We start from the raw sequence: 115343 nt of genomic DNA, 5'->3' as shown, positions 1-115343 counted from the left end.
CGACGACCGCGACCTGCTCACCGCGGTCGAGATCGGCCGCCGGGCCGGCCAGGCCGTCGGCAACAGCTCGATGTACGGCGAGCAGCGACACGTCGCCGAGGTCCTGCAACACAGCATGCTGCCGCGGCTGCCGGTGGTGACGGAGTTGGAGCTGGCGGCCCGCTACCAGCCGGCGGCCGACCGGGTGGAGGTGGGCGGTGACTGGTACGACGCCTTCATCCAGCCCGACGGCGACCTGATCGCGGCGATCGGGGACGTGGCCGGGCACGACATCGAGGCGGCGGCGACCATGGGCCAGTTGCGCAATCTGGTGCGCGGCAACGCCTTCGGCCGGCCGGACACGGTCGGGTCGCTGATGAGCAACCTGGACGGCGCGATCCGCGGCCTCCGGCTGCCGATCGCCGCCACCGCGACGCTTGTCCGGATCTGTCCGCAGCAGGCCGGGGCCCACGAGGTGACCTGGTCCAACGCCGGGCACCCCCCGGCCCTGGTGGTCCGGGTCGGTGGGGCGGTCGAGGCCCTGGAGGCGACACCGGAGCCACTGCTCGGCCTGGCCCGGCCGTCCCCGCGGACCAGCAAGTCGACGAGCCTGGCCACCGGCGACACCCTGCTGCTGTACACCGACGGGCTGATCGAGCGGCGGGACCGATCCATCGACGAGGGGTTGGCCGAGCTGGTGGTCCGGCTGACCGACACCGACACGCTGCCCCTCGACAAGCTGTGCGACCTGCTGCTCGCCTCGATCCGCCACCGTGAGGACGACACCGCGCTGCTCGCCGTACGGGCACGGTGAGTGGTGCACCGTCCCGGGTCGCCGGCACCCGTCGGATCCGACGGGCCCGACCGGGCCGTCCGGCCGGCTACCCTGGGCCGGGTGAGAGCCCGTCCCTCGTACCCTCGCGTCCGTAGCCTCCGGGTGGCCCTCGCCGCATCCTGCGCGGCCCTGTTGTTCACGACGGGTTGCAGCTTCGGCGAGCCGGAGCCCGACCCGGCCGGCGAACCGCCCAACCTGCCCACCCCGTCCGCCTCGGCGAGCCCCGGCGGTGCCGGCCAGCAGGCGGTGGCGACGGTCCTCGCGAAGGGTCTGCGGGTGCCGTGGGCCATCGCCTTCCTGCCGGACGGCGCGGCGCTTGTCACCGAACGGGACAACGGCCGGATCCTCCAGGTCGGCCCCGAGTCCGGGCCGGACGGGCTGCGGGTCCGCCCGGTGCAGACGATCGCCGACGTGGCGGCGGCCGGCGAGGGCGGCCTGCTCGGCATCGCCGTCTCCCCCGACTACGCGCGAGACCGGACGGTCTTCGTCTACTACACGGCCGAGCAGGACAATCGGGTGGCCCGGCTGCAACTCGGTGGGCAGCCCACCCCGATCCTCACCGGCATTCCCAAGGCCAACGTGCACAACGGCGGCGGGTTGGGCTTCGGCCCGGACGGGCAGCTCTACGTCAGCACGGGTGACGCCGGTCAGCGTCCCCTCTCCCAGAACGTGAAGAGCCTCGGCGGCAAGATCCTCCGGATCACCCGGGACGGCAAGCCCGCCCCGGGCAACCCGTACCCCGGTTCTCCGGTCTGGTCCCAGGGTCACCGCAACGTCCAGGGCTTCGCCTGGGACGCCGCCAAGCGGATGTACGCCGTCGAGTTCGGCCAGAACACCTGGGACGAGATCAACCAGATCACCAAGGGCGGCAACTACGGTTGGCCGGAGGTCGAGGGGCGGGCCGGCGACCGGCGGTTCACCGACCCGATCACGCAGTGGGCGACCTCGGACGCGTCCTGCTCGGGCCTGGCCGCCACGGACCGGCTGCTGGTCACCGGTTGCCTGCGTGGCAAGCGCCTCTGGGTGATGGAGTTGACCGACACCGGCACGCTGCTCGGTCAGCCCAGCGAGCTGCTCACCAACCGGTACGGTCGACTGCGCGCGGTGGCTGCGGCACCGGACGGCTCACTCTGGGTGAGCACCTCCAACCATGACGGACGCGGCGACCCCGCCGGCGACGACGACCGCCTCCTGCGGGTGGTCTTCGCCGGTGGGGACGGCGGCCGCAGCTGACATTCGTCACCATCCGTTCAGGTTTGCCAAGATCTTCCAACGGGCAGGTCAGAATTTCACCATGGACGGGCAGCGCGACGAGCAGCACGACGACGCCGGTGACCGGGACGTCCCGGTGACCGACGGTGATCCGCCACGCCCCACGCGCTCGCTTGTCGGCCCCGGCGGCCCGCTGCGCCGCATCGGGCTGGTGGTCGCCGTCCTCGCCGTGGCCCTCGCCGGGGCGGTGCTCGGGGTGCTGGCCGGCGGTCAGGTGGACACCGACATCGGGCCGTTCCGGGCCAACCTCAGCATCTCCCCCGCCCGCGACGGCGGCACCACCGTCGACATCCCGCCGCTCGGCGCGCTGCTGCTCGACAGCCACGACGGGCCGACCCACCTCACCGTGCGGCTGGGCGCACTCGACCAGGGACGCACCGAGGCGCTGATCGACGACCCGGCCAGCATCAGCCGGGCCAGCCAGAGCGCCGTGGAGGACGTCCGCTCCGGTGTGATGCGGCTCGGCCTGCGGGCCCTCGGCGCGTCGGTGCTGGTCACCCTGGTGCTGGCCGGGCTGATCTTCCGCAACGCCCGACGGACCGCCTGGGCGGGCGGGCTCGCGCTGCTGGTCACCGCCGGGAGCCTCGGCACGGCGGCGGCCACCGTACGTCCCCAGGCGATCGAGGAGCCACGCTACGAGGGTCTGCTGGTCAACGCACCAGCCATCGTCGGCGACGCCCGCCGGATCGCCAACGACTACACGAAGTACGCCGAGCAGTTGCAACGCCTGGTCGGCAACGTCAGCCAGCTCTACACCACCGTCTCGGCGCTTCCGCTGCTGGAGCCGACCCCGGGCACCACGCGGGTGCTGCACGTCTCCGACATGCACCTCAACCCGACCGGCTGGCAACTGATCCGGACGGTGGTGGAGCAGTTCGGCATCGACGCGGTGATCGACACTGGCGACATCACCGACTGGGGCAGCGAGCCGGAGGCGTCCTTCGTCGGCTCGATCGGCCTGCTCAAGAAGCCGTACGTCTTCATCCGGGGCAACCACGACTCCGGCAAGACCGCCGCCGCCGTCGCCCGCCAACCCAACGCGATAGTCCTGAACAACTCGACGACGACAGTCGCCGGGCTGACCATCGCGGGCATCGGCGACCCCCGCTTCACTCCGGACAAGAACACCTCACCCGCCGGCAGCGGCCTCACCCAACAGGTCGCCGACCAGGTGATCGGCGTCGGCGACCAGCTCGCGACCACGGTGCGTCAGTCACCCCGGCCGGTCAACATCGCGCTGGTGCACGACCCGGCGTCGGCCGGGCCGCTCGCCGGCACCTGCCCGCTGGTGCTGGCCGGGCACACCCACTCCCAGCAGGTCTCCAAGCTGCCGCAGGCCCCCGGGCAGCAGCCCACCACGTTGATGGTGGAGGGGTCCACCGGCGGCGCCGGGCTGCGCGGTCTGGAGGGTGAGAAGCCGACCCCGCTGTCGATGAGCGTGCTCTACTTCGACCAGCAGAAGATGCTCCAGGCGTACGACACCATCACCGTGGGCGGCACCGGGCAGGCCCAGGTCAACCTGGAACGGCACCTGGTGGAGAACCCGACCGGGGCGTCCCCCTCGCCCACGTCGCCCACGTCGTCCACCTCGCCCACCTCGCCCGCCTCGCCCGCCGCCAGCCCGACGGGCTGACGCGGCGTCGAAGGGCGACCACCGCCCCTCAAGCGCGACTGGGAGTAAACAAAGGCGAACCCCCGCCACCCCCGCTTCCCCCTTTGCTCTGCTGCCCAATCTGCACCAGTCACTGTCCGTGCGTCACCCACGGCATGACGCCGACAGAGCAACGAACAGTTCTCGCTGTTCAGAACGGGTGGCGCATCGGCGAGTGCAGAGCAAAGGAAGGAAACGGCCTGGTGTTGGTGACAGGAGCGATCACAGCAAGTTGCGAACGGCTTCTTTCCGATGCGACTCACTCAGTGTGATACCGCTCCCCGTCGCGGTCAGCGCAGGGCGATGGCGGCCAGGGCGGCGTTGACGATGCTGCCGGGCAGCAGGTCGTGCAACTCGTACAGCTCGGCGACGGTGCCGGACTGGCCGAACTCGTCCACACCGAGCGGCACCGCCGGCGCGCCGACCGCCGACCCGAGCCAGGCCATCGCGTGCGACGCGGCGTCGTGCACGGTCACCACCGGCACCCGGTCGGCGAACGCGGACCGCAGCGCGCCCGGCACACTGGGCACGGTGGCCGTCCGTACGCCCTGGCGCAGGGTGCGCTGCCAGGCCCGGTAGAGCCGGTCGAGGCTCGTCACGTCGACCACGTGGGCGGCGATGCCCTCGTCGGCCAGCTCCGCGGCGGCGGCCAGCACCTCGGGCAGCACCGCGCCGGAGGCGGCGAGTTGCACCACCGGGGCGTCGGCCAGGTGCGGATACGCCTGGTGGGCATCGATCAGCCGGTACGCCCCGGCGACCACCTGCCGACGCAGCACCGCGTCGCCGAGCCGCGCCCGGGCCGCCTCGAACGGCGCCTGGTCCAGCGGGCGGGTGCTCAGTCGGAAGTAGTACGCGCCGTCCTCGGCGGGCGCGGCGGTCGCCGCCGGGGCCGACCCACCGGCGATCTGCCCGAGCGCGTCGCAGAGCAGCCAGTCCAGGCTGGCGCCGTACGCCGGCTCGACGAACGTCACCCCGGGCAGCTCCAGGCCGACCGACGCGGTGATGGTGGACTGGTGGGCGCCACCCTCCGGGGCCAGGGTGATACCGGACGGGGTGCCGGCCACCACGAACCGGGAGCCGGAGTACGTGCCGTACAGAAACGCGTCGAGGCCGCGCAGCACGAACGGGTCGTAGACCGTGCCCACCGGCAGCAGCGGCTGCCCGGACAGGTCCCAGGAGAGGCCGAGCTGACCCAGCAACAGGAACAGGTTCATCTCCGAGATGCCCAGCTCGATGTGCTGCCCAGCGGGGCTTTCCGTCCAGCGCAGCATCCGGTCCTCGGTCCAGGAGCGCTGCTCGGTGGGGGCGAACACCCCGGTCTTGTTGATGAACCCGGCCAGGTTGGTGGAGGTGGCCACGTCCGGGGCGGTGGTGACCAGGTAGCGGCCCACCTCCCGGTCCCGCGCCAGGTCCACCAGCACCCGACCGAAGACCTCCTGGGTGGAGATCGGCTTGGTTGCGCGTACTCCCGTGCTTTCCGGGACGGTGACCCCCAACGCGCGCTGGCGGGGCGCGCGGGACAGCGCCTCCCGGCGGGCGCCGGCCCGGATGCCGGCGGGCGACGCCGGGTCCAGGCGGTCCCACTCGGTCTCCGGGGTCAACCCCTGCGCGGCGCGCAGCGTGTCAACCTGCTCCGAACTGAGCAGCGCGGAATGGTTGCGCGGGTTGCCGGCGATGGGCAGACCCCAACCCTTCACGGTGTACGCGAAGACGACGCTGGGCCGGTCGGTGACCGCGTCGCACTGGGCGTACGCGTCGAGCATCGCGGACAGGTCGTGCCCGCCCAGGTCGGTGACGAGCGGGCCCAGCTCCTCGTCGCTGAGGTGGGCGATCAGCTCGTCGATGCCGGCCGGCGCGCCGTCGAGGAACTGCTTGCGCAGCAGCGGGCCGGTCAACCCGAACAGCGACTGGTACTGCTCGTTGGGCATCGCGTCGATCCAGTCGCGCAGTGCCTCGCCACCCGGCCGGGCGTACGCCGCGGCGAGCCGACGGCCGTACTTGACCTCCACGACGTGCCAACCGGCCGCCTCGAACTGACCCCGCCACTGGTTGATCCGGATGCCGGGGACCACCCGGTCCAACGACTGCCGGTTGAAGTCGACAAGCCACATGACGTTGCCCAGGCCGGTGGTCGCCGGGTCGGCCACCGCCTCCCAGATGTTGCCCTCGTCCAGCTCGGCGTCCCCGATCAGCGCCACGAACCGGGAGTGCGGGCGAGCCCCGAAGTGCGCGTCGACGTACCGCCGGGTGGCCGCGGCGAAGAGCGGCGCCGCCGCGCCCAGCCCGACCGAGCCAGTGGAGAAGTCCACCTCGTCCGGGTCCTTGGTGCGCGACGGGTACGACTGGAGGCCGCCCCGGGCGCGCAGCCGGGGCAGGTAGGAGCGGTCCAGGTTGCCGAGCAGGTACTGGATGGCGTGGAACACCGGGGACGCGTGCGGCTTCACCGCGACCCGGTCCTCGGCGTCCAGGTGCGCGAACCAGAGCGCGGTCATCGCCGTGACCAGGGAGGCACTGGACGCCTGGTGGCCGCCGACCTTCACACCGTCGCCGGTGGCCCGGTCGTGGTTGGCGGCGTCCACGATCCGGGTGGCGAGCCAGAGCACCCGCCGCTGGATCTCGTCGAGGACATCGAGGTCGTGCTGGGTCACGGTGGCTCCATTCGGGCGTCGCCGTTGACGCCCTCGCGAGGGGTGCGGGGTGGGTGTGCCGGTCAGCCCTGGACGCCGAGGCGCTCCAGGATCAGCTCACGCAGGGTCTTCGCGTCGGCCTGACCACGGGTGGTCTTCATGACCGCGCCGACGAGCGCGCCGACCGCCGCGACCTTGCCACTGCGGATCTTGTCGGCGATGCCGGGGTTCGCGGCGATCGCCTCGTCCACGGCGGCGGTGAGCGCGCCGGTGTCCGACACGACCTCCAGGCCCCGGCTGGTCATGATCTCGGAGGGCGAGCCCTCACCGTCGACCACGCCCTCCAACACCGTGCGGGCCATCTTGTCGTTAAGCTTGCCGGCGTCGACAAGCCCCTGCAGCTCGGCGACCTGGGCGGGGGTGGCACCGATCTCGGCCAGCTCCACACCGCTCTCGTTGGCCCGGCGGGACAGCTCGCCCAGCCACCACTTGCGGGCCGCAGCCGGGGTGGTGCCCGCCGCCACGGTGGCCTCGATCAGCTCGACCGCGCCGGCGTTCAGCACCGACTGCATGTCCAGGTCGGACAGGCCCCACTGCTCCTGGAGCCGACGCCGGTGCACCCGGGGCAGCTCCGGCAGCGCGGCCTTCAGCTCGGCGACCCAGGCCGGGTCCGGGGCGATCGGCACCAGATCCGGCTCGGGGAAGTACCGGTAGTCGGTGGCCGTCTCCTTCGAGCGACCCGGGGTGGTGTCACCGGTGTCCTCGTGGAAGTGGCGCGTCTCCTGGGTGATCCGGCCCCCGGCGTCGAGCACCGACGCCTGGCGCAGCATCTCCGAGCGGACCGCCCGCTCCACCGACCGCAGCGAGTTGACGTTCTTGGTCTCGGTGCGGGTGCCCCACTCCGCACCCGGCAGGTTGAGGGAGGTGTTCACGTCGCAGCGCAGCGAACCCTCCTCCATCCGCACGTCGGAGACGCCGAGGGTGCGGATCACGTCGCGCAGCTCGGCGACGTACGCCTTGGCCACGTCCGGGGCGAGCGCACCGGTGCCCGTGATCGGCTTGGTGACGATCTCGACGAGCGGGATGCCGGCCCGGTTGTAGTCGACGAGCGACTCGGTCGCGCCGTGGATGCGGCCGGTGGCACCACCGACGTGCAGCGTCTTGCCGGTGTCCTCCTCGAGGTGCACCCGCTCGATCTCGATCCGCACCGTCTCGCCGCCCACCTCGACATCCAGGTAACCGTCGACGCAGATCGGCTCGTCGTACTGGCTGATCTGGAAGTTCTTCGGCATGTCCGGGTAGAAGTAGTTCTTCCGGGCGAACCGGCACCACTGCGCGATCGAGCAGTTCAGCGCCAGGCCGATCCGGATGATCGCCTCGATGGCCGCCTTGTTGGCCACCGGCAGCGAACCGGGCAGACCCAGGCACACCGGGCAGACCCGGGTGTTCGGCTCGCCACCGAAGTCGGTCGGGCAACCGCAGAACATCTTGGTGTTCGTGCCCAGCTCGACGTGGGTCTCCAGGCCGATCACCGGTTCGAAGCGCGCAACGACCTCGTCGTACGCGGGCAGTGTCGTGGTCATGAGACGCTCCAGGCGCGATCCGGACAGAACCCGTCCAGCCTAATGGGGTTGTCCGATCAATCCTCGGCCGGGTTTCGTCAGGCGTGCGTGGCGGCGCCGACGGCAGGGTATGGAGCGACAATGACGAATACGGGGAACGACCGATCCGTCAACCCGGCCGGGCCCCGGGCGTCGGTACAACACCAAGCGGGTCCTGCTGGCTGCGCCGCCGACGAGCAGGTGACGCAGAGGCCGGACCGCAGCACCTACGCCGTCGCCGCGCTCGTCGTGGTCGGCGCGGCCGCGCTGGGCACCGCCGCCTTCGTCAGCCGAGGCAGCGTGAAGTCCGACCAACTGCTCGGGTCGTTCGGGCTGATGCTCATCCCGCCGCTGGTCGGCGCGGTCGTCGCCCTCGTCTTCGGCCGCCGGCTGCTCAGCCGGACGCCCCGGCCGGCCGGTGCCGATCCGACGACGCGGCGGCGGATCGCCCAGGTGTTACGCGACGGGTCCACCGACGACCCCCAGCTGGACGCGCTGGCTCGCGGGGAGGCGCGAACCCGGGTCAGTCAACGCTGGCTGCTGTTGCTGTTCGCGGTGGTCGTCCTCACCCAACTGCCGTCCCTGGTGAACGCGGTCAACCCGTTCACCCGCGTGCTGGCCGTACTGCTGATCCTGCTCATGGTGGGTGCCGCCTGGTTCCGGTGGCGTGGTCTGCGGGAGGCCCGCCACTACCTCGCCGAGCCACCGAACCAGCCCTGATCGACACCACACCCGCCCGAACGCGCGATCGGCGCCGAGGAACACGTCCCCCGGCGCCGATGCGGTGAAACCCCTAGAGCGTCGGCGGGGTGAACGTGCCGATCGCGGACTCCAACGCGGCGGCGACCCGGTACATCCGGTCGTCGGCCAGCGTCGGGGCCATCACCTGCAGGCCGACGGGCAGCCCGTCGGACAGGCCACAGGGCACCGAGATGCCCGGCCCGCCGTACAGGTTCGTCGGAATGGTGAACAGGTCGGCCAGGTACATCTGGTACGGGTCGGCGGTGCGGGCACCGATCGGGAAGGCCGTGAACGGGGTGGTCGGCGAGATCAGCGCGTCGACCCGCTCGAACGCGGCGGTGAAGTCCCGGGTGATGAGCGTCCGGACCTTCTGCGCCTGCCCGTAGTACGCGTCGTAGTAGCCCGACGACAGCGCGTACGTGCCAATCATGATGCGGCGCTTGACCTCCGGGCCGAAGCCGGCCTCCCGGGTCAACGACATGACCTCCTCCAGCGACCGGTTGCCGTCGTCGCCGACCCGCAGGCCGAACCGGACGCCGTCGAACCGGGCCAGGTTGGAGGAGCACTCGCTCGGGGCGATCAGGTAGTACGCCGGCAGCGCGTACGCGAACGTCGGGCAGGAGACCTCGACGACCTCGGCGCCCATCTTGGTCAGCGCGTCCACCGACTCGCGGAACGCGGCCATCACGCCCGGCTCGGCGCCCTCGCCGACGAACTCGCTCACGATGCCGAGCCGTACGCCGGTCAGGTCACCTGTCGCGCCGAGCTTCGCCGCCGCCACCACGTCCGGCACCGGCTGCGGGATCGAGGTGGAGTCCCGCGGGTCGTGCCCACCGATCACCTGGTGCAGCAGGGCCGCGTCGAGCACCGTACGGGCACACGGGCCGGGAGTGTCCAGCGACGAGGAGAAGGCGACAAGCCCGTACCGGGAGGTGCCGCCGTAGGTGGGCTTCGCGCCCACGGTGCCGGTGACCGCACCGGGCTGGCGGATCGAGCCGCCGGTGTCCGAGCCGATCGCCAGCGGCGCCTCGTACGCGGCCAGCGCCGCAGCGCTGCCACCACCCGAGCCACCCGGGATCCGGCTGAGGTCCCACGGGTTGTGCGTCGGGCCGTACGCCGAGTATTCGGTGGAGGAGCCCATCGCGAACTCGTCCATGTTGGTCTTGCCGAGCATCACCGTGCCGGCCTCGCGCAACCGCTGCACGATCGTCGCGTCGTACGGCGGGCGCCAGCCCTCCAGGATCTTCGACCCCACGGTGGTCGGCACGCCCCGGGTGGCGAGCACGTCCTTCACCGCGACCGGCACACCCGCGAGCGGGCCCAACTCCTCACCGGCGGCCCGGCGCTCGTCCACCGCGCGGGCCGCGGCGAGCGCGCCGTCGCTGTCGACGTGCAGGAAGGCGTGCACCCGGTCGTCGACCGCGGCGATCCGGTCCAGGTGCGCCTGGGTCACCTCGACGGCGGAGGCCTCGCCGCCGGCGACCAGCGCGGCGATCTCCGTCGCGGTCATCTTGATCAAATCGGTCATGAAGCCACGTCCTCGGTCAGGATCCGCGGAACGCGGAACCGCTGGTCCTCGGCGTCGGGCGCGCCGGACAGCGCCTCCTGCGGGGTCAGGCACGGCGTGACCACGTCCTCGCGGAAGATGTTGGTCAACGGCACCGAGTGCGAGGTCGGTGGAATGTCCGCGGCGGCGACCTCGCCGACCTGGGCGACCGCCTGGAGGATCACGTCGAGCTGGCCGGCGAACGTGTCCAGCTCCTCCTCGGTGACGGCGAGCCGCGACAGGCGCGCCAGGTGCGCGACCTCCTCGCGGGAGATGGCGGCCATCCGTGCCCCCTTCTGATGTCCTGCTGGTCGGGCGGTGTGCCGGCCGCGCGACGACTGGAGCGTGACGCGCGGTGACCGGAGCGAGTCTATTGTTCCGCTCCGGTGCCGCGTCCCCGGACTCCCCCTCCGCCGGCCCCTGTGTCGCGTCAGCGGGTGGGGCGGCGTGTGACGTCGGCCTGCGGGTGCCCCCCGGTCGGGCGCACCGGCCGGTACCGGGCCAGCCAGGTGACCAGCTCCGCGGCGGGCATGGGTCGGGCGTAGAACCAGCCCTGCGCCGCGTCGCAGCCGGCGGCGTGCAACATCCGCCAGGTCCGCTCGTCCTCGACGCCCTCGGCCACCACCCGCAACCCCAGAGCGCCGGCCAACTCGATCATCGACCGGACGATCGCCGCGTCGTCGGCGTCGTCGGCCATGCCGAGTACGAACGACCGGTCCACCTTCACCTCCGACAACGGCAGCCTGCGCAGGTGCTGCAAGGACGAGTAGCCGGTGCCGAAGTCGTCGAGCGCGATGCCCACCCCGATCCGGTGCAGTTGGGAGATGGTCGTCAGCACCCGGCGTGGGTCGGCCATCAACGCCCCTTCGGTGATCTCCACCTGTAGCCGCTCGGCCGGCACCCCGTAGCGGGCCAGCCGGTCGGCGATCTGGTCGGCGATCTCGCCGGTGTGCAGGTCGCGCACGCTCACGTTCAGCGCCGCGCGCAGGCCGATGCCGGCCGCCGACCACGTGGCGAGCTGCTCCACCACGTCGTCGACCACCCGACGGGTGAGCAGCCGCATCACGGCGCTCTGCTCGGCGACCCGGATGAGTTCCTCCGGGTCGACCATGCCCCGCCGCGGGTGTCGCCACCGCAGCAGGGCCTCGACACCGACCACCTCGCCGGTCGCGATGGCGATCTGCGGCTGGTAGTACATGGTGATTTCCCCGGCGTCGTCGGCCGGCCCACCGTCCGCGTGCGCCCACCCCGTCGGTTCGAGCGGTCGCCCTGCTGAGCCCGGCCCGATGTCCCGCCGCGGCCCGAGGCCACCGTTGCCCATCGCGGTGACCGCGCTTCCGTTCGGCGACCGCCTGTCGTTTCCGAGCCCGGCGCGTCGCTCCCCGGCCGGGCCCGGCCGGTTGCCGCTGACCGTGGCGCGGGTGTTGCGACCCCGGATCGGGTCGGCACCGGTGGCGATCCGCTTGATCAGCTCGTCGGCGTGCGCCAACTCCGCGTCGCCGCGCCGACGGCGCCCCCAGCGCCGACCGGGCGGCGGTGCCGTCACGATGGCCGGCGCCGGGTCCGCGTGTGGCGCGGCCTCGGCCCCGGTGGGCAGCGCCGCCCCGTCACCGCCGCGCACCTCGGCCGTCGCACTGAGGGGTACGCCGACCGACCGCTCCGCGCCAACCTCATCCGGTACGGCGTGCCGGCCGTTCCCATCGCCCCGCCCACCCTGCTCGGCCCGCTCGCCCTGCTCGGCGGCGGAGGGCTCGACGACCGGTGGGCCGGACTCCAGCACCCGGCGCAGATCGGCGAGGAGGCCAAGACGCTCGGCGGAGTTGTGGTCCGACTCGGGGGCGTAGACGGCCACCGTGTCGTTGCGGTGCTTGGCGTCGTACATCGCCACGTCGGCGTGGCGCATCAAGGTGGCGAAGTCCTCCCCATGTTCGGGGAAGAGGGCGATCCCGATCGACCCGCCCACGTCCAACGGAAGCCCGTCGAGCGGCACCGGCTCGGCCAACGCCTGGACCACCTGGTCGGCCAGCTCCCGCGCCTGAGCGACGTCGGTCAGCCCGGTCATCACGATGGCGAACTCGTCACCGCCGAGCCGGGCGATCATCTGAGGTCGGGGCCGCACGTCGGTGAGCCGTGCGCTCACCTCGACCAGCAGCCGGTCGCCCACCGCGTGCCCGAGGGCGTCGTTGACGTTCTTGAAGCGGTCCAGGTCGATCAGCAGCAGCGCCAACTGCCCGTCGGGTCCGCCACGGGCCGTTCGCTCGGCATGCAGGTGCACCTGCTCCGCCACCTCGGCCAACAGGGCCTTGCGGTTGGGCAGGCCGGTCAGCGGGTCGGCGGCGGCGAGGTGCTGCTGTTCGACGGTCAGCCGGGCCATCCGGTAGACGGCGAAGAGCGGCACCAACACCAGCGGAATCAGCGCCGCGCTGACCCGCGAGGCCGCGACCAGCACCGGGGCGAGCAGCAGCAGTGAACCGGTGGAGAGCAACTCGAAGCCGAGCCCCTGCCGCAGGGTGGGCCACCACCGGTCCCCGAAGCGCAGCCGCACCGCCCAGCTGACCAACACGTAGTTGACGACGAACCAGGCCAGCGTCGCGCCGCCGACGGCGGCCACGTCGGTCCAGTGCAACCGTCCGCCGGAGAAGATGGTGCCCGGCCCGAGCAGGATCACCCCGTACGCGGCGGCGAGCGCACACGCGTACTGACCGACGTTGAACGCCGTCCGCCACGCCGCGTGCCGCATCCGCCAGCCCGAGACGACGACACCCACCGCCTGCACCGCCACCGCCGGGCCGAGGCCCCAACCCAGCAGGATCGCGAAGGTGAAGCAGGTGGAGGGGAACACCGCCGAGGTCTGCCGGCGCCCCGGCGGGACGAACGGGCGGGCGTCGCAGAGCACGGCGAGCGCGGCCATCGTCCAGAACGCCACCGGCAGCCCGGACACCTCACCGGGCAGCGTCGCGAGTGGAACGGCGGCGGTCAGCGTGGCCACCACCAGGATGCCGACGACGAAGGCAGCGAACGGTGCCACTCGCCCCGGGGGCAGCGAGTTGCGTGGATCGGCGACCTCCACCACACCTCCCGACCGACCGTCGACGTGCCGGTGCGCACGTCGTGACCCAATGAAACGCCCTCAGCCCCCGGTTTCCCGGTATGACAGTCACGAATCGGTCGTAGTCGTAATTAAGTTGGTATACGCGACCTGTCGCCGCGCCGTGCCGCGGGCGGGGTCAGCCGCCCGGTTGAGCGACCTCCCGTGCGGCATCCGGCCCCGCGTCGAGCAGGAGCTGGAACCCGGCCTCGTCGAGCACCGGCACCTTGAGGCTGACCGCCTTGTCGGCCTTGGACCCGGGGTTGTCCCCCACGACGACGAAGCTCGTCTTCTTGGAGACCGACCCGCTGACCTTGCCGCCCCGGGTCTCCACGGCCTCGACGGCCTGATCCCGCGAGAAACCGGCGAGCGTGCCGGTCACCACCACCGTCAACCCCTGCAACGGGCGCGGCCCCTCGTCGACCACGTCCTCCGCCATCCGTACGCCGGCCTCGGCCCACTTGCGGACGACCTCGCGGTGCCAGTCCACCGCGAACCACTCCCGAAGGCTCGCCGCGATGGTCGGCCCGACCCCGTCGACCGAGGACAGCTCCTCCTCCGTGGCCGCCTCGATGGCGTCCATCGAGCGGAAATGCCGGGCGAGCGCCCGAGCCGCGGTGGGGCCGACGTGCCGGATGGAGAGCGCCACCAGCACCCGCCACAGCTCGCGCTGCCGGGCGACCACGAGATTGTCCAACAACTTGGCCGCGTTGCTGCCGAGGGTGCCGTCCTTGTTGACGAAGAACGGGGAACGGGCCAGCTGCTCGGCGTCGAGCTGGAAGAGGTCGCCCTCGTCGGTGATGATCTGCGCGTCCAGTAGTGCTCCCGCGCCCTTGTAGCCGAGCACCTCGATGTCGAACGCCCCTCGGCCGGCCAGGTGGAACACCCGCTCCCGCAGCTGCGCCGGGCAGCTGTGGGTGTTGGGGCAGCGGATGTCGACGTCGCTCTCCTTGGCGGGGGCGAGGGGTGTGCCGCAGGACGGGCAGGTGATGGGCATCACGAACGCACGCGCGTCGGCGGGGCGCAGGTCGACAACCGGGCCGAGCACCTCGGGGATCACGTCCCCCGCCTTGCGCACCACCACCGTGTCGCCGATCAACACGCCCTTGCGTTCCACCTCGCTGGCGTTGTGCAGGGTGGCCTGGGCGACCGTCGAGCCCGCCACGTGCACCGGCTCCAGCACCGCGAACGGGGTGACCCGCCCGGTGCGCCCCACACCGACCTCGATGTCGAGCAGCTTGGTGGTGACCTCCTCCGGCGGGTATTTGAAGGCGATCGCCCAGCGCGGGGCACGGCTTGTCGAACCGAGCCGGCCCTGGATGGAGACCGGGTCGACCTTCACCACCACCCCGTCGATTTCGTGCTCGACGTCGTGCCGGTGCTCGGCGTAGTGCGCGATGTATTCCGCCACGCCGGCCAGATCCGGGACGACCCGCCACCGATCGCTTGTCGGCAACCCCCACGACTTCAGCGCCGCGTACGACTCGGACTGGGCCGTGGGCTGGAACCCCTGGCGGGCGCCGATGCCGTGCACGACCAGGCGCAGCGGCCGGGAGGCGGTGACCCGCGGGTCCTTCTGCCGCAGGCTGCCGGCGGCGGCGTTGCGCGGGTTCGCGAACGGTGCCCGGCCCTGCTCGACCAGGCTGGCGTTGAGATCGGCGAAGGCGGCGATCGGGAAGTAGATCTCGCCCCGGACCTCCAGCAACTCCGGAACGTCTGGGAATTCGGCGGAGGGGGCGAGCTCGCTGGGCACGTCCCGGATGCTGCGTACGTTGGCGGTGACGTCCTCACCGGTGCGACCGTCACCCCGGGTGGCGGCCCGGAACAGCCTGCCCTTCTCATAGGTCAGGTTGATGGCCAACCCGTCGACCTTCAGCTCACACAGGTAGGGCACCGGGCCGCCCGCGTCCCGTTCGACCCGCTCGGCCCAGGCCGCCAGCTCCTCGTCGGCGAAGGCATTGTCGAGCGACAGCATCCGCTCGGCATGGGTGACCGGGGTGAAGTCGGTGGAGAACGTGCCGCCCACCCGCTGGGTCGGCGAATCGGGCGTGCGCAGCCCCGGGAACTCCGTCTCCAGCGCCTCCAACTCGCGCAACTGCCGATCGAACTCGGCGTCGGCGATGATCGGCGCGTCCAACACGTAGTAGCGGTATTGATGCTCGGTCAGCTCCCGGCTGAGCGTGGCGTGCCGCTCCCGGGCCTGCGGCGTCGGCTCAGCCCCGGCCGCCGCCTCCTGCTCCGGGCTGACCTGCTGACCGATCTGTTCCTCGGACACACCGCCACCTTCGGACACGCCTGCGACCTCCCTGATCACGCTACTCCGGCACGGTATCGGGCCGGTGGGACAATCCGTTGCCCGCCCGCGCCCGCAGCGACGTTCCTCTCCACCGCGTTCCGTGATCACTTGATGCTGAGTGGTTCTCGACGGGCCGATCCCACTACTCAGCGTCAAATGATCAAGGGGGGGGGTGTCCTCCGGGTGCCGCGGACGTCGGGGCAGCCGCGGTGTGGTTGGCGGGCGGCACGGGCGACGGCGTGCGAGGATCGCCGCACGGTGCGACCCGCGAGCCGCCAGGGTGCGGCGCTACATCCGCCGGTGGCCATCAGGCGGGGGCACGTCCGCGGGTGGGCACGAGGCGGCGCTACGTCCGCCGGTACGCACGAGGCGGGGCACATCCGCCGGTGGGCACGAGGCGGCGCTACGTCCGCCGGTGGGCAGGCGGCGGGGATGCGTCCGTCGGTGAGCAGGAGGTTATGCGATGCGCGAGGCACTGCTCTGGGCGGTGGCGATCCTGCTGGCGGTGGGTACGGGTTGGGCATGGAACAGCTGGCGGCACCGGGTTTCCACCCGACCCTCGGGCACCCGACCGGATCGCCGTGCCACGGCCCGCACCGGTGGTCGTCGGCCCACCCCACCTCGACCGCGTGGCGCCGACCGGCCGGCCGCCAAGCCCCGCTCATCGGACACCGACCGGCGGGATGCCCCGGCACCGGGCGAGATCTGGTGGGCCGACGTGCCGTACGCCGATGGCAGTGGCTCGAAGGTACGGCCCTGTCTGGTGCTGCGGGCGGACTCCCGAGGGGCGGACGTCCTGAAGATCACCAGCCAGGACAAGAGCGACCGGGACGACCACGTGCGGATCCCCACCCGGGACTGGGACCCCGGCGCGGAGCACGACAGCTACCTCAGCCTGACCGAGCCGATCCGACTCAACTCGGCCGCCTTCGCCGACCACGCCGGCCGCTGCGACGCCGACCTGTGGCGCAAGGTCCGCAGCCTGCGTCACCTGCCCACCCCCTGACCACCCCGCGGCCCGGTCGACATGACCGCCCGGCGAGCCCACCCCGTCACCCTGACTATCCGGCGGGCCCACTACCCCGTCCGCCCTGCCCAAAGAAGGCATGATCGACTCGGCTTCCTGCAAAACGCGGCATCCGACACCACCGGACACCGCGACTTTCAGAAAGCCGAGTGGATCACGCCCCCCGGGACCAACGCGGGGCACCGCCGAGGCCGCGCGGGGCGCCGCCGAGGCCGCGCGGGGCACCGCCGAGGCCGCGCGGGGCACCGCCGAGGCCGCACCGGGCAGCACCGAGGACCGCGCCGGTCAGCACCGAGGACAGGGCAGGCAGGTGGGGTCAGTCCCAGGCGGCGCCCAGGGTGGCGAGTTGGTCCGCGTACTCGATGCGGTCCAACCACCCGGTCGGCCAGGCGGCCATGCCGGCGGCCGCGCCCACAAACGCGCCGGCCAGTGCGGCGATCGAGTCGGAGTCGCCGGCGGTGGTCGCGCCCCGGGCCAGTGCCGCCACCGGGTCGTCGACGTGCCGAATGGCGCAGAGCAGCGCGGTGGCCAGCGCCTCCTCGGCAACCCAGCCCTCCCCGGTGGCCCGGCACGGGTCGCCGCCGTCGTCCGGCTGGCTCAGGGCGGTCGTCAGTCGGCCCAGCGCCGTCAGGCACTCGTCCCAGCCTCGGGCGATGAACGTCTCCGGTGACGGTGTACCGGGACGCTGCCAGAGGTCACCCAGCCACTGCTCCCGGTAGACCAGGCGCTGGGCGAGCGCCCGCTCGGTGAGCAGCGCGGGTAGTTCGGGCAGTGTGGCGCCCGCGCGCAGCGCGAAGACCGCGTACGCGGTCAGCTCGCTGGCGGCCAGCCCGGTCGGGTGGCCGTGGGTCATCCCGGCCTGTAGCTGGGCCAACCCGGCCAGCGTGTCCAGGTCGACGTCGAGCAGCCCGACCGGGGTGACCCGCATGTTGGCGCCGCACCCCTTCGACCCGGCCACTGTCGCCTCCTGCCAGCGCAGCCCACGGCTCAGCTCCGCGCAGGCCCGCAGGCAGGTCATGCCCGGGGCGCGGTTGTTGTCCGGGCTGACCGCCCAGGCCAGGAAGCGCTGCCGCAGCAGCGGCTCCACCGCCTCCGGGGTGAGCGAGGGCGCATCGTGCAGCGCCCAGCCCACCGCGAGTGCCATCTGGGTGTCGTCGGTGACGAGTGCCGGCTCGCCGGACAGCTCACGTGGGCCGGTCGGGCCGTACCGGTGCTCGATCTCGGCGACGGTCAGGAACTCGGTCGGCTTGCCGAGCGCGTCACCGTAGGCGAGGCCGAAGAGTGAACCGGAGGCGCGCAGCGCGGAGGTGGGGATCACGGCGGCCATGATGCCCGGCCGCCGCAACCCCCGTCGGGCTCAGTCCCAGCAGAGGCAGAACGGGTGGCCGACCGGGTCGGCGTAGACCCGGAAACCGTCGCCCTCGCCCGGCAGCCGCCGAGCCCCGAGCGCGAGGGCCGCCTTCTCCGCGCTCTCGATGTCGTCCACCGTCACGTCCAGGTGGAACTGCTGTGGACGCTCCGGGTCCGGCCAGGCCGGTGGCCGCAGGTCGGGCGCCTGCTGGAAGGCCACCCGCGGCTGGTGGCCGGGCGGACCGCCCAGCACCACCCAGTCGGACTCCGTCTCCCCGTCGGCGATGGGTACGCCGAGCAGCTCGGCGTAGAACTCCGCCAACGCCCGGGGATCCGGGCAATCGATCACCACTGAACGCAGCTGTCCAATCATGACCGTCATCCTGCCCACCCGGTACGACAGGAAACCTCAGTCCTCGGCGAGCCGCCGACCGGCGTCCCGACAGGCCGCGAGCACCGCCCGCGCGTACTCCGGGGTGGCACCGGCGAGACCGCAGGCCGGGGTGAGCACCACCTGCTCGGCCAACTGCCGACGAGGAAAGCCGAGGCGGTCCCAGACCTGGCGTACCCGGTCGGCGATCTGCGCGGAGGTCGGCGCGCCACCGGCCGACGGCGGTCGGGTCGGCGCGGCCCCGGCCAGCAACCCGAGGCCGGCGTCGATCGCCTCGCCCAGCGGGTCCAGTTTGGTGACCAGGTCGAGGTCGAGGGCGACCGCGACGGCGCCGGTGGAGCGGATCAGCTCCAGCGGTACGTCGGGGGCGCAGCAGTGCACGAGCGTCGGCACGCCGACCGCGTCGACGACCTCGCGCAGCAGCGCGGCCGCGTCCACCGACTCGACCGCCCGGTACGCGCCCAGGCCACTCTCGGTCGGCACCCGCCCGGCCAGCACGGTCGGCAGTGACGGCTCGTCCAGTTGCAGCAGCACCGACGCCCGGGGCAACCGCCGGGCCACCGCCGCGACGTGCGCGCGCAGCCCTTCGGCGAGGGAGCCGGTCAGGTCGCGGACCGCGCCGGGGTCACGCAACAGGCGGCCACCGATCGGCAACTCCAGGGAGGCGGCCAGCGTCAGCGGACCAGCGGCCTGCACCTTGATCGGGCCGTCGTACTCCTCGGCCTGCTCGGCGAGCTGGTCCAGGTCGCGTTCCATGAGGTCAGCGGCCCGGCGCAGGTCGCGGCCCGGGCGTGGGGCGACCCGCCACCGGCCGGCGTACACCTCGACGGGCAGCTCGACCAGCAGCCCGGCGCTGCGGCCGATGAGGTCGGCGCCGGGGCCACGGGCCGGCAACTCGGGCAGGTGGGGCAGCTCGGGAAGCTCACCGAGGACCACCCGCTGTGCCTCGCCGATGTCGGTGCCGGGCAGCGAACCAATTCCGGTTGCCGCACCGGCCGGCCAGGGCCACGCCTGATCTGTCACGGCCGAAGGCTATCCCGCGAACCCCCGTGCCGCGCCGTCAGGCGGTGATGGTCGCCGAGCCGAGGACCACGTCGCCGGCCGGGTCCGGCCGGTACGCGACCACGGCCTGACCGGCGGCGACGCCGCGGACCGGCCGGCGCAGCTCGGCGTGCAGCAGGTCACCGTCGAGAGCGACGGTCGCCGGGACCACGTCGCCGTGCGCACGCAACTGCACCTCGCACTCGACCGGCGCGTCCGGCCGTGCGCCGCCGGTCCAGACCGGACGAACGGCGCGCACCTCGGACACCTCCAGCGCCTCGGCGGTGCCGACGGTCACCGTGTTGGTCTTCGGCGTGATCGAGAGCACGTAGCGCGGCCGCCCGTCCGGGGCCGGCCGGTCCAGGTGCAGGCCGCGACGCTGCCCCACCGTGTACGCGTACGCGCCGCGGTGACTGCCGACCACCGCGCCGGTGCTCGCGTCGACCACGTCGCCGGGCGCCTCGCCGAGCCGGCCGGCCAGGAAGCCGCGGGTGTCGCCGTCGGCGATGAAGCAGATGTCGTGCGAGTCCGGCTTGTCGGCCACCGCCAGGCCACGCTCGGCGGCCTCCGCACGGACCTGCGCCTTCGTCGAGTCGCCCAGCGGGAAGATCGACCGGTCCAGTTGCTCGCGGGTGAGCACGGCCAGCACGTACGACTGGTCCTTGGCGATGTCGACGCTGCGCCGCAGCAGCCCGTCCGGGCCGAGCCGGGCGTGGTGCCCGGTGACCACCGCGTCGAAGCCCAGGGCCACCGCCCGGTCCAGCACCGCCGTGAACTTGATCTTCTCGTTGCAGCGCAGGCAGGGATTCGGCGTACGGCCGGCGGCGTACTCGGCGACGAAGTCGTCCACCACGTCCTCGTGGAAGCGGTCGGCCATGTCCCAGACGTAGAACGGGATGCCGATCACGTCGGCGGCCCGCCGTGCGTCCCGGGAGTCTTCCAGCGTGCAGCAGCCGCGCGCCCCGGTCCGGTAGGTCTGCGGATTGCGGGCCAGCGCCAGGTGTACGCCTGTCACGTCATGCCCGGCCGCCACCGCCCGCGCCGCCGCCACGGCCGAGTCAACCCCGCCCGACATAGCCGCCAGAACCCTCACCAGCGCACTCCCTTCCCCACCGCCAGCCTACCCACCCACCCCGCACCGGCTCCGCTGGCGGCAAAGTGACCTGTTCCACCCTCAGCCCTCCGTCGATCAAGGAGTTGTGGTGGGTGACAAAAGCCGTCATTCGCCATCTTCTCGGCACCACAACTCCATGATCGACCGCGGAGAGAAGAGGGTGGGCGAGGGGCGAGGGGCGGGGGGCTGTTAGCGGGGGGTGCGGAGGGCTGCGGCTCGGCGGGCTCGGTCCACCGCGCCGGGGAGGGCCGCGATGAGGGCGTCGACGTCGGCCTGGGTGCTGGTGTGGCCGAGGGAGAAGCGCAGCGAGGAGCGGGCGCGGTCGTCGTCGGCGCCCATCGCCAGCAGCACGTGTGAGGGTTGGGCCACACCCGCGGAGCAGGCCGACCCGGTTGAACAGGCGATGCCCTGCGCGTCGAGCAGCAGCAGCAGGGCGTCGCCCTCGCAGCCCGGGAAGGAGAAGTGCGCGTTGCCGGGCAGCCGGCAGGTCGGGTCGCCGTTGTAGATCACCTCGGGCACCGCCCGACGAACCCGTTCGATCAGGTCGTCGCGGAGTGCGGCCACCCGGGCCGCGTACTCCTGCTGGCCCTTCACCGCGCTCTCGACGGCGACCGCGAAGGCGACGATGCCGGCGGTGTCCAGGGTGCCGGAGCGGACGTCGCGTTCCTGGCCGCCGCCGTGCAGCAGCGGCGTGGCCGCCACGTCCCGGGCGAGCAGCAACGCGCCCACCCCGGTCGGGCCGCCCAACTTGTGCCCGGTGACGGTCAGCGCGGCGACACCGCTGGCGCCGAAGTCGACGGGCCCCTGACCGACCGCCTGGACGGCGTCGGTGTGGAACGGCACACCGTACTCGGCCGCGACGGCGGCCAACTCGGCGACCGGCTGGACGGTGCCCACCTCGTTGTTCGCCCACATCGCGGTGACCACCGCCACCCGGTCGGCGTGCGCGGCCAACTCGGCGCGCAGGTCCTCCGGGTCGAGCCGACCGGCGGCGTCCACCGGCAACCAGCCGACCTCGGCTCCCTCGTGCTCGACGAGCCAGTCCACCGCGTCCAGCACCGCGTGGTGCTCGACGGCGCTGGAGACCACCCGACGGCGTTGCGGGTCGGCTCCGCGGCGGGCCCAGAAGATGCCCTTGACCGCGAGGTTGTCGCTCTCCGTGCCACCACCGGTGAAGATCACCTCGGACGGCCGCGCGCCCAGCACCGCGGCCACCTTCTCGCGGGACTCCTCGACCCGGCGGCGGGCACGGCGACCCGCCGCGTGCAGGGAGGACGCGTTGCCGACCTCGCGGGCGGTAGCGACGTACGCCTCCAGTGCCTCATCGAGCATCGGAGTCGTCGCCGCGTGATCCAGGTAAGCCATCACCGCTCAGCCTACGGCCGACACCGCGGAGCCCGGATGGCGGAGGGGACCCGGCGCGACGGCCGGGGTGGCGCTTCCCACCCCGGCCCGGTCAGGCGGGCACCGCGGTGACGACGATGTTGTCCCGGTACCTGCGCGCCTTGGCGTCGAACGGCCCGCCACAGGTGATCAGGGTCAGTCGCGGCTTGCCGTCCCGGGCGAAGTACCGGTCCAACGGAATCCTGGTCTTCGCGTACTCCTCCCGGGCGACGACCCGGTAGCGCCGTGCCGTGCCGTCGCTGCCGGTCGCGGTCAGCGTGTCGCCCTGGTCCAGTTCACGGAGTCGGAAGAACGCCCCCCTGCCCTGCCTGGCACTGTCCACGTGACCGGCGATGACCACCGAGCCGGCGGGGGCCTCCAGGCCGGGTCCGTAGCGGTACCACCCGATCTGGTCGACGCTCGGCGGCACCTCGAACTCGTTGGTCCGCTCGTTGATGCCTACCGCGTCGACGGTGGCGGTGACGTCGATCTCCGGGATCACCAGCCGTACCGGCGGGATGATCGCCGCGTCGACCGGCAGCTCACCGGCGGTCACCGGGACCGACGGAACGCTGGCGGCGGTCGTCGGGGTGCTGGCCAACGCGCTCGCCTCCGCGGCGCCCACGGTTCCGGCCGGCCGGGAGCCGCCCGCCACCACGGCGGCGACGGTGAGCGCGGCAACGCCGGCGGCCAGGGCCGCCAGCGCGCCGCGGTTGCGCACCGTCACCTGCGACCGGTCCGCGCGGTCGCCATCCGCACACCACCAAACAACAGCAGGAGTACGCCGGCACCGGTGAGCGTGTACCACCACGTGCCCAGGCCCGTGCCAGCCTGACCGCCGTCACCGCTCGGCACGCCGCCCGGGGCGGAGTGCAGGCCGGTGATGGTCTGTGCCACCACACCGAGGGTCTTGCCCTCGGCTGAGCCGATCGCGTAGACGATCGTCGCGGTGCCCTCCTTGAGGTTGAGGTCCGCCGGGCCGATGGCCACGGTGTCGGTGCCGGCGAGCACCACGTCCGCCTTCACGCTGCCCGCGTCGACGTCACCCTTGGCCTCCTTCGGGTTGGTCAGGCCCTCGAAGACCGGGGTGCCGCCGGCGCGTACGTCCACCGCCGGGGCGGCGGCGGTGTGCCGGACGATCAGCCGGGCCTTGCCGGCGTCGACCTTCGACACGTCGTTCACGAACGGGGTGATCTTCGGCTGGCCGGCGGCGTCCAGGTGCGCCGCGATGCTGATGTTCGCGCCGCCCGGCACCGCCGCGTTGTCGACCTTGAGGATCGCGCTGCCGACCGGCTCGCCCGGCTTGGTGAGCGCGATGTCGTAGTCGCCCTCCTCCAGGCTCAGCGGGCCGGCGACGTCGCCGGGCTTGAAGTTCTCCAGCGTCTTCTTGCCGTTGACGTAGACGTCGACCGGGGTGTCCGGGATGCCGTGCACGACGGAGACCTTCGACGTGGCGGCGTACGCGGGGGTGGCGGTGAGCGCGCCGACTCCGGCGAAGGCCAGCGCGGCGACCGCGCCGCCCGCCGCGACCCGACGCAGGGATGAGAACTGCATGTCTGCCTCCTGGTGATTGGTGCTGATTCGTCAGGCCTGACTTGCAGAACGGGTTACGCCGCCGTCCGGACGGGTGGATGCGACACCGACGCACTTTTCTTTTTCGGCCCCACCTGCATCCGAACCGGGGTCGCGAGGCGAAGAGCTGCTGAGATGACATCGACCGGGAGAGTGGGGCGGAGACTGTGGCAGCTACAGTCGGGCATGCCCCATCGAAGGCGAACCGCCCGATGACGGCCCTGCACGAGGAACCGGACCCTCCGGTGGACGACCTCGCGCTCCGCTTCCGCGCGGGCGACGACGTGGCGCTCCGCGAGGCGTACGACCGGTACGGTCGGGCCGTGTTCCACCTGGCCACCTCCATGCTGGCCAACCGCGCCGACGCCGAGGACGTCACCCAGGCCACGTTCGTCGCCGCCTGGCTGGGTCGCGACACCTTCGACCCGGCCAAGGGATCGCTGATCGGCTGGCTGCTCGGCATCGGCCGGCGCAAGGTGATCGACCGGATGCGCGCCTCGGCCCGGGAGACCCGGGTGGTGGATACGGTCCGTCAGTTGCCCGAGCCGGCGCCGGCCGACCCGGACCCGGACCGCGTGGTGGACCGGCTGGTGATCGCCGACGAGCTGGCCCGTCTCCCCGACGACCAGCGACGCATGTTGGAGCTGGCCTTCTACGACGACCTGACCCACCAGCAGATTGCCACGGTGACGGGGGTGCCGTTGGGCACCGTCAAGAGCCACATCCGGCGCGGCATGGCGAGCTTGAAACGCAGATGGGAGGTGGACGGTGCAGCACCTGGACCACGACCGGCTGGTCTTTCTGGCGCTCGGTGAGAGCGAGGCGGACAACGGGGAGAGCACCCACCTCGGCACCTGCGCACACTGCCGGGTGGAGATGACGACCCTGCGGCAGATCGCCGGACTCGGCGTGGAGACGCAGGGCCTCGCCGACCTGCCCGACCCGCCGGAGCACCTCTGGCAGGGCATCCTGGCCCAGGTCAGCGCGGCGGAGACCCGACCGCCGGTGACCGAGATCCGCCGCCCGCCGGTGCCGGAACAGGCCACCGGCACGACGGCGGAGCCGACCGTCGACACGGTGGCGGAGCCGACCATCGGCACAGTGGCGGAGCCGACCGTCACCCGGCTGGACTCGGCTCGGCGGTCTCGCCGGGGCCGTGGCTGGGCCCGCTGGGCGGCCACCGCGGTGACCGCTGCCGCCGCCGCGGCGGTCGGTGTGGTGGGCACGGTCTCGGTGCTCCGGCCGGACGACCCGGCGCCCACACCGAAGCCGGTGGTGGTGGCGAGCGCCCCGCTGGCGGCGTACGGGTCGACGCCCCCGGCGGCCAGGGGTGACGCCCGGGTTCTCCAGGACGGCCAACTACATCTGCATGTGGCGAATCTCCCGCGCGTCCCGGGGTACTACGAGGTCTGGCTGATCAATCCGACGACGATGGATATGTTCTCGGTCGGCACCCTGGGTGGCGGCCAGGATGCCCTGCTACCCCTGCCCCCGAATGTCGACCTCAAGACCTACTCGGTGGTCGACGTCTCCGCGGAACGGTTCGACAACAACACCCGCCACTCCGGCGACAGCCTGGTGAGGGGCACCCTGACGGGCTGATCGGCGGGCCGGCTCAGCTCCCCGGCCCGCCGATCAGCTCCCCACGAAAAAGCAGTGGCCGCCCCGGATCGGGGCGGCCACTGTCGTGTCAGCGGGTCACTTGCGCTTGCGGATCTCCTCGGCGGCCTGCGGGACGATCTTGAACAGGTCGCCCACCACGCCGAAGTCGGCCAGCTCGAAGATCGGTGCCTCGCCGTCCTTGTTGACCGCGACGATGGTCTTCGAGGTCTGCATGCCGGCCCGGTGCTGGATGGCACCGGAGATGCCGAGCGCGACGTAGAGCTGCGGGGAGACCGTCTTGCCGGTCTGGCCCACCTGGAACTGGTGCGGGTAGAAGCCGGAGTCGACGGCCGCGCGGGACGCGCCGACGGCGCCGCCGAGCAGGTCGGCCAGCTCTTCGACCAGCTTGAAGTTGTCGGCGTTGCCGACACCGCGACCGCCGGAGACGACCACGCCGGCCTCGGTCAGCTCGGGGCGGGAGCCCTTCTGCTCGGCGACCCGCTCGACGACCCTGGCCAGCTTGTCGGTGTCGGTGACCGACACGGTGAGCTGCTCGATCGTCGGGGTGGCCGCCGCCGGGGTCGGGGTGACCGAGTTGGGCCGGACGGTGACCAGCGGCAGGCCCTTGGTGACCTTGGACTTGACGATGGCGGAGCCGGCGAAGGCGATCTGGGTCGCGGTGCCGTCGGTGTCCAGGCCGACCACGTCGGTCAGGATGCCGTTGTCCAGCTTGACGGCGAGGCGGGCGGCGATCTCCTTGCCCTCCTGGGCCGAGGCCAGCAGCACGGCGGCCGGCTGCACGCGCGTGACCAGCTCGGCCAGCACGGTGGCCTTGGGGGCCACCAGGTAGCCGTCGATCTCGTCACCCTCGGCGGCGTAGATCTTCTCCGCGCCGTACTCGCCCAGTTTGCCGCTCAGCGCCTCGGCGGCGCCGGCGCCGCCGAGCACCACCGCGCTCGGGGTGCCCAGCTCGCGGGCGAGGGTGAGCATCTCCAGGGTGACCTTCTTGACGCCGAATTCCTTGGTGGCTTCGACGACGACGAGAACCTCAGACATGTCCAGACCCGCTCTCACACGAACTTTTCGGTGGCGAGGAACTCGACCAGCTTGACGCCGCCCTCGCCCTCATCGGTGATCTTGGCGCCGCCGGAGCGCGGCGGGCGCTTGGAGTGCTCGACGACGGCACTGGTGGCCCCGTCGAAGCCCACCTCGGCGGGCGCGACGCCCAGGTCGGCCAGGGAGAACGTCTGCACCGCCTTCTTCTTGGCGGCCATGATGCCCTTGAAGGAGGGGTAGCGCGGCTCGTTGATCGTGTCCCAGACGGAGACCACGGCCGGGGTGGCGGCGGTGACCACCTCGTAGCCCTCCTCGGTCTGCCGCTCCACGGTCAGCGTGCTGCCGTCGACGGTCAGCTTGCGGGCGCCGGTGAGCGCGGCGACGCCGAGCCGCTCGGCGATCATGTGCGGCATGACCTGGACCCGACCGTCGGTGGACTCGGCGCCGCAGATCACCAGGTCGGCGTTCAGTTGACCGAGCGCGGCGGCGAGCACCTTCGAGGTGGCGACGGCGCAGGAACCGTGCAGGGCGTCGTCCAGCACGTGCACGGCCTTGTCCGGGCCCATGGAGAGCGCCTTGCGGATCGACTCGGTCGCCCGGTCCGGACCCATGGTCAGGATGGTGACCTCGCCGCCGTGCGCCTCCTTGATCTTCAGCGCCTCCTCGATGGCGTACTCGTCCATCTCGTTGATCACGTTGTTCGCCGAACCGCGGTCGACGGTGTTGTCGTCATTGCGCAGGTTGCGGTCCGCGCCCGAATCAGGCACCTGCTTGACGAGTACGACGATATTCATCGCGCTTCGACGACCCTCCTGTGTGGTGATGCGATTCGCTCGCCCGGTATGGGGCGCAGCGTCGCGCGTCGGTCGACGCCTGGTCAACCGGGGGCTGTTGTGCAGTTGCCCACGACGCAATGTTACCTGTCGGTAGCTTGCGCTCCCCGGGGCACTCAGGGTGACACAGCTCACCGACGGGCAGGCGGTCAGGCCGGGTCGGCCAACGCGTTCCGGATCTGGTCGATGGCCGCCGCCTCGGCGGGCGCCACCCCGGCGTGCGCCCGGGCCACCCGGTCCGCCGCACCCAACACCACCGAGCGGTACGCCGCCACGTCCTGCGGTGACTTGTCGCGCAGGATTCGCACCGCCTGCCGCAGCGCCGGCAGCACCACCGACTCGATCTCCAACTGCGAGTCCCTGGGCAGCCGGGGCAGCGGGCCGGTGGCGAGCGCTTCCTTGACCGTCCCGCTGGCGTTGGCGAGTGCGCTGGACGCGGCGACGCTCTCCCGGATCACCCCCAGCACCCCCGGGTCGGCGTTGGACACCAGGAAGACGGCACCGAAGGCGCCGGTCTTGAGGATCAACCGCTCCTCGTCCGTCAACCGCTGCTCCATGATCACGGAGTGTAGACGTACGGGGTGGTGGTGGTCACCGGGACGAGGCCGAGCCGCTGCAGGATCGGCCGGCTGTCCTCGGAACAGTCCACCTGCACGAGCGTGCGGCCCCGCTGGTCGGCCAACCGCGCCCGGTAGTTGACGAGCGCCCGGTAGATGCCCCGTTGCCGCCACTGCGGCAGGGTCGAGCCGCCCCACAGGGTGGCGAAGCCGGTGTTCGCCGGGAACCGCACCCAGCCGGCGCTCACCACCGTGTCGTCCGCCTCGGCCACCACGACGGTGATCGAGTTCCGGTCGGCGTCGATCTCCTTGGCCAGACCCGTGACCAGGTGCGAGCGGTCCTCCTGCCAGACCTCCTCCTCCATGGCGGCGATCCGCTCCAGGTCGGCGCGGGAGGTCACCTCACGCAGGCGTACCCCCTCGGGGGTGACCGGCAGCGCGGCGGCCAGCGGCGCGACCGGGCCGACCACGACGGTCTCCCGGTCCTCCGGGACGAAGCCGGCGGCGCGCAGGCGGTCCGCCAGGTCCGCCGGTTCGTCGTGCTCGTTGAGCTTCCACTCGACCGACTGGCCACGTTCGCGGAACAGCCGCACCTGTCGGGTGATCAGCTCGTCCAGCGCGTCCCCGGTGAGTCCGCCGAGGTCGCGGTAGGTGAGGAAGCCGCCGGCGTCGAGCCCGATGATGCGCACCAACGGCCCGTCCCGCTCCACCGTCACCCCGGCCGGAACCGGGTCGGGGATCTCCGGGCGGAGTTGGTTGTCGTAGGCGGCACGCAGCGTCATTACGTCGAGATCAGTCACCGAGTCAGGCTAAGCGGGATGGGAAGCGGATAATCTTCCACCGTGTGGGCGGCGATCAGGAGATGGTTCGACCCGGCGGAGCTGGGCACGGTCGGTGAGCAGCCGGACTACCGGTTCTCGCTGGCCAACGAACGGACCTTCCTCGCCTGGCTGCGCACCGGGTTGGCGCTGGTCGGCGGTGGGTTGGCCGCCGCGCAGTTCCTGCCGCCCCTGCCGATGAGCCACCTGCGGGAGGCGATCGCCGTCGCGCTGCTCCTGCTCGGCGGTGCCGTCGCGGTCCGCGCGGTGGACCACTGGGCGCGTACCGAGCGGGCCATCCGGCTCGGTCAGGAGCTGCCCGCGTCCCGGTTTCCCGCCGTCCTGGCCCTGGCCGTGGGTGTCGGTGCGGTGCTGCTGGTGGTCGCCGTCCTGCTGCGGGCGGTCGGCAGCCGGTGAGCGCCGCACGCGACTCCGGGCTGCAACCGGAGCGCACCCGCCTGGCCTGGCGACGCACCCTGCTCACGGTGACGGTGGTGACCGCGCTCGCCGTCCGGTTGGCCTCGGCGGACGGCCCGAGCGGGGCGCTGCTCGCCGGCGTCGTCGTGCTGCTGTGGGGCGCCCTGCTGGTGCTCTGCTGGCCCCGCGGCACCGGCGCCGGCCCGGCCCGCACCGGTGGCCGGACCCTGCCCCTGGTCGCGCTGGGCACCGTGGGGATCGCGTTGCTGGGAGTGCTGCTGGTGCTGCGCGGACTGTGGTGACGGGACTCGGTGCGCCATGATGGGTGGATGGCCCGGCTGTACGTTCTCCTCTTCCTGGTGCAGATTGTCCTCGCCGTCTGCGCGCTGATCAGTTGCCTCTCCGCCGAGGAGGGTCAGATTCGCGCCCTGCCCCGGATCGCCTGGGTGCTGATCATCCTGTTCTTCCCGTTGGTCGGCTCGATCGCCTGGTTCGTCGCCGGCCGGGAGCCCAGCGCCGGCGCGCGCAAGGGCTGGTCGGGTGGCACCGGCTCGGTCGAGCGGAAGCGCCCCCGACCGGTCGCCCCCGACGACGACCCGGAGTTTCTCCGGTCCGTGCAGGACCGTGCGAAGCAGCAGGACGACGAGCTCTTCCGTCGTTGGGAGGAGGACCTGCGCCGGCGCGAGGACGACCTGCGCCGGCGCGACGGTGAGCCGCCCCGCGAGGGTGACCGGCCGGAGGTGTGAGCGTCGGCGCGGTCGCGCCGGCGTTGGTGCCCGAGCGGCGGCGCGGTCGCGCCGGCGTTGGTGCCCGAGCGTCGACTCACACCCGACGCTTGAGCGCGCGCACCGCCAACGGCGCGAAGATCACCGCGATGCCGGAGCCCCAGAGCAGCGTCTGGAGCACCGGCCCGGCCACCGGCCCGCTGACCAGGAGCCCGCGCAGCGCGTCGGCCACCACGGTCACCGGGTTCACCTCCACCCAGCTCTGCAACCAGCCGGGCATCCGGTCGGTCGGTACGAAGATGTTGCTGGTGAAGGTCAGCGGGAAGATCACCATGAACCCGAAGATCTGCACCTTGTCCGGTTCGCTCACCAGCACGCCGACCAGCACCGAGATCCACGACGCGGCCAACGTGAACGCCAGCAGCAGCGCGAACGCCCCGACCACCCCGAACAGGCCGTTGCCGACCCGGAAACCCAGGATCGACCCGACGCCCAGCAGCAGCGCGATCGACCAGGCCTGCTTGACGGTGTCGGCGAGGATCCGGCCGGCCAACGGCGCCCACCGGGCGATGGGCAGCGCCCGGAGACGGTCGAACACGCCCTTGGTGAGGTCGTTGTTCAGCCCGAACCCGGTCGTCATCGTGGCGAACAGCGCGTTCTGCACCATGATGCCGGGCAGCATGAAGGTGAGGTATTCGCCGGACGATCCGGCGATGGCGGTGCCGAAGACGTACGTGAACAGCAGCACGAACATCACCGGCTGGATGCTGAGGTCGAGCAGCTCCATCGGGTTGTGCTTGATCTGCACCAGGCTGCGCCACGCCAGCGTGAGGGTGTGGCGCAGCCCCGCTGCCGGGCTGAGCCGGCGGGCCGGTGCCAGCGGAGCGGGGAGGGTGACGGCGGTCATGCCGGAGTCCTTTCCAGGTCGGTGTCGGCCGGGGCGTCCTCGGCCCGGTGGCCGGTGAGGGAGAGGAAGACCTCGTCCAGGCTGGCGCCGCGCAGTGCCAGCTCGGCGACCGCGATCTCGGCGGCGTCGAGGCGGCGGACCACGGCGGGCAGGACACCGGAGTCGTTCACGGCGACGGTGACGGCGTTCTGGGCCACCTCGGGGGTCGCACCGGACACCTCGCCGACGATGGCGGTCACGGTGCCCAGGTCGGTGCTGTCGGCCGGCCGCACGGTGAGGGTCTGACCACCGGTCTTGGCCTTCAGCTCCTCCGGCGTGCCCTGGGCGATCACCCGACCGTGGTCGACCACGGCGATCTCACCGGCGAGCTGGTCGGCCTCCTCCAGATATTGGGTGGTGAGCAGCACCGTCACACCGTCGGAGACCAGGGTGCGGACGATGTCCCACAGGTCGTTGCGGCTGCGCGGGTCGAGCCCGGTGGTCGGCTCGTCGAGGAAGAGCACCTGCGGCCGACCGACCAGGCTGGCGGCGAGGTCCAGCCGGCGACGCATGCCCCCGGAGAAGGTCTTGGCGGCCCGGTCGGCGGCATCACTGAGCGCGAAGTCGGCGAGGAGTTGGCGGGCACGCTGCCGGGCGTCGGCTCGGCTCAGCCCGAGCAGCCGACCGATCAGCAGCAGATTCTCCGCACCGGTGAGCGTTTCGTCGACCGAGGCGTACTGGCCGGTGAGGCCGATCAGCTGCCGCACCTGGTGCGCGTCGCGCACCACGTCGAAGCCGCCCACCGTGGCGTGCCCCTCGTCGGCGGCCAGCAGGGTGGCGAGCACCCGCACGGCGGTGGTCTTGCCGGCCCCGTTCGGCCCGAGCAGGCCGAAGACGGTCCCGGTCGGCACCGCCAGATCAACGCCGGCGAGGGCTGTGGTGGTGCCGAAACGCCGCACCAGACCCTCGGCCCGGATCGCGTAGTCCATCCCAACTCCTGTCGTCGTCAGTGGTGACACCACTGTGGGCGACAGGTCTGACATCCCGCCGTTCCCGCGCTGACGTTACGACGACACGAGCTGACATTCCGCTGATTTAGCTGCGGACAGACACGACCGCCGTCGCCCGCTGGGGGGGCGACGGCGGCGGCGGGTGCGTCTCAGGCCAGGTTCGACGACCGAGGGTACGCGTCGGTCGGGTCGGTGAGCACGTTGACCAGGTACGGCACTCCGGCGTCGAACGCCCGTTGCAGGGCCGGACCCAGGTCGGCGGCCTTCGCGACCGTCTCCCCCGCCCCGCCGAGCGCGCTGACCACCGTGTCGTAGCGCAGCTCGGGTTGCAGGTCGGCGGCCACGTCGTAGCCGTACATGGCCCGCATCGGGTGCTTCTCCAGCCCCCAGATGCCGTTGTTGCCGACGACGATCACCACCGGCAGCTTCTGGCGGACCAGCGACTCGACGTCCATCAGCGAGAAGCCCGCGGCACCGTCGCCCATCAGCACGCAGATCTGCCGATCCGGGTGGCTGACCCGGGCACCCATCGCGTAACCCATGCCGGTGCCCAGGCAGCCGTACGGGCCCGGGTCCAGCCAGGTGCCGGGCTGGGCCGGCTCCAGGTAGCGCCCGGCGTACGACACGAAGTCGCCGCCGTCGCCGATGGTGATCGCGTCCGGGGCCAGCACCCGACGCAGCTCGCCGTAGATCCGGGCGGGGCGGATCGGGTCGGTCTCGGCGGCCATCTCGGCGGCGTCCCGGGCCTTCGCCGCGTCCTCGGCGACGCGCAGGTCGGCGATCCAGTCGGTGTGGTCGGCCCGGTCGCCGGAGTGATCGGCGAGCGCGGAGAGGATCAGGCGCAGGTCGCCGGCGGGGGCGGCGGCCGGCTGCACGTGCGTCGCCCGCTGGCTGGGCGCGTCGACGATGTGCACCACCTTGGCGTCGCCGAAGTCGCCGAAGCTGAGCCGGAAGTCCAGTGGGGTGCCGACCACCACGACCACGTCGGCGCCGGACAGGGCGGCCCGGCGGGCCTTGGCGAACGCAAGCGGGTGCGTCGGCGGGAGTGAGCCGCGGCCCATGCCGTTGGTGAAGACCGGCACCTGCAACGCCTCGGCCGCCTCGCGCAGGGCGGCGACCGCGTCGCCGGCGTACACGTCGGAGCCGGCGATGATGACCGGTCGCTGTGCCCCGGCGATGAGCATCGCGGCGTGGCCGACCTCCTCCGGGTCGGGTACGACCGGGTCGACGCCCGACACCGCGGGCAGGTCGACCTCGGCGACCGAGAAGACCGTCTCCAACGGGAAGTCGAGGAAGGCCGGGCCACGGTGCGGGGTGAGGGCGGCGGTGAGCGCGGAACCCACCGCGCGCGGGATGTCGTCGGTGCTGAACACGGTCTCGGCATGCTTGGTGACCGGGGTGACCAACGGCAGGTGGTCCATCTCCTGCAGGCTGCCCGAGCCCCAGCGGAAGGCGGGCGCCCGCCCGCCGAGCACCAGCACCGGGGAGGCGTTGAAGAAGGCGCTGGTCATGCCGGAGATGCCGTTGGTGACACCGGGCCCGGCGGTGAGCACGGCGAGACCGGGGCGGCGGTGCAGCTTCGCCACCGCCTCCGCGGCGAAGACGGCGGACTGCTCGTGGCGGACGTCGTAGATCGGGAAGTCGGTCTTGTACGCGGCGTCGTACAGCGGGAAGACGTGCCCGCCGGAGAGTGTGAACATCTCCCGTACGCCGTGCGCGCGTAGTGCCGCGAGCGCCAACTCGCCGCCGTGACCCTCGATCCGCTCCGTCATCGCCGCTCCTTCTCGTCGCTCATGACCGAAGCCACACGCTACTGGCCGGTAGGCACAATGTGAACAATTCTCGGCTCGCCGTCGGGGCCAGCGGTCCGAACCGCCGGCCCCGCCCGCTCAGCGGCCGGTGAAGTCCGGCTTGCGCTTCTCGACGAAGGCCGTCATGCCCTCGCGCCGGTCGTCGGTGGCGAACAGCGCCGCGAAGAGCTGCGTCTCCCAGGCCAGGCCCGAGGTCAGGTCCATGTCCAGGCCGCCGTCGACCGCCAGCTTCGCCGCGCGCAGCGCCTGCGGGGCCCCGGTCAGGTACGGAGTGACCAGCGCGACGGCCGCGTCGTACACCTCGGCGGCCGGGACGACCCGGTCGACCAGGCCGATCCGCAGCGCCTCCTGCGCGTCCACCATCCGCCCGGACATGATCAGATCCTTGGCTCGGGCCGGGCCGACCAGGCGGGCCAGCCGCTGGGTGCCGCCCGCACCGGGGATGATGCCCAGCTTGATCTCCGGTTGGCCGAGCTTGGCGTCCTCGGCGACCACCCGCCAGTCACAGGCCAACGCCAGCTCGCAGCCGCCACCGAGGGCGTACCCGGTGATCGCGGCGACCACCGGCTTGGGGATCCGGGCGAGTGCGCCGAGCGCGCTGGACAGGTCCGGTGCCCGCTCGACCATGTCCACGTAGGACATGTCGGCCATCTGCTTGATGTCGGCACCGGCGGCGAAGACCTTCTCCCCGCCGTACACGATGACGGCGCGGACCTCGGGGTCGGCGGTGGCCGCCGTGGCGGCGGCGCGCAACTCCTCCTGCACCTGGGTGTTGAGCGCGTTCATCGGCGGCCGCTCCAGCCGGATCGTGCCGATGCCGTCCCTGGTCTCCAGCCGAACGAACTCGCCCACGGTGCCTCACTTCCTCGTTGAAGTCGCGTGCCAACCTTACGACCCCGCTCGTTGGGGTATGTAGTGTGGTGTCAGCCTCCGGGCAGGAGTGAAGCCATGGTCACTTATTACGACGACAGATCGGTGCAGGTCACCTCCACCACCTTTCGAGTCGACGGCCGCAGCTACGCGTTGACCGACATCACCATGATCTGGCACCGCCGCGGCACCCGTTCCTGGCGCGTCCTGGTGGGGCGCGGCGCGCTCGGCGCCGCACTGGCCGGTCCGCTGGTCGCCGCGGTGCTCGGCATCGCCCTGGCCGTCTGGCTGCACCGCTCGCCCACCGTGACGATCGCGATCGTCGGCGCGTCGGTGCTGGTCGGGCTGGCCGTCGGGCCGGTCGCCGACTTCCTCTTCGAATACCTGGACCGCTCGTACACCCGGGGCAGCCGCCAACTGGAGATCTGGGCCCGCTGGCGCGGCCAGCCGGTGCGGCTGCTGCGCACCGGCGACGCGTTGCGCTTCGGTCAGATCTACCGGGCGGTGCAGCGCGCGGTCGAGCACAGCCAACCGGCCCGCCCCGGCACCCGCCGCTAGCGCCCCAGGCGAGCCCGGGTCGCTGGCGGCCCGGACGCCTCCGGCGCGGGGCCAGCCACCCTCGTGCGGCGCCGACGAGTTGTCTACGGACTGTCGACGGGTTGCCTACGGGTGGTTAGGCTTAGTGATGACCCTCTATTACCGGGACGACGCGGTGCAGGTGACCTCCGAGTCGATCCGGGCGGGCGGTCACGCGATCGCCCTGTCCGACGTGACGTTCGTGTGGCACGCCCGGGGCCAGAAGACTCTCGCCGTGCGCGGCCGGGTGCTGGGTCGCGGTGTTCTGGTCCTGCTGCTCTCGCTGCCGCCGCTGGTCGCCCTGATCTGCGTCGTCTCACTGGCCTGGTCCGCACAGGACCGGGGCAACTGGCAGCTGGCGCTGATCATCCTCGCCGCCTGCGCGGTCGGGGTGGTGGTGGCGCTGCCGTTCCTGGAGATCCCGCTCGGCTGGCTGGACCGCTCCTACGAGCGCGGCAGCCACGTGCACGAGCTGTGGGTGCAGCACCACGGCCGCGAGGACCTGCTGGTGCGCACCCCGGACGCGTTGCGGTTCGGGCAGATCTACCGGGCCGTGCAGCGCGCCGTCGAACAGCACGGGGACCGTTGACGGTCGCCACCGCGACGACGCCGTCGAGCGGTTGCGGCGCGGCCGACGCACACTTGGTCCCATGGCGATCCCCCTCCCCACACCGACCGCCGTTGTCGGTCTGACCCGCTTCGCTCTCGACCAGGCGCTCGGCTCGGCCGCCTCGATGGCCGCCGTGCCCGCCCGCGCGTTCGCGGTGCTGGACGGGGTGGAGTCGCTGCTGGCCCGGATCAACGGCGTGGTGGACCGGATCGAGACGACCCTGGACCGGACCGACCAGGTGCTCACCGACGCCGAGGCGGCGGTCCGCGAGGTGGGCCTGATCAGCGCAGCCGCGACCACCGCCATCGACACGGCCACCGAGGTGGCGACGGCCGCCGCCGTGGTGGTCGCCGAAGCCGACCGGGTGTCCCGGTCGGCCGGCTCGGTGGTCGCCGAGGCCGACACGGTGGCCGGCCGGGCCGCCGCCACCGTGGGCACCGCGGCGGAGGCCGCCGCCACGGCCGCCGAGCTGCTGGCGGCGTACGAGCCGGCGTTGCGCCGGGCCGCGCCGATGGCGCGGAAGTTCGTCGAGGAGCTGAGCCACGAGGAGATCAGCGCGGCGATCCACCTGATCGACGAGTTGCCCAAGCTCAGGGAGCACCTGACGGCCGACATCCTGCCGATCCTCGCCACCCTGGATCGGGTCGGGCCCGACCTGCACGACCTGCTCGACGTGACCCGCGACCTCAAACTCGCCGTGGCCGGCATCCCCGGGTTGGGCATGCTGCGCCGCCGCGGCGAGAAGCTCGCCGACGAGTCCGTCGGCTGAGCCTTCCTGCGTTGGGGGATCAGCAGTCGCAGGTGATCGTCGCGATTGGCGCGGTCAGGTCGTCGACCGGGCGCCGGGTCAACCCGGTCTCCGTCACCACCGGCAGCCCCTCCCGCACCCAGTACTCGAACCCGCCGAGCATCTCCTTCACCGGGTAGCCGAGCCGGGCGAACTCCAGCGCCGCCCGGGTCGCGCCGTTGCAGCCCGGACCCCAGCAATAGGTCACCACCGCCGAGCCTGGCGGGATCACGTCCGCTGCCCGGCTCGCGATCTCGGCGGTGGGCAGGTGCACCGCGCCGGGAAGGTGCCCCTGCGCCCAGGCCGCCGCGCCCCGGGAGTCGACGACCATCAGGCCCGGGGTACGGGCCGACAGGGCGGCGTGCACATCACTGACGTCGGTCTCGACGCTGAGCCGATTGTGGAAGTGGGCGGCGGCGGTGGCCGGCTCGGCCGGCGGAACGGCGAATGTGAAGGTCATGCACCGATCCTCGCCGGCACGCCACCTCGGGACGAGTGGCGCGAACGACGTCCTGCGCTAACATCCCGCCATGCCGACCCGGACCAACACCACCAGCTCGCGCCCGCTGCCGACGCCCCGACGGCCAGCGGCCGCGCACCGCGTCGCCGTGCTCGCGTACCCAGGAATGTCGGTGTTCGAGACCGGCATCGTCACCGAGGTGTTCGGGCTGCCCCGACCCGAGTTCGACGTCGACTGGTACGACCTGGTGGTCTGCGCCGAGCGGCCGGGGCCGGTGCCGGTGGTCGGCGGGGCCAGCCTGCACACCCCGTACGGCCTGGCCGAGCTGGCGGAGGCGCAGACGGTGATCGTGCCCGGCGTGCCGGACGTGACCGGTGACCCGTCACCCAAGCTGGTGACCGCGCTGTGTCGGGCGCACCGACGCGGTGCCCGCATCATGTCGATCTGCTCGGGCGCGTTCGCGCTTGCCGGTGCCGGGCTGCTCGACGGCCGGCGGGCCACCACCCACTGGCGGTACGCGGAGCTGCTGGCGCGGCGTTACCCGCGGGTCGCGGTGGACCCGGACGTGCTCTATCTCGACGACGGCGATCTGCTCACCAGCGCCGGCAGCGCCGCTGGGCTGGATCTCTGCGTCTACGTGGTCCGGCGCGACCATGGCGCGGCGATCGCCAACGCGGTCGCCCGACGGCTGGTGATCCCCCCGCACCGCGACGGCGGCCAGGCCCAGTTCGTCGAGGCACCGGTGCCCGCCGACCCGGACGACGACCGAATCGCGGGCAGCATCGACTGGGCCCTCGTCCATCTCGCCGAGCCGCTGAGCGTGGCCCAGCTCGCCGGGCGGGCGCACATGTCGTCCCGCACCTACCTGCGGCACTTCGCCCGGGCCACCGGGACAAGCCCGATCCGTTGGTTGATCGACCAGCGGGTCCGCGCCAGCCTCACCCTGCTGGAGGAGACGGACGCCCCGGTCGAGCAGGTCGCCCGGACCGTGGGCTTCGACACGCCGGTCACCTACCGCCACCATTTCGGCCGGGTCATGCTGACCTCGCCGTCGGCGTACCGCCGGGCCTTCCGCACCGGCGCGACCGGCGCGCTCAGGCCGACGTAGCGCGGGCGCGCTCAGGCCGGCGCGTACAGCTCGTCGATCTCGGCGCGCCGGGGCAGCGCCACCGAGGCACCGAGCTTGCGGACGCAGGCCGCGCCGGCCGCCGACGCCCAGCGCACGGCGTCGACCAGGTCGCGCCCCTCGCCCCAGCCGACGGCCAGCGCGGCGGTGAACGCGTCACCCGCGGCGGTGGAGTCGACCACGTCGACCCGTACCGCCGGCACGTGCACGTGGGTGCCGTCCCGGTCGACGTACCAGGCGCCCTCGCCGCCCAGAGTGAGCACGGCCCGGGGGGTCAGGGCGAGCAGCGCCCGGGGGTCCTCCCGACCTCGGCCGGCCAGTGCCTGCGCCTCGCCCTCGTTGACGACGAGCACGTCCACCGCGGCGAGCAGCTCGGGCGGGAGGTCCCGGGCCGGGGCGGCGTTCAGGATGACCCGGGTGCCGGCGGCGCGGGCGGCCACCGCGGCGGCCGTCACGGTGCGCACCGGGATCTCCAGTTGGGCGACCAGGACGTCCGCCTCGCGCACCGTGGCCAGCTCCTCCTCGGCGAGGTCGACCAGGGTGTCGTTGGCGCCGGGGGTCACCATGATGGCGTTCTCACCCTGGGCGTTGACCATGACCAGCGCGACGCCGGAGGTGCCGTAGACCACGCGCAGCTGGCTGGTGTCCACCCCGGCGGCGGTGATGCGGGCCTTCAGGGTGACGCCGAAGGCGTCCGAGCCGATCGCGCCGAGGAAGGCGCAGGAGGCGCCGGCCCGGACGGCGGCGATGGCCTGGTTGGCGCCCTTGCCGCCGGGCACCATCACGAAGTCGGTGCCGAGCGTGGTCTCACCCACCCGGGGCAGCGCGGGTGCCATCGCGACCAGGTCCATGTTGGCGCTGCCCACCACGGCGACCCGGGTCTGCGGCACTGTCGTCTCCGCCCTGTCCCGACGCTCAGGCGGCCCGCGCGGTGTAACGGTCGCCCGACCGTTCGACAACCAGTGGCAGGCCGAAGGTCTTGGAGAGGTTGTCGCCGGTCAACGTCTCGGCGAGCAGACCCTGGGCGACCACCCCACCCTCGCGCAGCAGCAACGCGTGGGTGAACCCCGGCGGGATCTCCTCCACGTGGTGGGTGACGAGCACCATCGCCGGCGCGTCCGGGTCGTGGGCCAGCTCGGCCAGGCGGGCGACCAGGTCCTCGCGACCACCCAGGTCGAGCCCGGCGGCGGGCTCGTCGAGCAGCAGCAGCTCCGGGTCGGTCATCAGGGCACGGGCGATCTGCACCCGCTTGCGCTCACCCTCGGAGAGGGTGCCGTAGCGGCGTTCGGCGAGACCACCGACGCCGAGCTGGCTCAGCAGTGCCAGCGCCCGCGCCTCGTCGCCACGGTCGTAGTTCTCCCGCCAGCGGCCGACCACCGACCACGCGGCGGTCACCACCACGTCGCTGACCCGCTCGTCGGCGGGCAGCCGCTCGGCGAGCGCGGCGGTGGTGAGCCCGATCCGGGTCCGCAGCTCGTTGACGTCGGTGCGGCCGATCCGCTCGCCGAGCACGTGCGCGACACCGGTGGTCGGGTGCAGCCGGCCCGAGGCGAGGTTGAGCAGGGTGGTCTTGCCGGCACCGTTGGAGCCGAGCACCACCCACCGCTCGTCCAACTCGACGCGCCAGGTCAGGTCCTGCAGGAGGGCGGTGCCGGACCGGCGTACACCGACGCCGGCCAGGCTGACCACCAGATCCGGGTCCACAGGCGCGGCGCCGGCAGCGTCGGGGATCAGGTCACCAGTCACCGCACCATCCAACCACGCAGCGACGCGGCGCCCCCCATGGGCGGCGCCTCGGCCATAGGGTGAAGCGCCGTGTCGTTGATCACCACACCCGGAGGACGGCTGATGCCCCGTCGAGGTACGGAGCCGCGCGGATGAGCGCGGTCATCGAGATCGAGGGTCTGCGCAAGACCTTCCACAGCCTGCGTAACGGGCGGCGGGTGGCGGTGGACGGGTTCGACCTGCTGGTCGAGGCGGGCCAGGTCCACGGTTTCCTGGGGCCCAACGGCTCCGGCAAGACCACCACCCTGCGGGCCCTGCTCGGGCTGGTACGCGCCGACGGCGGGCGGATGACCGTGCTCGGCGCGCCGTCGCCGCAGCTGCTGCCCCAGGTGGCGGGCCAGGTCGGCGCGATCGTCGAGAGCCCGCAGTTCTTCGGCAACTTCACCGGGTACCGCACGCTGCGGCTGTTGGCCCGTGCCGGCGGGGTGCCGATCTCGCGGGTGGACGAGGCACTGGATCTGGTGGGGCTGGGCGACCGGGGCGACGAGCGGGTGAAGGGCTACTCGCTGGGCATGAAGCAGCGCCTCGCGGTGGCGTCCGCGCTGTTGAAGGACCCACGGTTGCTGATCCTGGACGAGCCGGCGAACGGGCTGGACCCGGCGGGGATCCGGGAGATGCGGGACCTGATGCGATCGCTGGCGGCCAACGGGGTGACCGTGCTGGTGTCCAGTCACATCCTGGGCGAGATCCAGTTGATCTGCGACCACGTCACGATCATTTCGCGGGGGCGTCGGGTGGCGGCCGGCCGGGTGGACGAGGTGCTGGCGGGCCATGACCGGCACGAGTTCCTGGTACGGGTGGCCGAGCCGGAGCGCGCGGCCGAGTTGTTGCACGCGGCCGAGCTGACGGCTGTCGTCGACGGCGGGGCGCTGGTGGTGAGTGGCGTGGCTGACCCGACGGTGATCAGCCGGGTGCTCGGCGAGCAGGGGCTGTGGGTGGGCGAGCTGACGCCGCTTCGGCCGGATCTGGAGAGCGTCTTCCTGGAGCTGACCGGTGCGAACGCGCAGCCGCCGGTGCCCCGGCAGGTCGACGGCTCGGCGCTGCCGGCCGGCGGCCAGGGCGAAGCTGTGATTGACCTCGATCGGGGAGTGGACGCGTGAACCTGGTTCGTGCCGAGTTTGAGCGGCTGTCCGCCCGTCGCTTCGTGCAGCTCATGGTCGTCCTGTTGGCGTTGGCGTTCGCCGTGACGGCGGCGACCACCCTGGCTGGTTCCCACAAACCGAGCGCGAGCGAGATGGAATCGGCGCGGCAGCAGGCCACCGAGGCGCGGCAGAGCATGGAGGCCGCGCACCAGGAGTGCCTGGCCCGTCGGAGCGGCTCGTTCCAGGGTGAGGACACCGGCCGGTACCTCCCCACCGACTGTTCGGAGATCGACCCGGTGCGGCAGGAGCGGCTGCCGATCGCCGCCGACTTCCTGCCGGGGGTGTTCAGCTTCGCCCAGCAGGCGCGGCCGCTGCTCTACTTCCTCATCGCGTTCCTGGTGCTGTTCGGTTTCCTGGTCGGCGCCTCCTACATCGGCGCCGACCTGAACTCGGGCGGCGTGGTGAACCTGCTGCTCTGGCGACCACGCCGGTTGACGGTGCTCGGGGCCAAGTTGGGCACCCTGCTCGGCACGGTGTTGGTCCTGGCGCTGCTGGCGTCGGTGGCCTACCTGGCCACGTTCTGGGTGATCGGGCAGACCGCCGGGTTGCCCGGCCGGTTGGACGGGGACTTCTGGCGTTCGCTGGGCGCGGTGCACGGCCGCGGCCTGGTACTGGTGCTGTTGGCCAGCGCGGCGGGCTTCGCCATCGCCACGCTGGGTCGGCACACCTCGGCGGCGCTCGGCGCGCTCGCCGCGTACGTGGTGGTCTGGGAGTTGGGCGCCCGGCTGGTCCTGGAGATCATCGACGCCCCACAATCGGACCTGATCATGCTCTCCAGCCACATCGGGGCGTGGCTCAACGGCGAGGCGCGTTTCTACGACGCACGGATCTGCCGCGGCGACAGCGCTGGCTCCTACTGCGAGGCGTTCTACACGCTGACCTGGTTGCCGTCGCTGTTGGTGCTGCTCGTGATCACCGGCGGGCTGACCGCGGCGGCGTTCGCCGTGTTCCGCCGACGCGACCTGATCTGAGGGTTCGGCGGCCTGCCCGGGGAGTCGCGGGCAGGCCGCCGAACCAGGACCTCGACGGCAATGGCTTGCAGCCTGCTGGCCGGCGATGAAATATTCCTTCACATGACCGGCGCAGCGGGCTCAGCCGACGGTGGAGCCGAACACCTCGTCGCGTACCGCGTCCAGGGCGGTGCGCAGCGCGCCGTGCAGGATCGGCTCCTCGGTCAGCCCGGTGGGCACCACCCGTGGCCGGACCAGGGTGATCGCCGCGACCTCGTGCTGCACCCGCTCGGCGAGGGCGGCGCCGCCGGCCTGGCCCACCTCGCCGGCGAGCACGACCAACGGCGGGTCGAGGACCACGCAGGTGCTGGCCACGCCGAGCGCGAGCCGGCGAGCCAGCTCGTCGAGCATCGGGCCACCATCGGCGCCGGCCGCGACTGCCGCACGCACCGCCTCGGCGGCGTCGGTGTCCGGGTAGCCGTGCTCGCGGGCCACCGCGCGCACCGAGTCCGCGCCGACGAGCTGCTGGAAGGCGGGCTTGGCGCGACGGGAGACGTCACGCGGGATGGGCGCGCCGGGCACCGGCAGGTAGCCGATCTCACCGGCCGCGCCACTGCTGCCGTGGTGCAACCGCCCACCCAGCATGATCGCCAGGCCCACGCCGGCACCCACCCAGACCAGCACGAAGTCCGCCAACCCCTGGGCGGCGCCGGACTGTGCCTCGGCCACCGCGGCCAGGTTGACGTCGTTCTCGAAGACCACCGGGGTGTGCAGGTCGTCCCGCAGGGCGGCGAGCAGGCCGCTGTGCCAGCGCGGCAGGTTGAAGGCGAAGGTGATGTCGCCGGTGCCGGGGTCGACCAGGCCAGGGGTGCCGAGCACGATCCGCCGTACGCTGCTCAACTGCGCGTGGGCGCTGCTGGCGGCCTGCACCACGGCGTTGTGCACGACGCCCACCGGGTCGTCGGTGTCCCGGGTCGACTGTTCCACCCGGCCGATGACCGCACCGGTGATGTCGGCACACGCCGCCACCACCCGGTCCGGCCCGACGTCCACGCCGACCACGTGCGCGCTGCCCGGGCTGACCGCGTAGAGCTGGGCGTTCGGCCCCCGCCCGCCGGCCTGCTCGCCGACTCGCGTGACGAGACCGCGCTCCTCCAACCGCTCGACCAACTGCGAGGCGGTGACCTTCGACAGCCCGGTCAGCTCGCCGAGCCGGGCCCTGGTCAGCGGGCCGCGTTCGAGGAGCAGTTCCAGTGCCGCACGGTCGTTGAGCGCCCGCAACAGGCGGGGGGTGCCGGGCAGCCGGGTCGCACTCATGACACGTCCTCTAGTTTTAGTAAACTTTGCTAACTGTAAACCGACCTGCGAACGGGTAGCCGTAGCGTATCGGCCACCCGCAGGCGGGGCGCTCCGCCGATTCGGCAGGGCGAACACCACCACCGGTACGACGTTTCGTACCCGCTGGGGCACCGAAGGGGGAGATCACGTGGGGCTGGATCCAGGACTGCGCCGGCTGGCGCTGGGCACGCTGCTCGCCGCGTACCCGGGACCGGTCCCGCCGGACTGGGCTGTCGACCTGCTGGCCGACGGGCTGGCCGGGCACACCCTGTTCGGGACCAACGTGCACGACCCCGCCCAGGTGGCGGCGAGCACCGCGGCGCTGCGCGCCGGCCGCCCGGACGTGTTGATCGCCATCGACGAGGAGGGTGGCGACGTGACCCGGCTGGCGCATGCCACCGGCAGCCCGTACCCCGGAAACGCCGCCCTCGGCGCGATCGGCGACGTGGCGCTCACCCGACGCGTCTACCGGTCGATCGGCGCCGAGCTGGCGGCGCTCGGCATCACCGTCAACCTCGCCCCGACCGTCGACGTCAACACCGCCGACGAGAACCCGGTGATCGGCACCCGGTCCTTCGGCGCGGATCCGGTGCGGGTGGCCGCCCACTCGGCCGCCGCCGTGACCGGGTTGCAGGCCGCCGGCGTGGCCGCCTGCGCGAAGCACTTCCCCGGGCACGGTGCCACCGTCACCGACTCGCACCACCAGCTGCCCACCGTGGACGCTCCACTGAGCCTGCTCCGCCAGCGGGACCTGCCGCCGTTCGCGGCGGTCGTCGCCGCCGGTGCGCGCGCCGTGATGACCGCACACATCCGGGTGCCGTCGCTGACCGGCACCGATCCGGCCACCTTCAGCCGGGCCGTCCTGGTCGACCTGCTCCGCACCGACCTCGGCTTCACCGGCGCCGTGATCACCGACGCGTTGGAGATGAAGGGCGCCGCGGTGGCGGCCGGCGGGGTCGGGCCGGCCGCGGTCCGCGCCCTGGCCGCCGGGGCCGACCTGCTCTGCATCGGCGCGCGGGTCGACGCCGCGCTTGTCGAGCGGGTGGCCGCCGAGATCGTCGACGCCCTCACCGACGGTCGGCTGGCGACCGCCCGGGTCGAGCAGGCGGCCGGCCGCGCCGCCGAGCTCGCCGCCTGGACCCGGGCCGCCGGCGGGTCGCCGGCCATCGGCGACACCGAGCTGGGGTACGCGGCAGCGCGGCGGGCCCTGCGGGTGGACGGCGTGCTCACCGGCCTGGACCGGCCACTCGTGGTGCAGTTGCACACCGAGTCGACGATCGCCGAGGGTCGGGTGCCGTGGGGCCTCGGCCCGCACCTGGCCGGCGTGCCGGAGATCCGCGTGATCGCCACCGAGACCGACCCGGCGCAGTTGCGCGGGCTGGCCGGTGACCGACCCATCGTGCTGGTGGGGCGGCACCTGCACCGGCTGCCCGGCGGCCCGGAGCTGGTCACCGGGCTGGCCGCCCAGCATCCGGTGACCGTGGTGGAGATGGGCTGGCCGGCACAGTGGCGCCCGGCGGGTGTGCGCGCCTTCGTCACCACGTACGGCGCGAGCCACGCCAACGGCCGGGCGGCGGCCGAGGCGCTCGGTCTGACCGGCTGAACCACGGCGTTCTCCGGCCGGGCCCCCGCGGCTCGGCCGGAGGACGCGCTCCGACACCGCAGTGTCCACAGTCACGTGTCGGCCCTTCTTGAACATGTTCAACATTCGCCCTAGGCTGACGACGTCGGTAGTTGAACACGTTCAAGAAGGGCGTCCACATGGACACCAAGGTCTGGATGTACGTGATCTACCTGGCGGTCAGCATCGGCCTGACCATCTGGGTGGCTCGGGCGCTGTCGCGCAACGGGCTGGTCTTCCTGGAGGAGGTGTTCGCCGAGGAACGACTCGCCCAAGCGGTCAACAGTCTCCTCGTCGTCGGCTTCTACCTGCTCAACCTCGGCTACGTCACGGTGGCGATGAGGCACTCCGACCCGGTGCTCTCGACAAGCCAGGCGATGGAGGAACTGTCCCTCAAGATCGGCTTGGTGCTGCTGGTGCTCGGCGCGCTGCACTTCTTCAACGTCTTCGCACTGGGTCGCTACCGCCGAAACCGCCTGCGCCAGCTCGCCACCCATCCCCCGATCGCCCCGATCGGCCGACTCCCCATGCAGCCCGCCCCGGCCGGGCCGCAGTTGGTCGGCGCGTACCCGGGCGGACCGCACCCGACCGGCGGGTACCCGACCGGACCACAGCAGGCCGGACCACAGCAGGCCGGACCACAGCAGGCCGGACCACAGCAGGCCGGTCCGCAGCCCGGCGCCGGCCCGGCGAACAACCCGCCGACCCGATGACCGTGCCACCGGCCGATGACGGCGGTCGGCTCCCGGATCCCACCGCTCACTCCGGCGGTGGGATCCGGGGGTTCACCGTCCTGTTCGACGCGGCCTGCCCGCTCTGCCGCGCCGCCCGCCGCTGGCTGTCGTCCCGCGCCCAACTCGTACCCCTGGAGTTCGTGCCGGCCGGGTCGGCCGAGGCCCGGCGGCGCTTCCCCGGCCTGGACCACGACGCGACGCTGCGCGACCTCACCGTGATCGCCGACAGCGGTGAGGTGTACGCGGGCGACGGCGCCTGGTTCGCCTGCCTGTGGGCGTTGGCCGACCATCGGTCCACGGCCGAGCGGCTGGCCCGACCGCACCTGCTGCCCCTCGCCCGACAGGCGGTGGCCACCGCCTCGGCGATCCGGGAGCGGGTCCGCGACCCGTGGGCCGAGCCGACCGACGACCTGGCGGGATACGGTGGCCACGATGACCGAACAGCCTGCGCAGACGACCACTGCGGGTGACCCAGCCACAGCCCGGGGCGAGCAGACCCGGCAGCTGATCCGGGACACCGCGATGCGACTGTTCCGCGAGCGTGGTTACGCCCAGACCACCATGCGGGCGATCGCGCAGGAGGCCGGCGTGGCGGTCGGCAACGCCTACTACTACTTCGGCTCCAAGGACCACCTGATCCAGGAGTTCTACGCCCAGTCCCAGGCCGCGCACCGGGCGGCCGCACAGCCGGTGCTGGATCGGGAGGAGGCGTTCGGCGCCCGGCTGGCCGGAGTACTGCACGCCGGGATCGACGTGCAGACGCCGTCGCACGCGTTCGCGGCGACCTTCTTCAAGACGGCGGCCGAGCCCACCTCCCCGCTGAGCCCCTTCTCCGCGGAGTCCTCCGGTCCCCGACAGGCGGCCATCGACCTCTTCGCCGAGGTGTTGACGGGCTCGACGGCAAAGGTCGACGCTGAGCTTCGCCCACAACTACCCGAGTTGCTCTGGCTCGCGTACATGGGCGTGATCCTCTACTGGGTGCACGATCGATCGCCGGGGCAGACCAAGACCCGTCAGCTGATCGACGGGGTCGTACCACTGATCGACCGGCTCGTGGCGCTGTCCCGGCTCCGGGTCCTCCGGCCGGTGACCCGCCAGGTGCTGGACCTGATTCGCACGCTCCGTCACTGACCCGGCCGGCACCTACCGGCCGGCGAAGAAGCAGGTCAAGTCCACTTTTCGACACTCCGAGCGGACAGCATCAGCCTTGCCCCGAGCCTGTTCGATACGTAGCGTGATCGCCACGTAGCGGCTCGCCCACACGGCGGGGCCGCCACACCCGGAACCGGGGCCTGGGGAGAGGTCGCGGACCGTGGATCCGGCCCGGGATCCACGGTCCGCTCGCGCCCGTCGTCGCTCAGCGCGGATAGACCCCGTACGCGCGCCAGCCCCGGTCCGGGAAACCTGCCGCGTCGGCGACCCGGGCGGAGGCGAGATTGTCCCGCTCGTGCAGGTAGGTCGGCACCGCCCCCTCGTCGAGGACCCGTCGCGCCGCCTGTGCCACGAGTCGGCGGGCGAGGCCGCGACCCCGGGCGGCCGGCGCGGTGCCGACGGCCAACTCGTGCCCGTACGCGTCGTGCCGTTTGATCCCGGCACCGGCCAGGTAGGTGCCGTCCGGGTCGCGGACCACCAGCACCGGCCGGTCGAAGAGCCGCAGCCAGGGCGGCAGCCCGGGGCTCGTGGAGGCGGTCCACTCCCCCACGTCGGGCAGTGGCGCGGGGGCCGTACTCCAGCGGAAGGGGCCGTCGTGCACGCACCAGTCGGGCCGCCCCACGGCCTGCGGCAGTGCGGCGAGGAACCGGTCCGGGGTACGGCGGACCAGGGCACGGATCGCCGCCACCCGCTCCGGCGCCACGGAGAGCACGCCGCTTCGCCCGGTGTCCACGGCGAGCGCGGGGCGCAGCCTGCCGTCCCAGGCCGGTGTGGCCCGTCGGTGCGACGCGACCACGTGCAGCCCCGCCCCGCCCGGCCACTGGCCGAGCCAGGTGGCCAGGTGTAGCTGGACCCGCCGGTCGAGCATGTGCACCTCCGGTGTCGCCCCACCCGTCGTGGATCACCGTACGCCGGGCCGCCCGGCCGGGCGGACGATCCCTCCGGGCCGGGCGGGCGCGCCGACCTGGTGCGGCAATCGACCGTCATATCTATTTTTCAACCTGGACACCTTTGTTTGGGACGGTAGGGCAATGCCGAATGAGCCTTACCACCACCAGCAGGACCGCGAGCGACTCTGGCTCACCGCGGGGACCGCTGGCGGCATCCCGCCCCAGCCGCGCTACCGCAACCCCCGGGCGATCGGCGGTAGCGCACTGTCCTGGGCCGGGCTGAACAAGCTGGCCGTCGGGAGTTCCGGTCGGCACCGGCTGAACACGCACTGACTCGCCGGTCGACCGGCAGCCCCCGTTCGGCGACACACCGGGGAGGTCCAGCGCGGGCTTTCGCACACCTGTCGGGTAATTTCTTGTGGTCCGGCATCCCGGCCTACGACAGGAGAAGCTCCGCGCATGGGCAAGAAGACGATCCACGTCTCCGACTTCACCGGCACGGTTCTGCAGCAGGACGACGAGGTGGTGCGCGTCGTCGTGCTGGAGCACCCGGACCTGGTCGCCGGGCCCGTGCAGTTGGACGCCACCCCGGGCGAGGTCGAGCACATCGACGACGCCGCCCTCGACGTGGCGGTGGTGGAGATCCACGACCGGCACGGCGGCGGCGAGCCGCGTCGGGTGGTGTTGACGGCCAGCGAGTTCGACGCGATGGCCACCGACGTGCCGATGGCGCAGCTGTTGCGGACGGCCGAGCGGGTCCGCCCACCGAAGGCCCGCAAGAGCGCCGAGAAGATCGACTACAGCACGCTTGAGCACGCCGGCAGGCCGCACCGGGGCCGGGTCACCGAGGAGGAGGCCCGACTGGTGCGCGAGCAGCTCGACGAGGTCAACAAGCGCCTCGCCGACGCGGGCGTGCGCCAGATCGACCCGGCCGATCCGGAGCACGCCCTGCGTTACGGCTTTCCCGAGGCACCCTGACCCCGGGTCCTCACTTCCGCTGCGCCGTGAACGCCGCGAGCGCGGCGGCCAGGTCGGCCTCGACAGTCGCCTTCGCCAGGCCGAGATCGGTGAGCACGCCGGTGCCGTCCTCCTGCTCCAGCAGGGCCAGCAGGATGTGTTCGGTGCCGATGTAGTTGTGCCCGAGGCGCAGCGCCTCCCGGAAGGTCAACTCCAACGCCTTCTTGCCGCGCGCGTCGTACGGGATGAGGTCCGGGACCTGCTCGGCCGGCGGCGGCAGGACTGCGGCGACCTTCTCCCGCACCACCTCGGCGGTGGCGCCGCGGCCGGCCATCACCGTGGCGGCCAGTCCCTCCGGCTCGGCCAGCAGGCCCAGCACCAGGTGCTCGGGGCGGATCTCGGCGCTGCCGCTGGTGCGGGCCTCCTCCTGGGAGGACATCACCACGTTGCGGGCCCGGGGGGTGAACCGGCCGAAGGATTCGTTCGGGTCGAGCGGCGACCCGTCGGTGGCCTTCGGCACGAAGCGTTTCTGGGCGGCCTGCTTGGTGACCCCCATGCTGCGGCCGATGTCGGTCCAGGAGGCACCCGAGCGGCGCGCCTGGTCGACGAAGTGCCCGATCAGGTGGTCGGCGACCTCGCCGAGGTGATCGGCGGCGATGACCGCGTCGGTGAGCTGGTCGAGCGCGTCGGTGTGCGCCTTCTTGATCGCCTGGATCAGGTCGTCGAGCTTGACGGTGTTGCTCATCTGGAGAGGATCTGTCATGCGTCAACCATAAGTTGACGATCTCCTTGCGTCAACCCCGAGTTGACGACCGTCGGCCCAGTCGCATCGGCTGGCCCGGATACGGTGGGCTCCGGTCGAGCGGCGGGAAGGGCGGTCATGCGGCTGCACGTGGGGTGCGCGATGTGGAGCCACCGGTCGTGGTCGGGGCACCTGCTGCCGCCGACAGAGCGTCTGCGGCACTACGCCAGCTGGTGCGACGCCGTGGAGGGCAACACGACGTTCTACGCGACGCCCGCCCGGGACACCGTCTCGTCGTGGGCCGCCCAGACGGATCCCGACTTCCGGTTCGTCCTCAAACTTCCGAAGGTCATCACCCACCAACGCCGGCTCACCGACGTCGGCGAACCGCTGCACGCCTTCCTGGACGCGATCGAGCCGCTCGGCCCGCGCGTACACGCCCTCTGGATCCAACTGCCCGGCTCGTTCGCCCCCACCGACGTCGCGACCCTGCGCCGGTTCCTGGGCCAACTCCCGCAGTCGCACCGGTACGCGGTGGAGGTCCGCCATCCCGCGTTCTTCGGCGACGCCCACGCGGCCCGGCTGCTGGAGGCGACCCTCGCCGTCGCGTCCGCCGAGTGGGTCCCCTTCGACACGACCGCCTTCTTCGCGAGCCCACCCACCAGCGACGCGGAGCGGGACGCCTGGACCAAGAAGCCGCGGGTGCCGCTCCGGTCGCTCGCGTTGACCGATCGTCCGATCGTCCGCTACCTCGGCCGGGACGACTCGGCCCGCACCGTCGAGGGGTGGCAGCGCTGGATCGACGTCACCGTGGCCTGGCTACGGGAGGGGCGCTCGCCGACGATGTTCGTGCACACCCCGGACAACGCCGACGCGCCGGTGCTCGCGCGGCGCTTCCACGACGAGGTACGAGCACGCGTACCCGAACTCGACGCGCTGCCCGAGCCGATCCCGGTCGAGCCGCTGACGCTGTTCTGACCCGAGCGGTCAGCACTGCTCGCCGAGCAGGTCGTCGAGGTGGGTCGCCGTGCTGATCAGGGACAGGTGGCTGAACGCCTGCGGGAAGTTGCCGATCTGCGCACCCGACGGGGAGATCTCCTCGGCGTAGAGACCGAGCGGGTTGCTGTAGGTGAGCATCTTCTCGAAGGTCAACCGCGCGTCGTCGAGCCGACCGGCCTGGGCGAGCGCCTGGACGTACCAGAAGGTGCACATGTTGAAGGTGCCCTCGGTGCCGGCCAGGCCGTCCGGCGAGGCCTTCGGGTCGTAGCGGTAGACCAGGCTGTCGGAGACCAGTTCGGTGTCCATCGCCCGCAGCGTCGACTCCCACATCGGGTCGGTCGGTGAGATGAAGTTCAGCCCGGGCATCGCCAGGAGCGAGGCGTCCAGGATGTCGGACCGGTAGTGCTGCACGAACGCCTGTCGCTCCTGGTTGAACCCACGGGTCATGACCTGCTCGTAGATGGCGTCGCGTTCGGCGGCCCAGCGGGCGGTGTCACCGGGGCGCCCTCGGCGGTGCGCGATGCGGATGGCACGGTCGAGTGCGACCCAGGACAACACCCGCCCGTAGGTGAAGTCCTGCCGGCCGGAGCGGGTCTCCCAGATGCCGTCCTCGGGTTGGTCCCAGTGCGCGCAGAGCCAGTCCATCAACCCGGCCGTCTTACGCCAACCCTGGTACGGCGGGATCAGCCCGTTGCGGTCGGCCAGTTCCAACGAGAGGAGCGCCTCGCCGTAGATGTCGAGTTGCAGTTGGCCCGCCGCACCGTTTCCGATGCGCACCGGGGCCGAACCGCGGTACCCCTCCAGGTGATCCAGCACCTCCTCCGGCAGGTCCGGTGAGCCGTCGATCCGGTACATGACCTGCAGCGGAATGTCACCGTCACTGGCCGCACGAATACGCGCGTCGAGCCAGAGCAGATACTTCTGGGCCTCGTCGGTGAAGCCCAGGCGCAGCAGCGCGTGCACCGAGAAGGACGCGTCCCGGACCCAGGTGTAGCGGTAGTCCCAGTTGCGCTGCCCGCCGATCTGCTCCGGCAGACCCGCGGTGGGTGCGGCGACCAGGGCACCGGTCGGCGCGTACGTCATCAGTTTGAGCGTGATCGCCGACCGCTCGACCACCTCCCGCCAGCGACCCGTGTAGCGGGAACCACCCACCCACCGCCGCCAGTAGTCGCGGGTCTGGGCGAGCAGGTCGCACGCCTGGTCGGTGGTGAGCGCCCGGGGCGCGTGCGGGCAGGCGGTCTCCAGGACCACCCCGCCGATGTCGCCCTGCCGCAGGGTGAACGACGCGGACACCCCGTCGGCGTCCCGCCGGATGTCCCTGGCGTTGAACACCCGTTCCACGTTCTTGAAGGGAGCGAGGGTGAGGGTCAGCGTCCGGCTTCGGAAGACGTCACCCTCGGGGTGCACCTCAAGGGTGTACGGATCGCGCCCGTAGTTGAACCGGGGCCGGCAGTCGAAGCGGAACCGCATGCTCCCCCGGACCATCCGGACCAGCCGGACCAGCACGTGCCGCTCGGTGGCGCGGGCACCGGTGACGGGCATGAAGTCCAACAGCTCCGCGACGCCGTCGGCGCTGTGGAAGCGGGTGATCAGGATCGGCGTACCGGGCAGGTAGAGCTGTTTGCTCAGGTAGTCGACGCCGTCGGGCGACAGCTGGAAGTGGCCGCCCCGGTGGCGGTCCAACAGCGCGGCGAAAACGCTCGGGGAGTCGAACCGCGGCGCACAGAACCAGTCGACAGTGCCGTCCGTGCTGATCAGCGCCGCGGTCTGCAGGTCACCGATCAGGCCGTGTTCCTCCACCGCCGGGTAGGTCGTCGCCACGCTGCCCCCGCATTCGTCGAGCCAACGGCGGCGACTACCCGGGAATTGATGACCTACACCCGCGATTGCGGAACCGTACCTTCCGCAATCGTCGCTAGCGTCGACACCGAACACATTGCGGAGAGGACACCTGATGAGCCTGCGAGGATTTGCCACACTCAACATCTGGGCGGACGACGTGGAGGCGGCCACCACGTGGTATGCGGAATTCCTCGGCGTCGAGGCGTACTTCATGCGCCCGGGGCCCGACGGACGCCCGGCCTACACCGAGTTCCGGATCGGTGACTACCAGGCGGAGCTGGGCATCATCGACCGCAAGTTCGGCCCGCCCAACGCCGCGACGGGGCCCGGGGGCGTGGTCATGCACTGGTACGTCGACGACCTCGACGCCACAGTCAAGCGTCTGCTGGCGCTGGGTGCCACGGAGTACCAGCCGATCACCCCGCACGGGGACGAGGGGTTCATCACCGCGTCGGTCGTCGACCCGTTCGGCAACGTGCTGGGCGTCATGAAGAACCCGCACTACGAAGAGATCCTGGCCTCGCTGAAGGGCAGCTGAGGTGGAGGTGCTCGACTTTCCCGACGCGGCGGCGTGGGAGGCGTGGCTGGCCACCCAGCACGACGTACGCGACGAGGCGTGGCTACGGATCGCCAAGGCAGCGCACCGCCACCACCCCGCCTGACCTCCTGGCCGCGCTGTCCGCCGATCCCCGCGCGAACGCCGCGTTCGAGCGGCTCGGCCGATCCGCCCAGTATGCCGTGATCCTGCCGGTGCTCAAGGCCCGCACTCCGGAGACCCGGGCGAAGGTGCTGGCCCGGGAGGTCGCGCGACTGACCGGGTAGTGACGGCGGACGGTGGGCCGGCTCAGCTCCATGCGGTCCGGTCCACCGTCCGCCGCAGTAACGCTGCCGCCTCGTCGGCGTGCAACCCGCTCGCGATGAGCAGGTCGTAGGTGGCCGTACGAAACTCACCCGCGGCGATCATCCCCGAGTAGCCCAGCCGGTGGGTGTGTGGACGGGTGGGATCCGGCGCGGCCTTCCCCTGCGCCTTCCCGACCAACTCGACAGCGGTCAGGATCTGTTGGCGCGCCTCCCGCGGCTCCGCCCGCACGCGGGAGGTGGTGCGTTTCAGCGTCTGCACGCTGTCGGCCAGCAGGTCGATGGCCGCCGCGAACTCCTCCGGTAGCGGCTCATCCTCGCGGAGAGCCATGGCGAGTCTCCTCGCGACGGCCCGACAGCCGTAGAGGCTGCGCTCGAGATGTCGGACGGCCTCGGTGTACCGGGCCAGGGATCTGCGTTGGCGCCACCGTAGTGGCGCCAGTCGCACCACTTCCTGGGCAGCCCCGAGACCTTCGTCCAACGCGGTCATCCGCGATCCAAGAACCCGCAGACCGCTGAGACTCTGCTCGACCTCCCGAAGGTCCCTGCGACGCAGCGCCGTGGCCAGGTTGTGCAGGGCGTCGATGGTCGGATCAAGGACCGGTTCGGCCAGCCGCTGCACCGTCCGCTGCGGGTGGATGGGCACCAGCAGCAGGCCGACCGCCAGACCGATCAGCCCGCCAACCGCGGCGTCGACGAAGCGCGGCACGGACAGTTCGCGTACCGGCGGTTCCAGGGTGGCGATGAGCACCGCGGTGCCGCCGGCCTGGGTGAGCAGGGATCCGCCGCCCTTGAGCAGCACGGCGACGATGATCGCCAAGACGACGACCACGCCGGTCTGCCAGGCTCCGATGCCGAACAGCGGCATGAGCGCGTCACCGACGGCGAGGCCGAGAATCACCCCGACCAGCAGCTCGACGGTGCGCCGCAGGCGCGAGCCCATCGAGGCGGCCACGATGCCGACCGCGGTGGTGGGCGCCAGCACCGGGGCGGGGTTGTCCAGGAACTGGGCTCCCACGAACCAGGCGAGCGCCGCCGCGATGCCGGCCTGCACGGCGAGCAGCCCGAAGAGGCGGAACCGCCAGGCGCGGGCGCGCAGTGCGTGCCGTACCCGCTCACGCAGGCCGGCCGCCGCGCGGGACGCCCCGCTCGGTTGTGGGCCGAGGTCGGCCACGGGCTCCTGCTTCGCGGGCATTCGCGCCGCTTACCCGCCGACGGCGGACCTATCCGGCAAACCGGGTGGGTGACCCGGTCAGTGGGCGGGATTGGGTGTGTGCGGGAGTTTGCCGAGTTGGCGCCAGTTCGTCTCGGCGACCTCGACGTCGTAGTGCTTGGCTGCGGCGAGGATGTTCTGGAAGGCCAGGTCCCGGTCCTCGTCGGTGACGCCCTGCACCTGGTCGAAGCGGGCGATGGCGTTGCGGACGTGGCCCGCGTCGGTCATCGGTTCCTTGCGTTCACGAGGGAACGCGAAGACGGTCTCCGGCAGCTCGCGCTTGTCCTTGCTCGACAGGCCGCCGTGCTTCTCGTGGGGCTTCCAGGTCGACTTCATCACCCCGCATTACCCGCACGCTGTCCGCCAGCACCTCTCCGGCGGACATTTTCCGGTCCCGCCAACCCGACCAGAGCGGGCGGAGCACCCACCGTCGACCTCGACGGCGGGTGCCCCGCCACCTGGGCGCGGAGCGATACATGTCACCCCGCGAAACGGTAATCCGCGACATTCGACCGTTCCGCGTCCGTGGCCAGGCGCTACGCACCGACCTGTGTGGACACCCGCGTCCGCGTACTTTAAGGAAGGTTTAAGGAACTGTCGAGTACGGGCGGCGGGCACCTACCATTCGGCGGCCGTGGCCGTTCGGGTCAGCCTCATGTCGGCTCGTTGGGAGTGCCAGGTGTCGTACGAGAGCCCGCCGCCGTCACGTCATCGCCCGCCGGGGTGGCCGGCCCGCACCAAGCTCGGCGTGGCCGCCGGAGCGGCGGTGCTGCTCGCCGCCGCGGCCGGGGGCGTATACCTGGGCAACGGCGGGGTGCCGCCGAGGCCGTCGAACGCGGCCAACGCCGTGGATTACCCGTCTCCATCGGCCCGGCCCACCGAGTCCGCTGCGGCAGCGTCGGCCGTCGCGACGCCATTGACCTCCACGACCCCACCGATCGCCGCGACCCCGTCCACCGCCGCCGCGCCGAAGATCCCCGCCACCGGCTGGATTCCCGTCGACCGCGCGGCCTGGAAGGCGCAGGCCGACGCGTACCGGGCGTTGACGATCGACCCGGTCCCGGCCGGTGTGGGCAACCTGCCGGAGTTCCGCGCGGACTGCCAGTACAGCCACCGGTTGCCGGATGACCCGATCGTCGCTCCTGGCCTACCGGGCGCCTCACACATGCACTCCTTCGTCGGCAACAAGGCCGTCGACGCGAACACCGCCGCCGGTGACCTGACGAGGTTCACGGCCACCTCCTGCAAGCCGGCGCAGGACCACTCCGCCTACTGGGTGCCCACGCTCTACGACAACGCGACGGGCAAGCCGGTCGAGACCACTGGCTTCCGGGTCTACTACCGATCGCTCGCCAAGAACTCGACAGGCCAGATGCCGCTGCCCAACGGCCTGCGCATGATCTCCGGCGACGCCAAGAAGAAGAAGCCGACCCCGCGTGGCGCGACCGGGCAGTTCTACTGCGCCTTCTACGGCCCGGGGGATCTCGACGGCGTCGCCCGCAGCACAAACGGCAACTGGCCCATCTGCGGAGGGGACGCGACGCTGCACTTCATGATGCAGTTCCCCGACTGCTGGGACGGCAAGCACCTGGACAGCCCCAACCACAAGGACCATGTGACGTACGGCAGCGGCGACGCCTGCCCGCCCAGCCATCCGGTCCGGATTCCGGCGATCACCTTCGACATCCAGTACCCGGCGAAGGGCACCCCGGCGGGCTACTACCTCTCCTCCGACAAGGAGGGCAAGAGCGCCTCGTCGATGCACGGCGACGCGTTCGTGATGTGGGACGTCGCCACCATGAACAAGCGCACCAAGAACTGCGTCCTCGGCCGCCGGACCTGCGACAACTACGGATACCAGAAATAGCCCGGGGCCAGGCCCGTGTCGGCCTGGCCCCGGGGTCTGATCGGTCAGCTACGCAGCGTCCACCGCTGGTTCGCGCCGCCGTTGCACGACCAGAGGATCACCTTGGTGCCGTTGGCGGTGGCAGCGCCGTTGGCATCGAGGCAGAGCCCGGACTGGGCGTTCGTGATGGTGCCGTTGGTGTTGACGTTCCACTGCTGGTTCGTGCCGCCGTGGCAGTCCCAGATGATGACCGCGGTGCCGTTGGCCGTGCCGGCCCCGGACGCGTCCAGGCACTTGTTGCCGTACACGGTCAGCTGCTTGCTGGCGGTGTGGGTCCACCGCTGGTTGGTGCCGGTGGAGCAGTCCCAGAGTTGCGTCTGGGTGCCGTTGGTGGTCGAGGAGTTGGGCACCTCCACACAGCGGCCGGACTGGCCACCCACGAGTTGCCCGACGCCCGTACCGCCGCCGCCCTGCTGTTGCCGGACGATGAATGTCGACTCCGCCGACCGGTTGCCCTGCGCGTCGACCACGTAGAGCCGGTACTCGCCCTGGGTCGTCGGCACGGCGATGGAGGTGGCGGTGCCGGTCGCCCTGGTCATCGTCGCCCCGGCGGTGAAGGTGGTCGTGCCGGACGGAGCCAGCCAGACCGACTTGGTGGCGTCGCCGGTGCTGCGGATCGGGATCGACGCCGTGGCACTGGCGACGAACGTGCTGGCCGGCAGCACGTAGTTCGGCGCGGAGAAGGTGCTCGCCGCAACGATGTCCCGGTACGCGTCCTCAAGTCCGGAGTTCGCGGCGATGCTGTAGGCCGCCGCGGGCCAGACATAGTCGGAGGAGACGAGGATGTCGGCGACCGTGCTGTTCGGCAGGTTCTTGTTGGAGACCTTGTTGATCGGGCCGTAGATCTGCGTGATGCTCAGATCGTGCTTGCGCCCGAAATCATCCGAATTGATCATCCAGGTGACGTTCTTGTCGATGCTCAGGACGTTGTCGCGGAACGTGATGAACGCCGACCCCTCGTCCGGGTGCAGCCCGTACTTGTGGCCCGACGGCACGCCCTGGAGATAGTTGTTGGTGATCATCGTCCCGGGCTGGCTGCCGAGCGTGTAGATGGGGGCCGTGTCACTGAGGCGCTGCACCGTGTCGATGATGTGGTTGTAGCTGATGTTGTTGTTTCGCGCCGTCGTGGTGGGTCGGTTGGGCACGATCGAGCCCGATGACCCGTCGAAGTTCCACCAGCCCCAGCCGAGGGTGATGCCCGACCACGGAGTCTTCTCGATCCGGTTGTGCTGGATGGTGAGGGTGTCCGCGAAGTAGGCCGAGATGGCGCTGTGCCCGTTGAACAGGACGGCACTGTCGTAGAGATAGTTGTTCTTGATGTCGATGTTCTTCGGCAGCCCCTCGACCTGCGCGGAGTACTTCTCGCGGTTGGTCGACGTGCCGTCTCCGATGTAGACGTGCTGGGGATGGCCCACCAGGATCGCGGAGCCGGCGATGTCGTTCGTGGAGTTGCCGATCAACTGCGAGCCCTGCACGTCGTTGACCATGCTGATCCCGTCGGCACCGGTGTGCTGGATCCGGTTGCGTTGCAGGAGGATCCCGTCGGCGTTCTGCACCTGGAGAATGCCGGGAACGACGTCCACGTTGCGGTAGTGGTAGACGTGGAAGTTGCCCTTCGCGTACACCTGGGCGCCGAGGTTGCCCTGCTGCGCCTGCTTGAAGGACGCGCCGGCGACGTTGAACAGGTTCCAGTCGGAGTGCTGCACGGTCAGGCCGGAGAACGTGATGTTGCGGGCGTGGCTGCTGGTCGAGGTGCCGGCGACCCGCAGCACGGTGGTGACGTTGTTCGGCGCGTAGACCGTCGCGGTCGACATGTTGTCGGCAGTGGCCTTGTAGTAATAGACCGTCTTGGTGCCCTTGTCGAAGAAGAACTCGCCCGGCGCGTCCAGGAACTCGTAGGCGTTCATGAGCTTGTGGGTGCCGCCCACCTGGGCGTTGCCGTTGAACGAGCCCTGGGCGATCGCCGCACCCGGCTGCTGGAACAGGGCGACCCGGTTCGCGCCGTCGGAACTCGTGGTCACCTGGCGGACACCCACGATGGCCGTGGTCCAGGTTGTCCCCGTCTCGATCTCGATGTCGTCCTGGTTGCGGGCGACGGCGGGGAAGTCGTTCAGGCTGTATTTGGCGCCGTCGCACTGCGAGCCCGACTCCCAGGCCCACGCGGCCTGGTTCGCGGTGATGTTGTACGTCCCGTAGCACCCGCCCGAGCTGATCGTCTTCGACGCCATCACGGCTCGCTTGTCATTGACGTACAGCGCCCGCAGCTTGTTGGCGCGATCCAGTGGCGCCTTCCAGATGTTGCCGCTGTGCTGGGTCCACCCGGTCACCTGGACACCACCGTCGAGGACCGGCTTCTCACCGGGGTACGCGCCATAGCTGACCCGGAAGCCGTTGGTGCCCGAGTCGCTCGTGCCGAACTCGACGGTGCTGCTGATCGGATAACTCCCACCGCGCAGCAACACGTCGATGTCGCCGGTCATGTTCGTATTCACCGTACGAACGACATCCCGTGCGCGTTGCAGGGTCTTGAATGGGGATTCGAGCGTCCCCGCGTTGGTGTCGTTGCCGTCCGGGGCGACATAGTAGGTCGCCTGCACCGCGGCCGAGGCCGGTAGCTGATTCGTCAGCACGGCCGGCACTGCGGCGGAGACGAAGACCGCGAGCGCCAACAATGACGTTCGAGCGGTGGATATTGCTGATTTCACGTGCTGTTCCTTTCACTTGCCGTCGACGGGATGCCGAATGTGGGTATCGAGCGACGAGCACGGAACAGCGATGCCACTAAGGACTGGCGGAGGGGCTGCTGTCGCCCGACCGCACTCTTTTTCCAATCGCTACGAAGCTCTCCCAGGGACTGTATGTCGAACGTGTGACGACTGCAACAGTCAATTAAGAGTGGTCAATGCGCAAAGACGCTCGTACCGGGCAGAACGCCCGAGCCCCGCCCCCGGCGTCACCGGCATCGTCCGATGAATCCGCGACGAAGGAGCGCGCTGCCCAGCGGGCTGAGTACGAGCACTCATCCCGCCGCCGCCGTCGGCCGGCATGCTCGACGCCATGGCTCATCCGCACCGACTCGGTCGACGACCCTCCGGCACCCGGCGACGGCTCGGCTCCACGCCGCTGGTCTGCGCCGTGCTGGCGCTCTGCCTGGTGTCGACCGGATGCGCGGAGTACGGCGACGGCACCTCGATGGCACGGGACCACGCCGCGGCCGAGGCGAAGCGCCTCGACGAGGAACTCGGCCATCGCGACTGGGTGCGGGACGCCGAGTACATCGCCGCGACCGAAGTCCTCGACCCCACCGAAGACGGCACGTCGAAGGTCCGACGTGAGCCGCTGGCCTGGTCCGGCCGCACGTTCGGCGACGAGCGGGCCACCATCGACGTCCGGTTCGTGGTGACAGTGGACGAAGACCCCGGAGGGCCCTTCGGCAACCCCGGGCACTCCGCCGGCCAGGCCACACGGTGCTATCGCTACCTGCTGAAGCTCGGCCGCAACACCTCATCCGAAGAGATCGACTGCCCCTCCGTGCGGATGCCTCTGGTGCCCGTCGCCAAGCCGTACCCGGCGATGCCCGCCGACGCGCGCGACCGGCTCGCGGCGGCGCTGCGCACCGCCACGCCCGACACCCTCGCGGGCGCCGTGCGAGCCGCCTTCCCGGAGAAGCACGTCACCGTCGACACGACCACCCACGAGAATGCCCTCGTCGCCGTGCTGAGCGTGCCCCCCGAGCGGCAGTGCCTCCTGCTGGTCCGGACGCCCGGCGGAGCCATCGAAGCACCGGCGTACGACCCGATCTGGCTGGCACCGGGCGAGACGGGGTGCAACACCGGGCTGTACGTCTCGCCACCGCGCTAGCCGAGGAGCCGCGACGCGGGCCGCGCGAGCGTCAGGGGTCGGTGGTACGAACTGGGCTGACCCGAGACGCGGCAGCAGCGGAGGACACCACCATGCGGACACACACGGCGGCCCGCCGCTGGGCCACGACCTGGGCCGACGCCTGGCCGACCCGGGACATCGACGCGATCGTCGCCCTGCAACGGGAGGACGGCGACCACTGGGCCTCCCTGTTCCGCCCGTACCGGGGCCGAGCCGGCCTCCGGGCCTACCTGGAGGAAGCCTTCGCCGAGGAGTCCCGACCCGCCCAGGTGTTCTTCGGCGAGCCACGGGTCGACGGCGATGCCGCAACCGTGGAGTACTGGGCGGTGGTCCACCTCAAGGACCAGCCCCTGACCATCTCCGGATGCACCGTGCTGCGTTTCGACGAGGCGGGCCTCGTCGCCGAGGCCCGCGACTACTCGCACGTGCGCGAGGGCCACCACTCGCCGCCGGCCGGCCTGTTCACCTGACGAGAGGCAGCACCGCACTCCAGGACGTGTGTTCGACGCTGCCTTGGTCAATCTCGACAACCGCGACTCGACCCGGGGATCCGGATCTGCGAGAACAGTTCTTCGTCACATAAGCGCGACTCACACCAGCACCGTGCGTGTGGTTAGGATCTGCGGATGGCTGACGAATTCGACGTCGTGGTGCTCGGCGCCGGTCCCGGTGGCTACGTGGCCGCCATCCGTGCTGCTCAACTCGGTTTGCGCACGGCGGTCGTGGAAGAGAAATACTGGGGCGGCGTCTGCCTCAACGTGGGTTGCATTCCGTCGAAGGCACTTCTCCGCAATGCCGAACTGGCCCACCTGTTCACGCGCGAGGCCAAGACATTCGGCATCAGCTCGACCGGCGAGGTGACCTTCGATTTCGGGGCCGCGCACGCGCGCAGCCGCAAGGTCGCCGACGGCCGGGTCAAAGGCGTGCACTACTTGATGAAAAAGAACGGCATCACCGAGATCAACGGCCGGGGCACGTTCACCGGAGCTGACACGCTGCGCGTCGATGGTCCGGACGGCAGCCGGGCCGTGTCGTTCCGGCACTGCATCATCGCCACCGGCGCCACCCCGCGGCTGCTGCCCGGCACCCAGCTCAGCGAGCGCGTGGTGACGTACGAGGAGCAGATCCTGAGTGCCGAGCTTCCCGAGCGAATCGTCATCGCGGGCGCGGGTGCCATCGGGGTCGAGTTCGCGTACGTGCTGCACAACTACGGCGTGCAGGTGACCATCGTCGAGTTTCTCGATCGGATGCTCCCGCTGGAGGACCCGGAGGTGTCGGCCGAGCTGCGGCGGCACTACCGGCGGCTGGGCGTGGACGTGTTCACCGGCACGCGGGTGGAGCAGATCGAGGAGACCGGCGCCGGGGTGCGGGTCACCGTGTCCCGTGGTGGTGAGCAGCAGGTCATCGAGGCCGACAGGGTTCTCCAGGCCATCGGCTTCACGCCCAACGTCGACGGGTACGGCCTGGACGAGCTGGGCGTCGAGCTGGCTCCCCGGGGCGCGATCGCGGTGGACGGCCGCTGCCGCACGAACGTGCCGAACGTCTACGCCATCGGCGACGTCACCGCCAAGCTCATGCTCGCCCACAACGCCGAGGCCATGGGCATCGTGGCGGCCGAGACGATCGCCGGCGCCGAGACCATGGAGATCGACTACGCCATGGTCCCGCGGGCCACCTACTGCCAGCCGCAGGTCGCCAGCTTCGGCTACACCGAGGAGGAGGCCCGCAAGCTCGGCTACACCGTGAACGCGGCGAAGTTCCCCTTCACGGCCAACGGCAAGGCCCACGGCCTGGGCGACTCCAGCGGCTTCGTCAAGATCCTCAGCGACGACGCCACCGGCGAGCTGCTCGGCGCCCACCTGATCGGTCCTGATGTGACCGAGCTGCTACCCGAGCTCACCCTGGCCCGGCAGTGGGAGCTACGCGTCACCGAGGTGGCCCGCAACATCCACGCCCACCCGACCCTCGGCGAGGCCGTCAAGGAGGCCATTCACGGCCTGGCCGGCCACATGATCAACATGTAGCACCGATCGTTGATGTGCCTCCGGGCACGCGAATCCCGAACCCCGCAGATTGATGGATCGGCATTGCGTCCCTCGCTTACGTCTGGCGGGGCGGCGTGATACAAGGCAGTCATGTCTGGAGCGGAGCTATCCACGGCGTTACGGGTCTTGGGCGCCATCGCCAAGCCCGCGACCGACAAGCTGAAGCGCCAGGAGGGCGTGGTCGCGGTCCTGCACAAGCTGGGCATGGCGCCGGACGCGCCACCGCCCGACTTCGCGGGCGTCTACACCTACACCGTGGTCGAGTACTGCTACGGCAAGCCAGAACCGGTACTCCGGCTGTTCCAGAACCAGTACGTGCGCGAGGCGTTCGAGCGGTCCTTCGTGACCGGCGACCCAGCTCACCTCGACCGCGAGGTCGCCGAGATCCTCCAGTGGAATGAGGAGACCGGCGCGCTCGGCCGTCTCGACTACAACCTGGCCCGTGAGGTCACCGGCTTCTCGATAGTCTTCAACCGGCTGGTCGACCGCACCCGCACCGCCGCCGAGACCAGGATGGAGCTCGGCGTCAACGACATCCAGGAGACCCTCGCCGGGCTGATCAGGCGAATTGACCGGATGGGCACCCGCGAGGAGATCCTGCGGCAGGAGGGCGGGGCGATCACCTCGATCCGGCACCTGGCCAACGAGTTGCGCGAGTGGTTCGCCGCGGTGGAATACCGCATTCTGCGGGAGGTCGAGTCCGGCCCGGCGGAGTTCGTCTGGCTGGTGCGGGTGCCAGCCCGCCGTGGGTACGACACCGCTGTCGTCCTCGGCAAGAGTGGCGAGCTCAGTGCCCCGGACGTCACCCGCGCTGCCGAGTTGGTGACGGCCCACCACGCGTCCGAGGGCTGGGTGGTCGTGCCGCAGCGGATCAGCAAGGCCGCCCGCGCTGTCGACGAGCAGCTCGAACAGGTCTACTGCTACACCCTCGACGAGTTGATCGACGAGAGCGCCGACTTCGAGCCGTACCTGAAATGGCTTGAGCGCGAGGTCCGCGACCGCCAGATCGACGAGCGGTTCGTGCCACCCTCCTGTGTGAAGGACGAGCCCGACCGGGGCAGCGGTCGGATCGCCGCCCGGAGCGTCTACTCGTGGCGCGAGGGCGGGCTTGGCGAATACGTGCGGTCCTGGTTGGACGACGACACCAAGGAGCACCTGTCGATCCTCGGCGAATTCGGCATGGGCAAGAGCTGGTTCAGCCTCCACTTCGCCTGGACCGTCGCGCAGGAGTGGCGGGCGGCCAAGGCCTCCGGCCGCAAACGGCCGCGCCTGCCGCTGGTGATCCCGCTGCGCGACTACGCCAAGGCGGTCAGCCTTGAGTCGCTGTTCAGCGAGTTCTTCTTCCGCAAGCACGAGATCCTGCCCGGCGGCTACGGCGTCTTCGAGGCGTTGAACCGGATGGGTCGACTGCTGCTGATCTTCGATGGCTTCGACGAGATGGCCGCCCGGGTCGACCGCCAGGCGATGATCAACAACTTTTGGGAGCTGGCCCGGGCCGTCGTTCCCGGTTCGAAGGTGTTGCTCACCTGCCGCACCGAACACTTCCCCGAGGCGCGCGAGGGCCGCGACGTGCTCAGCGCCCGGCTGGCCGCCTCGACGCAGGCCCTGACCGGCGAGCCGCCGCAGTTCGAGGTGGTCGAGCTTGAGCCATTCGACGACGACCAGGTGGACGAACTGCTCGACAAGCTGACGAGCGGTCCCGCGAAGGACGTCATCCTGCAGAATCAGGACCTGGTCGACCTCATCCGGCGCCCGGTCATGGCTGACCTCGTGCTTTCCGCGCTGCCGGCCATCGAGCGCGGTGCGAAGGTCGACATCTCCCGCGTCTACCTGTACGCGGTGCAGCACAAGATCGATGCTGACATTCGGGCCGAGCGTACGTTCACGTCGCTGGCCGACAAGGTCTACTTCCTGTGCGAGCTGTCCGCGTACATGCTCAAGGAGTCGATCCTCAGCATCAACTACCGGGCGATTCCCGACCACATCCGCGCGTGCTTCGGTCCCGCTGTCCAGGAACAGCGCGACCTGGACCACTGGCACTACGACATGCTCGGGCAGACCATGCTGGTCCGGAACTCGGAGGGCGACTACTCCCCGGCCCATCGCTCCCTGCTCGAGTTCTTCGCCGCGTACCGGATGGCGGCCAAGCTCGGCGTGATGAACGAGGACTTCATGGCCCTGATCGGGTCGGTGCGGCCTACGCGCGAGCCGAGGTTCACGTGGTCGGAGCTGCCGTCCATCCCGGCCGACGAGCGCGCCGCCGCGATCGGATGGCGCCCGGAAGGTCTTCAGCAGCTCGCCGACTCCGCTGTCAGTGTCGACACGCCCGCCGTCTTCGACCTGATGAGCCCGATGCTGACCACGAACCCGATCGAGTCGCTTGTCGAGTACCTGCGGTGCACCGCGGAACTGTCCGACACGCACACGAGCCTGCTGGGCGCGAACCTCATCGAGATCATTGCCCGAATTGACCCGAACACGCTGCGCGGGCGACAGCTCGACGGCGTCGACCTGCGGTCGGCGCAGCTGGATCGGTATGACGCGGGAATGAGCCTGGCCGGCTGCTCGCTGCGCGGAGCCAGGTTCGAGGGCGCCGATCTGGAGGACGTGGACCTGGCTGGCGCAGACCTGACCGGCGCCCGTTTCGCCACTGCCGATTACCTCGGCTTCGAGCGCGGCGCCGTGGATTCCGTCGGCAGCCGCGGCGACCTGCCGGTCGGCTGCCGTACCCGGGACAGCCAGCTCTACCTGTGGACGCTGTCCGAAGATCCTGAGCTGGTCTTGAGATTGCCTGGCAAGGTGGATGGCGGCGTGATGTTCGACGACGGCAAGATGCTTGTCGTCTATCGGGACGACACGACGGCGTCGCGGCTCGCCGGAGTCCTCCACGATCCGGCGAGCGGCACGATGTCGCCGCATCCCATCCGCGGGATCACCGGCGACGCGTGGCAGATCGACGAGAAGCACTATCTGCTGGAGTTACACCAGCGCGAGAACGGCGAGTTGCTCACTCTGCGCGACATCGACACGGACGCGCTGACCGCCGAGATCCTCCTTGAAGCGGCCAATGTGACATTCGAGGTGAACGGGGCCGGTCGGGTGTTCGGCCTCAACGTGCTGGGCGCCGACCAGGACGACACCTTTCCGACATCCGAGGTCGAACTCTTCGAGCTGCTCATCGGCGCGGGCGGAGACCTTCGCTACGAGGCGCACCGCACCCTGCGGGTCCCCACGGCCGACGCGGACAACATGCAGCTCTACGGTGCGAGTGGCGTCGGCGTGATCTCAGTCGACGACGACGGTCCGCACCTGATGCTGCTCGACGTCGACACGGGCAGCGTGCGCCTGGTCGACTTCGTGGACCCGTACGGGGAACCCTACGACCGGCTCCTCGACTACCCGGCCCGGAGCCTGCGCGCGTTCAGGCTGAGCCGGGACGGCAGCGTCGCCGCCGTCCCGTACAGCGGCGGCGTTCGCGTGTTCCACGTCGACGAGCCTGCCCGGCCGATCCTGGAGATCGACCCCGACCGTCATGCCACGAGCTTCACCTTCACCGACCGGGGCCTTCTGGTCGTCGCCGACGCCTATGGCGGCCTCAGTGCCTATGACCTGGATACCCGCGCCGAGGTCGCCACGGCGAACCTGAGCAGCAAGGTCCGTGGTGCGATCTTCCGGGAAGCCACAGGCCTGCCGCAGGCCGTCCGCGACCACCTCGCCCGCAACGGTGCGATCGTCGAATAGCCGTGCTTCCTCGGACCTGCAGGCTGTTCTGGCACCTGTGGCACGGCGGGTGGATCCATCGGCAGCACCTCGATCCACGGCATGGCAGCCAAGCCGGTGTTCGACCTGCAGGTCAGCGTCGCCGACCTCGACGCCGCCGTAGTCGCGTTCGATGAACCGGTTCCCGCCCACCACACCCCCCTGCGGCTCCTTTGCTCTGCACCCGCGGAGGCGACACTCACGGTCCGTAGCTGGCGCCTCCGCGGGTGCAGAGCAAGGGATGGCGGAGAGATGGTCGTTGCTCGTCGAGCAGCGGGGAATCGTTCGGGTAGACGTGGTCGGTCGAACATCGTCACCGGCTCCAGGTTGGGCTTCGACCCGGCGGTTGGCAGTGACCGCAGCGGAGGAATGGGCTGCCGCCACCGGCTGGTCCCCGCGCGGCGTCGACCGTCGAGGACTGGCTGCCCGTTAGCCGGCTCGCACCGCATCCACTTCCGCCGCCGTCCGATCGTCAGGTCACGTCTCGAGATGCGCTGCCAGGTTGGCGAGTGAGGAGGTCATGCCAGCGGCGTGGTCGCCGGCGGAGATACCGACCGGGACGTTGTCCGCCTGGAACTCCACGCGTGTGCCCTGCTCCACCTCCGTGACCGTCCACGTCATCGTCATCGTGCCCGAGTGGGCCGGGTCCTCGGAGACGAAGTCGACGGCCTGCACCACCCGTACACCAGGGACGATGTCGACGAAGGAGGCCTCCACCACGTCCGAGTCCGCGGTGCTCTTGCCCGGTGCGGTCGAGGCGTCGGCATAGGTCAGCACAAGCCGGTAGGACCCGCCCGGCCTGGCGTCGAACCGCTCGAATCGGGCGCTCATGCCCTCGGGTGGCAACCAGATCGTCAGCGCTTCGGGGTCAACGAGTGCCGCGTACACACGGTCGGCCGGAGCCATGATCACTCGGGAAGCCGTGTCCGTCCTAGCCATGGTCGGATCCTAGTTTCTCGACGCTTGAGAATTGCTCCGCGCCTGCGCCCACCAGGCCCGGTCCGCGCCGGCTTCCTCATGCCGCCGGACGGCGGGTGCCGCCGTCCGCGTGCCTCTCGACACCCGCCCGGCGCTTCAGGACGGCCGGGACGGTTCGGTGCTCGTGGGGGCGACGGCCCGGGCCGCCCGGAAGTTGCTGTGCAGCAGTTCCGCGGTACGGAAGGACAACTCGATCGACTGGCTGCGGTTCAGCCGGGGGTCGCACGCCGACTCGTAACCGGCCTGCAGGTCGTCGAAGGCGACCGGTTCCCCGCCGCCGACGCACTCGGCCACGTCGTCGCCGGTCAGCTCGATGTGCAGGCCCCCGGGGTGGGTGCCCAACGCGGCGTGTACCTCGAAGAAGCCCGTCACCTCGTCGACTATGTCGTCGAAGCGTCGGGTCTTGTGCCCGCTCGGCGCCGTGATCGTGTTGCCGTGCATCGGGTCGCTGACCCAGATGACCTCGCCACCGACGGAACCGGCCGCCTCGACCAGCGCCGGAAGCCGGTCACGGACGAGCTCGGCGCCCATCCGCGCGATGAAGGTCAGTCGGCCGGGCCGGCGGTGCGGGTCGAGCAGTTCGACGTAGGCGACCACCTCTTCGGGTGTGGTGCTCGGCCCCAGCTTGACCGCGATGGGGTTGTCGATCGTGGTCAGGTATGCCAGGTGGGCGCCGTCGAGCTGCCGGGTGCGCTCGCCCAGCCACAGCAGATGACCGCTGCCGGCGTACCGGCGGCCGCTGCGGGGATCCGTTCGGGTCAGTGCCTCCTCGTAGTCGAGCAACAGACCCTCGTGGCTGGTGTACAGGTCGACCCTGCGGCTACCGGACAGGTCCATGTTGCAGGCCTGGACGAAGCGCAGCGCCCGATCGATGTCGTCGGCGAGGCGCTCGTAGCGTTGGCCGACGGGCGAGCGAGCGACGAAGTCCTGGTTCCAGGCGTGCACCTGACGCAGGTCGGCGTACCCGCCGGTCAGGAAGGCCCGGATGATCGCGAGAGTCGCCGCCGACGCCTGGTACATCTCGTGCAGGCGGCGCGGGTCGGGCCTGCGGACCTCGGCGGTGAACCCGATGCCGTTGACCGCGTCGCCACGGTAGGCCGGCAGGGTCACGCCGTCGCGGGTCTCCGTCGGCGTCGACCGTGGTTTGGCGAACTGCCCGGCCATCCGCCCGACCTTGACGACCGGCAGTGAGCCGGCGTATGTGAGGACCACCGCCATTTGGAGCAGGGTTTCCAGCTTTCGGCGGATTGCCAGCGACGAGGTGCCTACGAACGTCTCGGCGCAGTCACCACCCTGGAGCAGGAATGCCTCACCCCGGGCGACCTGCGCCAGCCGGGTCGTCAACTCGTCACACTCCTGCGGTGACACCAGGGTTGACGCGGTACTGAGCTGGCCGACCACCCGGTCCAGCAGGTCCCGGTCCGGCCAGTCCGGTGCCTGGGCGACCGGTCGGCCGCGCCAATGATCGGCCGCCCGGGTGGTGGCGGTATGGGCGTGGTGCACAGGAGCGAGCAGAGCGCTGGTCATGGCAGCCTTCCGCATCGGCAGAGCATGGTCTGGTGAGACGGGTCATGGACCGGCCAGGCTGAGCGTAGGCCCGGCGGACCCAGCCCCGTCAAACCCGTAGGGGCCACTTGAGCGGCCCGGCAAGAACGTCCGCGTACCTCCGCGGCCTGGGAATTCGCCACCACGACGGACACCGCGAGGGCGAAGTGGACCGGTACACGGACCGGCGAATGGTCTGGGGTCCCCCGGTGCCACCTGCTTGGCTGGCAGCGGCGAAGGGGGATGTGATGCCGACGAATGAGGCTGCCCGGACAGATCGCGACGCCGTGACGTCGCAGGGCCTGCTTGAGCACCCGAGGATCCGGGTCGCGGTACGTTCGACGGAGTTGGCCTCGCGCGATCCGTTGGAGCTCTACGCCTCCCTTGCCGCCAGCCTCGGCAGTCACCAGGTGTTCCTGCTGGAGAACCTCTCCGGGTCGGAGCCGCAACGACAGGGTTCGGTGGTCGGCTGGGGGCGTCTCGCGCAGATCCGGCTACACCCGGAACACCTGGAGTTCGACGGGGTGACCGGCATCGTGGAAGCGCTGCGGCGGTTGGCCGCCGGACTCGGGTTGCGCACCGACGGGCCCGACCGGTGGAGGTTCGACCGGTCGGAGAGCGTCTGGGAGCTGCTGCGCCACACCCAACGCCTCTTCGACGTGGTGACCGACGAGCCGCCGCACGCGTACGCCTTCGGTTTCCTCCTCACCGCCGGCTACGGCGCCGCCTGGCACATGGAGGACCTGCCTCCCCGGCCCGAGGGTGACGTCCCGGATCTGACGCTGACCCTGTTCCAGCAGTCGGTCTGGTTCGATGCCCGCACCGGCCGGGTCCGGCACCTGCGCGGCGACAACCCGTGCTTCCCCGCCCTCCCGGACGTACCACCGGTTCCGGAGTCGGCCGGGCTGTCGGTGGCGGTGCCGGCGGCGCCGCCCCCCGACGAGGTCAGCGACAACGTCGACCGGGAGACGTTCCTCGGCTGGGTGCGACGCTGCCTGGAGCACATCCACGTCGGTGACATCTACCAGATCCAGATCGGCCACCGGATCGACGTGCGTACGTCGCTGACCCCACTCGAGGTGTACCGGCGGCTGCGGTGGCGCAATCCCTCGCCGCACATGTACCTCCTGCCGCACGCCGACTCCACCCTGATCGGTGCCAGCCCGGAGCTGCTGTTCCGCACCGAGGGGGACCTGCTGGTGATGCGGCCGATCGCCGGCACCACCCGCCGCGACCCAGACGGGCAGGGGAACGACGAACGCGTGCGGGCGCTGCTCGCCAGCACGAAGGAACGGGCAGAGCACATCATGCTGGTCGACCTGTGTCGCAACGACGTCAGTCGTGTCGCCCGACCGCGCAGCCTGGCCGTCGACCGGCTGATGGCGGTGGAGGCCTTCTCCCACGTCTTCCACCTGGTGTCGACCGTCTCGGCCCGGATGGATCCGGCCACGGACCTCTGGGCGGCGCTGCGGGCGACCTTTCCCGCGGGCACGATGACCGGTGCGCCGAAACTGCGGGCCATGGAGATCATCAGCGAGATCGAGCGGGACGATCGGGGCAGCTACGCGGGCGCGGTCGGTCTGGTCGACGCGCGCGGCTGGAGCGAGCTGGCGCTCTGCATCCGCACCGTCCGCTTCGACGGCACCCGGTACTCGACCCAGAGTTCGGCCGGGATCGTGGCCCAGTCCGACCCCGAGGGCGAATGGGCCGAGACCCTGCACAAGATGTCCGCCGCCTACTGGGCCCTGACCGGAGAGGAACTGAAGCCGTGAAGGTGCTTCTCATCGACGCCTACGACAGCTTCGTGCACATCATCCAGCAATACCTGCGGGATCTCGGCGTGCACGCCGAGACCGTACGGTCGAAGACGCTGTCGGAGGCCGACCTGCTCGCCTGGGGGCCGGACGCGGTGGTTCTCGGGCCCGGCCCCGGACACCCGGCCGACTCGGGTCACGTGGAGCTGGTACGGCTCTTCGCCGACCGGGTGCCGGTGCTCGGGGTGTGCCTCGGTCACCAGGCCATCGGGATGGCCTTCGGCGCGGAGGTGCGGGTCTCCGGCCGGCCGATGCACGGTCGCACCAGCGTCGTCCGGCACGACGGGCGCGGCGTCTTCACCGGCCTGGCGCCGGACATGGTCGCCACCCGTTACCACTCGCTGGTGGTCGGCGAGCCGCTGCCAGCGGTGCTGGAGGCGACCGCTCACTCCACCGACGACGGGTTCGTCATGGGTTTGCGGCACCGGCATTTTCCGGTCGAGGGCATCCAGTTCCACCCGGAGAGCATCACCACCGTCGACGGCATGCGCCTGCTGGAGAACTTCCTGACTGCCTCGGTGGCGGCGGTCTGAGCGATCCGGCCGGCCCGTCAGGCGCTGTGGCGCAGGCAGGGCCGGCCGGACAGCTCCGCGGCCGTCTCCCCCACAACCCGGATCGCCTCGAACAACCCCGACCTGGGCAGAGCGGCGTACCCGACTACCAGAGCCGCGGTCGGCGAGGGCTCCGCCGTGGCGCAGGACCGGCCGCCGGCGACCAGCACCGAGCGTCGGGCCGCGCCGTTCACCAACGCGGCCTCGTCGATGTGCGCGGGCAGTCTCAGGTACGCGTACAGCCCGGCCGCCGACCCGCTCATGCGGGCCTCGGGCAGGTGACGGCCGACGGCCTGGGTGAGCGCTTCGCGTCGGGCCCGGCAGCGGGCCCGCATACGTCGGGCGTGGCGGTCCAGTAGCCCGCTGCGGATGAACTCGGCGAAGGCCAACTGGGTCAGGCTGTCGCCGGCGAACTCACGTTCCGAGCCGACCCGGTCGAGGACGGACGACAGGGTGGGCGGGACGCACAGCCAGCCCACCCGCAGCCCCGGGCCAAGGATCGTGCTGGCCGTGCCGGCGTAGATGACCCGGTCGGGCGACTCGCGTTGCAGGGCCAGGGGCCGGGGCCGGGGTTCCATCCACAGATCACCGTCATGGTCCAGCTCGATGATCCACGCGCCGGTGTCGTGTGCCCAGCGCAGCAACTGGTCCCGGCGATCCCGGGTCATCGTGACCCCGGTCGGGAACTGGTGGGCGGGCGTCGTCAGCACCGCCCGCACCCCGCTGCGGGCGAGCGCCCGCACGTTGATCCCGCTGGCGTCGACGGGCACCGGGTACAGTCGCTGGCCGAACCGGGCGGCGATGTCCCGGTGCCGAGGGTGACCCGGGTCCTCCACGCCGAGCTGGTCGATCCCGATGCGGCGCAGCGAGATGCTCAACAGTCGCAGCGCCGCCGAGAAGCCCGCGGTGACAAGTGTCTGCCCGGGGCAGGCACGGACCCCGACGACCCGGCCCAGATAGCCCGCGAGTTCCGTGCGCAGTGCCGGGACGCCGAAGGGGGGCGGCCGGTCCAGGTCGGGCAGGCGGACCGACCGGATCGCCCGGTCGTACGCGGCCAGCCAGTCGCGGTGCGGGAAATGGACCGCGTTGCTCGCATCCGGCCGGAGGTCGAACCGGACGAGCTGCGCCGCGGCATGCTCCACCGGCTCGGGCCGGGCCGATACCGGCGTGATGTGCCGGGCGACGCGGGTGCCCGAGCCCCGTACCGCCTCCAGGTAGCCCTCGGCTATCAGCCGGTCGTACGCCTCCACCACGACACTGCGGGAAACCTCCAGGTCGGCGGCGAGTTGCCGGCTGGACGGCAGTCGGGTGGCCGGCCGCAGCGACCCGGCGGTGATCTCACGCTGGATGGCGTCGTGGATCTGCGCGGTCAACGGGGTGCCGGAGCTTCGGTCGACGTGGATGAACAACCGCCAGGTCATCACACCACTCCCTCGACGCGCGAAGTGGACCGGCCGTTCGACGTCGGGGTGGTCTGGCACGGCGCGACCTCCGATCCGACAGTGGGCAGGAGGATCTGAGAGGGGAAGCGATGACCGAGACCGATCGGCGCTGGGCCGTGCTGTTGAGCGCCCTGCTGCGGCGTGAGGATCTGACCGCGACCGACACCGAGTGGGCGATGGACGAAGTCATGCGGGGTGCGGTCGGGCCGGCCCGGCTGGCCGCCTTCCTCGTGGCGTTGCGCGCCAAGGGTGAGACCGTCGCCGAGGTCGAGGGGCTGCTGCGGGCGATGTACGCGCACGCGGTGCCGGTGCCCGTCGCGGGCCCGACCGTCGACATCGTCGGCACCGGCGGGGATGGCGCCCAGACCGTGAACATATCCACGATGGCGTCGATCGTCGTCGCCGGCGCCGGGATCCGGGTGGTCAAGCACGGCAACCGGTCGGTGTCGTCGTCGAGCGGCTCCGCCGATGTCCTGGAACACCTCGGGGTGCCCCTGCCGCTCTCGGCCGCCGACGTGGCCACCCTGGTCGATCAGGTGGGCATCGGGTTCTGTTTCGCGCCCGTGTTCCATCCGGCGATGCGGCACGCCGCCCCCGTCCGCCGGGAGCTGGGAGTCCCCACCGTGTTCAATCTGCTCGGGCCCCTGTCCAATCCGGCCCGCCCGTCCGCCCACGCGGTCGGCGTCGCCGACGTGCGGGCCGCCCCACTGGTCGCCCGGGTGTTGGCCGGTGGCGGCGCAAGCGCACTGGTGTTCCGTGGCGACGACGGGCTGGACGAATTGACCGTGACCACGACGTCCCGGATCTGGTCGGTGCAGGACCGGACGGTGCGCGAGGAGGTCTTCGATCCTCGCGAGATCGGTATCGGCTACTCCCCGTTGGCGGCGCTGCGCACCACCGGGCCACAGGACAGCGCGCGGGTCGTGGGCGAGGTGCTGGCCGGTGCGGCCGGCCCGGTACGCGATGCGGTGCTCCTCGCGGCGGCGGCCGGGATCGCGGCGGCCCGACCGACCGACGAGTCGGTCACCGCCCGGCTGGCGACCGGTGTACGGCTCGCCGCGGAGGCCATCGACTCCGGCGCCGCCCGTCGGCTGCTCGATCGCTGGCGGGAGGTCGGCGGTGCGCTGGCCAGGAGCGCCGTGCGGGCTCCGGACGGCACCGTCGCCGCACTGTAGGTAAGCCGGGCGGGACGGGTTCCGGAAGGGGCCGGCGGCCGGACGGGCAGAGCCGAGCTGCCGGCACGGTCGGATGCCGACCCCGACCGGGTACAGCGGCAGGACCGACCGCCGGGCGTCGGCGGTCGGTCCTGCCAGCAGGTCAAGCGGGCACACGAGCATCCCGGATGCTGTCGGCCAGCAGCGCGGCGAAGCCACGGACCGCGTCGAGCCGGGCGGCCTGGTCCTTGTTGTCGATCAGCTGGCGGACGAAGCCGGCGCCCACGATCACGCCGTCGGCGTAGGCGGCGATTCGAGCCGCCTGCTCCCCGGTGGACACCCCCAGCCCGACGCAGACGGGTAGGTCGCTGACCGCTCGCACCCGGCCGACGAGCCGTTGCGCCGCTTCCGCCTTGGCGCCGCCGGTGCCGGTGACACCCATCAACGCCGCCGCGTAGACGAAGCCCCGGCTGGCCGTTGCCGTCCGGCTGAGCCGCTCGGTGGTCGAGGACTGGGCGACCAGGTAGATCCGGTCGAGCTGGTGGGCGTCGCTTGCCGCGGTCCAGCCGCTACGGTCCGCCTCCTCGGGAATGAGATCCGGGATGATCAGCCCGCAGCCGCCGGCGGCGGCCAGTTCCTCGGAGAACCGGTCGACGCCGTAGCGCTCGACCGGGTTCCAGTAGGTCATGCAGACCGCGGCCGCTCCGGCGGCGGTGATCGCCTCGACGGCCTCGAAGACATGCGGCGTGACAGTTCCGTTGGCCAGTGCGACATCCACGGCATGTTGGATGACCGGCCCGTCCATGACCGGGTCGCTGTAGGGCAGACCGACCTCGATCACGTCGACGCCCGCGGCGACCATCGCCTCCATGGCCGCTATCGAGTCGGCGACGGTGGGAAACCCGACCGGTAGATAGCCGATCAGCGCTCCCCGCCCGGCCGCCCGTGCGCTACGCAGGACACGGCTCAGCCTGGTCTCCGACGTGTCTGCGTCACCCACGATCGTCCCCTTCCAACCCCAGGTGCTCGATGGCGGTGTGCATGTCCTTGTCCCCTCGTCCGGAGAGGCAGACGACGATCACCGGTTGGGCGTCGTTCGGACCGGTGGGCAGCGTGGGCGCGATCCGGAGCGCCCCGGCCAGCGCGTGCGCCGACTCGATCGCCGGGATGATGCCCTCGGTACGGCTCAGCCGCGCGAAGGCCCGCATCGCCTCGTCGTCGTCCACCGGCTCATACCGCACCCGGCCGGTGTCGTGCAGCCAGGCGTGTTCCGGGCCGACCGCCGGGTAGTCCAGCCCCGCGGAGATGGAGTGGCTCTCCCTGGTCTGTCCGTACCGGTCCTGGAGCAGGTAGGTGCGAGCGCCGTGCAGCACGCCCACCGAGCCTCCGGTGATCGAGGCCGCGTGCCGGTCGGTCGTCACGCCGCGTCCTCCGGCCTCGAAGCCGTACAGGCGCACCCGGCTGTCGGGCACAAACGCGTGGAACGCGCCGATCGCGTTCGAGCCACCACCGACGCACGCCGCCACGGCCGTCGGTGGGGCCAGACCGAGGGCGGCCACCTGGGCGCGAGCTTCCAGCCCGATCACCCGGTGGAAGTCGCGGACCAGTGCCGGGAACGGGTGCGGGCCCGCCGCCGTGCCGAGGACGTAGTGGGTGGTGTCCACGTTGGTCACCCAGTCCCGGATGGCCTCGTTCAGGGCATCCTTGAGCGTACGGCTACCCACCGACACCGGAACGACCTGCGCGCCGAGCACCCGCATCCGGGCGACGTTGAGCGCCTGCCGGCGGATGTCCTCCTCGCCCATGTAGACGACGCACTCGAGGCCGAACAGTGCCGCCGCGGTGGCGGTCGCGACGCCGTGCTGGCCGGCACCGGTCTCGGCGATCACCCGGCTCTTGCCCATTTGACGGGTCAACAGCGCCTGGCCCAACACGTTGTTGATCTTGTGTGAGCCGGTGTGATTGAGATCCTCGCGCTTGAGCAGGATCCGCGCGCCGACGCCCTCGGCGAACCGGGGCGCCTCGGTCAGCGGACTCGGCCGCCCCGCGAAGCCGGTCAACAGCGCTGCGAACTCGGCGTGGAACTCCGGATCCTTACGGGCCTGGTGATACGCCTCGGCCACCTCGGCCAGCGCCCCCATCAGCGCCTCCGGCATGAACTGCCCACCGAACCGACCGAAGTGGCCGTCCCCGCCGTCGGACAGGTCAGCGCCGTCGAGCGCCTCGGCCACCAGCGCCACGTACGCCTGCGGCGGCGCCGCCCACGGGGGGGTCATCGGGCCACTCCCGCCGGCCGCTGGCCCGCCGCCACCAGAGCGGCGACCGACCCGCGTGGATCCGCGCTGGTCACCAGCGTCTCACCGACCAGCACGGCCGCCGCACCAGCTTCTCGGTAGGCACTGACATCGGCCGGAACCCGCACCCCCGACTCGGCGACCCGGACCACGTCGTCGGGCACCAGGGCGGCCATCGTCGCGAACACGCCCCGGTCGACCCGCAGTGTGTTGAGGTCCCGAGCGTTGATGCCGACCACCCGTGCGCCAGCGTCGACCGCCCGGCGCACCTCTTCGGCGTCGTGCGCCTCGACGAGGGTGGTCATGCCCAGCTCGGTCGCCTGCCGCAGCAGCGACTCCAACTCGGCCTGGCCGAGCGCGGCGACGATCAACAGCACCAGGTCGGCCCCGTGGGCTCGAGCCTCCCAGAGCTGGTAGGGCGAGACGATGAAGTCCTTGCGGAGCACCGGCACCCGCACCGCGGCACGGACCGCGCTCAGGTCCGCCAGGGAACCACCGAACCGGCGCGGTTCGGTGAGTACGCTCACCGCGGCGGCGCCCCCGGCCACGTACGCCTCGGCGAGCCCGGCCGGGTCCTCGATCGCGGCCAGCGGACCCCTGGCCGGGCTGCGCCGCTTGATCTCGGCGATCACCCGTACCGCGTCGCCGCGCAGCGCGGCCACCACGTCCAGCGGCGGGGCGGCAGTGGCTGCCGCCGCCTGGAGGTCGGCCAGTTCGACGAGCGCCTCCCGTTCCGCCAGATCAGCGCGCACCCCGCGGACGATCTCCTGCAACACGCTCATCGGGACACCTCCTTCATCGGGCCGGCTCCACCGAGAGCTGGTGGTGGAACAGTCGCAACGGGTCCCACTGACTCTTGACCCGCCGCAACCGCTTGTAGTTCTCCCCGTAGTACAGCTCCTGCCACGAGGTACCCGAGCTGTTCCACGCCGGATCGCGCAGGTCGACGTCCGGATAGTTGATGTACGCCCCTGCGGTGCTGCCGTCGCGTACCGGCACACCTCCGGTGCTGGCGTAGACGCCCCGGTAGAACTCGCGCAGGAAGCGGAGGTGGGTCGCATCCTCTGCCTCGTTGTCCCACTCGCTCACGTACAGCAGTATCAGCGCGGCGTCGCGGTGCGAACTCGCGGTGGCGGACCCGGTTACGGCGCTGACCTGACCACCGTAGGGAGCGATCAGCACCCCGCTGCCGGGATGCGTGTAGTCGGTGGAGACCAGCGCGCGGTGGATGGCCGCCGCCTGGGCCTCGGTGAACGCGCTCCGGTGCAGCGCCGACTTTCCCTTGATCCGGCGTCCGACCGGCCGGTCGGCGAAACCGGACCACTGGGTTCCGAGCAGCCAGGGCAGCCGGCGCCGGACGGTGCTCTGCATGGGCACGCCCACCCCGTCCCCGATCGCCTCCAGGAACTCGTCGAGCAGCCCGTCAGCGTCCGGAGCCTGCCCGGACACCTGGGTGTTGAGCACTACAGCGCCACCGGAGCGGTGGAACGTGATCAGATGGCTGTAGAGGTGGTTCTCCACCCGGCCCGGCCGGTTACGCGCCGCGTACCAGCGGCTGTAGTTGAGCAGCAGCCGGGTGAACGCCGCCCGGTCCATCGCCTCCCACGGCCAGATCACGGTGTTGACCAGCAGCTCGGCTGGTGGCCGGGGCAGCAGCCGGCGGGGATCCGAGGTGTCCGCGCCGGGTGAACGGAACCAGTACCGCGTCACCACGCCGAAGTTGCCGCCGCCACCGCCGGTGTGTGCCCACCACAACTCCCGGTTCGGGTCGTCGGCCTCGCGGGTGGCGAGCACCGCCCGTGCCGACCCGGACCGGTCGGCCACCACCACCTCGACCGCGTAGAGGTGATCGACGGTGAGCCCGAACAGGCGGCTGAGCGGACCGTAACCGCCGCCGGCGATGTGCCCACCGACGCCCACGCTCGGGCACGAGCCGGCCGGCAACGCCACGCCCCAACCGGTGAACAGCCGGCGGTTGACCTCCTCCAACCGGGCACCCGCGCCCACCACGAAGGCCCGCCGGGCCGGGTCGAAGCCGATCTGGTCGAGCCCCGCCAGGTCCACCAGGACCTCGACGGCGGGATCACTGACAAAGTTCTCGAAGCAGTGGCCGCCGCTGCGGACCGACAGGCGCCGTCCCGAACGCGCGGCCTGCTGGACCGCCCGTACGACGTCGGCGGTCGAGGTGGCCACCACCACCTGCCCGGGTCGGCCCACCCACCGCTGGTTGACACCGCGCACCAGGTCGGCGTACTGCGGGTCGCCGGGCCGTACGGTCAGTAGCGCGTCACCGGCCGCCGACCCCGGCCTGGCCGCCGGTGCGGGTGCGGCGCCGACGAGCGCCGCGGTCACCACACCACCCAGCACCGCCGAACCACCCAGCACTCCACGACGAGTCACTTCCATCTGAGTCACCTTTCTTCCGCGATCTGTCGCAACGCCGCCAGCAGGCGGTCACGTTCGTGCACGCCGTCGAGCCGGATCCGGCCATCGACGACGATCAGGGGGACGACGGCGGTCTCCCGCCGGGCTTGCCGGACCAGCTCCCGGACCTCGTCCACGCCGGCGCCGGCATCGAGGAAGCTGGCCACCCGCTGCGGCGCCATCCCCGCCCGACCGGCCCGTTCCACGAGCACCTCGGGGTCGGAGACGTCGACGGCATCGACGAAGTACCCCGCGAAGAGCAGTTCCTCGAGCCGCCCCTGGACCTCTTCGCCGTACTCCCGCCCGGCGAACCAGAGCAGTCGGTGCGCGGCCAGGGTGTTGACCGCGTAGCCGGACTCGTTCGCGAAGGCGATACCCATGCCGCGCCCGTACGCGGTGACCTCGCTGCTCATCCGGGTCGCCTTTGCCGCGCCGTACTTCCCGGCCAGCCAGGTGAGCATCGGCATCGGCGTGGCGGGATGTTCGCCGTCGATCTGGTACGGATGCCGCACGACCCGCACCGTGGGATCGCCGAACTCCCGCACAGCCGCATCGAGGTGCCGCTTGGTGACATAGCACCAGGGGCAGGAGACGTCGAGATAACTGTCGACTCTCACGGCCGTACTCCCCGGGCGGCGACCGGCACGTCGTAGGACGGCCGGTCGTTGACCGTGGCAACGTCGAACCCGCCCAGGCGGGCGTACCGCTGGGAGATCTCGGCCAACTCGGTGGCCGGGATCACGTCGTGCACGTCGACGAAGCCGTCCGGGGCCCGCTGAGCCGCCAGGCTGATGACGAGCTCCGGCCCGAGCTGCCGGTTGCGCTCCTGAAGGTCCGTGGTGACCGGTCGACGCAGGCGCTCGTACTCGCTCAGGGCGGTGACCGGGTCGGCGTGCAGCGCCAGGCAGTGCGCCAGCACTCGCGCGTCCACGATGGACTGGGTCGCACCGTTGGAACCCATCGGGTACATGGCGTGCGCGGCGTCGCCGAGCAACGTGACCGGCCCGAAGCTCCACCGGGGTAGTGGATCTCGGTCCACCATGGGATAGAGGAACGCCTCCCCGCCGGCCCGGACCAGCTCCGGCACGTCCAGCCAGTCGAAGCGGAGGTCGGCGAAGTCGGCCAGGAAGGAATCCGGTTCGACCACCCGGTTCCAGTCGGCACGGGCCGGTCTGTCCTGCTCGGCAGCGGGTCGGGCCAGCGCCCAGTTCATCAGGACCGGCTGCCCGGGGCCAGCCGCTCGGGACATCGGGTACACCACGGCCCGGCGGCGTTCGTCCCCCGCGATGATCATCGTCTTCCCGTTGAGGATGGGCGTCCGCCAGGCCGACCCCCGCCACACGAGCAGTCCGTTCCACGGCGGCTCGCCCTCGCCGGGGTAGAGCGCCGCGCGTACCGCCGAGTTGATGCCGTCCGCACCGACCATGACGTCAGCCTCGAACTCGCTGACGCCGCCAGGGCCGGGCTGCCCCACCACGGTCCGCACCGAACCGTCTGGCCGGATGTCGAAGTCCCGTACCCGCGCGTCGGTGACGACCGTCGCGTCACCGAGCCGTCGACGTACCTCCTCGAGCAACACCATCTGCAACCGACCCCGGTGGATCGACAGCTGCGGCCAGCGGTAGCCGGCGGATCGCCCGCGCGGCTCGTTCCAGATCAACGAACCGAACCGGTTGTAGTAGGACAGTTCCCCGGTGCAGACCGCGACCGCCGTCAGGTCGTCCAACAAACCCAGCTCGGCGAGTTCGCGCACCGCGTTGGGCAGGATGTTCAGACCGACCCCGAGAGGTCGGATCTCCGGGGCCGCCTCGAGCACCCGGACGTCACGGATCCCCGCCGCGTGCAGGCTCAGCGCCAGGGTGAGCCCGCCAATGCCGGCACCGGCGACCAGGACCCTCACAGGGCCACCCCGCCCTGCCAGCGCTGCCGGGGAATCGTGCCCTCCGGTCGAACCCTGTGCGACTCGGTCGGCGGGTCGGACCGCCGGGCCTGGACCAGGCCGGCGTTCTGCCGGGTCAGATCAATGATCTGCCGGAGCAGTTCGACGCTGGCGCCGCCGCTGCCGACCGGATAGAGCCGCAGGTCGGCCTGGTAGGCCTGACGGGCGATGCCGAGGTGGCGACCCCGGAACACCACCACCGTACGCAACACCCGGGCCAGCGCCTCCGCGCCGCGGCGTAGCACCAGGGACTCGTTGCCGGTCGCCGCGCCGTCGACCCCGCCGAAGGCGTCGACGAGGCGACTCACCACCGACCTCCGCTCGGTCCACCGGGTGTAGTAGCTCCGCCAGCGCGGCAGGCTGAAGGGGACCGAGTGGCGGATGAACTCGCTGTAATCGGGCTCGCTGCGGTCCGCCGCCCAGATGACCTGGTCGACGAGCCAGAGTGGCACCTGCGCGGCGGCCGGGCCGAGCAGTTCCCGGCCCGAGACGATGATCTCCTCGAAGTACGGGCGGAGCACCCGGGCGAAGAAGACCGGGCTGACGTGTCGCAGCACGAGGTCGATCGAGTCCACCATCGCCGTAAGCCGGAGGTTCAACTCGTCCAGCAGCGGCGCGAACTCCGGGTCCGTCGGCGCGGTGTCGGCCAGGACGTCGCAGGTGTTGAGGCCGGTACGCAGACTGGGAAAGACCATCCGCACCGACTCCTGGAGGAACCCCTCCTGCGGGTCGCCGGTGTACATCCGCTGGCGGTGCCCCAGCGGGTTCCAGGTGGTGTAGTGGTGCACGGTGTCGCGGGGCACCATGTCGGTGCGCCGGCCCAGTTCCTCCAGCACCGCTGTGGCTTCCGGCACGACCGACAGCGGCTCGACGCCGTGCCGCTTGAGGGAGCCCAGGAACATGCCGAGGTCGCGCATCGCCGCGAGGCACTCGTCCACCGAGTATGTGGCGACCTCGTCCAGGCCGGGTATCAGGGCGCGCAGGGCACCGGCTATCGCTGGCACGTCGGCCTGCGCGTTCATGGCGCGGAGGCGGAAGCAGGCCGGGTCGGCGTTGAGGGGGTCGAGGAGCCGGACGTTCTCGATCCGGGCCAGGCTGGACAGGTCTGTGATCGTTGCGTTTGGCATTGCTCACTTCCTGGTGCGAGAGGGGACGGTGAGTGGGTGGTGGCGGGAGGGCGCGCGTCATGGCGGCACGACGTGCGCGCAGGTAGCGGGAAGACGACGAGGTGGTCCGGGTGCGGCGGTGACGGCAGCGCTGCCGCCGATCAGGTGCCGACCGCGGTTCTTGGGCTCGGCGGCCCCACCCAGTCCAGCCAGTGCCGGGTGGTCTGCCAGGGCCGGAGCGGCAACGGCACCAGCCGGCCCGATGGCCCGATGTCGTGCGGGGTCAGCACGGTCTCCGGCGGTTCGCCCGACAGCACCGCGCGAAGTTCCCGGATCATGTCGTCGTGGGAACTGCCACGCACGACCACCCGGTGCGGGTAGCGCCGCCGCCGGACGTTGGTGCTGTAGCAGATGTCTCGCAGGTCGAGCGCCGCGCCCGCGCCGTCGGGCGCCAGGAAAGCCAGATAGCTGTGGATCAGCTCGGTCAGCCCGGCCGGTGAGCGGGCGGTGAGCACCAGCGGATAGTGGTCCCGGCCCGCCTCGGGCACTCCGGACGACCGGCCGGTCCCGGCTCCACCCGGGTCCGGGACCACCGACGCCTGGGCGAGCACCAGGTGGACGTTGGTGCCGGGCATGCTCTGCCCGTTGACGGCCACGATCGCCGGTCGACCACGGTCGGGCAGCGGGGTCGCGACGTCGGGCACGACCAGCGGTACCCGAGCCCAGTCGACGTCCGCCCGGGGGCGGGCGCAGTGCAGGCTGGGTGGTACGAGCTGGTGCTCCAGGCAGAGCACCGCCTTGACGAGGCCAGTCAGGGCGGCGGCGGCCTCGGTGTGGCCGAGGTTCGTCTTGACGGACCCCACCAGGCAAGGCCGTCCGGCGGGCCGCCCCTCGGCGAGCACCTCGGTCATCGCGGCGAGTTCGGCCGCGTCGATGCGGGTCCCGGTCCCGTGCGCCTCGACGTAGTCGACATCCCCCGGGGAGACGCCGGCGGTGGCGTACGCCGACCTCATGGCCATGGCCTGACCGGTCACCGAGGGCGCGGTCAGCTCGGGCTTGGCACGACCGTCGTTGCTCACCGCGCTGCCCAGCAGCACGGCGCGTACCCGATCACCGTCGGCGAGGGCGGCGGACAGCGGCTTGAGGACCACCACCACGACACCGTCGCTACGGACGAACCCGTCCGCGGATCGGTCGCCGAACTTGCACCGCCCGTCGGCAGCCAGCACCCCCGCCTGCCCGAACAGCACCGCTGGCGTGGGCGCCAGCACCAGGTTGATCCCGGCGACGACAGCCATCGTGCTCTCGCCCGACCGTAGGCTCTGCGCCGCCAGGTGGACCGCCGCACCCGAGGACGCCTGGGCGGCGTCGACGGTCACACTGGGTCCGCGCAGGTCAAAGGTGTACGAGAGCCGGCCGGCCGCCATGCCGCGCTGCTGGCCGCCGAGGGCGGAGAGCAACCCGAGGCGGTCCGGTCGCGAGCTCTGGAGATCCCAGTAGTCAGCCTGGCTCTGGCCCACGAACACCGCCGTCCGGCTGCCCGCGAGGTGTTCGGGCAGTTGTCCGGCGTCCTCCAGCGCCTCCCACGCGGTCATCAGCAACAGCCGTTGCTGCGGGTCAAGGCTGGCGGCCGCGTCGTCGTCGATGCCGAAGAACTCGGCGTCGAACTCGGCGACGCCGTCCACGAAGCCACCCCAGCGACTGGTCGTCATGCCTGGGGGCGGGGGAAACGGTGCGACGTAGTCGTCGACCGAGAACCGGTCCGGCGGGACCTCCGTGATCAGGTCCCGACCGTCAACCAGGTGTTGCCAGAGCTGCGCCGGGCCGTGCGCGCCGGGGAGGCGGCACCCTGCGCCGATCACCGCGATCGGCTCCCCCGCCTGTCGTCGTGCTGACCACATGTGTCGAGCTCCTTGCCGCGAAGGTCGTGCGGTGGACCCGCCGCGCCGTTGCGAGCGGTGGCCGTCACCCCCGGAGCCCGGCCGGCCGACTGCTGTGTCGGCTGGCCAGGTTGCCCGGGGGTGACCGCCCTCAGGGAAGTTCCACCTGCTCCTCTTAGGCGAACTGCTGCCACGGCCGCGCCGCGACCCATTCGGCGATCGGCGTCGGCGTCACGTTCAGAACCTTCGGCAGCGTCGCCGGGTCCAGGTCGAACAGGTCACGACCGGCATCCTGACCAACCCAGCGGTAGATGCCGGCGACGCCGGTGGCCGCCTCGGCGCCCAACGCGAAGGCCAGCCCTTCCTGGAAGGCGTCGACCTCCAGCGGCAGGTAGTTGATCTGTCGGCCGAGCGCGGTGGAGAAGATCGCGGCCAGTTCGGGGCCGGTCACGACGTCGCCGCCGCCGAACTGCACAGACCTGCCGACCAGGTCCGGACGGTCCAGTGCCGCCACCATCGCCGCCGCCAGGTCGTCGTGGGACAGCCAGGCCACCCGCCGGTCCGCGGGCAAGGGGTACGCCAGCACGTTCTGGTTGGCCAACGCCCCACCCACCCCGGGGTTGAAGAGGTTTTCCAGGTACACCGGGGGGCACAGCACGACCGTAGGCACGCCGCTGTCCACCAGGATCTCCGCGGTGATCCGTCGGGTCTCGTACGCCGGGTACGGCGTCGTGTCGTTCGGGATGCAGGTGTTGGTGTTGTAAACGAGCTGCTGCACGCCGGCCTGCCGGGCGGCGTCCGCGATGTTGCGGGCGTAGTCGGCGACCGTCGGTGTGTCGTACACCAGGGGCAGGGTCACCGCGGCGTGGGTGACGCCCGCGAACGCCTCGCGCACGGCGGCCGGGTCGGCCAGGTCGCCGGCGACCAGGCTGACCCCCGAGCCGGCCGGCTCGGCGCCGCGACGAGCGAAACCGCGCACCGGATGGCCCCGTTCGGCGAGGGTCCGGACGACCGCGCCACCCTGGCCACCGGTCGCGCCGAACACCAGATACTGCCTGCCCTGCTCTGTCATTGCTCAGTTCCTTCGCGTGCGTGGGAGGAGCGCCCCGCCCCGGGGGCACGGCGCTTGGTGCAGGACCCGTCGTGCCAGGTCCTCGTTTCCGGCCGGGACCGCTCGGGTCACGACCGGGTGCGCGGACCGCGGGCGTTCCGGGTCCGCTCGGCCGGTGGAGTCCGAATGGTGCCGGGCTCCGCCGCATCCGGCACGGGATCGGCCGCCGGCCTACCGTCCGGAGACCGTCGCCGAGCCGACGGGCGCCGGCCGGGCCCGACGTAGCCGGACGGCCGCCGCGGCCGCGATCAGTGAGACCACCGCGCCCACCAGGAACGCTGCCTGGAAGCCGGCGGTGGTTGCCGCCGCGTCCAGGCGGGCCGGGTTGTCACCGGTCACCTGGCTGGTCCGGGCGGCGGCCACACCGGCCATGACCGCAAGACCGACGACCGCACCGATCTGCTGACTCGTGTTGATCAGCCCGGAGGCGAGCCCGACCTCGTTGTCGGTCGCCTCCGCGGTCGCCGCGACATTCGTCGTCACACTCACCAGTGGCAACCCGATGCCGATGAGGACGGTCGGCCCGAGTACCTCGGAGACGAAGTCCCCCTCGGCGGAGAGCCGGGACAGCCAGAGCATCCCCACACCGACCAGGACGAAGCCAACCGTCATCACGACCTCGAGGCCGAGCCGGGCGATCAGCCGCTCGGCCATCGCGGCCACCACGATCACCACCAGCGACATCGGCAACAGACCGAGCCCGCCACCCAGGGGCGAGTAGCCGAGCACGTCCTGGAGATAGATGCTGACGAAGAAGAACGTCGGGAACAGCACGAGCTGTGCCAGCCCGCCGAGGATGTTCGCGGTGCGGAGTCGACGCCGCCGGAAGATGCCCAACGGCACCAACGGGTGGCTGCTGCGCCGCTCGATGAACACGAACGCCACCAGGCACAGCGCCGCCACACCGGCCGCGCCGACGGTTCGACCGGCGAGCCAACCGATGTCTCCGGTGGACACCAACGCGTACGCCAGCAGCCCCAGGCCGGCGGTGACGGTCACGGCGCCGATCGCGTCGAAGGCCCGGCGGTCTGCGGATTCGCGTACCTTGGGCACCACCCGGAGGGCGACGACGGCAAGCACGGCACCGGCGACGACGTTCATGAGGAACGTCGAGCGCCAGCCGAACGAGTCGGTCAGCAACCCACCGAGGACCGTGCCGACGGCACCTCCGGCACCCGCCATCGCGGCGAAGATGCCGAGGGCCCGATGCCGTTCCGGACCCTCCGGGAAGATGCTCAGCACCAGCGCCAGCGCGGCGGCGGCGGCCAGCGCGGCGGCCAGACCCTGAATCGCCCGACCGGCGATCAGCCAGCCGGCCGAGTTCGCGACCGTGCCCACCGCCGAGCCGAGGACGAGGACGACCAGACCGATCACGAAGACCCGGCGGCGGCCGATATGGTCGGCGCTGCGTCCGCCGAGGAGCAGGAGCCCGCCGAAGGTGATCAGGTAGGCGTTGGCCACCCAGGAGAGCCCGGTGGGCGAAATGTGCAGGTCCTCGCCGATCGAGGGCACCGCCACGTTGATGATCGCGGTGTCGAGGATCAGGAGGAACTGGGTGCAGGCCAGCACCGCCAGCGCCCGCCACCGGTGGGGTGCCCCGGAGGCCTCGGTGGCGGTGGCACCGGGCGGGGAGAAGTCCGGACTGGTCATGAGGCGCCGTACATCGAGTTGTCCAGTTCGTAGCCGTCCAGGCAGGACTGGGTGAGCCGTTCGCACAGGTCCGGGCGGCCGTCGCGCACCACCGCCGGCAGGTAGACGTGCGGGGCACCGTGGTAAAAACGCTCGTACTGCTCGTGCCGAGAGGCGAACTCCGAGCCCAGCGCGTCCCAGGCGAGCTTGAGCAGCTTGATCCGCGCCTTTGCCGAGTGGCCGGGTGAGCGCACGTACTTGGCGAGCACCGGCCCCAGCTCGGGGTGCAGCAGGTCGTAGCCGGAGGCGGGGAGCTGGATCAGGCCGCCGCCGGCAAGCAGCTTGACCTCGGCCACCGCCTTCGGGTAGATGTCACCGGCCATCGCTCGATGCGCGGATGCAATCTCCGGGTTGATCATGACGCCCTCGCCGCCCTGGACGGGGACGAACTCCGTCTCGGCCGCGATCAACATCGAACGCGCGATGTTCACCCAGGTCATCAGGCGGCCGATCTGCATCTGCACCGGGGGCAGACCGTAGGTGTTGTTCGCCTTGGCGATGAGGATCGCCAGGCCGGTGAGGAACTCCAGCTTGGTCCAGAAGCGGGTGGCCGACTGGTGGACGAAGTTGTTGTACGCCGGCGTCGCCCACCACTGGCCCAGGCTGGCGTCCACGTCGCGATAGACCAGCACCCGCTCCCACGGCACGAAGACGTCGTCGCAGACGAGCAGCGAGTCGTTCTCGTCGAACCGGGAGGAGAGCGGGTTGTCGAAGACGCTCCGGGCACCGGCCTCGTACGAGGCGCGCGAGACGAACTTCAGCCCCGAGGTGTCGAGGGGGAGGGAGAAGCTCAGCGCGTACTCCACGTCCTGCGGGGCCAAGGGCTCGATCGTGCCCACCACCACCTCGTCGCCGAAGGCGGCGGCTGTGCCGATCATCTTCGCGCCGCGTACCACGATGCCGCCGTCGGTTTCCCTCACCACACGCAGGTAGAGATCGTCTTCCTCCTGCTCGGACGCGGACCTGGTTCGGTCGATCTGCGGGTTGGTGATGGTGAACGCCTGGTAGAGATCACCAGTAGACATCCGCCGATGGTGGGCGGCGACATTGTCCCGACCGTCGAACCCGCTGCCCGCGAAGACCTCCGGCAGGGCGGCGAACCCGGCGAGGCCGGACGCCATGTAGTCGGGCGAACGACCGAGGAATCCGAAGGTCGCCTCGGACCAGATCTTGTGTGCCTTGCGCCGAGCGACCAGATCCTCGTAGTCGCGGGCGATGTGGAACGCCCGGTGGATGCGGTCGCCCGACGGGGACTCGACAGTCAACACCGGGGCGAACTCGGCCTGGTGTGTCAGGTCGTAGAGGTGGGCGATGGACCGAGCGGTGTTGCGGAACGCGCGGTGTCGGGTCAGGTCCTTGACCGGTTCGCCGTCCAGCCAGATCTCTCGGCCGTCGCGCAACGCATCGAGATACTGCTCACCGGTTCGCGTCATGTCTCAATCTCCTCGATCACGGGGTTAGGCAGGTGGTTGGTGGTGGGTGGACCTGTCAGGTGTCCGGAACACTCAGGACCCGGCCGGCTGCTGGGCGGGGCGAGCGGAGTGCGGTCGGCGTCGGACCGAGTAGGAGGAGGCCGCGTTGGCCGCCGCCACGTCGAAGCCGCCCAACTCCGCATAGCGTCGAGAGATCTCAGCCAGCTCCCGGTCGAGGTCGCGCGCCGACGGACCGGGACGGATGACCGATCTGGCCCGGTCCGCCATGGCGACCACCACCTCCGGGCCCAGGGCCCGGTTGCAGTTCTGGAGCAGCGTCATCCGCTCACGCCGGTCCCGTTCGTAGGCCACGAAGGCGGTGCTGATGTCCGGTTCGACGGCCACGGCGCTGGCCAGGGCACGAGCGTCGATGATCGCCTGGGTGGTGCCGTTGGACCCCATCGGGCACATAGCGTGGGCGGCGTCACCGACGAGCGTCACCGGTCCGAAGGTCCAGCGGGGCAGCGGATCGCGATCGACCATGGCCTGTTCGAAGGGGGCGGCGGCGGCGATGAGGGCACCGACATCGAGCGAGTCGAAGACCCAGCCGTCGAGCGCGGCCAGCAGCTTCGCAGGATCCACCACCCGGTCCCACCCCGCCCGGTCGACCACCTCACCCGGCACGAAGGTGCGGGAGACCGCCCAGTTGGTGTCGACCAGGCCGGCGGCGTCCGGGAGTGGCGCAATCGGATAGGCGACCACCTTCCACGTGCTGTCGCCTCCGACGAACATCGACCGACCGTCGGCGAACGGCGGAATCTTGGTGATGCCGCGCCACACCACCTGCCGCTGCCACACCGGCGGTCCCTCGTCGGGGAAGAGCACCCGGCGGACGCCGGACCGGATGCCATCCGCTCCGATCAGGGCGTCGACCTCGGTGGTGGTGCTGGTGTCGCCGGTGCGATGGGCGAGGGTGACCCGCACCCGACCGGTGGGCAGCCGACAGAAGTCGGTGACCCGCGCGTCAGCGCGTACACACCCCCGGCCGAGTCGTTCCTCGGCGGCGGCGAGCAACACCATCTGCAGGTGCCCCCGGTGCACGGAGAGCTGCGGCCATCGGTGACCGGCCGCGCGGCCCCGCGGCTCACGCCAGATCACGTCACCGTGCCGGCTGAAGTAGACCAGCTCGGTGGTCGGGACGGCGGCCGCGCCCACCGCCGCGTCGAGGCCGAGGTCCGCGAGTTCCCTGACGGCGTTGGGCAGGAGGTTGATCCCGGCACCGAGGGGCCGGATCTCCGGGGCCGCGTCGACCAGCCGGATCTCGTCGAGACCGGCCGCGTGCAGGCTCAGGGCCGTGGTCAAGCCGGCGATGCCCGCCCCGGCGATGAGTATCCGCATCGACGCTCCCTCCCTGCTCGTTCCATGCCGGATCGCCGGCCGGCGATGCGTCCATCAACGCGGGTGACACCGACCGCCGTGGTCAACGGCGGGAGCGGAGTGCAGCCCGCGAAGTTCGACGCGACACCAGGAAGGCCCCCGTGCATGAAGCTCGTCTTGCGATACGCAACCACGTATACCGATCGTCTCGACCGAACGACCTGCTTCCCCCGGAAGTTTCACGGAAGAGTTAGCTACGATCAATTAAGAACCCTCCGCTCTGATTTAAGGATCGTCCATGAATGACCTTGACGTACTGGCTGAGCTGCTCAAACCGATACGTCTGATCAGCGTTTTCCACAGCCGCTGGGTCGTGCGGGGACCATGGAATGTCCAGGGTGACGACGATCGCTGCGCGGTGCTTCACTACGTCCTACGAAACAGTTGTTACGTCAAGCTTAGGGACCGACCACCCATTCTGCTGCGCCGGGGCGACCTGGCGATCTTTCCCTACGGCACAGCGCACACATTGGGCGACGGATCACCGGGACCGACTCACCCGTTACGCCAGTTGCTCCCCGAGCGCCGCCTCGGCGAGTCGGCGATTGTACGGATTGGCGAGGAGGGTGCTCTCACCGAGTTGATGTGTGCCAGCCTCAACTACGACCCCGGCGGCGAACCCCCGCTGTACCGGTCGCTCCCGCCGGTCTTCGTGCTGGGCAAACCCGAGCTCGACGAGGAGCCACTCCTGCTCCGAACGTTGGAGTCGCTGGTTCCAGAGACCGAGCGGCGCGAGCCGGGCAGCCCGCTGGTGACTCTGCGAGCTTTTGAGATGGTATTCGTGCTCGCCCTCCGCGTGGCACTGCAGAATCTGACAGTCGACTCGCCGGCCCTGCGCGCACTGGCCCATTCCGGCGTAAGCCGTGCCCTATCCGCCATTTACGGCGAGTTCCGGCAGCCGTGGACGCTGGACCTGCTGGCACAGCGCGCCGGCATGTCGAGGTCGAGTTTCGCCAAGACGTTTAGGGATCTCGTCGGTGAGGGACCGGCGCTACATCTCACCCGACGCCGGATGCAGGAGGCGGTGCAACTGCTGGCGTACACCAAAACCCCACTCAGTTCAATACCCGAGATGGTGGGATACCGGAGTTCGGTAGGATTCCATCTCGCCTTTCGGAAGATTTTGAATGACACACCGGGCCGGTACCGGGCACACCACGGATTGGCCGGCGGCCCGCCGTGCAACGATGATTCGTGAGGCACCGGGGCCCCCGGGGCCTGTCGCGGACGGGCGACGGTCACACCCTGGGCCACGGGGGCGCGAGCGCCCGCGCCCGCGTCCGCGAACAGCCGGGCCCTCCGGCCGGCCCGCCCGTCGGTGAGAGCACCAACCACCCAGGCACACGAAAGGCCCCGACCCAGCGCATCCCACCGGGTCGGGGCCTTGATCGTTGGTGCGCCGCCAGGGACTCGAACCCCGAACCCGCGGATTAAGAGTCCGCTGCTCTGCCAGTTGAGCTAGCGGCGCTCGCCGGCAACGGGATGAGACGTTAACACCGCCGCGGACGGGCGTTTCCATGACCCCACGTCCGCCGGCCGGCCGGCCCCGCGACCTTCGGCCGACACAGGACGGGCACCGAAATTTTCGGCGAACCAGAACGGGCCAGGCTTGCAGACCAGAGGCCGACTTCCTGGCTGCTCATCGCCCATTGACATTGACAGACATCTATGTAGTACTTACAGTCACCAAATATATACCGAAAGTTTACCGGAAATGCCTGGTGATCAGGAGGAACCCTAGTGCTGTGACCACTAACGTTCACCGGGTTGTCGGTGGTGTTGTGGTTCCTCGCCCAGCCGTTGTCGAAGCGAGCGACTCCCCACCGGTGGTGGGGCGGGCCTCAGCCGGCCAACCGACCCTGACACCGCTGGTGGGCGGCGTGGGTCACGCCGGGACAGCCCGGCACCGGGAAGGTGTCGGCCTGCTCGACGGTGCGTGATGACCGCACCCGTGTCGGGTGCGGTGGTGGTGACGCCGCCCGGGGTCCGGGTGGCGATGGTGAACGCCGCGGCAACATCACGATGCCCGACGAACCCGCAACTGCTGCACACCATGGTCCGCCCGCGGGGCTTGACCACTCTGCGCCGGCACACCGGGCAGATCGACGACGTACCCCGCTCATCGACCAGATGCACGGTGATCCCGGCCAGCTCCGCCTTGTCCTTCAGGACCGCGATCGCCCGGCCGAGTTGCCACTGCCGCAACCGCAGGTTGTGCCGCCGACCCGCCGGCAGATCGAGGACACCACGCGGGTCACCGACGGTCAGCGTCCCGACCCGGTGCTGCACTGCCCAGCCGATCACGGTCTTCGCGGCCTCGTGCCCGGCCTGCCGTACCCGACGCCGATGCCGCCCCTGCATCAGCCGAGCCCGCCGGCGGGTCTTGCGCCACCGCCGCGAACCCCGCTGGCCCCTCTTCGGCGCACGGGCCGCGGTCGCCCGGCGGCGGCCTTTCGTGTCGGCCAGGTGCTGACGGTGCTCGGCGCGGATCGCCCGCCCGGACACCAGCAACATCTGCCCATCACCGGCTGCCACCGCGTACGGGTGAATGATGCCCAGGTCGACCCCTGCGACCCGCCCCCGCTCCGGCTCCTGACCCGCAGAGTAGGTCGCGACCGGAAGCTCCGCGGTGACCTCGACCCACAACCGCCCCTGATCGAACACCAGCGTCACTGACCGCACCGCATCATCAGGGTAGGGAACCGCCCGGTCCAGGCGCACCACCAGCGGCGGGCTCCCGGCCGAGGTCGGCAACCGCAGCCGCCGCTCACTCAGACCGAACGTGCCGTGATACCAACGGACCGGCATCAACGACCGTCGCCGCCGCGGATACCGCACCTCACCATGCCCCGCCCTACGGCGGGCGGCAGCGCTGAACCACGCATCAGAATAGCGACGCAACACCGACCGGGCGCCGGTCGAGTCGAGCTCACCGAACGTGCCCGGACCAGACGCAGCGAGCAGTCGACACAACTCCTGATAGCTCGCGACCGGCCGATCTTGACGACGATGCCGCCAGCTGTTGTATTCCAATACACACGCCCAAAGATCCCCGGCCGCGCGGAGCAGGCCGAAGCAGCGTTGCCGCTGCGCCCGGGTCAGACGCAGGCCGACCCGGGCGGTGCGATGCACCACCCGCGGCGCCACCGAATCCCTACGTCTGGGCATATCCGAAGCCAACCACGAGGGTCTGACACAACCCGGCCAACGTTAGTGGACACAGCACTAGCGATGTCGCAGCTGGTCCTGTTCGCGATCGACAGCTCAGGGCCGGTCCTCCGGGGGACCGGCCCTGAGTCGTGCCGAACCAGCCCATCGCGAGGACCGACCAGCCCGGGCCGGGACGACGATCGTCCCGACCCGGGCTCCGGTCACCTGATGGAGAAGTCGGCGAGCCGCAGCGGCGAGTCGAACACCAGGTACACGTCATGGGTGCCGGCCGCGCGGGCCAACTCGGCGCTGACGCTGACGTACCGGTAGTCGTCGCCGGTGCTGGGCACGGTGGCCGTGCCGAGCAGCCGACCGGTGGGCGAGCCCAGCCGCACCTGGATGGTGCCGACGTCCGCGCCGGCCCTGGCGACCCTCGCGGTGAAGGTGTGGGCTCCCGGACGCAGGGCCGAACCGGCGAACGAGATCCACTGGCCCGCCGCGGTGGCACCGACGGCCGTACCCTGGGCCTTCGTCTCGTCGACAAGCCGGACCCCGGCGTACCTGTCGAAGTTCTCCGCCCGGGTGGTCCGGGACAGGTCCCGGGCCGGAACCGTCTCACCGCGCACCCGCACCGCGGTCCGGGCCCGGATGTCCTCGGCCGACGCGCCCACCATCAGGTCGTGGGTGGACGACTCGACCACCCACCGGCTGCGGGTCACATCCCAGTGCGCCAGGTCGGCGACGGGCACCCGCAACGTCACGGTCCGGGTCTGCCCGGGTGCGAGGTGCACCCGCTGGAACGCCTTGAGCGCACGGTTCGGGGTCTTGACCCGCGAGGTGCGCTGGTGGGTGTAGAGCTGGACCACCTCGGCCCCGGCCCGGCTGCCGGTGTTCGTCACGTCGACACTGACCGTGATGGTGCCGTCGGCCGCGACCGGCCGGTCGCCGGTGCGCGCCTGGCCGTACCGGAACCGGGAGTACGACAGCCCGTGGCCGAACGGGTAGAGCGGTTTCGCGGTGCTGTACAGGTAGGTCTGCCCGGACGAGATGATGTCGTACTCCAGCAGGTCCGGCGGCAGTTGCCCGTCCGATCGGTACCAGGTCTGGGTGAGCCGGCCGGACGGGTTGCGGTCGCCGAACAGGACGTCGGCCACCGCGTGCCCGGTCTCGGCGCCCGCGTGGGTGGTCCACACGATCGCCGGGACGTGCTCCTGCTCCCAGGTCGTGGTGACCGGGTAACTGGTCTGGAGCACCAACACGGTACGCGGGTTGGCTCTGACCACGGCCTTGACCAGCGCCTCCTGGCCGGCGCTGAGGGCCGTGGAGGTGCGGTCGTGCGCCTCGCGTCCGTTGATGAACGGGTTGCTGCCCACGACCAGCACGGCGGTGTCGGCCGCCTTGGCCGCCGCCACGGCCCGGTCGATTCCGCTGCTGATCACCTCGCGGCTGAAGTGGGTCGCGGCGGCCGGGGTGGACGCGCCGAGCTTGAGCGCACCGTCGTCGCCGACCGTCACATACTTCTCGGGGGCGAACCAGCTCTCCTTGGTCTCGTAGCCGACGTAGCGCAGCACCACGCTGCCGTCGTCCTGTGGCTCCAGCTTGAACTGCTGCTGGACGTACCAACCGTTCGGCTGCGCGTCGCGGGTGACGAACGGCCCCCAGTTGTAGCCGAGGTAGCGGCCGTTGGCGGCGTTGCGCAACGTCACCACATCCTGACCCCAGTCCACCACGTCGAACTGGGCTTCGGGCGATGCCGTGGTGCCGGTGGCGGCGACCGGGTCGGCGTCGGTGGTGCCGGTGGCCGTGACGTACCGGCCGGTGGCCGGGTCCTTCAGGGCGATCCGGTCGGCCCCGTCGAGCGCGTTGACGCTCGCGGAGTTGCCCAGCCGCTCGCGGATCCCGTCGAACGCCGTCACCTCGTACGGCAGGTCGCCGCCGTACCAGTCGGTGTAGAGGGTGTCGGCGAGCGGACCGAGCACGGCCACCTTGCGGGTCCGGGCCGGGTCCAGCGGAAGAGCCTGTCGGGAGTTCTTCAGCAGCACCATCGCCTCACCGGCGGCCTGCCGGGCGAGCCGCTGGTGTTCCGGGCTGTTGATGACGTCCGGGGTGATGCCGCCGTGGCGGCCGCCGCCCGGGTCGAACTCACCCAGCCGGAACCGCACGTTCAGGATCTCCCGGATCCGGGCGTCGATGTCCGCCTCGGTCAGCAGACCGGTCGCCAGCGCCTGCTTGATGGCCGTCACCGTCGGTTGGGCGTTGGTGTCGTCGGTGATGAAGCTGTTGAGGCCGGCCTTGATGATCGCGGCGTTCGCCTCGGCCTGGGTGGCGTAGTAGCCCTGGGAGGCGACGAGATTGTTCGGCGCCCAGGCGTCGGTGACGTTCATCAGCGGCTGGGCGGTCCAGCCGCGCACCACCGTGGCCAGGTCCGGATCCACGGTTGCGGGCCGCCCGTTGATCAGGTTGTACGCGGCCATCACCCCGGTCGCCGCGTCGGCGGCGAGGGCCGGCTTGAACGCGGCTCGCTCGTACTCGTTGAGCACCCGGGCCGGCACGTTCGACGAGGTGACGTCGCGCCGGATCTCGTTGTTGTAGGCCAGGTAGTGCTTCAGGGTCGGTGCGCTCTTCAGGTGGTCGGGGTCGCCGCCGGTCATGCCCGAGCCGTACGCGGTGGAGATCGCGGCGGTGAGCATCGGGTCCTCGGAGTAGCCCTCCTCGTTGCGGCCCCAGCGAGGGTCGCGCAGCAGGTTGACCACCGGCGCCCAGAGGTTGAGACCCCACACCCGGGGGTTCTGCGCGTGGTAGCCGCGCGCCTCGTCGCCGACGGCGGAGCCGACCCGGTTGATCAGGTCGGTGTCCCAGGTGCTCGCCATGCCCACCGGCTGGGGAAAGGACGTGCCGCGGGCCTTGACGACAGCGCCGTTGTTGTCGATGTCGGTCGACCAGGCCACCCCGTGCAGGGCCTCGGTGCCGGTCTTGAACAGGCCGATGCCCAGCCGGGGAACGGCCGGCTGGTACTGGTGCAGCCACGAGATCTTCTCGTCCAGGGTGAGCCGTCCGAGCAGGTCGTCGACCCGGGCGTTCACCGGCAGGTGCGGATCTCGGAACGGGTAGGTGGGCTCGGCGAGGGCGGTGCCGGGAACGGCCGGTAGTGCCAGTAGGACGAGCGCGAGCACGGCGATTCCGCGCCGAAGGCGCTTGTACCCCATTTGCTTCTCCTCATGTCGTACGACAGACGCCCGATGGGCGCCCCGACCGGCGTGGCCAGGCTCGACACCCGGCTGACGGGCCTGAACGACGAATCGTCGAAGCGCTTCGACGACCCGGCCGCACCACCACGGCCATGATTGTTGTGATCCGCGCAACTATAGATGTCGGCCAATGACCGGGCAATACCCCGGCCGGTCCACCCGGCGCACTGCCCCGAGCCCCCACGGGTCTCGGCGAGGCAGCCCTTCCTCGGCCGGGGCCGCCGCGGCACACTGCGACGGGCACGGACGAATCGACGGTGCTGTTACGATCGCCGCGGTGTGCGTGACCCGATCAGCCATGAGATCCGGTGGAATCCATGCCCTCTGACGGACCGGATCCGTACACGCTCCTCGGCGTGACACGCGATTCGTCGGTCGCGGAGATTCGGGAGCGTTACCTCGTTCTCGTGCAGATCTGGCATCCGGACCGGCATCAGTCGAGCCCGGAGAGTGTCCGCGCCGAAGTGACCCGGCAGATGCAGCGGATCAACGCGGCGTACAAACACCTGACCGACACCCACGAGCGCGAGGCCCGTGCACACCAGGCCCGCGAGCGACAGGACCGCGAGCGACAGGCCCGCGAACGACAGGACCGTGCACGACAGGACCGTGCACGACAGGACCGTGCGCGACAGGACCGCGAAGCCCGCGACCGCGAAGCCCGGGAACGGCAGGATCCCGAGCGTCTGCGCAGGGAACGTCAGGATCGTGAACGCGAGACCCGCGAACGCGAGCACCCCAGGGCACGGTGGACGCACCCTCGATGCGACGGCACGAGTCAGCAGCAGGGTTCCCCATGGGGCACGGATTCGAGCGTTCATCCCGTGGCGATCACCCTGCGGCGCGGCGAGATCGGCTACACCCTTCGCGCCTACTTCGACGACCAGCGAACCGAGGCGGCCTTCCCCGGCGCCCAGGGTCACCTCCTCCTGTTCAGATCCGTCGCTTCGATGCGCACGTATCTGGCCCGGGTCGAGGCACATGAGTTGTCGGGCGTTCCGGGCTGGGAGAGCATTCTGGACCGGATCGGTGACGCGGCCTTCGAGCCCGACGACGAACACTTCTACGAGTTCGACCTCATCCTGCACAGCCTGCGCTTCCCACCCATGCAGTGGGTGCCCGCACTGTTCGTCGCCCACCGGGACGTCGTCGGCGAGATCGCGGAGGCGTTCCGCCTCGACGACGTGCTGAATCTGCTGGCCGCGGGTTCGCCCCTGGATCAGCTCGACAATCTGTTCCGGGTCGCGGACCGGCCGCTGGCCGGGTGGGCCGCCCGCCGCCATCTCGCGTCTCAGCCAGGAGCGCAGGTCAGCACGGTGTGGCGAAGGGCGGTCCGCGAGGTCGAGGAACACGTCCGCTGGCTACGGTGAGTCGCGCCGGGCCGTTCCACCGGCCGGGGCCGCGGGACGGGCTACGGGACGATCGGGAGCACGTCCTCGTCCCGTCCCGTCTGGGGCAGCCCGGAGGCTGCGGCGATGGCCTCGACGGCGGCCTCCAACGTGGTGGTCTCCGGTAGGACGAGTTCGTCCGGCCAGCCCAGGACGTCGTGCGCCGCGTACCAGCCGCTCATCTGCTCGGCGGTGAACTCGCCCGCCTGTGGCCGGGTGCGATGCCGACGCAGGGTTTCGGGTAGGGACACGTCGAGATAGCAGAACAGCGACCGCCCCCGGTGCCCGTCCCGCAGGCCCGTCAACATCCTCCGGTAGCGGCTGGCGTGCATGATGCCCTCCACCACCACGTGGTAGCCGTGGTCGAGCGCGAACCGGACGGTCTGCCCGATCAGCGCCGGTGCCGCGCCGCCGGGTTTGTCCCGCTCACGCAGCACAATGCGCCGCAGGTAGTCCTGCTCGACAAGCGCACAACCCCGGCCGTGCCGACGCCGCAACTCCCTGGCGATGCTGCTCTTACCCGAGCCGGAGTTGCCGCGAACGCAGACGAGGATCGTCGCCGGGCTGCCGGTCGGTACGGCTTCGGCGACCACATCGCCCCCTCGCAGCAAGTCGTCGCGTTTCGTCGCGCCGGCGACGGCCGGCACCGTGCGGCCCGGAAGCCGAGACTAACCCCGGACGAAAAGCTGATTGACGTCCGCGGTGCGTCAATTACTTTGAGCGCATGGTTCGATATCATTCGCGGACCAGAGCCGAATCAGGCGTTTCGCTCCGCCCCGCCGAAGCTATGACGGCAGACTCGGCCCTGCGAGCTGGGAAGTTTTTGCGAATGTTTGGGACTGTGCGAGATTCACCCGACCTGCCCTAACCCAGCATCCGGGCCGATGTCAGCGACGCCTCGGCAGAAGCCCGGATCGCCTGTACGGTAAGGGTTCGCGCACGAGCAGTCAGGCATGCCCGGCCTTGGCGGCTCCCTTGAGCTCAAGATTTCAGCAAGCCTCGCGACTCCTCGTTGCCGCATCCCGGTGCAGCTCCGAGAGTTGGTCACAGAAGCGCATGTTGACACCGCCGGGCGAGGCCAGCGGGTGCGCCTGGTCGACAATTCGGGGAAGATCAGCAGATGGAGCCCGACCTTTACGGTAGTCCACCGGCACCTGAAGGCACGGCCACACCAATGGAGTTCGTCGGCGCACTGCGACAGTTGCGCCTCTGGTCCGGGCTGACCTACCGACAACTGGCGGCCAAAGCCGCCGCATCCGGGGATGCGCTACCGTTCGGCACGATCGCCTCCGTGCTGAGCCGGACCAGTCTGCCGAGGCGGGAATTCGTGGTGACATTCACGCGGGCCTGCGGCCTGGACGAAGCGTCGACCGCCCGTTGGGTGCGGGAACGCAACGCGCTGGCGGTCAACGCCACGCACGTGGTTGGCGGCGGGGCCCGTGACGAGGGGGCCGACCTGTCGACCGCCGAGCCGGCCTGGCCGTCACCGGCCATGCTTCCACCGGACATCGCCGACTTCACCGGGCGCGCCGCCGAGGTCGCGACGCTGACCCACCGGTTGACCGACGAGCGCAACGACGGCCGCGCACCCGCCGCCCTGCCGGTGACCACCATCGCCGGGATGGGCGGGGTGGGCAAGACCGCACTCGCGACGCACGTCGCGCACCTGGTCCGGGCCGCGTACCCGGATGGTCAGCTCTGGGCCAACCTGACGAACGCCGATGCCAGCCCGGTGGACCCGGCCGAGGTGCTGGCCCGGTTCCTGCGGGCGCTCGGCATGCCGTACCGCGCCATCCCGGCCGGCCCGGCGGAACGCGCCGAGGCGTACCGGACCCGGACGGCCAACCGCAGGGTCCTGGTGGTGTTGGACAACGCGGTCTCCGAGGGGCAGGTCCGGTCCCTCCTGCCCGGGGCCGCCCCGTGTGCCGTGCTGATCACCAGTCGTGCGCGGATGACCGCGATCGAGGGCTCCAGGCGGATCGACCTGGACGTCCTCTCCGCCACCGAGGCGGTCGAGTTCCTGGCCCGGCTCGCCGACGACGAACGGGTGGTGGGCGAGCCCACGGCAGCCGCCGACCTGGTGAAGCTGTGCGGATACCTGCCCCTCGCGGTGCGCATCGCGGGGGCCCGACTGGCCGCGCGGCCAACCTGGCAGCTCGCGCACCTCGTCGAGCAGCTCGACGACGAACAGCGGCGCCTGGACTGGCTGGTCACGGGCGATCTGACGGTACGCGCCTCGCTGGCCATCAGCTACCGCGGGCTGGCACCGGAGGCGCAGCGGCTGTTTCGGCTGCTCGGCCTCTTCGACGTACCGGACTTTTCCGCGACCCTGGCCGCCGCGGTGCTCGGCTGCCCCCCGGAGCGTTCGATCGAGCACACCGAGGCGCTTGTCGACGCCCAACTCCTGGTCGTGGACGGGCTCGACGCCGCCGGGCAGACCCGATACCGGTTCCACGACCTGACCAGGCTCTTCGCCGCCAGGTGCGCCGAGCTGGAGGTCGAGCCCGACGAGCGGACGCAGGCGGTGCAGCGCGGGCTGGGCGGCTGGCTCGCACTGGCACGGCGGATGGCCAGGTGGATCCCGGGTCCCTGCTACGCGCCGATCAGTGGCCGGGCACCGCACACCGCACTCGACTGGGCAGACGACTACGCCGAGCGCGTCGCCGCCGCGGACTGGTTCGACGCCGAATGCGCCGCCCTGCAGGCCGGGGTTCGCCAGGCGTGCCGGCTCGGCCTGGACGACCTGGCGTTCGACCTGGCCGGCTGTCTGGAGAAATACTTCGACCTGCGCGGCAGGTACACGGAGTGGACAAGCCTCAACACCGAGGCGATGGCGGTCTGCCGCAACGCCGGCAACCGGTTGGGCGAGGCGGTCATGCTGCGCGGTCTGCTCGACGTGACCACCTGGATCACCGACGACCGCGACGGTGACGCGATGGCCCGCTCCAGCATCCAGGCCCGCAGTCTCCTGGAGATGTTCGCCGCCCTCGGGCACGACGCGGGCGCGTCCGACGCCGCCGTCATGTACTCGTGGGCACTGAGCGCCGGCGGCGCCTACCCCGAGGCGACAGCGATGGCGACCCGCGCGCTGAGCCTCGCCGAACGGTCGGACCACCTCGGCGGTCAGGCGCGGAGCAACCTCGCGCTGGCCATGGCCTACTACGAGCAGCAGCACGTCGACCTCGCGATCGGTCATGCCCTCGCCTCGCTGGAGAACGCGCGCGCGTTGGGCAACATGCGCTGGGTCGCCACCGGCCTGCAGTACCTGGGGATCGCGTACCGGCAGCTCGGTGACCACGAGACCAGCGAGCGGATGCTCAACGAGTCGCTGGCCATCTCCCGTGCGCACCGCGATCACTACCCGGAGGTGCTGACCGTTCTCGCACTGGCCCGCCTCTACCTGGAACGCGGCGACGTTACCGCCCGGGAGACGGCCGAGACCGCTCTGACGCTCAGTCGCCGCTACCACATGAGGCACCATCTCGCCGAGGCGTACGCGGTCCTCGGCGAGATCGAGCTGCGCGACGGCAGACCGGCCCACGCGATCCGTCACCTGGAGGCATCCGTCGCCATCTGGCGGACCCGGGGATGGCACTCGTTCCAGGCGGCTTCGCTGACGACCCTCGGAAAGGCGTACCTGTACGTCGACGCGTACGCCGCCCACCGGGCGTTCGTCGACGCGCAGGCGCTCTACGCCCAACTCGGCAACACCGACAAGGTTGCCGAACTGGGCCTGCTGGCCGACAGCGCGACGGACCCCTCCGAGCACCGCGAACCGCAGCCGCGCCCGAGCTGACCGGGCGGCGGCCAGACGCCGGGTCGATCCCCCGGAAAACCGCCGCTGACCTGCCGAATCAGCGCCGCTTCAGCGCCGCTTCAGGCTGCTCAATACGTTCGCGCCATGACAATCAAACGTTTCTCGCGGGCGAGACGCGGGGCGGCTGTCGCGACGGTGGTCGCCGTCGCGGCGGCCGGCGTGCTGTCCGGCGTACCCGCGTCGGCCGATCCCGTTCCCGTCCCCATCCCTCAGGCGACGCTCACCGACCGGGCCTTCGGACAGGTCGCCGAGATCCACATCCAGGGTGCCGATCGGATCAGGACCGCCGTGCTGTCGGCCGAGTTCGTCCAGTGGCACCGGCTGCACCCGAACGCCACTGCCGCACAGGCACAGACCCAACTCACCGCCCGCAAGCAGCTGCTCGACAGTTCACTTACCGCGTTCGACCTGCTGGTGCCCGAGCAGGACCTGCTGCTCAAGTCCGTCGACATCCTGCTCGGCGCCCCCGGCGGCGACACCCGGACCTCGCCGGAGGTGACCGGCCTGGTCGGAGCCGTGATCGGCAAATCGGTCGAACCGTGGGACACCCGCGAGGAGCTGGCGTCCGGCGCGTTGCGCACCGCCCAGTGGCTGCGCGGCCGGGACGACGCGCTCGCCACCGTCTGGTCCGCGGTCCGGCAGGCGGGCGCGGGCAGCGTGCCGGTGGCCACCGCCTGGAACGCCGTGCTCGGTGCGCCGTTCGGCGTGGACGTGACAAGCACCTACGAGGAGCTCACGGCGGATCCCGGGCTCTCCCGTGTGGACCTCGACGCGATCCTGGCGCTCCAGGGCGACTCGGTGGCGTACGTCGCGGCGGCCAAGCAGCAACTCGCCACCCTGCACGCGCAGCTGCTCGGCCTGAGCCTGGAGGTCCGTCTCGAAATCGGCGAGAACAACCGCAAGTGTCCGCCGGAGGGGCCACCGAGTGCCGAGTGCACCGCCGCGGCGAAGAAGGCCGCCGAGGACCGGGACAAGGATCGACAACAGACGATCTCCGACATCAAGGCCGGGGTGGGCATGGTCTCCACCATCATCGGCTTCGCCGACCCCGATGCCGGCAAGAAGTCCAAGGTGATCGGCGAGGCGGTCCTCACCACCATCAGCGCGATCTCCAAGTACGCGGCGGCGATCACCGGCCGCGGCCTGGCCGGCTCGATCTTCAGCACCGCGACGCTGGCGATGACCGGCAACGTCTTCGGAGCCGTGATGTCGATCGTCGGGCTCTTCGGCAGCAGCGGACCCTCGCTCGACCAGCAGATCCTCGCCCAGGTCAACGCGTTGCGCGACGAGGTGCGGGCCCTCGGCAACGAGATGCGGGCCAGCTTCGCGCGGGTCGAGGCCCAGATCAACACGGTGTACGCGAACATGATGGCCCAGTTCGACAAACTGAACGCGGCGATCGCCGGCAACACCGCGCAGATCACCCTCGTGCAGCAGCAGGTCGCCCAGCTCGGTCTGCGCCTGGAGGACATCGCCGCCACCGTGCTGACCGCGATCGGCGACGCCACCCTGCACGACGCCCGCTCCGACATCAACCAGTACGTCGGCTACCTGGAGAACTTCGGCCAGCCGATCCCGACGTACGGCGAGTTCGTGGGTCCGGAGAACGAGTTCCACCTGGCCTCCACCCAGCTGGCCAGCGGCGCGGCCTTCGTGGTGCCCAAGACCGACGCCGACAACCCGGCACTCGATCCCACAAACGTGCTGAACAGCTTCGGTGAGGCCCGGTCGATCAACTATCTGGCGCGGATAGCCGCCGGCCGCGACCCGTCGATCGTCGAACCGGCGACACCGGTCGGCAACCCGACGGTGTGGAACCTCGGCGCGCAGGCGTACGCCATGTTGATGCTGCAGAATCCGACGTACGCCGCCCAGGTCAGCGCCAGCCGCGCGGCGCAGATCGAGGCGGAGGGCACGCGCACCGCCGACCTCGCCGCCAGCTTCGGCCGGCCGGTCGACGGCAACGCCAACAGCCTGATCACCGGGCTGGTCAACGAGTACGTCGGCGCCACCAACGAGTTGTCGACAGCACTGGCCGCCGTGCGGACCAACGAGACCCAGATCCGCTGGGAGCCGGACGGCAACGGCGTACAGGTGCGGACGCCCAAGAACTACGACCTGTTCTGGGACACGGACAAGCCGCTCGCGCCGGCACCGGCGAAGGCCGACGAGGCGACGGTGCCGGCCTGTGGCGGCACCAGGCAGATCGACCGTCCCAGCAACGTTCGCTACGACCTGATGTCGAACGTGGTGCGGGCACTCCACTACGCGTACACGCCACATGCCGGCGAGCCGCCGGCCGGGGTACGGGAGCTGCCCGAGGTCGGCTACTGCTACGCGCCGAGCTGGGTCTACACGCGCACGACCGGCTACGGCACCGGAGTGATCCGTCACTACGGCAAGCTGCGGTTGCAGATCCACAGCCGGTTCCGGCTGAATCCCACCGCGGCGTGGCAGAACTCGCGGACCGCCGACTACACCTGGCCCGACGAGCAGGTCTACCAGGTCGACTGCGAGGTGTTCAACTGCGACAGCGAGACCACACCCGAGCAGGGCCTGACCCAGAAGTGGCCGTCCGGGCGGTACGCCTTCGCGAGCGGCGCGACAGCCACGAACAACACCGCGCTGGACGCCACGCTGACCACGACCCTGCGCGGCTTTCTCCAGGCCCGGCAGAAGGCCATGTACGACCGGGTTCGGGAGCTGAGCACCCAGGTGAGCGGGCAGGTGCCCGCCGCGCTGAAGAAGATGAACACGACGGCGCGGCTGCTCCAGGCGTACAACCGGTTGGGTCTGCCCAACGCCCTGGACTCGGACGACGTGTTGTCCGCGAACCTGTTCGGGCAGTACCAGATTCCGGTGAACATGCCGACGGATGCCAAGGTGAGCAACGCCTACGCCAGGGCGGGCGACACCTACGCGGCGTGCGGAAGCCCGCCGTGCGCGCTCGACCCCGACCGCCCGCTGCGCGAGCAGGTCAGCCTCAAGCTGCCCTGCGAGCCCGCCGTCAACGCCTCGAACCTGCCCGGTGACCCGCTCGGCGACTGCCTGGTCACCAGCGCGCGCTCCCGCGCGGCGGCGCTCATGCAGCGGTACGAGGTGTGGGCGGACCAGATGACCGCCGGGCTGCACCGCGAACGGGTGCCCTGGATGAACGACACCATCATGGGGCTGCGCATCACCACCCGCCTGACCCACGCCAACTGAATCCAGCGGTGCCGGTGCCTGCGGGCGCCGGCACCGCGCCGGTTCGTCGTCAGTGCCTTCGAGGGCAATTCCGCGGCGCAATTGCACACCGCCCTATTTCGCGGAAAAGTCGACCGGAGCATGTGGACAGTTCTTGGTACACTACCTCGGCCTACCCCCAAGGAGAGACACTGAAGTGAAGAGATTATCAACTGTCGCGTCCGTGTGCGCCCTCTCAATAGGAATCGCTATCGCCTCGGCAGTTCCGGCCTACGCTGCCACGGACAGGAGCGGGGCGGAACGGCTGAACATCCCGAACAGCAGCGCGTGCAGGGCGGGTCGTACGGTCCTGGAAGGAATGGTGGCGGGGCCAGGCGGCCAGCTTTACATTATTTTCTCGAAGGGAAGCGCCGGGGAGCCGGTGCTGTCCCGATGGTTGCGCGACGGCTCGACCTGGGACGGCGCCAGCTGGACCTGTGCCGGGGCACCAACCCCCATGCCCCAGCTCGGCCACGGTAACGACCTCGCCTACAACGCGAACTACCTGGGCCAGGGCCCGGCCCTGATCGCTACCCAGGGAAGCCAATCGGCATTTCCCAGCGACGATGTGACGATCGTGCACCTGAACGCCAACGGATCTGTTGGCGCAACTGAGGTGGTCGATCTGCCGATCGGCAACATCAGTGGCCTCTGCTACAGCGCGACGGCGGCCGGCGGCGCCGGCAAATATGCCGCCCGCCGACTGGGCAGTCTGTGGACCCACCCCGGCGCCGGTTCGCTCACGAGTGGATGGACGCTCGTGAAGAGCAACCTGACCAGTCACGATAATCGTTCCGACCAGGGCATCGACTGCTCGGAGAACTACATCTGGAACAGCAAGTCGATCAATGACTCAACGCCCGATACCGGGTGGAACTGGATCTACCAGTACAACTGGTCCGGGGGCGACGTGGAGAGCGACATCGGCATTCCGGGTAACAACCTGACCGACGAGATCGAAGACATCACCCACGTCGGGAGCGAGTTCTTCGTCGCCGTCAACCGAAACGGCGGAAGCGCCGACTCCGTGAAGGTGCTCACCGAGTAGCCGCTGGTCCTGCGTCCTGGTGGTGCTGCCCGGTCGTGGGCGTTGACGGGGTTCGTCGACGGCTGCCGCCGGGCGCGGGCGGGTCACCCGTGAACCCTGTGACCCGCCCCGGACCGCAGAGACCCGGACATGGGTGTAACGAGCAAGGCCCCGGCCAGCATCTTGCTGGCCAGGGCCTTGGTTTGGTGCGCCGCCAGGGACTCGAACCCCGAACCCGCGGATTAAGAGTTCAGTTGCAGCCGTTTCACAGGGCTCCTCCGCGTCGCATGCGTCCGCAGAGCTCGGCGTCCGTCCCAGCTCAGCGAGGCGCGGCGTCCCATACGTCCCAGTAGCCGGTGTTCGTCCACGGCGCACGAGCACCCACCGAGCACCCTCAAAGTGGTCCCGTCGTCGCCTCCCGTGCGACTACTGCCCGCTTCGGCCAACCGTCGGAACCGTACCGAACCTGCCCCTTCCGTCGTCGTACACCTACCGAGAGGCGAAGCTACCGATAGACGACCGCCTCGGCATGGGGCAGAGCGAGCGTCCTCTGCTCCCTCGCCTCCACGTCCCGGATAGCGCCCGGGCTCCAGCGGTACTGCCAGTTCAAGCCATCCTGGTCCCAGATCGTGCTCGCTCGGAGCCGGTCGAATCCGGCCCCAAGCATCAACGCGGCACCGGTGCTGAATCGGATGTGTCGATCGTGCGGAAAGTCGACAGCCCTGGCAGGCGAAGCAAGCGTCACCGTTACCTTGGCGAGGCGGCCGGCGCCGGCCGGCGCCCATACGGCCTTGAGCGCATCCGCAGTGCTCGTCGCAGTCATCGCTGAGTATTCCCCTGGGTCCCATGCGCCGACCAGCCTGACTTCCGCCCCCGAGTCCGACACGGAGTCGATGCGCTGCAGCAGCCAGGTCAAGTGCTCGCCCCGCCAGCGCCTGGTCCAGTGCTTCCCGGAATCCAGGTCCCACAACGACTTGAAGAGGTAACGGTCGACGACCGTAACCTGCCGAGCCCCGGTAGCCAGCGGTTCCAGGACATCGCACCAGAACCGCTCGCGGTCACTGCCGTACGCCGCTGTCGCGTCCTCGGCCAGACTCCGGATCCGCCGGATCACACGGCAGTCGTCTAAGGTCGCTGCGGTCGCCACCTCGGGGCGGTGGCCGGGGTCAGCGGCCGCGCGCAGTACCTCGTCCACGTCCGCCGCGACGACCGCGACGTCCGTGGCCTCCCCCCAATGCAGGCGGAGGTCGTCGAGGGCCCTGATCGACGCGAGCGCGGGTGCGTCCGGCTTCCGCACAGTGATTCGGTTGGTCTTCCGGAGGTGCGTCAGGACCTCGATCCACCGGTTCCGCGCGTCCTGGGGCAGCGCCGCTCCCCGGCGGATCGCCGCGACGAGTTCGCTGGCCTCCTGATTGCTGCCGAACACGAGCCGTCCGTGCACCGCGACGCCCTCAGCGGCGGCGCGGTGGACAAGGTTCGCTACCGGGTTCGGCAGACCGCTGGTGTCGAGGGCGTTCGCGGCGATGGCGATCCGGGCGTACATCAGAAGTCACCGAACAGTTCGTCCAAGCGCTCGTCGAAGAATCCGTGCGGCCAGTCGTCGAGAAAGTCACCTTTGTCGTCTAGGCGAAGCCGACGCGCGCTCGTCCGGCCCTGCTCGTCCTGGTCGACGTAGACGACCGAGACGTGTGCCGGGTCGAGAAGGCCCTCCCGGATCCGCCGCTGGGTACGCAGGACCAGGTGCTCGCTGTGGGTCTCCACGATCAGCTGATTGCCTCGGCCGCCGGCCCGCGTCGCTTCGATGAACAGATCTGCGAGCCGTGCCTGCAGGCGAGGATGCAGATGGGTTTCCGGCTGTTCGACCAAGATGATCGACTCCCGCTGCGCGAGAGACTCCACGATGACCGGCAGGATCTGGCTGATACCGAACCCGACGTCTGCCGGAGTGACGTCGACCCGCGATCGGCGGTCAGTGAGCACGATCGCCACTAGGTCCCCGACGACGTTTACCCCGCCTCCGGTGCTAAGCGGGAGGACCTTCAGCGAGTACGGCACCTCCATCCGCTCCAGCCACTCGTTGACCTGGTCCACCGCGCTGGCGTTGTCGAGCAGAAACATCGCGACGTGCCGCCCGTCGCCGGGGGCTGCGGCCTGCGACGACCGGTCGTAGAACCGCCGCGGTGCCGAGCGGAGTGGGCCCAGCCAGACCACGCTGTCCAGTAGTTGCCGGACCTCGGTGGAGATGCCTCCGGCAAGCCGCGCCAGACGGCCGACGTGTGCCTGCAGGCGGTTCCGCTCGAGTTCGTCCATCCCGGCCACGACCGGCCAGTCCAGCAACGGCTCCGGCGCCGGGAGCAGGCCATCGCCGCGCAGCGCCAGTTCATTCACGTTCCGCTCGCGCAGACGGCGGACGACCCGTTCGGCTTCGGACCGGCGGTCTCGGTTCCCGGTCTCGAAGGGGTAGAGCAGTCCTCCGTCGGCGATGCCCTTCAGAACCGCTGCCACGTCGTCGAGGTCGGCGACAAGACGGTCGCTGGTCTCGCTGTCGTCCGCCCGGAAGGAGAGCTCGAGGTCGTCGAGGCGGAACGCTGTGGCGCGCAGCGCACCCCGGCCGCCGTCGTCGCCAAAAGTCCAGTGGACCTCCCGGAGCAGAGCGGGATCGGCGGTGCCGCCGGGCGGTATCCACGACGGGAGGGCGCCATAGGTTATGCCGAGTCCAACCCTCTCGCCGGTATGCCGATGAACCACACCGGTGAAGCCGCCGACATCGGTGAACGGTCCCTGAGTAACGACCCTGTGGTTGCCGATCGACTGCTTCAGCAGCAGCAGCGATTGGAGGATGCTCGACTTGCCGGCGGAGTTCGCCCCGTATACGAGGGTGAGCGGCGCGAGCGGGATCCGGGTGTCGGCGCCGAAGGACTTGAAATTCGTGAGCCGGACCTGTGTGAGTAGGTTCCGGTCCGGCGTGGGGTGGGTAACGGCTTCCTCAGGTGGTTCGGCGAGGTATGCCTGCGGAACGAGTCCGCGCACTGGGTCCAGATCAGAGTGGAAGACGACGCGCGCGACGTGCCCAGGCTCATCGACAGTGCCGGTCTTCCGAAAGCGGTGCACCATACCGGCCACCCGGTCGACGGCATCCAGCGGTACCTCGAGATCGTGTCTGCCCACCGTACGGGCCAGGGTCTCAGCGTCGATCAGAAGAACCTGGCCAGTCGCTGCCGGTGCCACTCCCCGCCGCAGCACCCAGATCGCAGTCCCGATGCTGATGTTCCGGAACACGCCGCGGGGAAGCGCAATGATCGCTTCGACCGCGTCGCTGTGGCACAGGTACGCGTGCGCCTCCGCGTACCTTGAAGAGAGACTGCTCTGGGCCAGTACCACCGCGGCACGACCGTCGGCCCGCAACGAGTTGAGGGCGAGGAGCAGCCAGGGCATGTCCCCCTTGGCGACGTCCTTCCCCCACGCGCTTATGAACCGTGCCTTTTGCTGATCGTCGAACTGCAGACCCCACGGCGGCTGAGCGAGAACGGCGTCGGCGAACCGGGGCACCTGCTTGGCGAACGCGTCGCCCCTCTCGATGTGTGGCAGCAGGCCATGCAGGCGGAGGCGCATAGCGGTACGGCTGGCTGCGCGCTCGTTGACGTCGGTGCCGACTAGATCCACGTCCTCACCCACCTGATGGGCCGCCAGCAGCGTGGTCCCGTTACCGCAGGCCGGGTCATAGACGACGGAACCAGGGCGAACGACGAGCGCCGCCAGCAAGTGGGCAACCCAGACCGGCGTGTGGAACTCGCCAGCGAATCTGCCGCTCTCGGTTAGCCGGCGCAACACCGCCTCGAACGTGCCGGTGACCTCGTCGGCCCCGAGCTGGCCTACCTCGGCGACAATCGTCGCGAACACGCTGCGGTACGACTCAATCTCATTGGCCTGGAGCCACTCCGGGCCGATGGCCAGGCGTTCCCTTTCGGCCGGAGCGCCCAGCATGAGGGCGGTCCACTCAGCCTCGTTACCGGTCAGCGTCTGCCACCGGACGTACAGCACCCACAAGACGACGTCGACGCCGCGCTCGACGCCCATGCTCCGTGCCGATTCCAGCAGCCGTAACGCGTGTTTCTCCGACACAGGCGAACCTTCCCCAGTGGCCCAAACCACCGAAGAGCCTAGGTCATCGACACCATGATCAGGTTGCTGTGCCAGTGAGCAGTCTGGCGCGGCTACGACCCGCCTTTGAGCGGAGGTTGCGAACTCAGTTCGGACATCACCCGCTGGCTGACCGAGACGCACCTAGTCGAACTCAATCTTCAATGAGGGTCAAGAATCCACGGCCATCGGCATCCCCCTCGGGAGCGTCGGGCCGCTCAGTGAGCCGCCCTGACCTACCAGATCGACAGCCGGCCACGACCGAACGTCCAGTAACAGCGCCGCCCGCATCGTCGAGGCCAGCGAGCACGCTGACAAAGTCGGACTGGAGTGCTCCCTCGGCTGGCTGTAACCCTTCGTCGCGCTCGTGAAGGCCCATCGAATCAGTCACCTCAACGATGCCGATGCCGATGGAGCCCAGTGGCGGCGTCACCTGTCTTACCGACTGACGGACGAAGTGGCCCGTGAGGAGACCGGCATCATCCCGCTGAGTGTGGCCGTGGACCGCGGCGCAAACGCCACCTTCCGTTGTGTCGGATTGCTGGCGACGCTCACTGCCGCCGGACACGACGTCGACCGCCGTGGCGGCGGCAGGACCGCGGAGGTGTACCTGGCGGCTCTGTGCCGATGGGGATTGGCGTACCGCAGTTACAAGGGCCGGGGTCAGCACGTGCAGCGATGTGGTTACGGCGCTTCGCGAGGCCGCACCCTGGCTGAAGCTGGGTACTTCTGAGGGGCTGCGTCGGCGCAGCCACGACGCGTCGACTCGGTGATCGCCACCTTGAACGGGTGCGCTGCAGCGATCGACAAGGCAGTCCAGCCAGGCGGCAAGCAGCGGATGGTCGCACGTGTCGAGGGCTGGTTCGCGCTGCCCACCGGTCCGCTCAGCGACCTCATCGATGCACAGAAGGGTGAGCGGAGGGTATTGATGGCCTCGAGATTAGGCTGGCTGGATAGCCCCCACTACGACCAAGACCGGTTGCGTGAGCTGCTCAAGCTGTTCAGCGACACGGAGAGCCGAGACGACTTGGGCGTTGGCTTGGTCCGCGACCCGTTCAGTGGCAGCGGGCAATGTGTCATACGGTCGGGGTAACCTCGCGCGCGGACGTTACGGAGGTTGAGGTGCCACGAAAAATTTCGCCTGCCCAGTACAAGCGCATGGTCGACGATTACAACCGCAAGCTGAAGCAGGCCGTGACGAACTACAACCGCGACGCTGCCGCGTACAACCGCGAAGTGAAGCGCGCCGTCGATAAGCACAACCGCGAGGTGCGTGCTCACAACGCACGCGTACGTTCCAACCGGCAGCGGCTCAACGCCGAGATTGCACGGCTCGACCGCCAGCGCTCAACGACCCGCTACGTCACGGTGCAGACCTCCGCCATCGCGCTGCACACCGCGTACTCCCGGGTTGATGAGCAATCCGAACTGTGGAACGAGCGCGGACAGGAGCTGGCTGACCTAGCGGAAGCCGAGACGGCCAACAGCGCGCAGGTCGCCAACGCCCTCCTGACCGAGACGGGCGCCGAGACGGAGGAGGTCGAGGAGACGTCGATCACCCACGAGTTGTCCGTGCTGTCGGGGGACCTGCACAACCGATGGGAAGGCGCACTATTCGCGATCAACCCGCGCAACCCAGATGCGGCGCGGCACTTCTGCACCAGCGCCCGCGAGGTCATCGTGGAGCTGATCAACATGAAGGCTCCCGACGCCGCAGTGCTACGGGCCAAGCCGAATTGTGAGCGAGGACCCGACGGTAAGGCCGTCGCAAGGCGCGAAAAGATCGGCTATCTGCTCAATCTGAACGGTGCCGGCTACGAGGCCCTGGGCGACTTCATGGAAACGAATGTCAATGACGTGATGAACCTGTTTTCCCAGTTCAACAAGGGCACGCACGGCACCGCTGGGCGCTTCGACATCCCCACCCTCCGGACGATCAAGCACCGCGTCGAGGACTCCATCCGCTTCCTATCGACGCTAGTCCGAGGTGTCCAGCCGACGACACGGGACGTCGGATAGCGCCTCGACCAAGGCCGCGAGGCAAAGTGATCATCGCTCGGTAGCAAGAAGCGCGGGCGCCCTTAGGCCACGTCTCCGACCCAGGAGGGTTCACCGGAGCACCCACGGCACGCGACACATCGACTAGAAGCGAGCGCCAGGCCTTGTTCCAGACGTGAGCGAACTAGCGCCACGGCCTGGCTGCGGGCTGGTGGCCAGACGGTCGCCGCGCCAGCGGTGAAGGTGTTCCCGCAGCCGCCGGCGCAGGTCACCGACCCGTCCGGTGGCACCGAGGCTGCGCAGGAAGTCCGGCACGCTCCAGGTGACGAGGGAGCCCTGCCGGGATAGGTACAGGCCGACTCGGTCGATGCCGTACCGGTCGTCGTAGTCGAGCAGCAGGTAGCTGGCGAGTTGGTAGATCTCGTCGCGGCCCAACCTGAGGGGTTGGATGGTCGCCTTGCAGTCCAGCAGTAGGCCGTCGAGGATGAAGTCGGCGTCCGCTCCGCCGATGTCCTGGCTGCCGAGGAACGTCGGACCGCAGGTCCGGGCGCTGGTGGGCAGTTCGAGGAACGGTCGGAAGGGCTCCTCGGCGATCGCCAACTGCCGGTTGATGTCCTCGATGGCGTAGTCGGGGACCGCCGTCAGGAGATTGTCGAGAGTGGTGGCCGGGGTGGTGCCGGTCAGCATGCTGTACCGCCGGATCTCACCGGTTCGGTAGATGTCCTCGTAGTAGCCGGCCACGAAGCACAGGCGGCCCAGGATCTCCCCGTCGAGGCCGTCGTCGCCGTGCACGTACGCGTCAACCATGGAAATCAGGTCGCGTCCGGCCCGGTGCAGGGCGTCCCGTACGGACGTCGCGGGTGCGCCTCGGAGGGGCAGGCCGCTGCCGACGGCATCGATGCCGATATTGACCGGCGCGCCGAACGGACTACCCAGGCGGAGCCTGAGCCGGAAGTCGATGGCGTGGCCGAGCGCCGACCAGTCGGGGTATTTCACGTCGAGCGGCTGCACCGGGCGGGGCAGATCGCAGATCCGCCGAAGGTAGTCCTGCACGACGGCCGCGCTGTTCGGCAGGTGCTGGGCCACGAACTGCGACATCGGGGAGTTCGGATACCTCAGCTGGCGGGTCAGGCTGAGCTCGATCATCGGTCGCCCGGCCACCGTGCCGTCGCCGGCCGCCTCGGTGGCCTTCTCGTAGTCGTCGATCCAGGTGATCCCCGCCGGGTCGAGGTGGTGCCGGGCACGGGTGACCGCCACATAGATCAGGCGGGCCTCACTGGCCCGCAGCGGGCGCGGATTCCCGTCGTCGTCGACCGACGGTGCCGCGAAGCCGTCGCCGATCCGTACCCGCGACCACTCCCGGCCCTTGGCCTTGTGCGCGGTGGACACGGTGACCTTCGCGGCGCGCTCGTCGGCGAGACGGTCGACCGCGTCGATGATCACGTCCGACCCGTAGGTGTCGACCAGCGTCACGATCGCTTTGAGGTCCTGGCCGGCGGTGTCGTTCTCGGCGTACTCCTGCACGTCGGCCCAGGAGGTGAACAGGAACAGCTCCGGATGAGTGGTACGTCGACCCGACTTCAGAGTCTGTGCGGCCTGCGCGATGTTCCGCAGCGCGCCGCCGCCGCCCGTGAGCGCGACCGGTACGCCCCGATCCAGGAAGCCGAGGACCTCCTGCATCGCATCGGCGTTCCCCCGGCACAGCACGGCGTCGATCTCCGCCGCCGAGCCGACGCGGGAGTTGATGGCGCTGTTCCCCGTCAGTTGCAGCTCCGACTCGGCGTGCCGGAGCCACCGGTTGGCCGTCTGGGCGATGCGTGGGCCGAAACGGAACGACTTCGTCAGGTACAGGTGATCCGCCGGGAAGCCGGTCATCACGTCCCGGGCGTTGCGCCAGGCGTAAATCTGCTGGGCCGGGTCGCCGACGCACACCCGCTGCGCGTTCTGGGCGAGGAAGACCTCCTCCACGACGGGGTTAGTGTCCTGCGCCTCGTCGAGCAGGACGAAGTCCGCCGCGAGCGCGGGCTCGGTCAGCGCCCACATCTTCAGATAATGATCATGTTCGAAGCGGAGTTCGCCATCCGGTGAGCAGATGTCGTCCCAGGCCCGGCACGCGTACGGCAGGAGCACGCGGGCGACGTGGTCCTGGGCCGCCGGGTCCAGCCCGTTGACCCGTTCCAGATGCCGGGCCATCAGCTGGCGGTCTGTGCTGTAGCAGAATCGACGGATCATGCCCATCACCAGGCGTACCTGGTGTCCGCAGGTGATTGGACGGGAGCTGACCCACAGATTCTGGTGGATGCCCAGCAGCCGCGCGGTCTCCTTCGAGGGTATGCGGGCCGACCGGTTCAGACGTTCCTGGTAGTTCCGCCCGACGGCACGGTGTGCCAGCGAGTGCGCGGTACGGCAGTCGACGTTCGCCCCGAAGCGCTGCCTGGCCTCGTCGGCGATCGCCTTGTTGAACGCCACGTAGAGACCGCGCTTCCTGGTGACCCCGGCCATCAGTACCAGCGTGGAGGTCTTACCGGTGCCAGCCCCGGCCACCAGGGCCAATTCCCTGCCCGCGAGGAACATGTCCCGGGCGGCGAGCTGTTCCTCGGTCGGCTTGACGTCCATACGCCCCTTCCAGGACTGATTCCCACGCTCACACCGTCGGACCTTTATGGATCCGTCGGACTGCTCCGCCCCATCCCCGAAGCTGCTCGCGGAACCAGTGGAGCCTACTTCGGAAGCGAGCAAGGTGTGATCGCTCCGCTACCGCCATCCCGAGCGATCCGCAGGCACTCGGAGGGTCAAGAATCTCGACGGCGCTGCCGAGAACACGTGCCCTCCTCCGTCCCCCTGATCAGCAGGGGCAGTCTTCGTGGTCCACGTGCTCCGCCGACCAGCGGACTTTGCGCGTTCAACCCCGGAAAATCCACCGGCACCAGCAGCTTCGACGCCTACAGTCCGCACAGATTTCCAGGTCGGCCTTACTCCCACACGTCTAGCCCAGTCCAGGCAGTCCGGCAGATTGAGAGGCTGATCTTGGTCGAGCCACACGGTTCAACGGGTCGCGTGAGTACGTCTGTTCGCGTTCATGGCGATGCTTTCTCTAGACGGCGTGCCACTCAGTCCGCCCGTTGCGAGCCTGTCCCTAGCGCCCGAGCACCCGGCGAGCACCCCTGACGAACCATTCGTCGACGGGGAGGTCAGCGCCACGCGAGCGCGGTTTAGGGGCTGGGGCTCACGAGTTCGGCAAGGCGGTCAGGCACCGCCCGGCGAGCCTGAGCGTTAGGCCGTGCTGTTGCTGCGAAGGGCGGCTGGTTGTCAATCCACAGCAACGCCGAGAGATCAGCGGGCATGACCCATCGCGGCGGATGAGCTAAGTTGATCTTTTGCGTGCCAATGAAAGCGTCGCCGATGTTGAACTGGAAGCTAATCGTCGGCTCGCCCGCCATCAACCTGTCCACGTCGTCCAGGTCCACCCGGGTGAAGCGGTGAGCACCGGCGGCGACCACTAGGGGAACTTCGTAGCGGTCCGCCAGTTCCGCGTACTTGCGCACTTTGTCGTTGACCGCGCGCGTCAACCGGGCGGCATCGACAGGACCCGCTACTCCACTCGGCGCCGCAAATTGTGCGAATAGTCCATTGTCCGAGGCAACCTGGCCGAAGCGATCAGCGAGCACGAGAAAGGTGTAGCCGTGGGCGCTGACGCTGGAGGTCGATGGGGACTGCAGTAGGCGCCGGCGCACTTCTTGGGCGACCTTCTTAGCCGTGCCCGCGTCGGGCGCTTTGGGTGGCATGTTGCCGGCCTTCAGGACGAGCACGACACCGACAGGAATCCTCGCGATGCGTTGTTCGAGCGCCTTCCAGGCTCGTTGGCGCGCAAACGTCTCTCGCGGCGGCTGGTCAGTGTGAACCTCGACGAACATGACTGGGTTACCGTCGGGCGATAGCACGGCCCAGTCTGGAGTCAAGCCACCGTACTGGCGTTCGTACGCTACGAGGTAACCAGCCGACCGCAGCGCAGCGCCCGCTGCCAACTCCATCGTGACCGGCCAGAAGAACTCGTCCTTCCAGAGCCTGCCGGCGAGCTGCTCGGCGTCAGAGAAAGGAAGCAGGGCGAGCTGCTCGTCGTACCAGTCCCGCCAGTGCTCAAATTGCGGCTCCACCGCGATGTCGAAGGTCAGCCGGCGGTGGTCGGGTGGCAGGCTGCCGAACCGTCGTCGGTGGCGGGCAACGAAATCCTGCCCGAAGAATTTTTCTGACGTCACAGTCTGATCATCGGCCTGGGGTCAAGCAGAATCGCACTGAGAGATTGTCCTAGGGCGGACGCCGCCAGGACGCGCGCGGCGTCGCCTCCCCCCGACCTACCCGAAGTGGCTTTGCCCCGGCTGTCAACGCCGCCTCAACCGTTCTGCGGCGGAGCTGACACCCACGGTCGTGATGATGCGGCCGAGGAACCGTTTCGCTACGCGCGAGGATCGCCCCCGCCCGCGCAGCTGACAGACACGGCGAGGGCCAAGACGTCGGCGAGAGAGGCGGGGGACGTCAGCGGTTGAGGTAGGCGGTCAGGCCGCCGAGTTCTTCGCTGGCGATGAAGACCGACCGTACGTTGAGGGTGGCTTTCTCAACGTGGGCGGCGCAGTCCCACGCCGCGTCAAATCACGAATCGGCGACACCTTGATCTCGACCGGCGGTGTGCACCCCGGGAGCGCCGCTGAGCTGGCAGCGCTCGGGGTGCGGCGTGGCAGCCTGCGCGGGCCGCCGCGGTGCGCATCCGAGCGGCCAGCTCTGCGGCGGCGGCGGTGCGCTACATCGATCCGGCCGGCGATAGGTCGCACCCTGGCGGGTGGCAGCAGCGGGTCGATGATCACGGTCGCGAGTGCCCGGGTATGGCGGCGGATCTCGGGTACGACGGGGGTCTCCCAGCGCCGGCAGGGGCCTGGCCTCGGCCCAGTAGCGGTGGGGTCTGCCTGACCGTTGCGCCCTACGGGCAGGACGGCGGGGCGGTTGTTTGTCGGATGCGGTGAGCAGAATGGCGGCCATGACAGCCAAGGTTTGGATCTCACGGCAGCCGTCGCTGCGGTTCGTGCTCGGCAGCGAAGGGCCGTCCGGC

98 protein-coding genes, 1 tRNA gene and 1 pseudogene (2 of these 100 cut by a window edge) are annotated in these 115343 nt (G+C 70.6%); 46 read left to right on the top strand and 54 right to left on the bottom strand.

Annotated elements, in window-relative coordinates; genetic code table 11:
* The 3 genes from AB0B57_RS19845 to AB0B57_RS19835 all read left to right on the top strand — a co-directional run.
* Positions 1-793 carry the end of a SpoIIE family protein phosphatase gene (locus tag AB0B57_RS19845; protein ID WP_357071450.1) on the top strand. Its footprint begins 1025 nt before the window's first position, so the window shows 793 of its 1818 coding nt (coding positions 1026-1818); its start codon lies off the left edge, out of view; its stop codon occupies positions 791-793.
* A gap of 81 nt (positions 794-874) precedes the next feature.
* Complete coding sequence (locus tag AB0B57_RS19840) at positions 875-2047, top strand: PQQ-dependent sugar dehydrogenase (protein ID WP_357071447.1); 1173 nt, start codon at positions 875-877, stop codon at positions 2045-2047.
* A 61-nt stretch (positions 2048-2108) separates the two neighbouring features.
* A complete protein-coding gene (locus tag AB0B57_RS19835) occupies positions 2109-3719 on the top strand; it encodes a metallophosphoesterase (RefSeq protein WP_357071444.1) in 1611 nt (536 codons plus the stop codon).
* 308 nt (positions 3720-4027) lie between these two features.
* Here the strand turns inward: AB0B57_RS19835 and AB0B57_RS19830 are convergent, their stop codons facing one another.
* Positions 4028-6385 (bottom strand): pyruvate dehydrogenase, encoded by a 2358-nt coding sequence (locus tag AB0B57_RS19830; RefSeq protein WP_357071441.1) that lies wholly within the window; start codon positions 6383-6385, stop codon positions 4028-4030.
* A gap of 62 nt (positions 6386-6447) precedes the next feature.
* Positions 6448-7947, bottom strand: coding sequence for an Asp-tRNA(Asn)/Glu-tRNA(Gln) amidotransferase subunit GatB (gene gatB, locus AB0B57_RS19825; RefSeq protein WP_357071438.1), 1500 nt, complete (start codon positions 7945-7947; stop codon positions 6448-6450).
* Between the two features lie 120 nt (positions 7948-8067).
* Here gatB and AB0B57_RS19820 point away from each other — a divergent pair, with 120 nt between their 5' ends.
* The gene (locus AB0B57_RS19820) at positions 8068-8685 is read left to right on the top strand and encodes a hypothetical protein (protein WP_357071435.1); all 618 of its coding nucleotides are present in this window, start codon (positions 8068-8070) and stop codon (positions 8683-8685) included.
* Positions 8686-8758: 73 nt separating this feature from the next.
* Here AB0B57_RS19820 and gatA read toward each other — a convergent pair whose 3' ends face one another.
* From gatA to ligA, 4 genes are all read right to left on the bottom strand, one after another.
* Positions 8759-10234: an Asp-tRNA(Asn)/Glu-tRNA(Gln) amidotransferase subunit GatA gene (gene gatA / locus AB0B57_RS19815; RefSeq protein WP_357071432.1), complete on the bottom strand. Its 1476-nt coding sequence runs from the start codon at positions 10232-10234 to the stop codon at positions 8759-8761.
* Positions 10231-10536 (bottom strand): Asp-tRNA(Asn)/Glu-tRNA(Gln) amidotransferase subunit GatC, encoded by a 306-nt coding sequence (gene gatC / locus AB0B57_RS19810; protein WP_007456314.1) that lies wholly within the window; start codon positions 10534-10536, stop codon positions 10231-10233. Before gatC ends, gatA begins: the two co-directional genes overlap by 4 nt.
* Positions 10537-10682: 146 nt before the next feature.
* Positions 10683-13322 (bottom strand): EAL domain-containing protein, encoded by a 2640-nt coding sequence (locus AB0B57_RS19805; protein WP_357071429.1) that lies wholly within the window; start codon positions 13320-13322, stop codon positions 10683-10685.
* A 157-nt stretch (positions 13323-13479) separates the two neighbouring features.
* Positions 13480-15615 carry an NAD-dependent DNA ligase LigA gene (ligA, locus tag AB0B57_RS19800; RefSeq protein ID WP_357071426.1) on the bottom strand — a complete coding sequence of 712 codons (2136 nt, stop codon included), beginning with the start codon at positions 15613-15615 and terminating at the stop codon, positions 13480-13482.
* Between the two features lie 484 nt (positions 15616-16099).
* Between ligA and AB0B57_RS19795 the strand changes: the two genes are divergently transcribed.
* A complete protein-coding gene (locus tag AB0B57_RS19795) occupies positions 16100-16642 on the top strand; it encodes a type II toxin-antitoxin system PemK/MazF family toxin (protein ID WP_357071423.1) in 543 nt (180 codons plus the stop codon).
* Positions 16643-16979: 337 nt separating this feature from the next.
* On the opposite strand, the gene AB0B57_RS19790 is transcribed toward AB0B57_RS19795, so the two are convergent.
* From AB0B57_RS19790 to AB0B57_RS19760, 7 genes are all read right to left on the bottom strand, one after another.
* Entirely contained in the window at positions 16980-17990 is a 1011-nt protein-coding gene (locus tag AB0B57_RS19790) for an ADP-ribosylglycohydrolase family protein (RefSeq protein ID WP_357071420.1), read from the bottom strand.
* Between the two features lie 30 nt (positions 17991-18020).
* Positions 18021-18386, bottom strand: a complete 366-nt coding sequence (locus tag AB0B57_RS19785) for a VOC family protein (RefSeq protein ID WP_357071418.1) — start codon at positions 18384-18386, stop codon at positions 18021-18023.
* A 36-nt stretch (positions 18387-18422) separates the two neighbouring features.
* A complete protein-coding gene (locus AB0B57_RS19780) occupies positions 18423-19427 on the bottom strand; it encodes a methionine synthase (RefSeq protein ID WP_357071415.1) in 1005 nt (334 codons plus the stop codon).
* Between the two features lie 37 nt (positions 19428-19464).
* Entirely contained in the window at positions 19465-20538 is a 1074-nt protein-coding gene (gene mnmA, locus AB0B57_RS19775; RefSeq protein ID WP_357071412.1) for a tRNA 2-thiouridine(34) synthase MnmA, read from the bottom strand.
* A 210-nt stretch (positions 20539-20748) separates the two neighbouring features.
* Positions 20749-21924, bottom strand: coding sequence for a cysteine desulfurase family protein (locus AB0B57_RS19770; RefSeq protein ID WP_357071410.1), 1176 nt, complete (start codon positions 21922-21924; stop codon positions 20749-20751).
* Between the two features lie 91 nt (positions 21925-22015).
* Positions 22016-22669, bottom strand: a complete 654-nt coding sequence (locus tag AB0B57_RS19765) for a class F sortase (protein WP_357071407.1) — start codon at positions 22667-22669, stop codon at positions 22016-22018.
* The gene (locus AB0B57_RS19760; RefSeq protein WP_357071404.1) at positions 22666-23496 is read right to left on the bottom strand and encodes a DUF4397 domain-containing protein; all 831 of its coding nucleotides are present in this window, start codon (positions 23494-23496) and stop codon (positions 22666-22668) included. Before AB0B57_RS19760 ends, AB0B57_RS19765 begins: the two co-directional genes overlap by 4 nt.
* A gap of 230 nt (positions 23497-23726) precedes the next feature.
* On the opposite strand from AB0B57_RS19760, the gene AB0B57_RS19755 reads away from it, so the two are divergent.
* The gene (locus tag AB0B57_RS19755; protein WP_357071401.1) at positions 23727-24329 is read left to right on the top strand and encodes a sigma-70 family RNA polymerase sigma factor; all 603 of its coding nucleotides are present in this window, start codon (positions 23727-23729) and stop codon (positions 24327-24329) included.
* Positions 24283-25116: an anti-sigma factor gene (locus AB0B57_RS19750; protein ID WP_357071398.1), complete on the top strand. Its 834-nt coding sequence runs from the start codon at positions 24283-24285 to the stop codon at positions 25114-25116. The genes AB0B57_RS19755 and AB0B57_RS19750 overlap by 47 nt, the downstream gene beginning before the upstream one ends.
* Positions 25117-25212: 96 nt before the next feature.
* On the opposite strand, the gene AB0B57_RS19745 is transcribed toward AB0B57_RS19750, so the two are convergent.
* The 4 genes from AB0B57_RS19745 to AB0B57_RS19730 form a co-directional block, all read right to left on the bottom strand.
* A complete protein-coding gene (locus AB0B57_RS19745; RefSeq protein ID WP_357071396.1) occupies positions 25213-26172 on the bottom strand; it encodes an electron transfer flavoprotein subunit alpha/FixB family protein in 960 nt (319 codons plus the stop codon).
* Between the two features lie 14 nt (positions 26173-26186).
* The gene (locus tag AB0B57_RS19740; protein WP_357071393.1) at positions 26187-26966 is read right to left on the bottom strand and encodes an electron transfer flavoprotein subunit beta/FixA family protein; all 780 of its coding nucleotides are present in this window, start codon (positions 26964-26966) and stop codon (positions 26187-26189) included.
* Positions 26967-27154: 188 nt separating this feature from the next.
* Positions 27155-27568, bottom strand: a complete 414-nt coding sequence (locus AB0B57_RS19735; RefSeq protein WP_357071390.1) for a hypothetical protein — start codon at positions 27566-27568, stop codon at positions 27155-27157.
* Positions 27565-28362 carry a GNAT family N-acetyltransferase gene (locus tag AB0B57_RS19730; RefSeq protein WP_357071387.1) on the bottom strand — a complete coding sequence of 266 codons (798 nt, stop codon included), beginning with the start codon at positions 28360-28362 and terminating at the stop codon, positions 27565-27567. Before AB0B57_RS19730 ends, AB0B57_RS19735 begins: the two co-directional genes overlap by 4 nt.
* A 42-nt stretch (positions 28363-28404) precedes the next feature.
* Between AB0B57_RS19730 and AB0B57_RS19725 the strand changes: the two genes are divergently transcribed.
* Genes AB0B57_RS19725 through AB0B57_RS19715 form a run of 3 tightly spaced genes read left to right on the top strand, consistent with a single transcriptional unit; the run spans position 28405 to position 29543 of the window.
* On the top strand, positions 28405-28797 hold the full coding sequence (locus tag AB0B57_RS19725; RefSeq protein WP_357071384.1) for a DUF202 domain-containing protein: 393 nt from the start codon (positions 28405-28407) through the stop codon (positions 28795-28797).
* The gene (locus AB0B57_RS19720) at positions 28794-29099 is read left to right on the top strand and encodes a DUF202 domain-containing protein (protein WP_357071381.1); all 306 of its coding nucleotides are present in this window, start codon (positions 28794-28796) and stop codon (positions 29097-29099) included. The genes AB0B57_RS19725 and AB0B57_RS19720 overlap by 4 nt, the downstream gene beginning before the upstream one ends.
* Before the next feature lie 27 nt (positions 29100-29126).
* Positions 29127-29543, top strand: coding sequence for a PLD nuclease N-terminal domain-containing protein (locus tag AB0B57_RS19715; protein ID WP_357071378.1), 417 nt, complete (start codon positions 29127-29129; stop codon positions 29541-29543).
* A 76-nt stretch (positions 29544-29619) separates the two neighbouring features.
* Here AB0B57_RS19715 and AB0B57_RS19710 read toward each other — a convergent pair whose 3' ends face one another.
* From AB0B57_RS19710 to AB0B57_RS19695, 4 genes are all read right to left on the bottom strand, one after another.
* Complete coding sequence (locus AB0B57_RS19710) at positions 29620-30429, bottom strand: ABC transporter permease (RefSeq protein WP_357071375.1); 810 nt, start codon at positions 30427-30429, stop codon at positions 29620-29622.
* Positions 30426-31397: an ATP-binding cassette domain-containing protein gene (locus AB0B57_RS19705; protein ID WP_357071372.1), complete on the bottom strand. Its 972-nt coding sequence runs from the start codon at positions 31395-31397 to the stop codon at positions 30426-30428. The genes AB0B57_RS19710 and AB0B57_RS19705 overlap by 4 nt, the downstream gene beginning before the upstream one ends.
* Positions 31398-31567: 170 nt before the next feature.
* Positions 31568-33190: an acetolactate synthase gene (locus tag AB0B57_RS19700; protein ID WP_357071370.1), complete on the bottom strand. Its 1623-nt coding sequence runs from the start codon at positions 33188-33190 to the stop codon at positions 31568-31570.
* A 117-nt stretch (positions 33191-33307) separates the two neighbouring features.
* Entirely contained in the window at positions 33308-34081 is a 774-nt protein-coding gene (locus AB0B57_RS19695) for an enoyl-CoA hydratase-related protein (protein WP_357071367.1), read from the bottom strand.
* Positions 34082-34177: 96 nt separating this feature from the next.
* Here AB0B57_RS19695 and AB0B57_RS19690 point away from each other — a divergent pair, with 96 nt between their 5' ends.
* The 3 genes from AB0B57_RS19690 (at position 34178) to AB0B57_RS19680 (ending at position 36054) form a co-directional block, all read left to right on the top strand.
* On the top strand, positions 34178-34657 hold the full coding sequence (locus AB0B57_RS19690) for a DUF6232 family protein (RefSeq protein ID WP_357071365.1): 480 nt from the start codon (positions 34178-34180) through the stop codon (positions 34655-34657).
* A gap of 127 nt (positions 34658-34784) precedes the next feature.
* Positions 34785-35264: a DUF6232 family protein gene (locus tag AB0B57_RS19685; RefSeq protein ID WP_357071362.1), complete on the top strand. Its 480-nt coding sequence runs from the start codon at positions 34785-34787 to the stop codon at positions 35262-35264.
* A gap of 61 nt (positions 35265-35325) precedes the next feature.
* On the top strand, positions 35326-36054 hold the full coding sequence (locus tag AB0B57_RS19680) for a hypothetical protein (protein ID WP_357071359.1): 729 nt from the start codon (positions 35326-35328) through the stop codon (positions 36052-36054).
* A gap of 19 nt (positions 36055-36073) precedes the next feature.
* Here the strand turns inward: AB0B57_RS19680 and AB0B57_RS19675 are convergent, their stop codons facing one another.
* On the bottom strand, positions 36074-36532 hold the full coding sequence (locus tag AB0B57_RS19675; protein ID WP_357071356.1) for a rhodanese-like domain-containing protein: 459 nt from the start codon (positions 36530-36532) through the stop codon (positions 36074-36076).
* A gap of 70 nt (positions 36533-36602) precedes the next feature.
* Here AB0B57_RS19675 and ftrA point away from each other — a divergent pair, with 70 nt between their 5' ends.
* Entirely contained in the window at positions 36603-37640 is a 1038-nt protein-coding gene (ftrA, locus tag AB0B57_RS19670; protein ID WP_357071353.1) for a transcriptional regulator FtrA, read from the top strand.
* Between the two features lie 11 nt (positions 37641-37651).
* Here the strand turns inward: ftrA and AB0B57_RS19665 are convergent, their stop codons facing one another.
* Positions 37652-38548, bottom strand: coding sequence for a ribokinase (locus AB0B57_RS19665; protein WP_357071350.1), 897 nt, complete (start codon positions 38546-38548; stop codon positions 37652-37654).
* A 25-nt stretch (positions 38549-38573) separates the two neighbouring features.
* A complete protein-coding gene (locus AB0B57_RS19660; protein WP_357071347.1) occupies positions 38574-39404 on the bottom strand; it encodes an ABC transporter ATP-binding protein in 831 nt (276 codons plus the stop codon).
* 131 nt (positions 39405-39535) lie between these two features.
* Between AB0B57_RS19660 and AB0B57_RS19655 the strand changes: the two genes are divergently transcribed.
* On the top strand, positions 39536-40543 hold the full coding sequence (locus AB0B57_RS19655; protein WP_357071344.1) for an ATP-binding cassette domain-containing protein: 1008 nt from the start codon (positions 39536-39538) through the stop codon (positions 40541-40543).
* Positions 40540-41556, top strand: coding sequence for an ABC transporter permease subunit (locus AB0B57_RS19650; RefSeq protein WP_357071341.1), 1017 nt, complete (start codon positions 40540-40542; stop codon positions 41554-41556). Before AB0B57_RS19655 ends, AB0B57_RS19650 begins: the two co-directional genes overlap by 4 nt.
* A gap of 120 nt (positions 41557-41676) precedes the next feature.
* Here AB0B57_RS19650 and AB0B57_RS19645 read toward each other — a convergent pair whose 3' ends face one another.
* Positions 41677-42852, bottom strand: coding sequence for an ROK family transcriptional regulator (locus AB0B57_RS19645; protein ID WP_357071338.1), 1176 nt, complete (start codon positions 42850-42852; stop codon positions 41677-41679).
* 169 nt (positions 42853-43021) lie between these two features.
* Between AB0B57_RS19645 and AB0B57_RS19640 the strand changes: the two genes are divergently transcribed.
* The 4 genes from AB0B57_RS19640 (at position 43022) to AB0B57_RS19625 (ending at position 46359) form a co-directional block, all read left to right on the top strand.
* Complete coding sequence (locus tag AB0B57_RS19640) at positions 43022-44476, top strand: glycoside hydrolase family 3 N-terminal domain-containing protein (protein ID WP_357071335.1); 1455 nt, start codon at positions 43022-43024, stop codon at positions 44474-44476.
* 158 nt (positions 44477-44634) lie between these two features.
* Complete coding sequence (locus AB0B57_RS19635) at positions 44635-45207, top strand: hypothetical protein (RefSeq protein WP_357071332.1); 573 nt, start codon at positions 44635-44637, stop codon at positions 45205-45207.
* Positions 45204-45698, top strand: a complete 495-nt coding sequence (locus tag AB0B57_RS19630) for a DCC1-like thiol-disulfide oxidoreductase family protein (RefSeq protein WP_357071330.1) — start codon at positions 45204-45206, stop codon at positions 45696-45698. The genes AB0B57_RS19635 and AB0B57_RS19630 overlap by 4 nt, the downstream gene beginning before the upstream one ends.
* On the top strand, positions 45661-46359 hold the full coding sequence (locus AB0B57_RS19625; RefSeq protein WP_357071327.1) for a TetR family transcriptional regulator: 699 nt from the start codon (positions 45661-45663) through the stop codon (positions 46357-46359). The genes AB0B57_RS19630 and AB0B57_RS19625 overlap by 38 nt, the downstream gene beginning before the upstream one ends.
* 226 nt (positions 46360-46585) lie before the next feature.
* Here the strand turns inward: AB0B57_RS19625 and AB0B57_RS19620 are convergent, their stop codons facing one another.
* Entirely contained in the window at positions 46586-47248 is a 663-nt protein-coding gene (locus AB0B57_RS19620; protein ID WP_357071324.1) for a GNAT family N-acetyltransferase, read from the bottom strand.
* A gap of 163 nt (positions 47249-47411) precedes the next feature.
* Here AB0B57_RS19620 and AB0B57_RS19615 point away from each other — a divergent pair, with 163 nt between their 5' ends.
* The gene (locus AB0B57_RS19615; protein WP_357071321.1) at positions 47412-47603 is read left to right on the top strand and encodes a DNA repair protein; all 192 of its coding nucleotides are present in this window, start codon (positions 47412-47414) and stop codon (positions 47601-47603) included.
* Positions 47604-47729: 126 nt separating this feature from the next.
* Complete coding sequence (locus AB0B57_RS19610; protein ID WP_357071317.1) at positions 47730-48248, top strand: hypothetical protein; 519 nt, start codon at positions 47730-47732, stop codon at positions 48246-48248.
* Positions 48249-48258: 10 nt separating this feature from the next.
* On the opposite strand, the gene AB0B57_RS19605 is transcribed toward AB0B57_RS19610, so the two are convergent.
* Entirely contained in the window at positions 48259-48990 is a 732-nt protein-coding gene (locus tag AB0B57_RS19605) for a Clp protease N-terminal domain-containing protein (protein WP_357071314.1), read from the bottom strand.
* A gap of 141 nt (positions 48991-49131) precedes the next feature.
* Here AB0B57_RS19605 and AB0B57_RS19600 point away from each other — a divergent pair, with 141 nt between their 5' ends.
* Positions 49132-49947, top strand: coding sequence for a DUF72 domain-containing protein (locus tag AB0B57_RS19600; protein ID WP_357071600.1), 816 nt, complete (start codon positions 49132-49134; stop codon positions 49945-49947).
* A 9-nt stretch (positions 49948-49956) separates the two neighbouring features.
* Here the strand turns inward: AB0B57_RS19600 and AB0B57_RS19595 are convergent, their stop codons facing one another.
* Entirely contained in the window at positions 49957-51954 is a 1998-nt protein-coding gene (locus tag AB0B57_RS19595) for a glycoside hydrolase family 15 protein (protein ID WP_357071312.1), read from the bottom strand.
* Between AB0B57_RS19595 and AB0B57_RS19590 the strand changes: the two genes are divergently transcribed.
* Genes AB0B57_RS19590 through AB0B57_RS19580 form a run of 3 tightly spaced genes read left to right on the top strand, consistent with a single transcriptional unit; the run spans position 51923 to position 52632 of the window.
* Positions 51923-52348 (top strand): VOC family protein, encoded by a 426-nt coding sequence (locus AB0B57_RS19590; RefSeq protein ID WP_357071309.1) that lies wholly within the window; start codon positions 51923-51925, stop codon positions 52346-52348. The two genes, AB0B57_RS19595 and AB0B57_RS19590, sit on opposite strands and share 32 nt — an antisense overlap.
* Before the next feature lies 1 nt (position 52349).
* Entirely contained in the window at positions 52350-52472 is a 123-nt protein-coding gene (locus tag AB0B57_RS19585; protein ID WP_357071306.1) for a hypothetical protein, read from the top strand.
* Positions 52473-52476: 4 nt separating this feature from the next.
* Positions 52477-52632, top strand: coding sequence for a YdeI/OmpD-associated family protein (locus tag AB0B57_RS19580; RefSeq protein ID WP_357071597.1), 156 nt, complete (start codon positions 52477-52479; stop codon positions 52630-52632).
* Between the two features lie 22 nt (positions 52633-52654).
* Here the strand turns inward: AB0B57_RS19580 and AB0B57_RS19575 are convergent, their stop codons facing one another.
* On the bottom strand, positions 52655-53863 hold the full coding sequence (locus tag AB0B57_RS19575; protein ID WP_357071303.1) for an FUSC family protein: 1209 nt from the start codon (positions 53861-53863) through the stop codon (positions 52655-52657).
* A 57-nt stretch (positions 53864-53920) separates the two neighbouring features.
* Complete coding sequence (locus AB0B57_RS19570; protein ID WP_357071300.1) at positions 53921-54217, bottom strand: DUF6582 domain-containing protein; 297 nt, start codon at positions 54215-54217, stop codon at positions 53921-53923.
* Positions 54218-54515: 298 nt separating this feature from the next.
* Here AB0B57_RS19570 and AB0B57_RS19565 point away from each other — a divergent pair, with 298 nt between their 5' ends.
* Entirely contained in the window at positions 54516-55748 is a 1233-nt protein-coding gene (locus AB0B57_RS19565) for a DUF1996 domain-containing protein (RefSeq protein ID WP_357071297.1), read from the top strand.
* Positions 55749-55792: 44 nt separating this feature from the next.
* Here the strand turns inward: AB0B57_RS19565 and AB0B57_RS19560 are convergent, their stop codons facing one another.
* Positions 55793-58492 (bottom strand): RICIN domain-containing protein, encoded by a 2700-nt coding sequence (locus tag AB0B57_RS19560; protein WP_357071293.1) that lies wholly within the window; start codon positions 58490-58492, stop codon positions 55793-55795.
* Between the two features lie 352 nt (positions 58493-58844).
* On the opposite strand from AB0B57_RS19560, the gene AB0B57_RS19555 reads away from it, so the two are divergent.
* The 5 genes from AB0B57_RS19555 (at position 58845) to AB0B57_RS19535 (ending at position 65986) form a co-directional block, all read left to right on the top strand.
* Positions 58845-59648 carry a hypothetical protein gene (locus tag AB0B57_RS19555; protein ID WP_357071290.1) on the top strand — a complete coding sequence of 268 codons (804 nt, stop codon included), beginning with the start codon at positions 58845-58847 and terminating at the stop codon, positions 59646-59648.
* Between the two features lie 92 nt (positions 59649-59740).
* Complete coding sequence (locus tag AB0B57_RS19550; RefSeq protein WP_357071287.1) at positions 59741-60139, top strand: nuclear transport factor 2 family protein; 399 nt, start codon at positions 59741-59743, stop codon at positions 60137-60139.
* A 156-nt stretch (positions 60140-60295) separates the two neighbouring features.
* On the top strand, positions 60296-61693 hold the full coding sequence (gene lpdA, locus AB0B57_RS19545) for a dihydrolipoyl dehydrogenase (protein ID WP_357071284.1): 1398 nt from the start codon (positions 60296-60298) through the stop codon (positions 61691-61693).
* A gap of 111 nt (positions 61694-61804) precedes the next feature.
* Positions 61805-65455, top strand: coding sequence for an NACHT domain-containing protein (locus AB0B57_RS19540; protein ID WP_357071281.1), 3651 nt, complete (start codon positions 61805-61807; stop codon positions 65453-65455).
* A 57-nt stretch (positions 65456-65512) separates the two neighbouring features.
* On the top strand, positions 65513-65986 hold the full coding sequence (locus AB0B57_RS19535) for a hypothetical protein (RefSeq protein WP_357071594.1): 474 nt from the start codon (positions 65513-65515) through the stop codon (positions 65984-65986).
* On the opposite strand, the gene AB0B57_RS19530 is transcribed toward AB0B57_RS19535, so the two are convergent.
* Positions 65951-66412: an SRPBCC domain-containing protein gene (locus AB0B57_RS19530; protein ID WP_357071278.1), complete on the bottom strand. Its 462-nt coding sequence runs from the start codon at positions 66410-66412 to the stop codon at positions 65951-65953. The genes AB0B57_RS19535 and AB0B57_RS19530 overlap by 36 nt on opposite strands.
* A gap of 135 nt (positions 66413-66547) precedes the next feature.
* The gene (locus AB0B57_RS19525; RefSeq protein WP_357071591.1) at positions 66548-67978 is read right to left on the bottom strand and encodes a class II 3-deoxy-7-phosphoheptulonate synthase; all 1431 of its coding nucleotides are present in this window, start codon (positions 67976-67978) and stop codon (positions 66548-66550) included.
* 266 nt (positions 67979-68244) lie between these two features.
* Between AB0B57_RS19525 and AB0B57_RS19520 the strand changes: the two genes are divergently transcribed.
* Together AB0B57_RS19520 and AB0B57_RS19515 are read left to right on the top strand one after the other, a co-directional pair.
* Entirely contained in the window at positions 68245-69768 is a 1524-nt protein-coding gene (locus tag AB0B57_RS19520; protein WP_357071275.1) for an anthranilate synthase component I family protein, read from the top strand.
* Complete coding sequence (locus tag AB0B57_RS19515) at positions 69765-70343, top strand: aminodeoxychorismate/anthranilate synthase component II (protein WP_357071272.1); 579 nt, start codon at positions 69765-69767, stop codon at positions 70341-70343. Before AB0B57_RS19520 ends, AB0B57_RS19515 begins: the two co-directional genes overlap by 4 nt.
* 17 nt (positions 70344-70360) lie before the next feature.
* Here the strand turns inward: AB0B57_RS19515 and AB0B57_RS19510 are convergent, their stop codons facing one another.
* Positions 70361-71782 carry a PLP-dependent aminotransferase family protein gene (locus AB0B57_RS19510; RefSeq protein ID WP_357071269.1) on the bottom strand — a complete coding sequence of 474 codons (1422 nt, stop codon included), beginning with the start codon at positions 71780-71782 and terminating at the stop codon, positions 70361-70363.
* A gap of 110 nt (positions 71783-71892) precedes the next feature.
* On the opposite strand from AB0B57_RS19510, the gene trpD reads away from it, so the two are divergent.
* The gene (gene trpD / locus AB0B57_RS19505) at positions 71893-72978 is read left to right on the top strand and encodes an anthranilate phosphoribosyltransferase (protein WP_357071266.1); all 1086 of its coding nucleotides are present in this window, start codon (positions 71893-71895) and stop codon (positions 72976-72978) included.
* 142 nt (positions 72979-73120) lie between these two features.
* Here trpD and trpA read toward each other — a convergent pair whose 3' ends face one another.
* From trpA to AB0B57_RS19445, 12 genes are all read right to left on the bottom strand, one after another.
* Positions 73121-73927 carry a tryptophan synthase subunit alpha gene (gene trpA, locus AB0B57_RS19500; RefSeq protein ID WP_357071588.1) on the bottom strand — a complete coding sequence of 269 codons (807 nt, stop codon included), beginning with the start codon at positions 73925-73927 and terminating at the stop codon, positions 73121-73123.
* Between the two features lie 22 nt (positions 73928-73949).
* On the bottom strand, positions 73950-75233 hold the full coding sequence (trpB, locus tag AB0B57_RS19495) for a tryptophan synthase subunit beta (RefSeq protein ID WP_357071263.1): 1284 nt from the start codon (positions 75231-75233) through the stop codon (positions 73950-73952).
* The gene (trpC, locus tag AB0B57_RS19490; protein ID WP_357071258.1) at positions 75230-76033 is read right to left on the bottom strand and encodes an indole-3-glycerol phosphate synthase TrpC; all 804 of its coding nucleotides are present in this window, start codon (positions 76031-76033) and stop codon (positions 75230-75232) included. The genes trpB and trpC overlap by 4 nt, the downstream gene beginning before the upstream one ends.
* 13 nt (positions 76034-76046) lie before the next feature.
* Positions 76047-77657, bottom strand: coding sequence for an FAD-binding oxidoreductase (locus tag AB0B57_RS19485; RefSeq protein ID WP_357071255.1), 1611 nt, complete (start codon positions 77655-77657; stop codon positions 76047-76049).
* A gap of 5 nt (positions 77658-77662) precedes the next feature.
* A complete protein-coding gene (locus AB0B57_RS19480) occupies positions 77663-78292 on the bottom strand; it encodes a DsbA family oxidoreductase (protein WP_357071252.1) in 630 nt (209 codons plus the stop codon).
* Entirely contained in the window at positions 78289-79575 is a 1287-nt protein-coding gene (locus AB0B57_RS19475) for a flavin-dependent oxidoreductase (protein ID WP_357071248.1), read from the bottom strand. Before AB0B57_RS19475 ends, AB0B57_RS19480 begins: the two co-directional genes overlap by 4 nt.
* Positions 79572-80741 carry a monodechloroaminopyrrolnitrin synthase PrnB family protein gene (locus AB0B57_RS19470; protein WP_357071245.1) on the bottom strand — a complete coding sequence of 390 codons (1170 nt, stop codon included), beginning with the start codon at positions 80739-80741 and terminating at the stop codon, positions 79572-79574. Before AB0B57_RS19470 ends, AB0B57_RS19475 begins: the two co-directional genes overlap by 4 nt.
* 140 nt (positions 80742-80881) lie before the next feature.
* Positions 80882-82621 carry a beta-ketoacyl synthase N-terminal-like domain-containing protein gene (locus AB0B57_RS19465; protein ID WP_357071242.1) on the bottom strand — a complete coding sequence of 580 codons (1740 nt, stop codon included), beginning with the start codon at positions 82619-82621 and terminating at the stop codon, positions 80882-80884.
* 154 nt (positions 82622-82775) lie between these two features.
* Positions 82776-83672: an NmrA family NAD(P)-binding protein gene (locus tag AB0B57_RS19460; protein WP_357071239.1), complete on the bottom strand. Its 897-nt coding sequence runs from the start codon at positions 83670-83672 to the stop codon at positions 82776-82778.
* Positions 83673-83882: 210 nt separating this feature from the next.
* Positions 83883-85361, bottom strand: coding sequence for an MFS transporter (locus tag AB0B57_RS19455; protein WP_357071236.1), 1479 nt, complete (start codon positions 85359-85361; stop codon positions 83883-83885).
* The gene (locus tag AB0B57_RS19450) at positions 85358-86833 is read right to left on the bottom strand and encodes a 4-hydroxyphenylacetate 3-hydroxylase N-terminal domain-containing protein (RefSeq protein ID WP_357071233.1); all 1476 of its coding nucleotides are present in this window, start codon (positions 86831-86833) and stop codon (positions 85358-85360) included. The genes AB0B57_RS19455 and AB0B57_RS19450 overlap by 4 nt, the downstream gene beginning before the upstream one ends.
* 72 nt (positions 86834-86905) lie before the next feature.
* Entirely contained in the window at positions 86906-88210 is a 1305-nt protein-coding gene (locus AB0B57_RS19445) for an FAD-dependent monooxygenase (RefSeq protein WP_357071229.1), read from the bottom strand.
* A 277-nt stretch (positions 88211-88487) separates the two neighbouring features.
* Between AB0B57_RS19445 and AB0B57_RS19440 the strand changes: the two genes are divergently transcribed.
* Complete coding sequence (locus AB0B57_RS19440; protein ID WP_357071226.1) at positions 88488-89447, top strand: AraC family transcriptional regulator; 960 nt, start codon at positions 88488-88490, stop codon at positions 89445-89447.
* A 194-nt stretch (positions 89448-89641) separates the two neighbouring features.
* On the opposite strand, the gene AB0B57_RS19435 is transcribed toward AB0B57_RS19440, so the two are convergent.
* The 3 genes from AB0B57_RS19435 to AB0B57_RS19425 all read right to left on the bottom strand — a co-directional run bounded on the left by AB0B57_RS19435 (position 89642) and on the right by AB0B57_RS19425 (position 94605).
* Positions 89642-89717 (bottom strand) — tRNA-Lys (locus AB0B57_RS19435).
* Positions 89718-90001: 284 nt separating this feature from the next.
* The gene (locus AB0B57_RS19430; RefSeq protein ID WP_357071222.1) at positions 90002-91417 is read right to left on the bottom strand and encodes a transposase; all 1416 of its coding nucleotides are present in this window, start codon (positions 91415-91417) and stop codon (positions 90002-90004) included.
* 203 nt (positions 91418-91620) lie between these two features.
* A complete protein-coding gene (locus AB0B57_RS19425; protein ID WP_357071219.1) occupies positions 91621-94605 on the bottom strand; it encodes a glycoside hydrolase family 3 C-terminal domain-containing protein in 2985 nt (994 codons plus the stop codon).
* Positions 94606-94617: 12 nt separating this feature from the next.
* On the opposite strand from AB0B57_RS19425, the gene AB0B57_RS19420 reads away from it, so the two are divergent.
* The 3 genes and pseudogenes from AB0B57_RS19420 to AB0B57_RS19410 all read left to right on the top strand — a co-directional run bounded on the left by AB0B57_RS19420 (position 94618) and on the right by AB0B57_RS19410 (position 96017).
* Positions 94618-94743, top strand: coding sequence for a hypothetical protein (locus tag AB0B57_RS19420; protein WP_357071216.1), 126 nt, complete (start codon positions 94618-94620; stop codon positions 94741-94743).
* Positions 94744-94964: 221 nt separating this feature from the next.
* Positions 94965-95117 (top strand): annotated as a pseudogene (locus AB0B57_RS19415) (J domain-containing protein); the annotation flags it as partial.
* A gap of 354 nt (positions 95118-95471) precedes the next feature.
* On the top strand, positions 95472-96017 hold the full coding sequence (locus tag AB0B57_RS19410; RefSeq protein ID WP_357071612.1) for a hypothetical protein: 546 nt from the start codon (positions 95472-95474) through the stop codon (positions 96015-96017).
* A 41-nt stretch (positions 96018-96058) separates the two neighbouring features.
* On the opposite strand, the gene AB0B57_RS19405 is transcribed toward AB0B57_RS19410, so the two are convergent.
* Positions 96059-96628, bottom strand: a complete 570-nt coding sequence (locus AB0B57_RS19405) for a kinase (protein WP_357071213.1) — start codon at positions 96626-96628, stop codon at positions 96059-96061.
* 527 nt (positions 96629-97155) lie between these two features.
* Here AB0B57_RS19405 and AB0B57_RS19400 point away from each other — a divergent pair.
* From AB0B57_RS19400 to AB0B57_RS19390, 3 genes are all read left to right on the top strand, one after another.
* Entirely contained in the window at positions 97156-99831 is a 2676-nt protein-coding gene (locus AB0B57_RS19400; RefSeq protein WP_357071210.1) for a tetratricopeptide repeat protein, read from the top strand.
* 105 nt (positions 99832-99936) lie between these two features.
* Entirely contained in the window at positions 99937-103059 is a 3123-nt protein-coding gene (locus AB0B57_RS19395) for a hypothetical protein (RefSeq protein WP_357071207.1), read from the top strand.
* Between the two features lie 337 nt (positions 103060-103396).
* Positions 103397-104125 carry a hypothetical protein gene (locus AB0B57_RS19390; RefSeq protein ID WP_357071204.1) on the top strand — a complete coding sequence of 243 codons (729 nt, stop codon included), beginning with the start codon at positions 103397-103399 and terminating at the stop codon, positions 104123-104125.
* Between the two features lie 484 nt (positions 104126-104609).
* On the opposite strand, the gene AB0B57_RS19385 is transcribed toward AB0B57_RS19390, so the two are convergent.
* Both AB0B57_RS19385 and AB0B57_RS19380 read right to left on the bottom strand, forming a co-directional pair.
* Entirely contained in the window at positions 104610-105647 is a 1038-nt protein-coding gene (locus tag AB0B57_RS19385; RefSeq protein WP_357071201.1) for a hypothetical protein, read from the bottom strand.
* The gene (locus AB0B57_RS19380; RefSeq protein ID WP_357071198.1) at positions 105647-108226 is read right to left on the bottom strand and encodes a DUF3696 domain-containing protein; all 2580 of its coding nucleotides are present in this window, start codon (positions 108224-108226) and stop codon (positions 105647-105649) included. The genes AB0B57_RS19385 and AB0B57_RS19380 overlap by 1 nt, the downstream gene beginning before the upstream one ends.
* 385 nt (positions 108227-108611) lie before the next feature.
* Between AB0B57_RS19380 and AB0B57_RS19375 the strand changes: the two genes are divergently transcribed.
* From AB0B57_RS19375 to AB0B57_RS19365, 3 genes are read left to right on the top strand one after another with little or no spacing between them, the layout of a single operon-like run.
* Entirely contained in the window at positions 108612-108977 is a 366-nt protein-coding gene (locus AB0B57_RS19375) for a DUF429 domain-containing protein (RefSeq protein WP_357071195.1), read from the top strand.
* Between the two features lie 36 nt (positions 108978-109013).
* Entirely contained in the window at positions 109014-109337 is a 324-nt protein-coding gene (locus AB0B57_RS19370; RefSeq protein ID WP_357071192.1) for a hypothetical protein, read from the top strand.
* A gap of 29 nt (positions 109338-109366) precedes the next feature.
* Positions 109367-110263, top strand: a complete 897-nt coding sequence (locus AB0B57_RS19365; RefSeq protein ID WP_357071189.1) for a hypothetical protein — start codon at positions 109367-109369, stop codon at positions 110261-110263.
* 123 nt (positions 110264-110386) lie between these two features.
* On the opposite strand, the gene AB0B57_RS19360 is transcribed toward AB0B57_RS19365, so the two are convergent.
* Both AB0B57_RS19360 and AB0B57_RS19355 read right to left on the bottom strand, forming a co-directional pair.
* Complete coding sequence (locus AB0B57_RS19360) at positions 110387-112858, bottom strand: UvrD-helicase domain-containing protein (RefSeq protein WP_357071186.1); 2472 nt, start codon at positions 112856-112858, stop codon at positions 110387-110389.
* 596 nt (positions 112859-113454) lie between these two features.
* A complete protein-coding gene (locus AB0B57_RS19355; RefSeq protein WP_357071183.1) occupies positions 113455-114498 on the bottom strand; it encodes a hypothetical protein in 1044 nt (347 codons plus the stop codon).
* A gap of 773 nt (positions 114499-115271) precedes the next feature.
* On the opposite strand from AB0B57_RS19355, the gene AB0B57_RS19350 reads away from it, so the two are divergent.
* Positions 115272-115343: the beginning of a hypothetical protein gene (locus AB0B57_RS19350; RefSeq protein WP_357071181.1), read on the top strand. 396 nt of this gene lie beyond the right edge of the window; 72 of the gene's 468 nt are visible here — the first part of the coding sequence; its start codon is at positions 115272-115274; its stop codon lies off the right edge, out of view.

Source organism: Micromonospora sp. NPDC049101 (assembly GCF_040648675.1).
Classification (GTDB): Bacteria; Actinomycetota; Actinomycetes; order Mycobacteriales; family Micromonosporaceae; genus Micromonospora.
The sequence above is the reverse complement of the archived record's forward strand: the minus strand, read 5'-3'. Positions and strand labels throughout refer to the sequence as shown.

Excerpts from the sequence above, each read along its gene's own strand:
- gatA (WP_357071432.1), bottom strand. The coding sequence starts at position 10,234 with ATGACCGATTTGATCAAGATGACCGCGACGGAGATCGCCGCGCTGGTC.
- AB0B57_RS19620 (WP_357071324.1), bottom strand. The coding sequence starts at position 47,248 with ATGCTCGACCGGCGGGTCCAGCTACACCTGGCCACCTGGCTCGGCCAG.
- AB0B57_RS19820 (WP_357071435.1), top strand. The coding sequence starts at position 8,068 with ATGACGAATACGGGGAACGACCGATCCGTCAACCCGGCCGGGCCCCGG.
- AB0B57_RS19450 (WP_357071233.1), bottom strand. The coding sequence starts at position 86,833 with ATGACGCGAACCGGTGAGCAGTATCTCGATGCGTTGCGCGACGGCCGA.
- AB0B57_RS19710 (WP_357071375.1), bottom strand. The coding sequence starts at position 30,429 with ATGACCGCCGTCACCCTCCCCGCTCCGCTGGCACCGGCCCGCCGGCTC.
- AB0B57_RS19715 (WP_357071378.1), top strand. The coding sequence starts at position 29,127 with ATGGCCCGGCTGTACGTTCTCCTCTTCCTGGTGCAGATTGTCCTCGCC.
- AB0B57_RS19600 (WP_357071600.1), top strand. The coding sequence starts at position 49,132 with ATGTGGAGCCACCGGTCGTGGTCGGGGCACCTGCTGCCGCCGACAGAG.
- AB0B57_RS19385 (WP_357071201.1), bottom strand. The coding sequence starts at position 105,647 with ATGTACGCCCGGATCGCCATCGCCGCGAACGCCCTCGACACCAGCGGT.
- AB0B57_RS19470 (WP_357071245.1), bottom strand. The coding sequence starts at position 80,741 with ATGCCAAACGCAACGATCACAGACCTGTCCAGCCTGGCCCGGATCGAG.
- AB0B57_RS19440 (WP_357071226.1), top strand. The coding sequence starts at position 88,488 with ATGAATGACCTTGACGTACTGGCTGAGCTGCTCAAACCGATACGTCTG.
- AB0B57_RS19430 (WP_357071222.1), bottom strand. The coding sequence starts at position 91,417 with ATGCCCAGACGTAGGGATTCGGTGGCGCCGCGGGTGGTGCATCGCACC.
- AB0B57_RS19755 (WP_357071401.1), top strand. The coding sequence starts at position 23,727 with ATGACGGCCCTGCACGAGGAACCGGACCCTCCGGTGGACGACCTCGCG.
- AB0B57_RS19390 (WP_357071204.1), top strand. The coding sequence starts at position 103,397 with ATGGTGGCGGGGCCAGGCGGCCAGCTTTACATTATTTTCTCGAAGGGA.
- AB0B57_RS19595 (WP_357071312.1), bottom strand. The coding sequence starts at position 51,954 with ATGTTGAGTGTGGCAAATCCTCGCAGGCTCATCAGGTGTCCTCTCCGC.
- ftrA (WP_357071353.1), top strand. The coding sequence starts at position 36,603 with ATGCCGACCCGGACCAACACCACCAGCTCGCGCCCGCTGCCGACGCCC.
- AB0B57_RS19570 (WP_357071300.1), bottom strand. The coding sequence starts at position 54,217 with ATGAAGTCGACCTGGAAGCCCCACGAGAAGCACGGCGGCCTGTCGAGC.
- AB0B57_RS19530 (WP_357071278.1), bottom strand. The coding sequence starts at position 66,412 with ATGGCTAGGACGGACACGGCTTCCCGAGTGATCATGGCTCCGGCCGAC.
- AB0B57_RS19420 (WP_357071216.1), top strand. The coding sequence starts at position 94,618 with ATGTCGTACGACAGACGCCCGATGGGCGCCCCGACCGGCGTGGCCAGG.
- trpC (WP_357071258.1), bottom strand. The coding sequence starts at position 76,033 with ATGAGCGTGTTGCAGGAGATCGTCCGCGGGGTGCGCGCTGATCTGGCG.
- AB0B57_RS19550 (WP_357071287.1), top strand. The coding sequence starts at position 59,741 with ATGCGGACACACACGGCGGCCCGCCGCTGGGCCACGACCTGGGCCGAC.
- AB0B57_RS19460 (WP_357071239.1), bottom strand. The coding sequence starts at position 83,672 with ATGACAGAGCAGGGCAGGCAGTATCTGGTGTTCGGCGCGACCGGTGGC.
- AB0B57_RS19625 (WP_357071327.1), top strand. The coding sequence starts at position 45,661 with ATGACCGAACAGCCTGCGCAGACGACCACTGCGGGTGACCCAGCCACA.
- lpdA (WP_357071284.1), top strand. The coding sequence starts at position 60,296 with ATGGCTGACGAATTCGACGTCGTGGTGCTCGGCGCCGGTCCCGGTGGC.
- AB0B57_RS19740 (WP_357071393.1), bottom strand. The coding sequence starts at position 26,966 with ATGAATATCGTCGTACTCGTCAAGCAGGTGCCTGATTCGGGCGCGGAC.
- gatB (WP_357071438.1), bottom strand. The coding sequence starts at position 7,947 with ATGACCACGACACTGCCCGCGTACGACGAGGTCGTTGCGCGCTTCGAA.
- AB0B57_RS19425 (WP_357071219.1), bottom strand. The coding sequence starts at position 94,605 with ATGGGGTACAAGCGCCTTCGGCGCGGAATCGCCGTGCTCGCGCTCGTC.
- AB0B57_RS19770 (WP_357071410.1), bottom strand. The coding sequence starts at position 21,924 with ATGGCTTACCTGGATCACGCGGCGACGACTCCGATGCTCGATGAGGCA.
- AB0B57_RS19680 (WP_357071359.1), top strand. The coding sequence starts at position 35,326 with ATGGCGATCCCCCTCCCCACACCGACCGCCGTTGTCGGTCTGACCCGC.
- AB0B57_RS19465 (WP_357071242.1), bottom strand. The coding sequence starts at position 82,621 with ATGTGGTCAGCACGACGACAGGCGGGGGAGCCGATCGCGGTGATCGGC.
- AB0B57_RS19690 (WP_357071365.1), top strand. The coding sequence starts at position 34,178 with ATGGTCACTTATTACGACGACAGATCGGTGCAGGTCACCTCCACCACC.
- AB0B57_RS19485 (WP_357071255.1), bottom strand. The coding sequence starts at position 77,657 with ATGGAAGTGACTCGTCGTGGAGTGCTGGGTGGTTCGGCGGTGCTGGGT.
- AB0B57_RS19745 (WP_357071396.1), bottom strand. The coding sequence starts at position 26,172 with ATGTCTGAGGTTCTCGTCGTCGTCGAAGCCACCAAGGAATTCGGCGTC.
- AB0B57_RS19555 (WP_357071290.1), top strand. The coding sequence starts at position 58,845 with ATGGCTCATCCGCACCGACTCGGTCGACGACCCTCCGGCACCCGGCGA.
- AB0B57_RS19700 (WP_357071370.1), bottom strand. The coding sequence starts at position 33,190 with ATGACGGAGCGGATCGAGGGTCACGGCGGCGAGTTGGCGCTCGCGGCA.
- AB0B57_RS19395 (WP_357071207.1), top strand. The coding sequence starts at position 99,937 with ATGACAATCAAACGTTTCTCGCGGGCGAGACGCGGGGCGGCTGTCGCG.
- gatC (WP_007456314.1), bottom strand. The coding sequence starts at position 10,536 with ATGGCCGCCATCTCCCGCGAGGAGGTCGCGCACCTGGCGCGCCTGTCG.
- AB0B57_RS19760 (WP_357071404.1), bottom strand. The coding sequence starts at position 23,496 with ATGCAGTTCTCATCCCTGCGTCGGGTCGCGGCGGGCGGCGCGGTCGCC.
- AB0B57_RS19635 (WP_357071332.1), top strand. The coding sequence starts at position 44,635 with ATGGACACCAAGGTCTGGATGTACGTGATCTACCTGGCGGTCAGCATC.
- AB0B57_RS19455 (WP_357071236.1), bottom strand. The coding sequence starts at position 85,361 with ATGACCAGTCCGGACTTCTCCCCGCCCGGTGCCACCGCCACCGAGGCC.
- AB0B57_RS19675 (WP_357071356.1), bottom strand. The coding sequence starts at position 36,532 with ATGACCTTCACATTCGCCGTTCCGCCGGCCGAGCCGGCCACCGCCGCC.
- AB0B57_RS19610 (WP_357071317.1), top strand. The coding sequence starts at position 47,730 with ATGGGCAAGAAGACGATCCACGTCTCCGACTTCACCGGCACGGTTCTG.
- AB0B57_RS19510 (WP_357071269.1), bottom strand. The coding sequence starts at position 71,782 with ATGACCTGGCGGTTGTTCATCCACGTCGACCGAAGCTCCGGCACCCCG.
- AB0B57_RS19685 (WP_357071362.1), top strand. The coding sequence starts at position 34,785 with ATGACCCTCTATTACCGGGACGACGCGGTGCAGGTGACCTCCGAGTCG.
- AB0B57_RS19835 (WP_357071444.1), top strand. The coding sequence starts at position 2,109 with ATGGACGGGCAGCGCGACGAGCAGCACGACGACGCCGGTGACCGGGAC.
- AB0B57_RS19790 (WP_357071420.1), bottom strand. The coding sequence starts at position 17,990 with ATGGCCGCCGTGATCCCCACCTCCGCGCTGCGCGCCTCCGGTTCACTC.
- AB0B57_RS19520 (WP_357071275.1), top strand. The coding sequence starts at position 68,245 with ATGCCGACGAATGAGGCTGCCCGGACAGATCGCGACGCCGTGACGTCG.
- AB0B57_RS19590 (WP_357071309.1), top strand. The coding sequence starts at position 51,923 with ATGAGCCTGCGAGGATTTGCCACACTCAACATCTGGGCGGACGACGTG.
- trpB (WP_357071263.1), bottom strand. The coding sequence starts at position 75,233 with ATGACCCCCCCGTGGGCGGCGCCGCCGCAGGCGTACGTGGCGCTGGTG.
- AB0B57_RS19705 (WP_357071372.1), bottom strand. The coding sequence starts at position 31,397 with ATGGACTACGCGATCCGGGCCGAGGGTCTGGTGCGGCGTTTCGGCACC.
- AB0B57_RS19630 (WP_357071330.1), top strand. The coding sequence starts at position 45,204 with ATGACCGTGCCACCGGCCGATGACGGCGGTCGGCTCCCGGATCCCACC.
- AB0B57_RS19525 (WP_357071591.1), bottom strand. The coding sequence starts at position 67,978 with ATGACCAGCGCTCTGCTCGCTCCTGTGCACCACGCCCATACCGCCACC.
- AB0B57_RS19645 (WP_357071338.1), bottom strand. The coding sequence starts at position 42,852 with ATGAGTGCGACCCGGCTGCCCGGCACCCCCCGCCTGTTGCGGGCGCTC.
- AB0B57_RS19400 (WP_357071210.1), top strand. The coding sequence starts at position 97,156 with ATGGAGCCCGACCTTTACGGTAGTCCACCGGCACCTGAAGGCACGGCC.
- AB0B57_RS19360 (WP_357071186.1), bottom strand. The coding sequence starts at position 112,858 with ATGGACGTCAAGCCGACCGAGGAACAGCTCGCCGCCCGGGACATGTTC.
- AB0B57_RS19615 (WP_357071321.1), top strand. The coding sequence starts at position 47,412 with ATGCCGAATGAGCCTTACCACCACCAGCAGGACCGCGAGCGACTCTGG.
- AB0B57_RS19795 (WP_357071423.1), top strand. The coding sequence starts at position 16,100 with ATGCGCGAGGCACTGCTCTGGGCGGTGGCGATCCTGCTGGCGGTGGGT.
- trpD (WP_357071266.1), top strand. The coding sequence starts at position 71,893 with ATGACCGAGACCGATCGGCGCTGGGCCGTGCTGTTGAGCGCCCTGCTG.
- AB0B57_RS19540 (WP_357071281.1), top strand. The coding sequence starts at position 61,805 with ATGTCTGGAGCGGAGCTATCCACGGCGTTACGGGTCTTGGGCGCCATC.
- AB0B57_RS19445 (WP_357071229.1), bottom strand. The coding sequence starts at position 88,210 with ATGCGGATACTCATCGCCGGGGCGGGCATCGCCGGCTTGACCACGGCC.
- AB0B57_RS19605 (WP_357071314.1), bottom strand. The coding sequence starts at position 48,990 with ATGACAGATCCTCTCCAGATGAGCAACACCGTCAAGCTCGACGACCTG.
- AB0B57_RS19655 (WP_357071344.1), top strand. The coding sequence starts at position 39,536 with ATGAGCGCGGTCATCGAGATCGAGGGTCTGCGCAAGACCTTCCACAGC.
- AB0B57_RS19575 (WP_357071303.1), bottom strand. The coding sequence starts at position 53,863 with ATGCCCGCGAAGCAGGAGCCCGTGGCCGACCTCGGCCCACAACCGAGC.
- AB0B57_RS19785 (WP_357071418.1), bottom strand. The coding sequence starts at position 18,386 with ATGATTGGACAGCTGCGTTCAGTGGTGATCGATTGCCCGGATCCCCGG.